Annotated in this window: 99 protein-coding genes and 1 pseudogene (2 of these 100 running past the window's edge); 57 read left to right on the forward strand and 43 right to left on the reverse strand. The window is 67.0% G+C overall.

Going from position 1 to position 112,705, the window contains the following annotated elements; genetic code table 11:
- Positions 1-277, forward strand: partial view of a BMP family ABC transporter substrate-binding protein gene (locus ACWV14_RS33320; RefSeq protein WP_081268956.1) — the end only. It extends 899 nt beyond the left edge of the window; only the last 277 of its 1,176 coding nucleotides appear in the window; its start codon lies beyond the left edge, outside the window; the stop codon is at positions 275-277.
- Between the two features lie 266 nt (positions 278-543).
- On the opposite strand, the gene ACWV14_RS33325 is transcribed toward ACWV14_RS33320, so the two are convergent.
- Positions 544-1,307 (reverse strand): IS5 family transposase gene (locus tag ACWV14_RS33325; RefSeq protein WP_259652097.1). Its coding sequence is split into 2 segments (ribosomal slippage): positions 544-992 and positions 992-1,307, totalling 765 coding nucleotides; the frame shifts between segments, so codons are not numbered across the junction.
- Positions 1,308-1,459: 152 nt separating this feature from the next.
- On the opposite strand from ACWV14_RS33325, the gene ACWV14_RS33330 reads away from it, so the two are divergent.
- The 8 genes from ACWV14_RS33330 (at position 1,460) to ACWV14_RS33365 (ending at position 12,818) form a co-directional block, all read left to right on the forward strand.
- Positions 1,460-5,500, forward strand: a complete 4,041-nt coding sequence (locus ACWV14_RS33330; RefSeq protein WP_454908089.1) for a TOMM system kinase/cyclase fusion protein — start codon at positions 1,460-1,462, stop codon at positions 5,498-5,500.
- A 20-nt stretch (positions 5,501-5,520) separates the two neighbouring features.
- Complete coding sequence (locus ACWV14_RS33335; RefSeq protein WP_454908090.1) at positions 5,521-6,312, forward strand: BMA_0021/BMA_0022 family TOMM bacteriocin; 792 nt, start codon at positions 5,521-5,523, stop codon at positions 6,310-6,312.
- Positions 6,313-6,328: 16 nt separating this feature from the next.
- Positions 6,329-7,177, forward strand: coding sequence for a class I SAM-dependent methyltransferase (locus ACWV14_RS33340; protein WP_454908091.1), 849 nt, complete (start codon positions 6,329-6,331; stop codon positions 7,175-7,177).
- Positions 7,170-9,389 (forward strand): TOMM precursor leader peptide-binding protein, encoded by a 2,220-nt coding sequence (locus tag ACWV14_RS33345; RefSeq protein WP_454908092.1) that lies wholly within the window; start codon positions 7,170-7,172, stop codon positions 9,387-9,389. The genes ACWV14_RS33340 and ACWV14_RS33345 overlap by 8 nt, the downstream gene beginning before the upstream one ends.
- 23 nt (positions 9,390-9,412) lie before the next feature.
- Positions 9,413-10,351: an FHA domain-containing protein gene (locus ACWV14_RS33350; RefSeq protein WP_454908093.1), complete on the forward strand. Its 939-nt coding sequence runs from the start codon at positions 9,413-9,415 to the stop codon at positions 10,349-10,351.
- Positions 10,352-10,456: 105 nt separating this feature from the next.
- Positions 10,457-11,116: a hypothetical protein gene (locus tag ACWV14_RS33355; RefSeq protein WP_454908094.1), complete on the forward strand. Its 660-nt coding sequence runs from the start codon at positions 10,457-10,459 to the stop codon at positions 11,114-11,116.
- A 17-nt stretch (positions 11,117-11,133) separates the two neighbouring features.
- Positions 11,134-11,625, forward strand: a complete 492-nt coding sequence (locus tag ACWV14_RS33360) for a hypothetical protein (protein ID WP_454908095.1) — start codon at positions 11,134-11,136, stop codon at positions 11,623-11,625.
- Between the two features lie 167 nt (positions 11,626-11,792).
- Positions 11,793-12,818 carry a hypothetical protein gene (locus ACWV14_RS33365; RefSeq protein WP_454908096.1) on the forward strand — a complete coding sequence of 342 codons (1,026 nt, stop codon included), beginning with the start codon at positions 11,793-11,795 and terminating at the stop codon, positions 12,816-12,818.
- Positions 12,819-12,841: 23 nt separating this feature from the next.
- Here the strand turns inward: ACWV14_RS33365 and ACWV14_RS33370 are convergent, their stop codons facing one another.
- From ACWV14_RS33370 to ACWV14_RS33390, 5 genes are all read right to left on the reverse strand, one after another.
- Positions 12,842-13,234 (reverse strand): nuclear transport factor 2 family protein, encoded by a 393-nt coding sequence (locus ACWV14_RS33370; RefSeq protein WP_454908097.1) that lies wholly within the window; start codon positions 13,232-13,234, stop codon positions 12,842-12,844.
- 92 nt (positions 13,235-13,326) lie between these two features.
- Positions 13,327-14,607 carry an NAD(P)/FAD-dependent oxidoreductase gene (locus ACWV14_RS33375; RefSeq protein ID WP_454908098.1) on the reverse strand — a complete coding sequence of 427 codons (1,281 nt, stop codon included), beginning with the start codon at positions 14,605-14,607 and terminating at the stop codon, positions 13,327-13,329.
- Entirely contained in the window at positions 14,604-15,365 is a 762-nt protein-coding gene (locus ACWV14_RS33380) for an amino acid ABC transporter ATP-binding protein (RefSeq protein WP_454908099.1), read from the reverse strand. The genes ACWV14_RS33375 and ACWV14_RS33380 overlap by 4 nt, the downstream gene beginning before the upstream one ends.
- Positions 15,362-16,033 carry an ectoine/hydroxyectoine ABC transporter permease subunit EhuD gene (gene ehuD / locus ACWV14_RS33385; RefSeq protein ID WP_081268946.1) on the reverse strand — a complete coding sequence of 224 codons (672 nt, stop codon included), beginning with the start codon at positions 16,031-16,033 and terminating at the stop codon, positions 15,362-15,364. Before ehuD ends, ACWV14_RS33380 begins: the two co-directional genes overlap by 4 nt.
- Positions 16,034-16,047: 14 nt before the next feature.
- Complete coding sequence (locus ACWV14_RS33390; protein WP_454908100.1) at positions 16,048-16,815, reverse strand: ABC transporter substrate-binding protein; 768 nt, start codon at positions 16,813-16,815, stop codon at positions 16,048-16,050.
- A 183-nt stretch (positions 16,816-16,998) separates the two neighbouring features.
- Between ACWV14_RS33390 and ACWV14_RS33395 the strand changes: the two genes are divergently transcribed.
- Positions 16,999-17,802, forward strand: coding sequence for an IclR family transcriptional regulator (locus tag ACWV14_RS33395; protein ID WP_454908101.1), 804 nt, complete (start codon positions 16,999-17,001; stop codon positions 17,800-17,802).
- A gap of 85 nt (positions 17,803-17,887) precedes the next feature.
- On the forward strand, positions 17,888-18,949 hold the full coding sequence (locus tag ACWV14_RS33400; protein ID WP_454908102.1) for an adenosine deaminase: 1,062 nt from the start codon (positions 17,888-17,890) through the stop codon (positions 18,947-18,949).
- On the opposite strand, the gene ACWV14_RS33405 is transcribed toward ACWV14_RS33400, so the two are convergent.
- Positions 18,910-20,220, reverse strand: coding sequence for an MFS transporter (locus tag ACWV14_RS33405; RefSeq protein ID WP_454908103.1), 1,311 nt, complete (start codon positions 20,218-20,220; stop codon positions 18,910-18,912). The genes ACWV14_RS33400 and ACWV14_RS33405 overlap by 40 nt on opposite strands.
- Positions 20,221-20,337: 117 nt before the next feature.
- Here ACWV14_RS33405 and ACWV14_RS33410 point away from each other — a divergent pair, with 117 nt between their 5' ends.
- Together ACWV14_RS33410 and ACWV14_RS33415 are read left to right on the forward strand one after the other, a co-directional pair.
- A complete protein-coding gene (locus tag ACWV14_RS33410) occupies positions 20,338-21,291 on the forward strand; it encodes a LysR substrate-binding domain-containing protein (protein ID WP_454908104.1) in 954 nt (317 codons plus the stop codon).
- A 95-nt stretch (positions 21,292-21,386) separates the two neighbouring features.
- On the forward strand, positions 21,387-22,178 hold the full coding sequence (locus tag ACWV14_RS33415; RefSeq protein WP_454908105.1) for a helix-turn-helix domain-containing protein: 792 nt from the start codon (positions 21,387-21,389) through the stop codon (positions 22,176-22,178).
- A 342-nt stretch (positions 22,179-22,520) separates the two neighbouring features.
- Here the strand turns inward: ACWV14_RS33415 and istB are convergent, their stop codons facing one another.
- Both istB and istA read right to left on the reverse strand, forming a co-directional pair.
- A complete protein-coding gene (gene istB / locus ACWV14_RS33420) occupies positions 22,521-23,324 on the reverse strand; it encodes an IS21-like element helper ATPase IstB (protein ID WP_454901618.1) in 804 nt (267 codons plus the stop codon).
- On the reverse strand, positions 23,314-24,903 hold the full coding sequence (gene istA, locus ACWV14_RS33425; protein ID WP_454901620.1) for an IS21 family transposase: 1,590 nt from the start codon (positions 24,901-24,903) through the stop codon (positions 23,314-23,316). The genes istB and istA overlap by 11 nt, the downstream gene beginning before the upstream one ends.
- On the opposite strand from istA, the gene ACWV14_RS33430 reads away from it, so the two are divergent.
- Positions 24,850-25,590: an MFS transporter gene (locus ACWV14_RS33430; protein WP_454908106.1), complete on the forward strand. Its 741-nt coding sequence runs from the start codon at positions 24,850-24,852 to the stop codon at positions 25,588-25,590. The genes istA and ACWV14_RS33430 overlap by 54 nt on opposite strands.
- Positions 25,591-25,633: 43 nt before the next feature.
- Here ACWV14_RS33430 and ACWV14_RS33435 read toward each other — a convergent pair whose 3' ends face one another.
- The 5 genes from ACWV14_RS33435 to ACWV14_RS33455 all read right to left on the reverse strand — a co-directional run bounded on the left by ACWV14_RS33435 (position 25,634) and on the right by ACWV14_RS33455 (position 30,723).
- On the reverse strand, positions 25,634-26,008 hold the full coding sequence (locus tag ACWV14_RS33435; protein WP_454912831.1) for an OmpA family protein: 375 nt from the start codon (positions 26,006-26,008) through the stop codon (positions 25,634-25,636).
- A 388-nt stretch (positions 26,009-26,396) separates the two neighbouring features.
- Positions 26,397-27,287, reverse strand: coding sequence for a hypothetical protein (locus ACWV14_RS33440; RefSeq protein WP_454908108.1), 891 nt, complete (start codon positions 27,285-27,287; stop codon positions 26,397-26,399).
- Between the two features lie 50 nt (positions 27,288-27,337).
- Positions 27,338-28,723: an MBL fold metallo-hydrolase gene (locus ACWV14_RS33445; protein WP_454908109.1), complete on the reverse strand. Its 1,386-nt coding sequence runs from the start codon at positions 28,721-28,723 to the stop codon at positions 27,338-27,340.
- A 44-nt stretch (positions 28,724-28,767) separates the two neighbouring features.
- Positions 28,768-29,748, reverse strand: coding sequence for a Bug family tripartite tricarboxylate transporter substrate binding protein (locus ACWV14_RS33450; RefSeq protein WP_454908110.1), 981 nt, complete (start codon positions 29,746-29,748; stop codon positions 28,768-28,770).
- Positions 29,749-29,778: 30 nt separating this feature from the next.
- A complete protein-coding gene (locus ACWV14_RS33455; RefSeq protein WP_454908111.1) occupies positions 29,779-30,723 on the reverse strand; it encodes an alpha/beta fold hydrolase in 945 nt (314 codons plus the stop codon).
- 79 nt (positions 30,724-30,802) lie between these two features.
- Between ACWV14_RS33455 and ACWV14_RS33460 the strand changes: the two genes are divergently transcribed.
- Complete coding sequence (locus tag ACWV14_RS33460; RefSeq protein WP_454908112.1) at positions 30,803-31,696, forward strand: LysR family transcriptional regulator; 894 nt, start codon at positions 30,803-30,805, stop codon at positions 31,694-31,696.
- Between the two features lie 174 nt (positions 31,697-31,870).
- On the opposite strand, the pseudogene ACWV14_RS33465 reads toward ACWV14_RS33460, so the two are convergent.
- Positions 31,871-32,215, reverse strand: a pseudogene (locus ACWV14_RS33465) (transposase); the annotation flags it as partial.
- A gap of 331 nt (positions 32,216-32,546) precedes the next feature.
- Here ACWV14_RS33465 and ACWV14_RS33470 point away from each other — a divergent pair.
- A complete protein-coding gene (locus ACWV14_RS33470) occupies positions 32,547-34,271 on the forward strand; it encodes an EAL domain-containing protein (RefSeq protein ID WP_454908113.1) in 1,725 nt (574 codons plus the stop codon).
- 158 nt (positions 34,272-34,429) lie between these two features.
- Positions 34,430-35,158 carry a winged helix-turn-helix domain-containing protein gene (locus tag ACWV14_RS33475; protein WP_454908114.1) on the forward strand — a complete coding sequence of 243 codons (729 nt, stop codon included), beginning with the start codon at positions 34,430-34,432 and terminating at the stop codon, positions 35,156-35,158.
- Between the two features lie 72 nt (positions 35,159-35,230).
- Here ACWV14_RS33475 and ACWV14_RS33480 read toward each other — a convergent pair whose 3' ends face one another.
- Both ACWV14_RS33480 and ACWV14_RS33485 read right to left on the reverse strand, forming a co-directional pair.
- Entirely contained in the window at positions 35,231-36,085 is an 855-nt protein-coding gene (locus ACWV14_RS33480) for an alpha/beta fold hydrolase (protein WP_454908115.1), read from the reverse strand.
- A 3-nt stretch (positions 36,086-36,088) separates the two neighbouring features.
- Positions 36,089-37,069 carry a Bug family tripartite tricarboxylate transporter substrate binding protein gene (locus ACWV14_RS33485; protein WP_454908116.1) on the reverse strand — a complete coding sequence of 327 codons (981 nt, stop codon included), beginning with the start codon at positions 37,067-37,069 and terminating at the stop codon, positions 36,089-36,091.
- A 116-nt stretch (positions 37,070-37,185) separates the two neighbouring features.
- Between ACWV14_RS33485 and ACWV14_RS33490 the strand changes: the two genes are divergently transcribed.
- Positions 37,186-38,139: a LysR family transcriptional regulator gene (locus ACWV14_RS33490; protein ID WP_454908117.1), complete on the forward strand. Its 954-nt coding sequence runs from the start codon at positions 37,186-37,188 to the stop codon at positions 38,137-38,139.
- Positions 38,140-38,160: 21 nt separating this feature from the next.
- Here ACWV14_RS33490 and ACWV14_RS33495 read toward each other — a convergent pair whose 3' ends face one another.
- Positions 38,161-39,507 (reverse strand): MFS family transporter, encoded by a 1,347-nt coding sequence (locus ACWV14_RS33495; protein ID WP_454908118.1) that lies wholly within the window; start codon positions 39,505-39,507, stop codon positions 38,161-38,163.
- Positions 39,508-39,786: 279 nt separating this feature from the next.
- On the opposite strand from ACWV14_RS33495, the gene ACWV14_RS33500 reads away from it, so the two are divergent.
- The 7 genes from ACWV14_RS33500 (at position 39,787) to fusA (ending at position 49,045) form a co-directional block, all read left to right on the forward strand.
- Positions 39,787-41,586 (forward strand): FAD-dependent oxidoreductase, encoded by a 1,800-nt coding sequence (locus ACWV14_RS33500; protein ID WP_454908119.1) that lies wholly within the window; start codon positions 39,787-39,789, stop codon positions 41,584-41,586.
- Entirely contained in the window at positions 41,583-43,409 is a 1,827-nt protein-coding gene (locus ACWV14_RS33505) for a 2-oxoacid:acceptor oxidoreductase subunit alpha (RefSeq protein WP_454908120.1), read from the forward strand. The genes ACWV14_RS33500 and ACWV14_RS33505 overlap by 4 nt, the downstream gene beginning before the upstream one ends.
- The gene (locus tag ACWV14_RS33510) at positions 43,406-44,461 is read left to right on the forward strand and encodes a 2-oxoacid:ferredoxin oxidoreductase subunit beta (protein ID WP_454908121.1); all 1,056 of its coding nucleotides are present in this window, start codon (positions 43,406-43,408) and stop codon (positions 44,459-44,461) included. Before ACWV14_RS33505 ends, ACWV14_RS33510 begins: the two co-directional genes overlap by 4 nt.
- 45 nt (positions 44,462-44,506) lie before the next feature.
- Positions 44,507-44,944: a CBS domain-containing protein gene (locus ACWV14_RS33515; RefSeq protein ID WP_454908122.1), complete on the forward strand. Its 438-nt coding sequence runs from the start codon at positions 44,507-44,509 to the stop codon at positions 44,942-44,944.
- A gap of 11 nt (positions 44,945-44,955) precedes the next feature.
- A complete protein-coding gene (locus tag ACWV14_RS33520; RefSeq protein WP_454908123.1) occupies positions 44,956-45,477 on the forward strand; it encodes a gluconokinase in 522 nt (173 codons plus the stop codon).
- Entirely contained in the window at positions 45,478-46,860 is a 1,383-nt protein-coding gene (locus ACWV14_RS33525; protein ID WP_454908124.1) for a GntT/GntP/DsdX family permease, read from the forward strand.
- 124 nt (positions 46,861-46,984) lie between these two features.
- Positions 46,985-49,045 (forward strand): elongation factor G, encoded by a 2,061-nt coding sequence (gene fusA, locus ACWV14_RS33530; protein ID WP_454908125.1) that lies wholly within the window; start codon positions 46,985-46,987, stop codon positions 49,043-49,045.
- Positions 49,046-49,066: 21 nt separating this feature from the next.
- Here the strand turns inward: fusA and ACWV14_RS33535 are convergent, their stop codons facing one another.
- Entirely contained in the window at positions 49,067-50,503 is a 1,437-nt protein-coding gene (locus ACWV14_RS33535; RefSeq protein ID WP_454908126.1) for an aminotransferase-like domain-containing protein, read from the reverse strand.
- Here ACWV14_RS33535 and ACWV14_RS33540 point away from each other — a divergent pair.
- The 3 genes from ACWV14_RS33540 to ACWV14_RS33550 are packed head-to-tail and all read left to right on the forward strand — an operon-like array spanning position 50,502 to position 53,478.
- Entirely contained in the window at positions 50,502-51,860 is a 1,359-nt protein-coding gene (locus tag ACWV14_RS33540) for a pyridoxal phosphate-dependent aminotransferase (RefSeq protein WP_454908127.1), read from the forward strand. The genes ACWV14_RS33535 and ACWV14_RS33540 overlap by 2 nt on opposite strands.
- The gene (locus ACWV14_RS33545; protein ID WP_454908128.1) at positions 51,857-52,612 is read left to right on the forward strand and encodes a transporter substrate-binding domain-containing protein; all 756 of its coding nucleotides are present in this window, start codon (positions 51,857-51,859) and stop codon (positions 52,610-52,612) included. Before ACWV14_RS33540 ends, ACWV14_RS33545 begins: the two co-directional genes overlap by 4 nt.
- On the forward strand, positions 52,609-53,478 hold the full coding sequence (locus ACWV14_RS33550; RefSeq protein WP_454908129.1) for a PhzF family phenazine biosynthesis protein: 870 nt from the start codon (positions 52,609-52,611) through the stop codon (positions 53,476-53,478). Before ACWV14_RS33545 ends, ACWV14_RS33550 begins: the two co-directional genes overlap by 4 nt.
- Positions 53,479-53,609: 131 nt before the next feature.
- On the opposite strand, the gene ACWV14_RS33555 is transcribed toward ACWV14_RS33550, so the two are convergent.
- The 5 genes from ACWV14_RS33555 to ACWV14_RS33575 form a co-directional block, all read right to left on the reverse strand.
- Positions 53,610-54,008, reverse strand: a complete 399-nt coding sequence (locus tag ACWV14_RS33555) for a hypothetical protein (protein ID WP_454908130.1) — start codon at positions 54,006-54,008, stop codon at positions 53,610-53,612.
- Positions 54,009-54,184: 176 nt separating this feature from the next.
- Positions 54,185-54,568: a nuclear transport factor 2 family protein gene (locus ACWV14_RS33560; RefSeq protein ID WP_454908131.1), complete on the reverse strand. Its 384-nt coding sequence runs from the start codon at positions 54,566-54,568 to the stop codon at positions 54,185-54,187.
- 30 nt (positions 54,569-54,598) lie between these two features.
- Positions 54,599-55,027, reverse strand: coding sequence for a hypothetical protein (locus ACWV14_RS33565; RefSeq protein WP_454908132.1), 429 nt, complete (start codon positions 55,025-55,027; stop codon positions 54,599-54,601).
- Position 55,028: 1 nt separating this feature from the next.
- Positions 55,029-55,643, reverse strand: coding sequence for a response regulator transcription factor (locus tag ACWV14_RS33570; protein ID WP_454908133.1), 615 nt, complete (start codon positions 55,641-55,643; stop codon positions 55,029-55,031).
- Positions 55,640-57,814, reverse strand: coding sequence for a sensor histidine kinase (locus tag ACWV14_RS33575; RefSeq protein WP_454908134.1), 2,175 nt, complete (start codon positions 57,812-57,814; stop codon positions 55,640-55,642). The genes ACWV14_RS33570 and ACWV14_RS33575 overlap by 4 nt, the downstream gene beginning before the upstream one ends.
- 121 nt (positions 57,815-57,935) lie before the next feature.
- Between ACWV14_RS33575 and ACWV14_RS33580 the strand changes: the two genes are divergently transcribed.
- Positions 57,936-58,589, forward strand: coding sequence for an HAD family hydrolase (locus ACWV14_RS33580; protein ID WP_454908135.1), 654 nt, complete (start codon positions 57,936-57,938; stop codon positions 58,587-58,589).
- Here the strand turns inward: ACWV14_RS33580 and ACWV14_RS33585 are convergent.
- Entirely contained in the window at positions 58,584-62,126 is a 3,543-nt protein-coding gene (locus ACWV14_RS33585; RefSeq protein ID WP_454908136.1) for an indolepyruvate ferredoxin oxidoreductase family protein, read from the reverse strand. The genes ACWV14_RS33580 and ACWV14_RS33585 overlap by 6 nt on opposite strands.
- 266 nt (positions 62,127-62,392) lie before the next feature.
- On the opposite strand from ACWV14_RS33585, the gene ACWV14_RS33590 reads away from it, so the two are divergent.
- Positions 62,393-63,280: a LysR family transcriptional regulator gene (locus ACWV14_RS33590; protein WP_454908137.1), complete on the forward strand. Its 888-nt coding sequence runs from the start codon at positions 62,393-62,395 to the stop codon at positions 63,278-63,280.
- 96 nt (positions 63,281-63,376) lie between these two features.
- Complete coding sequence (locus tag ACWV14_RS33595; RefSeq protein ID WP_454908138.1) at positions 63,377-65,926, forward strand: penicillin acylase family protein; 2,550 nt, start codon at positions 63,377-63,379, stop codon at positions 65,924-65,926.
- Between the two features lie 31 nt (positions 65,927-65,957).
- Here ACWV14_RS33595 and ACWV14_RS33600 read toward each other — a convergent pair whose 3' ends face one another.
- The 4 genes from ACWV14_RS33600 to ACWV14_RS33615 form a co-directional block, all read right to left on the reverse strand.
- Entirely contained in the window at positions 65,958-67,199 is a 1,242-nt protein-coding gene (locus ACWV14_RS33600; RefSeq protein ID WP_454908139.1) for an MFS transporter, read from the reverse strand.
- 111 nt (positions 67,200-67,310) lie between these two features.
- Positions 67,311-68,060, reverse strand: coding sequence for a hypothetical protein (locus ACWV14_RS33605; RefSeq protein WP_454908140.1), 750 nt, complete (start codon positions 68,058-68,060; stop codon positions 67,311-67,313).
- A gap of 7 nt (positions 68,061-68,067) precedes the next feature.
- Positions 68,068-68,847 (reverse strand): hypothetical protein, encoded by a 780-nt coding sequence (locus ACWV14_RS33610; RefSeq protein WP_454912832.1) that lies wholly within the window; start codon positions 68,845-68,847, stop codon positions 68,068-68,070.
- Between the two features lie 238 nt (positions 68,848-69,085).
- Positions 69,086-70,339, reverse strand: coding sequence for a hypothetical protein (locus ACWV14_RS33615; RefSeq protein ID WP_454908142.1), 1,254 nt, complete (start codon positions 70,337-70,339; stop codon positions 69,086-69,088).
- An 86-nt stretch (positions 70,340-70,425) separates the two neighbouring features.
- Here ACWV14_RS33615 and ACWV14_RS33620 point away from each other — a divergent pair, with 86 nt between their 5' ends.
- Complete coding sequence (locus tag ACWV14_RS33620) at positions 70,426-71,091, forward strand: hypothetical protein (RefSeq protein ID WP_454908143.1); 666 nt, start codon at positions 70,426-70,428, stop codon at positions 71,089-71,091.
- A 16-nt stretch (positions 71,092-71,107) separates the two neighbouring features.
- On the opposite strand, the gene ACWV14_RS33625 is transcribed toward ACWV14_RS33620, so the two are convergent.
- Positions 71,108-71,362 carry a hypothetical protein gene (locus ACWV14_RS33625; protein ID WP_454908144.1) on the reverse strand — a complete coding sequence of 85 codons (255 nt, stop codon included), beginning with the start codon at positions 71,360-71,362 and terminating at the stop codon, positions 71,108-71,110.
- Positions 71,363-71,581: 219 nt separating this feature from the next.
- Here ACWV14_RS33625 and ACWV14_RS33630 point away from each other — a divergent pair, with 219 nt between their 5' ends.
- Entirely contained in the window at positions 71,582-72,688 is a 1,107-nt protein-coding gene (locus ACWV14_RS33630; RefSeq protein WP_454908145.1) for a BMP family ABC transporter substrate-binding protein, read from the forward strand.
- A 230-nt stretch (positions 72,689-72,918) separates the two neighbouring features.
- Here the strand turns inward: ACWV14_RS33630 and ACWV14_RS33635 are convergent, their stop codons facing one another.
- The gene (locus ACWV14_RS33635) at positions 72,919-73,800 is read right to left on the reverse strand and encodes a LysR family transcriptional regulator (RefSeq protein WP_454908146.1); all 882 of its coding nucleotides are present in this window, start codon (positions 73,798-73,800) and stop codon (positions 72,919-72,921) included.
- 104 nt (positions 73,801-73,904) lie between these two features.
- On the opposite strand from ACWV14_RS33635, the gene ACWV14_RS33640 reads away from it, so the two are divergent.
- The 7 genes from ACWV14_RS33640 to ACWV14_RS33670 all read left to right on the forward strand — a co-directional run bounded on the left by ACWV14_RS33640 (position 73,905) and on the right by ACWV14_RS33670 (position 80,439).
- On the forward strand, positions 73,905-74,510 hold the full coding sequence (locus tag ACWV14_RS33640; RefSeq protein WP_454908147.1) for a short chain dehydrogenase: 606 nt from the start codon (positions 73,905-73,907) through the stop codon (positions 74,508-74,510).
- A complete protein-coding gene (locus ACWV14_RS33645; protein WP_454908148.1) occupies positions 74,507-75,490 on the forward strand; it encodes a hypothetical protein in 984 nt (327 codons plus the stop codon). The genes ACWV14_RS33640 and ACWV14_RS33645 overlap by 4 nt, the downstream gene beginning before the upstream one ends.
- Before the next feature lie 32 nt (positions 75,491-75,522).
- Entirely contained in the window at positions 75,523-75,813 is a 291-nt protein-coding gene (locus tag ACWV14_RS33650; RefSeq protein ID WP_454908149.1) for a YciI family protein, read from the forward strand.
- A 96-nt stretch (positions 75,814-75,909) separates the two neighbouring features.
- The gene (gene guaD / locus ACWV14_RS33655; protein ID WP_454908150.1) at positions 75,910-77,196 is read left to right on the forward strand and encodes a guanine deaminase; all 1,287 of its coding nucleotides are present in this window, start codon (positions 75,910-75,912) and stop codon (positions 77,194-77,196) included.
- A gap of 76 nt (positions 77,197-77,272) precedes the next feature.
- Complete coding sequence (gene dcd / locus ACWV14_RS33660; protein WP_454908151.1) at positions 77,273-77,839, forward strand: dCTP deaminase; 567 nt, start codon at positions 77,273-77,275, stop codon at positions 77,837-77,839.
- 111 nt (positions 77,840-77,950) lie between these two features.
- Positions 77,951-78,838, forward strand: a complete 888-nt coding sequence (gene ypfJ / locus ACWV14_RS33665; protein WP_454908152.1) for a KPN_02809 family neutral zinc metallopeptidase — start codon at positions 77,951-77,953, stop codon at positions 78,836-78,838.
- A gap of 131 nt (positions 78,839-78,969) precedes the next feature.
- Positions 78,970-80,439 carry a DEAD/DEAH box helicase gene (locus ACWV14_RS33670; RefSeq protein WP_454908153.1) on the forward strand — a complete coding sequence of 490 codons (1,470 nt, stop codon included), beginning with the start codon at positions 78,970-78,972 and terminating at the stop codon, positions 80,437-80,439.
- A gap of 58 nt (positions 80,440-80,497) precedes the next feature.
- Here the strand turns inward: ACWV14_RS33670 and ACWV14_RS33675 are convergent, their stop codons facing one another.
- The 5 genes from ACWV14_RS33675 to ACWV14_RS33695 form a co-directional block, all read right to left on the reverse strand.
- Positions 80,498-80,722, reverse strand: coding sequence for a hypothetical protein (locus tag ACWV14_RS33675; RefSeq protein ID WP_237677036.1), 225 nt, complete (start codon positions 80,720-80,722; stop codon positions 80,498-80,500).
- Between the two features lie 123 nt (positions 80,723-80,845).
- On the reverse strand, positions 80,846-82,489 hold the full coding sequence (locus tag ACWV14_RS33680; RefSeq protein WP_454908154.1) for a rhodanese-related sulfurtransferase: 1,644 nt from the start codon (positions 82,487-82,489) through the stop codon (positions 80,846-80,848).
- The gene (locus ACWV14_RS33685) at positions 82,486-83,091 is read right to left on the reverse strand and encodes a cysteine dioxygenase (RefSeq protein ID WP_454908155.1); all 606 of its coding nucleotides are present in this window, start codon (positions 83,089-83,091) and stop codon (positions 82,486-82,488) included. The genes ACWV14_RS33680 and ACWV14_RS33685 overlap by 4 nt, the downstream gene beginning before the upstream one ends.
- The gene (locus ACWV14_RS33690) at positions 83,088-84,074 is read right to left on the reverse strand and encodes an ABC transporter substrate-binding protein (protein ID WP_454908156.1); all 987 of its coding nucleotides are present in this window, start codon (positions 84,072-84,074) and stop codon (positions 83,088-83,090) included. The genes ACWV14_RS33685 and ACWV14_RS33690 overlap by 4 nt, the downstream gene beginning before the upstream one ends.
- Positions 84,071-85,315, reverse strand: a complete 1,245-nt coding sequence (locus ACWV14_RS33695; protein WP_454908157.1) for an acyl-CoA dehydrogenase family protein — start codon at positions 85,313-85,315, stop codon at positions 84,071-84,073. Before ACWV14_RS33695 ends, ACWV14_RS33690 begins: the two co-directional genes overlap by 4 nt.
- 109 nt (positions 85,316-85,424) lie before the next feature.
- Here ACWV14_RS33695 and ACWV14_RS33700 point away from each other — a divergent pair, with 109 nt between their 5' ends.
- From ACWV14_RS33700 to ACWV14_RS33720, 5 genes are all read left to right on the forward strand, one after another.
- Positions 85,425-86,426, forward strand: a complete 1,002-nt coding sequence (locus tag ACWV14_RS33700) for an ABC transporter substrate-binding protein (RefSeq protein WP_454908158.1) — start codon at positions 85,425-85,427, stop codon at positions 86,424-86,426.
- A 32-nt stretch (positions 86,427-86,458) separates the two neighbouring features.
- Positions 86,459-87,580 (forward strand): LLM class flavin-dependent oxidoreductase, encoded by a 1,122-nt coding sequence (locus ACWV14_RS33705; protein WP_454908159.1) that lies wholly within the window; start codon positions 86,459-86,461, stop codon positions 87,578-87,580.
- Between the two features lie 61 nt (positions 87,581-87,641).
- Positions 87,642-88,466: a class II aldolase/adducin family protein gene (locus ACWV14_RS33710; protein WP_454908160.1), complete on the forward strand. Its 825-nt coding sequence runs from the start codon at positions 87,642-87,644 to the stop codon at positions 88,464-88,466.
- 2 nt (positions 88,467-88,468) lie between these two features.
- Positions 88,469-89,470: an ABC transporter substrate-binding protein gene (locus tag ACWV14_RS33715; RefSeq protein WP_454908161.1), complete on the forward strand. Its 1,002-nt coding sequence runs from the start codon at positions 88,469-88,471 to the stop codon at positions 89,468-89,470.
- Positions 89,467-90,447 carry an ABC transporter substrate-binding protein gene (locus ACWV14_RS33720; protein WP_454908162.1) on the forward strand — a complete coding sequence of 327 codons (981 nt, stop codon included), beginning with the start codon at positions 89,467-89,469 and terminating at the stop codon, positions 90,445-90,447. Before ACWV14_RS33715 ends, ACWV14_RS33720 begins: the two co-directional genes overlap by 4 nt.
- Here the strand turns inward: ACWV14_RS33720 and ACWV14_RS33725 are convergent.
- A complete protein-coding gene (locus ACWV14_RS33725; protein WP_454908163.1) occupies positions 90,389-90,964 on the reverse strand; it encodes a glycine-rich domain-containing protein in 576 nt (191 codons plus the stop codon). The two genes, ACWV14_RS33720 and ACWV14_RS33725, sit on opposite strands and share 59 nt — an antisense overlap.
- A 72-nt stretch (positions 90,965-91,036) precedes the next feature.
- Positions 91,037-94,357 carry a bifunctional diguanylate cyclase/phosphodiesterase gene (locus tag ACWV14_RS33730; RefSeq protein WP_454908164.1) on the reverse strand — a complete coding sequence of 1,107 codons (3,321 nt, stop codon included), beginning with the start codon at positions 94,355-94,357 and terminating at the stop codon, positions 91,037-91,039.
- A 419-nt stretch (positions 94,358-94,776) separates the two neighbouring features.
- Between ACWV14_RS33730 and ACWV14_RS33735 the strand changes: the two genes are divergently transcribed.
- Together ACWV14_RS33735 and ACWV14_RS33740 are read left to right on the forward strand one after the other, a co-directional pair.
- Positions 94,777-95,481 carry a fumarylacetoacetate hydrolase family protein gene (locus ACWV14_RS33735; RefSeq protein ID WP_454908165.1) on the forward strand — a complete coding sequence of 235 codons (705 nt, stop codon included), beginning with the start codon at positions 94,777-94,779 and terminating at the stop codon, positions 95,479-95,481.
- A gap of 77 nt (positions 95,482-95,558) precedes the next feature.
- The gene (locus ACWV14_RS33740; protein ID WP_454908166.1) at positions 95,559-96,476 is read left to right on the forward strand and encodes an AraC family transcriptional regulator; all 918 of its coding nucleotides are present in this window, start codon (positions 95,559-95,561) and stop codon (positions 96,474-96,476) included.
- Positions 96,477-96,754: 278 nt separating this feature from the next.
- Here the strand turns inward: ACWV14_RS33740 and pdxR are convergent, their stop codons facing one another.
- A complete protein-coding gene (pdxR, locus tag ACWV14_RS33745) occupies positions 96,755-98,236 on the reverse strand; it encodes a MocR-like pyridoxine biosynthesis transcription factor PdxR (protein ID WP_454908167.1) in 1,482 nt (493 codons plus the stop codon).
- Positions 98,237-98,331: 95 nt separating this feature from the next.
- On the opposite strand from pdxR, the gene ACWV14_RS33750 reads away from it, so the two are divergent.
- On the forward strand, positions 98,332-99,045 hold the full coding sequence (locus ACWV14_RS33750) for a GNAT family N-acetyltransferase (protein WP_454908168.1): 714 nt from the start codon (positions 98,332-98,334) through the stop codon (positions 99,043-99,045).
- 10 nt (positions 99,046-99,055) lie between these two features.
- Here ACWV14_RS33750 and ACWV14_RS33755 read toward each other — a convergent pair whose 3' ends face one another.
- A complete protein-coding gene (locus ACWV14_RS33755; protein ID WP_454908169.1) occupies positions 99,056-99,973 on the reverse strand; it encodes a LysR substrate-binding domain-containing protein in 918 nt (305 codons plus the stop codon).
- Positions 99,974-100,095: 122 nt separating this feature from the next.
- Here ACWV14_RS33755 and ACWV14_RS33760 point away from each other — a divergent pair, with 122 nt between their 5' ends.
- Positions 100,096-101,652, forward strand: a complete 1,557-nt coding sequence (locus tag ACWV14_RS33760) for a M20/M25/M40 family metallo-hydrolase (RefSeq protein WP_454908170.1) — start codon at positions 100,096-100,098, stop codon at positions 101,650-101,652.
- Positions 101,653-101,669: 17 nt separating this feature from the next.
- On the opposite strand, the gene ACWV14_RS33765 is transcribed toward ACWV14_RS33760, so the two are convergent.
- On the reverse strand, positions 101,670-102,512 hold the full coding sequence (locus ACWV14_RS33765) for a symmetrical bis(5'-nucleosyl)-tetraphosphatase (RefSeq protein ID WP_454908171.1): 843 nt from the start codon (positions 102,510-102,512) through the stop codon (positions 101,670-101,672).
- 23 nt (positions 102,513-102,535) lie between these two features.
- Here ACWV14_RS33765 and ACWV14_RS33770 point away from each other — a divergent pair, with 23 nt between their 5' ends.
- The 7 genes from ACWV14_RS33770 to ACWV14_RS33800 all read left to right on the forward strand — a co-directional run bounded on the left by ACWV14_RS33770 (position 102,536) and on the right by ACWV14_RS33800 (position 110,034).
- Positions 102,536-103,849: a hemolysin family protein gene (locus tag ACWV14_RS33770; protein ID WP_454908172.1), complete on the forward strand. Its 1,314-nt coding sequence runs from the start codon at positions 102,536-102,538 to the stop codon at positions 103,847-103,849.
- 10 nt (positions 103,850-103,859) lie between these two features.
- Positions 103,860-104,846 (forward strand): protein kinase family protein, encoded by a 987-nt coding sequence (locus tag ACWV14_RS33775; RefSeq protein ID WP_454908173.1) that lies wholly within the window; start codon positions 103,860-103,862, stop codon positions 104,844-104,846.
- A gap of 37 nt (positions 104,847-104,883) precedes the next feature.
- Complete coding sequence (locus ACWV14_RS33780; protein WP_454908174.1) at positions 104,884-105,864, forward strand: VWA domain-containing protein; 981 nt, start codon at positions 104,884-104,886, stop codon at positions 105,862-105,864.
- Positions 105,865-105,871: 7 nt separating this feature from the next.
- The gene (locus ACWV14_RS33785; protein WP_454908175.1) at positions 105,872-107,215 is read left to right on the forward strand and encodes an adenylosuccinate synthetase; all 1,344 of its coding nucleotides are present in this window, start codon (positions 105,872-105,874) and stop codon (positions 107,213-107,215) included.
- An 11-nt stretch (positions 107,216-107,226) separates the two neighbouring features.
- A complete protein-coding gene (locus ACWV14_RS33790) occupies positions 107,227-107,655 on the forward strand; it encodes a hypothetical protein (protein ID WP_454908176.1) in 429 nt (142 codons plus the stop codon).
- 132 nt (positions 107,656-107,787) lie between these two features.
- Positions 107,788-109,035, forward strand: a complete 1,248-nt coding sequence (locus ACWV14_RS33795; RefSeq protein WP_454908177.1) for a GGDEF domain-containing protein — start codon at positions 107,788-107,790, stop codon at positions 109,033-109,035.
- 69 nt (positions 109,036-109,104) lie between these two features.
- Positions 109,105-110,034, forward strand: coding sequence for a hypothetical protein (locus ACWV14_RS33800; RefSeq protein WP_454908178.1), 930 nt, complete (start codon positions 109,105-109,107; stop codon positions 110,032-110,034).
- 24 nt (positions 110,035-110,058) lie between these two features.
- Here ACWV14_RS33800 and ACWV14_RS33805 read toward each other — a convergent pair whose 3' ends face one another.
- Both ACWV14_RS33805 and ACWV14_RS33810 read right to left on the reverse strand, forming a co-directional pair.
- Positions 110,059-111,279 (reverse strand): amylo-alpha-1,6-glucosidase, encoded by a 1,221-nt coding sequence (locus ACWV14_RS33805; RefSeq protein WP_455342738.1) that lies wholly within the window; start codon positions 111,277-111,279, stop codon positions 110,059-110,061.
- Entirely contained in the window at positions 111,263-112,168 is a 906-nt protein-coding gene (locus ACWV14_RS33810; RefSeq protein ID WP_454908180.1) for a LysR family transcriptional regulator, read from the reverse strand. The genes ACWV14_RS33805 and ACWV14_RS33810 overlap by 17 nt, the downstream gene beginning before the upstream one ends.
- Before the next feature lie 222 nt (positions 112,169-112,390).
- Between ACWV14_RS33810 and ACWV14_RS33815 the strand changes: the two genes are divergently transcribed.
- Positions 112,391-112,705 carry the 5' portion of an FMN-dependent NADH-azoreductase gene (locus ACWV14_RS33815; RefSeq protein WP_454908181.1) on the forward strand. It continues 294 nt past the right edge of the window, so 315 of the gene's 609 nt are visible here — the first part of the coding sequence; its start codon is at positions 112,391-112,393; its stop codon lies beyond the right edge, outside the window.

A 112,705-nucleotide genomic window follows, 5' to 3' on the forward strand; every position in this document is an offset into this window, starting at 1 on the left:
GTGGACCACCGGCCAGTCGTGGTGGGGCGTGAAGGAAGGCGCCATCGACCTAGTGTCGATCGCCGAAGACGTGCCGGCCGAAGCCAAGGCCAAGGTCGACGAAGTCAAGAAGGGCCTGAAGGACGGCAGCTTCGTGATCTGGAAGGGCCCGATCCTCGGCCAGGACGGCAAGGAGCTGGTCGCCAAGGACGCCGTGGCCGACGACAAATTCCTCTCGGGCATCAACTTCTACGTCAAGGGCGTGGAAGGCAAGGTGCCGGGCGGCGACAAGAAGTAAAGCAGCAGCGCGCTGACTGATTCACGGGCCATCCCTGAAAAGGGGTGGCCCGTTGTCGTTTGCGGACCGGTCTGAGGATGCGCAGAGCGCATGTGTTGCTCCCAAAACAATGCCGCCCGCAAAGAAAGAGCCAATCCGTGAAGAAGTGAACGCTTATGTGTTACAAAATGAGACTCAACTTCTGAAGTTGTTATCTGGCCGCCACTGCCCGGATTTTCTTTTCATGGCAATCCGTGAGGAAAATCCTTGCCTTCAGCTAGGGCCTGTTAACACATCCTCAGTCCATCAGCGACGAGCACGAAGCTGATGAAGCCCAGGAACATGAGGTCGAGTTTCTCGAACCGCGAGAAGATACGGCGATAGCCTTTGAGTCGACGGAACAACCGCTCCACCTCATTGCGGCGCTTGTACATCTCGCGGTCGTAGTCCCACGGTTCGATCCGCGTCTTCATTGGTGGCACCACCGGAATGAAACCCAGATCCAGTGCCAGCTGCCGTGTCTCGTTGCCTTCGTAGGCACGGTCCATCAACAAATGCACCGGTCTGCTGGTCGGCCCAAGACTGCTGAGCAGGCGCCGGCCTTCGGGTGCGTCGTGCGCCTGCCCAGGCGAGAGCGAAAACGTCACGGCCGTTCGAGCATCCGCGGCAACCATATGAATCTTGGTGTTCCATCCACCTCGGGACTTTCCGATGGACTGCGGACCGTTTTTTTTAGTGCCCCTGTGCCGTCGGGATGGACCTTGATGCTTGTGGAGTCCAGCGAGACTGCTTCGATCTTGATGCGCACGACCTGCGCTCGCTGCAACTCCTCGAACATGCGATCAAGTACACCGGCCTTGGTCCAGCGGTTCATGCGCGTGTAGATGGTGTGCCAGTTGCCAAACCGCTTGGGCAGTCCGCGCCACTTGCAGCCATGCTCGGCCACGTAGAGGATCGCATTGACCACCTGCAGATTGCTCAGGCTGACGTTGCCACGCTGCTTGGGCAGGCAGTGCTCAATCGTGGCGAATTGCTCGGGTGTGATCTCCATGCCCCGAAGTATCCGCCGCAGTGGACGCAATCGCTATTAGTGTTAACACGCCCTAGAGTAACAATCGGTGTCGCAGCACCGGTCCGCTGGATGGCGGATCGGGGGCCAAGCGCCTTCAGGAGGACCGCCAAAGATCCACAGACGAGGCTGAAATGCAGGATGCCGTCACCAACCCCACTCAAGCAGCAGCGTCTCAACCCGCACCGATCCCGCTGGACATTCCCGGCTATGAACTTCTGGAAGCGCTGGGCGCCGGTGGGTACGGCACGGTGTACCGTGCGCGGCAGCAAAGCACGGGCGCACAGGTCGCGATCAAGGTCGTGAAGCTGCAGGCGGGCAACCGGCGCGTGGCCCGCTTCCATCGCGAGACGCGGCTGTGCGCCGCGCTGCATCACCCGCACATCGTCCAGCTGCTCGACAAGGGCGAGCAGGGCGACTGCGTCTACGGCGTCTTCGAATACGTGCCGGGCGAAACGCTCACCAGCCTCATCCGCCGCCAGGGCGCGCTGACGGCATCCGAGACCGGCCGCCTCATGGCCGAGGTGCTGGACGCACTCGACTGCGCGCATGCCGCCGGCATTGTCCACCGCGACCTCAAGCCCGACAACGTGATGGTGACGCTCACCGGTGCCGTGCCGCACGCGAAGGTGCTCGACTTCGGCATCGGCACCGTCATTCCCCAGCGCACGGGCCTGCAGTTCCCCGCGCTCACGATGACCGAGGAAAGCCTGGGAACGCCGGCCTACAGCGCGCCCGAGCAACTGCGCGGCGAGCCGCCGAGCATCCGCACCGACCTCTACGCCTGGGGCCTGATGTTCCTCGAATGTCTGACGGGCGCGCCCGCCGTGCAGGGGGCGTCGGCGGCGGAAATCCTTCACCGGCAACTGAGCCCGCAGGAAATTCCGCTGCCCCCCGAGATCGTGGAGCATCCGGTGGCCGCGCTGCTGCGCAAGGCGCTCAGGAAGAAGGCCTCTGAGCGCGCGGATTCCGCTGGCACGCTGCTGGCCGAGCTCACGCGCCTGCGGCTCGAAGACCTCGTCGGCGTGCTGCGCTCGACCCGGCAGGCGCAGCACGAAACGCTCACGCGCACCGTGGCCACCACGCGCGTCTTCTCCGAGAAGCGGCAGCTCACCGTGCTGTGCTGCAGCGTCTCGGTGTGGCCCGACACCGATGCGGACGGTGCCGAGACGCACGACGCGCTGCCCTCCGACATCGAAGACATCGAACTGCTGCAGCGCGATGAACTGGCGCTGTTCGCGGAAACCGCCACCCGACGCGGCGGCCTGCTCGCCGGCACGCTCGGCGACCGCATGATCGTGCTGTTCGGCTATCCCCATGCCAGCGACACCGACGCGCGGCAGGCCAGCATGACGGCGCTCGAGCTGATGGCGCTGAGCCGCCGCCGCGGCGCCGCCATCGCGCAGGCGCACGGCGTGCACCTGGGCATCCGCATGGGCATGCACACCGGCATGGCCGTGGTGGCCAACGGCGAGGTGCCCTCGGGCCATGCCGTCAATGTGGCGATGCGGCTCGAAGCCGTGGCCGAGACGGGCACCCTGCTCGCGAGCGAAAGCAGCCACCGCCTGCTGGGCCGCTACGCGCACTTCGACAAGGTCGCGAACGTGAGCCTGCCGGGCCAGTCCGCGGGCATCCAGACCTATCAGCTCAATGTCGACCGGCAGGCACCGCTGCTGCCCGACCCGTCGCCGGACGCCTCGGCGCAGGCGGTGTGCGTCGGCCGCGAAGCCGAACTGGAGCGCCTGCGCGCCGCATGGACCCGGGCGCGGCAGGACCACGGCAGCGCCGTGTGGATTCGCGGCGAGCCGGGCATCGGCAAGTCCTGCCTGGCCGACACATTGCGCGCCCATGTGCTGGCCGAAGGCCTGCGCACCGTCGGCGCGCAGTGCCAGCCGGAGAACCGCAACAACGCGCTCACGCCTTTCCTGAACCTGCTGCGCCAGCGGCTCGACGCGGCCCCCGACACCTCGCCGGATGGCCGCCGCGAATGGCTGCGCGAGATCCTGCGCGGCGCCGGCTGCGACGAAGACGCGGTGCTGCCCATCTTCTGCGCGTGGCTCTCGCTGCCGCTGGGCAACTGCGAGCCCAGCCGCATTTCTCCTCCGATGCAGAAGGCGCTGCTGCTGGCGTCGATGGCGCAGTGGCTGCTGCACATGGCCGAGTCCGCGCCGCTGCTGCTCGTGCTCGAGGACGTGCACTGGGCCGACCCCACGAGCATCGAGTTCGTCGAACAGCTCAGCGCGCAACTGCCGCACCGCCGCGTGCTGCTGGTGCTCACGGCACGACCCGAATGGACGCCGCCGCAGGCGCTGGAGGCCGAGTGCATCGACGTGCGTCGGCTGGAAGACGCACAGGCCGCCGAGCTGGCCCGGCGGGCGCTGGCGCCGCGCGTGGTCACCGCCGGCGTGATCCGCAACGTGGTGGAGCGCACCGATGGCGTGCCGCTGTTCGTCCAGGAAATGGCGCGCATGCTGCTCGACGCCTACCTGGTCGAGAGCGACGGCGTCTGGGGCTTTCGCGACACGGTGCAGCCGGCCGCGATTCCGGTCACGCTGCGCGACTCGCTGGTCAGCCGCTTCGACCGGCTCGGCCCGCTGAAGAACCTGCTGCAGCTCGCGGCCACCATCGGGCGCCAGTTCGAGATCGACCTGCTGTGCGCCTGCTCGGGCCGCGCGCGCGAGGCGGTGGACGCCGACATGGCCGTGCTGCGCGAGGCGGAGCTGGTCATGCCCGACGATCGCGCGGGCGCGGGCGCCTACATGTTCCGCCACGCGTTGATCCGCGACACGGCCTACGAATGCATGCTGGTGGCGCAGCGCCGCCAGCAGCACCGCGACGTGGCGCAGACGCTGATGCAGCGCTATCCGCAGCGCGTGGCCGCCGAACCCGGCGGCGTGGCCCAGCACTGGGCCGACGCCGGCGACCATGCGCAGGCCATTGCGCATGCGGTGCAGCAACTGCGCATCACGCAAGTGCGCTCGCTGAACGATGAAACCATCGCCTACGCCCGTCACATCGACAGCTGGATGGCGCAGCTCAGCGGCACCGCCCAGCGCGAGGCCCGGCTCGACGTGAACAGCTACGTCACGCAGGCGATGATGAACAAGTACGGCTGGGCCCACGAGCAGGTGGTGGAGCGCATCGCGCTGTCGCAGGACCTGCTGAACGACACCGTCGCGCGCGACAAGCAGGTGCAGCACCTGTGGGCCCTCATCACCTACCACCACGTCGCGAGCAACCGCGGCGAAGTGCGCCGCCTGAGCCACCGGCTGCTCGACCACGCCACGCAGCAGCAGGACCAGGGCGTGCTCGTCGCGGCGCAGACCTACCTCGGGCTTTCTCACTATTCCGAAGGTCGCTTCGACCTGGCCGAACAGGCGCTGACCGATGCCGTCGAGCGCTACGACCCCGTCGCCCACGCGCACCATGCGGCCGAGTTCGGTTTCGACACGCGGGTGTGGGCCACCACCGGGCGTGCGCTGGTGCGCTGGTTCGCGGGCCACGACGAGGCCGCGCGCAACGACGCCACCACCGCCGTGCGCCTGGCGCGCGAGATGTCGCACATTCCTTCGCTGAGCATGGCGCTGCTCTACCAGAGCCTGGGCCACCAGGCCCGCGGCGACCGGGCCCGGGCACTCGCGAGCACGGGCGAACTGCTCGACATCACGGCGCGCTACGGCCTGCCGGCGTTCACCGGGTACGCGGAAATCATCCGTTGCTGGGCGAGCGGCGAGGCGAGCGACATCGCGCGCGCCGATGGCGCCGTGGAGGCGCTGTGGGGCATGGGCTGCCGCTATTGCCAGAGCTACTACCGCTCCTTCGCCGCGGAGACGCTGGCGGCCAACCAGCGCTGGGCCGAGGCGGCCGAGCGCATCGACGAGTGCCTGCGCCTGGTGGACGTGCTCGAAGAGCGGCTCTACAGCGCCGAGCTGCACCTGAAGAAAGCCCGCTACCTGCAGGCGGCGGGTGCCGACAGTGCCACCGTGCAGGCGTGTTTCTCGCAGGCGGCGCTGGTCGCGCGCGTGAGCGGGAAACACCGAACCGAAGCCGAAGCCCTGGTGGCGTTGCAGGCACTGGCACCCGCCGTGCACGACGTTGCCGGACGCTTGAACGATCTGGCCGCCCTGCGGCCGGAACTGTCCGTGCGCACGCTCGTGCATGCGCACATCACTTGAACCCAAGGATTGAAGTCACCATGACCCTCCAGCGCCAGAACGCCGACCCGTTGCTCGAATTCCGCCTCGCCTACCTTCGCGGCATCGCCCGATCGTGGCAGGACGACGCCTACCGCCGCGAACTGCTCGAGCAGCGCGACATCCAGCCGCTGCTGCACCGCGATTTCGGCCTGCCGACGTTGTGGCCGCAGCTCGACATCTCGCTCTACCAGAGCGCCGACCCGCACCAGCGCGCCGAGTGGAAGCCGATGCTCACGTCCGGCTGGATCGGCCCCGACGACGCCTTCGTCATCGTGCTGCCGCAGGCACCGGCGTCGAACGCTTCCGAGGCCCTGGCTGTCTACTACCAGCAGTTCCCCAACTTCATGGGCTCCTCCGCCCAGTTCGAAGTGGCCGAAGTGCCGCCGGGCTTCGTGGGCGGCGCCCTGCCCACGGGCCTGGGCATTCCCGGCGGCGGCCCCGATTCGCTGCTGGCCTTCGGCGGCGTGGTGCTGCGCGCCATCGCGCTCGCATGGCAGTCGCCCGAGTTCCACGCGGAACTGACCCGCGACGACGGTGCCGACAAGGCCAATGTGCTGAGCCAATGGCTGGGCTACAACAACCCGTTCAACTTCGAGATCCGGTTCGCGATCAACTCGGCGTTCACCTGGGACGCTGCGGCTGGCAAGTGGAACCAGACGAACCCGGACGGCTCGCCCATCAAGAACAGCATCCAGCTGAACTACCCGAGCGCGCCGGAAGAGAAGGACCTGTGGGCGATCGCGCTGACCTCGTACAACAACACGGGCAGCGCCTATCCGTTCACCTGCTGAGCTTGCCGTCGCGCCGGTGCAGACGCAACCGCCGACCCAGGCGCTGCAGGGCGCCACGGCCACGCTGCTGCTGACGCTGGCCGCGCGCGCGCGGGCCGGCGGCATGGCGGACATGCCGGCGTTCGACGATCCGCAGGCGCGCCGCATTGCGGCGGCGTTGCCCCTCGACCTGTCGGCCTACGCGGCGGACTCCGCCTTCGTGCGCGGCGTGGTGGTGCGTGCGCTGCTGTTCGACCGGTTCGCGGCGGAGTTTCTCGCGGCCCATCCCACGGGGCTGTGCATCGCGCTGGGCGCGGGCCTGTGCACGCGCCGCAGCCGGCTGGCCGCGGGCGCTGGCGCGGCAGCGGCCGGCGCGCGCTGGCTGAACGTCGACCTGCCCGATGCCATTTCCCTGCGCAAGCAATACATGCCCCGCGTCGAGGAAGAAGACAACCTGGCCTGCTCGCTCCTCGATGCCGCGTGGCTCGACACCGCAGGCCTGCCGGGCGACCGGCCGGTGCTGGTGATGCTGGAGGGCGTCTGTCCCTACCTGCCGCAGGCGCCGCTGGAGGCCGTGCTGCGCCAGTTGGCCGAGCGGTTCGCGCATGGCGGCCCGCCGTGCTTCGTCGTGCTCGACCATGTGCATCCGGCGCTCGCGCGGCTTCCGATGCAGGTGGGCGGCATGCAGCTGCCGGTGGTGTCGGGCTTCGAGGACGCCGCAGGGCTTGCGCGCATTCATCCGGCGATCCGGGTGATGTCTGAAGAACATCCTTATGCGCAGTTCTCGCAGCAGCACCTGCTGTTCGAGACCGCGTTTCACGCCACCACGGGCGCGCGGCCTTACGCCGTCGTCCGCCTCGCACTGGGCTCGCAAGACGATGCATGACGCCGCCGCGCCCGACCTGTTCGGCGACGTCTTCCAGTGGCACGAGAAATACCTGCCGCCGGCGGTGCTGCGCGACCGCCTTCTGCTGCTGAGCGAGAACGAGCTGCTGGTGCTCGGCTCGCCCGGTGTGATGGCGCTCGAGCGCGTGCTGCGCGAAGGCGTGAGCCTGGCGTCGCACTGCAGGGAGACCGGCGCCGGCGCGCTGCTCGCCGAGATGCTGCATGCGCTCGGCGCCTTGTTGCGGCAAGGCTTGGTGCGGCCGGTGATGCTGCGCGGCGGCGAGGCCTACCTGTCGCCCGATTTCTCGGCGCCGCACGCGCCCATGGCGGTCACGGCCCATGTCGATGCCATCTCGCTGACGGATGCGGTCGGCCGCGGCGCGGCGATGCGCTGGGGCCAGGCGCTGGCCGAGGCGTTCGATGGAGCAGGATATGGGGCGGGCGACGGCCCTGGCCTCACGATCGTGTACTGCGATGACTACCTCGACCCCCGGCTGGGCGCCATCGATGCCCGGCAGCGGGCGAAGGGGCGGCCATGGCTGCTGGTGAAGCCGGCGGGCGAGCAGGCCATGGTCGGCCCGCTGTTCACGCCGCGTGCCGGCGGGAGCGAAGGCGAGGCACCGGCCTGCTGGCATTGCCTTGCGCACCGCTGGCTGCGCAACCGGCCGGCGCGTGCCTGGTGGCGGGCGCGGCATGGCGACCTGGACAGCGGGCCGCCGGTGCGCGCGGGCGCCAGCCTGGTGGCCGAACGGCTGGACGGGCTGCTCGTCAAGGCGCGACAGATGCTTGTCGCACCGCCCGGCGAGGCGCAGGCGGTATGGACGCTCGATCCGCTGGAAAGAAACCCCGTGGTCGCGCGCCCCCAATGCCCGCAGTGCGGAAGCCCGGGGCTCATGGCGGTGCTGCAGCGCGAGCGCATTGCGCCGGCACCCGGCGGACCCGTCGCCGGCGCCGATGGCGGCTGGCGCACCGTGCCGGCCTCGGCCACGGTCGAGCGCCTGTCGCGCCACGTCGGCCCGTTGTGCGGCGTGATCGCGCGGGTGAAGCCCTTGAATGCCGAGTCCGACGGCATGCTGACGGTCTACCGCAGCGAAATCTTCAAGACCCCGCAAACCTGCGGCGACCCCGCCCCCGGCGCCTGGATGCAGACCTGCCTGGGCAAGGGCATGTCGGTGGCGCAGTCCCGCGCCAGCGCGATGTGCGAGGCGGTGGAGCGCTACGCTGCTTTCTACCAAGGCGACGAAGCCACGGTCATCGCGCCCGCCGCGGACCTGGACGCGCGCTGCATTCCGCCGACCGCGCTGGCGCACTTCAGTGAGCACCAGAAGTCGCAATTCGGCACCGACAAGCCGCCGCACGCCGTGGCTGCGGCCGACGCCGGACCGGAGCCTGCCTGGTGGGTGCCCGCATGGTCGCTGACCGCCGACGCGCGCTGCTATCTGCCGCTGGCCTTCTGCCACGCCCATGCGCCCGCCGAGAGCCAGTACCACGTCTCCTGGACATCGAACGGCTGCGCCGCGGGGAACACGCTCGAGGAGGCCATCCTGCAGGGCTTCCTCGAACTGGTCGAGCGCGATGCCGCCGCCATCTGGTGGTACGGCCAAGTCCGCCGGCCTGCCATCGACCTGGACGGCATGCCCGTCGCAACCCGCCTGCGCCTGTCGCGCACATGGGGGCTGCAGTGGGCGCACTGGGTGCTCGACATCACGCACGACTTCGGCATTCCGGTGGTCGCGGCGGTGGGGCGGCATCGGCAGACGGGTGAATGGGCTGTCGGTTTCGGCTGCAGTCCGGACCGCATGCTGGCCTGCGAGCGCGCGCTCACCGAAATGAGCCAGCTGATCGCGGCGGGCAAGACCTTCCCGGTGCCCGGCGCCGACGGCGGGCAGGAGGCGCCGGCCTTCCTCATGCCGATGGAAGAGGGCGGCGCCGTGCCGCTCCATGCGTCGCCCGACGCCGGTGCGCGGCGCGACATCGCCGGGGAGATCGCGAGGTGCGTGGGCATCGCCGCCGGTCTGGGCCTGGAGACCATCGTGCTCGACCACTCGCGCCCGGACATTCCGCTGCGCACGGTCAAAGTCGTGGTGCCGGGCCTGTGCCACATCTGGCCGGAGCTGGGCAACCCGCGTCTCTATGGCGTGCCCGTGGCAATGGGGTGGCGCAATTCGCCCCTGCAGGAAGCCGATCTCAACCCCCAGGCGCTGTACGTCTGAGCGGGCGAGCGAAAATAGAAGGTATGGCTCTCTTCAGGAACAAGCGAGACGGCCGCTCCATCGTGCTGCGCCCCGTCCATGCGTTCGGCCGCCGTCCGTCGGCCTGCCAGACCGTGCTCAAGGCGCCCGATGTGTCGCAGGTCCATGCGTTGGTCCGCTGGAACAGCCTGGCCTGGGAAATCGTCGACCAGAGTCGCAACGGCACCACCCTGGACGGCGTACGCCTGCCGAACGGCCGCTGGACCGCCCTGAGCGTGGGCGCCGAGGTGCGCATGGGCCTGGGCGACGAATCGGCCTGGATCGTGCAGGACCTGACGCCGCCTGTCACCTGCCTGTTCTCGGGCCAGGGGCACGGTGAACCCGTGGCGCTCAACCCGCGCGAAACCCTGCTGCCCGACGCCCAGCAGCCCGAGGTGAACGTGTATTTCCACGAGGGGCGCTGGATGCTCGAGCACATCGACGGCATCGAGCACCTGAACGACGGCGCCATGGTCAGCACCTCGCGCGGCGCCTGGGAGTTCGTGCTGTGCGACGACCTGGAGTCGACCTCGGAGAATGCCGTCGCCTCGTCGGCGCCGAAGACGGCGGACGTCGCGCTGCATTTCGACGTCAGCCAGGACGAGGAGCACACCAGCCTCAGCCTGCTGGCGGACGGCAAGTCGGTGTCGCTGGGCGAGCGCATCCACCACTACACCCTGGTCACGCTCGCGCGGGTGCGCCAGCAGGACGCGCAAAGAGGCGTTCCGCCGCAAAGCCAGGGCTGGATCGGGCTGGAGGACCTCTCGCGCATGCTGGGCGTGGAGCCTTCGTACGTGAACATCCAGATCTTCCGCGCCAAGCACCAGATCCTCAATGCGCTGCCCCCCAGCCTGGGGGAGCCGCCGCTGGTCGAGCGGCGGCGCGGCAACGTGCGCCTGGGCGACTACCGCTTCGAGATCCGGGGCGGCGCGCACCCCCTGTAATCGCTTGTAATTTCATTTATCCCCTGCGCTCCCTAGAGTGACTTCCAGTGCAATGCACGCCCCCGCGGCGCGCATTGCCTGATTCAGTTACTTCTTCAGAGAGTCATGGGAAAGATCTATTCCGTCACGGTCGACAACCACGCAAGCCATTCGGCTTTCTTCATGGTGTTCCAGAGCGACCCCACCCAGTGGGCGCCCAACGCCATGTCGCTCGCCTGGTTCGCCAAGTATTCGAACCCCGGCCAGAACTCGCGAATCCGCTTCGAATGGACGACCGACACCGGTTTCTCCTGGGCTGAAACAGGCGAGCTGCAGCCCGGCATCCAGTTTGCTCCGGCCGAAACCTGCGAGCCGACCGGCGGCAGCAACAGGATCTCGCTGGACTGCGAAGACGGCATCTACCGGTTCGCCAACCCCAGCTGGGGTGCCGATCCGGCACGCTTCTACCTGGCCGAGACCGCCAACATCCCGGCCCGCTCGCAGGCCTGTGTCGGCGTGACCATGTCCGGCAGCACGGTGTATGCGGTGCAGGCCCGCCCTAACCAGAACCTGGCCTTCTCGCCGCGCCCCCGGTACTTCATTGCCTACGGCGACTACCAGCAAGGCGACGTGATCGATGTCAGCACGGTCAACAACCCGCTGGAGCTGTCATTCCCGGCCGGCGTCCATGCGCTGACGACCACGCTGCATGCCGATGGCAGCTGGACCCGGCCGGTTTCCCTTGCCCGGGCCAACGAGCAGCGCCTGCGCCTGCTGTCTATTTGAGTGAGGAGGAAAGCGAAATGCATATCGCCAGCGCCAATGTTTCGAGGCCGACACCGGATTTCGCGGAGGACGACCGTGAAAAGAACACCGCGTTCTTCAATGCGCGGCGCCATGCCGACGACTCGCCCGCCCGGCGCGCCGGGGAGGGCGCGACGAGCATGGACGTGCGGCGCGTGCTGCTCGTGCCCCCGGGCGCGCGCCTCGAGGACCCGCGCGTGACCTGCCTGCCGATGGAAGAACGCGTCTGGGAGAGCGGCTACACGCTGGTCATCGACGAAGTCAAGCGCGGGCTGCTGCAGGACTTCTGGAAGCACTACTACGGTTCTTCCGCCGAGATGGACGTCTCGGGCGTGCAGCTGATGGAGTTCCGCAAGGACATCATGGCGGTGACGCCGGAGTGCGTGGGCCAGCCGGCGGTGCTGCGCTTTCTCGTCGAACTGGGGCGGATGTGCGTGCAGGCCTACCGTCAGGACGCCAGCCTGCGGGTGGTGACCAAGCAGCCGGCCTGAGATTCGATTTCTGCTGGAGGACATATTCGATGGGATGCCTGGCTCCTCAGAACATGAGGAAAATTTTCCCGAAGTGCCCTGGGCCCAGGGACCTGTACAGCCCTGACTCGATGACCGGGCAGGCCATGGCTCCCGTTTGCCCGTGGTGCCGCAAAGAGGATCGCAGCATGCACTTCGATCCCGTGCGGCTTCAGGTGCGCGCGGTGCAACTGGAATCGCACATTCCGGTATTGCAGTGCCCGGAAAGCAGGGAGCCTGCCCAGGCGCGGTCCGTGATGACCCGATGGTTCCTGGCCTCGCTCTATGTCGACGCGATCGGCAGGCCGCCGAGTCCGGATTCGCTCGCGTTCTGCGTGGCCGGCTCCCTGGCCCGTCTGGACGCGGCCCCGGTGTCCGACATCGAATGCTTTGTCATCCTGAAAGACCCGTCCGCCGCCGTGCGGATGAAGGCTGTCGGGAAGGTTTTCAAGAAAAAGCTGATGGCCACGGTTGCGCAGGATCCGGCGGGGAGGAGTGGTGATCCCGCCGGCATCGACCCGATCACGCTCTGCGATGGACCCGCGGAGATACGCAACCTCATCGTGCAGAGGAACATGGATCAGCTGATTCATCCGCTGCTGAATGCACAGGTGGCTTTCGGCAATCGCGAACTCCTCGCGCAGCTGTGCGATCTCCTGAAGAAAACGGCTGCACCGGACCTGAGAGCCCAGGGGCTGTCGGATCTGAAGGAATGCTTTCACACCTGCCAGCCGTCGAGGCTGCCAGGAAGCTTCGGCGGCCTGATGGCCGTGGACCTCGAAAGAGACCTCGCCCGGCCACTGGCGCTTTGCGTGAACGGCCTTGCCAGATACAACGGCATCGATGTCATTGGCGTGCGTGCCCAGGCCCATGAGCTCAGGGCGGCGAAGGTAGTGTCCGCCGCGGTGCACGAGATGATCATTGCCTGCTCCGAGGCGCTGGAAAGAATCTGCGCGGCCTCGCAACTGGCATGCCTGGGCCATCACGCAGACACGCTCGACGTCAGCAGCGAGGCCGAGGTTCCCGGCGAGTTGATGAAGGTGGCCGCCCAGGTCAATTGCCTGCAGCACATCGCGTCCAGATACCTTGAATGGCTCGATTCCAGCACGCCGGTCATCTTCGGCAACGAGAGCCCCTTCCTGAGCAAGTCTCCCGCGACCTACTACGGGGCGTGACCGGTGTGACCGGCGCGGCCGGTTCAGGCCTGCGCCGCCTGCAGCTGCGCGCCCATCTTCTGGTGGATCAGGTTCACCGCCTTCAGCGGGCGCAGCATCACCTTGAACTCGGTGATCCGGCCGGCGTCGTTCCACTTGATCATGTCGACGCCGTTGATCTGGATGCCGTCCAGCTCCAGCTTGAACTCGAGCACCGCGTCGTTCGCGGACTGGAGTTCGCGCACGTAGCGGAAGCTTTCGTTGAAGAACACCTGTAACGCCGCGGCCAGGTATTTCTGCGTGATGGCCTTGCCCACCTGGGGCTTGTGCACCACCGGCGAATGAAAGACGGCCTCGTCGTCGAGCAGGGCATCGAGCCCTGCCACGTCGCGTTCCTTGACGAGGCGGTGCCAGGTGGCGAGTGTGTCGATCGGCATGGGTCTCCTGGGGCTGTTGTGGTTGACGCCCGCCATTTGACGCACGCAGGCGGCTCATGGCAAGGCGGCATGCGCGCGTAGGCGACTCGCCGTCAGGCCAGCCGGTCGAGCAGGCTGTACCAGGCCACGCCGCCCGCCACGTAGAAGCGCTGCAGGCCGTGCAGCGGAATCGGCCGGATCGGCGTCACCGGGTACGGAAAATCCGCGCCCGCGTCGACGAGCCGGGCGGCCAGGTGCTTGCCCATGCTCGTGGCCAGCGCAATGCCCCGTCCGTTGTAGCCCAGCGCTATCGTCATGCCCGGCGCCGGGGTGTGCACATGGGGCATGAAGTCGCGCGTGACCGCGATGCGGCCGGCCCAGCGGTACTCGTAGCGCAGCGGCCCCAGTTGGGGAAACAGCAGTTCGAGCGAACGTTCGAGGTGCGCGAAATCCGCGGGCCCGGCCGGGTCGGCAAAGTGGCCGCGACCGCCCATCAGCAGACGGCCCTGCGCGTCCTTGCGGAAGTAGAGCAGCAGGCGCTGCGAGGTCGATGCGGTTTCGCCGCCCGGCAGGATGGCGTCGGCCGCTGCGCCCTTGAGCGGTTCGGTGGCAACGATGAAGCTGTTGGCGGCCAGCACGGTGCTCGACAGCTTCGGCCACAGCGCGCCGGTGTAGCCGTTGGTGGCAATCAGCACCTGGTCGGCGGTGACGCTGGCGCCCGTCGACGTGCTCGCATGCCAGTGCGTGCCGCGGCGCTCCAGCGCCGTGACTTCGGTGCCGCCGTGCACGGAAGCACCCGCGGCCTGCGCGGCACGCACCAGCCCGCGCGTGTAGGCCAGCGGCTGGATGCTGCCGGCGCGGCCGTCGAGCCAGCCGCCCGCAAAGGCCTTGGTGCCGAGCCGTGCGCTGACGGCGGCGTGGTCGAGCTGCCGCGTGCTGACGCCGCGCTTGGCCCACTGCCCGGCGCGCGCATGCAGCGCGGCCACGTCCTTCTGCGCGTACGCCACCTGCAGCCAGCCGTTGCGCACCGGCTGGCAGTCGATGCCGTGGCGTGCGATCAGGTCGAACACGAGGTCGGCCGAGGCCGAGACCGCATCGATCAGCCGTGCGGCGCGCTCCGCACCATGGATGCGCACCAGCTCGTCGGGGTCGTGCTTGAGCGAGGGGTTCACCTGCCCGCCGTTGCGCCCCGATGCGCCCCAGCCGGGCTCGTGCGCCTCGAGCACGCAGGCCTGCACACCGGCCTCGGCCAGATGCAGCGCGGCCGAGAGGCCGGTGAAGCCGCCGCCGACGATCAGCACGTCGGCCTTGCGCGATTCGGTCAGCGGCGGTGTCGGCGCAGCGGGCGGCGCGGTGTCGGCCCAGAGTGAAGGAGGCAACGCACGAGCGCTCATGCGCGCACCTCAGCGGACGCCGCGGCACCAGACGGATGCAGCACGCGCCGCAGGAAGTCTTGCGTGCGCGCCTGGCGCGGCGCGCCCAGCACCTGCGCGGACGGGCCTTCCTCGACGATGCTGCCGCTGTGCAGGAAGCACACGCGGTCGGCCACTTCGCGCGCAAAGCCCATCTCGTGCGTGACCACGATCATCGTCATGCCCTCGTCGGCCAGCGCGCGCATCACGCCGAGCACGTCGCCGACCAGTTCGGGGTCGAGCGCGGACGTGGGCTCGTCGAACAGCATGGCCTCGGGCTTCATGGCCAGTGCGCGGGCGATGGCCACGCGCTGCTGCTGGCCACCCGAGAGCTGCGCCGGATACGCCTGTGCCTTCTCGGCCAGCCCCACCTTGGCCAGCAGCGCCAGCGCTTCTTCGCGCGCCTGCGCCGCGTTCTGGCGCAGCACGTAGACGGGGCCTTCCATCACGTTCTCCAGCACGGTGCGGTGCGGGAACAAATTGAAGCGCTGGAACACCATGCCCATGCGGCTGCGCAGCCGGTGGATGGTGGGTGCGGTGCGGTCCACCCGCTCGCCGAAGGCGCGCACCTCGCCGCCCTCGTACGACTCGAGGCCGTTGATGCAGCGAAGCACGGTCGACTTGCCCGAGCCCGAAGGGCCAATGAGGCAGACCACCTCGCCCTTGTCCACATGCAGGCTCACGCCCTGCAGCACACGGTGCGTGCCGAAGCGTTTTTCCAGTCCTTCGACGTGGATCATGGTTGTTTTCTCCCGGCGGCGAAGCGCTTCTCGAGCCGGCGCAGGCCGTACACCAGCGGCAGGCTCATGAGCAGGTAGAGCAGGGCGACCAGCGTGTAGACCGTCATGTTCTGGAAGGTCGACGAAGCGATGAGCTGGCCGGCGCGCGTCATCTCTGCCACCGTGATGGTCGAGACCAGCGAGGAGTCCTTGAGCATCATCACCAGCGTGTTGCCGTAGGGCGGCAGCGCGATGCGAAAGGCCTGCGGCAATATCACGCGCCGCATGATCAGCGCCGAGCGCATGCCCATGGCCTGCGCGGCCTCGCGCTGACCGGGGTCGACCGCCTCGATGCCGGCGCGGAAGTTCTCGGCCTGGTAGGCCGAGTAGGCGATGCCCAGGCCGATCACGCCGGCCTGGAAGGCCGTGAGCTGCACGCCGAACTCCGGCAGCACGAAGTAGATGTAGAAGAGCTGCACGATGATCGGCAGCCCGCGGATCACGTTGACGATCACCGAGCCCGCCCAGGAGAGCGCGCGCACGGGCGACAACTTCATCAGCGCGAGCGCAAGGCCGAGCGCGCTGCTCAGCAGGAATGCCAGCACCGTGACTTGCACGGTGACCACGGCGCCCTGCAGCAGGATCGGCAGGAAGTCCTGCGCGTTCTGGAGAAAGGTGGGAGCAGCCATGGGTCAGCGCGCTCTCAGATGCCCCACTTCTGGACGATCCTGGCGAGCGTGCCGTCGGCCTTGACTGCCGCAATCGCCTTGTTGAGGCGGGCCAGCGTCTCGGTGTCGCCCTTGCGCACCACCAAGCACACGTCACCCACGTTCACCGGCTTATAGCTGTCGACCAGCCTCACGCCGGGAAAGGTGTTCTGGCGGATCTGGTAGGCCATGATGGGTTGGTCGCCCAGCCCGGCCTTGATGCGGCCGAGGGAGAGGTCGCGCGTCATGTCGGCCACCGAGTCGTAGCTGCGCACCTCCTTGAAGATGCCCTTCTTGTTCAGCATGTCGAGAAAGACGGTGCCGACCTGCGCGCCCACCACCTCGCCCTTGAGCTCGTCGAGCGAGACATACGCACGGGCGTCGTCGGCCTTGACGATCAGGCCCTCGCCGTACGAGTACACCGGGTCGCTGAAGTCGACCACCTCCTGGCGCGCCGGCGTCTTCAGCATGGCGGCCGAGACGATGTCGATCTTGCGCGCGGTGAGCGAGGGGATCAGCGCCGAGAACACCGTCTGCTGCACGTTGACGTTGAAGCCGCCGGCCTTGCCCACGGCGGTGACGGTGTCGACCATCATTCCCTGGATGCTGTTGGTCTTCACGTCCAGGAAGGTGAAGGGCACGCCGGTGGCGGTGGCGCCCACGTTGTAGGTCGGCGCGGCGCCCTGCGCCACGGCCAGCGAGGCGCCGCCCGCGATGCAGAGACCCAGGGCCAGGCGGTGAAGGCGGCGAACGATGCGATTCATGGATGCACTCCTTGAAGGACTGAAGTTGGAAAGATGGACGGAAAGGGCGGGTGCTTTTCGCGATGCAACATGCGTGCCAATAATCGATTCTTTCGAATCTCTGATCAATAAATGAAAACCACTAGTCGATCTGTAAATATCGATATTCGATATCTAAGACGAACGTAGCTATACTCCGACGCCATGGACGCCACACCCGACGCAGCCCCCGAAGACAGCCAGAGCCTGCTTTTCAACCAATCGCTGGAGAAGGGCCTGGCCGTGCTGCGCGCCTTCAGCGCCCGGCGCCGCACCATGACGCTGGCGGACGTGGCCGCGGCCACCGACATCACCAAGAGTTCCGCCCAGCGCATGGTCTTCACGCTCGAGAAGCTGGGCTACGTGCGCAAGCACGCGAAGACACGGCGCTACCAGCTCACGCCGCGCGTGATGGAAATCGGCTTCAACTACCTCGCGGCCAATTCGCTGATCGACGTGGCCAATCCCTTTCTGTCGGAGCTGACCAAGGTGACGACGGAAACCTCCTGCCTCACCGAGCCGGACGGGCTCGACATGGTCTACGTGGCGCGCTTCGTCAGCGCGCAGTTCGTGCCGGTGCACATGCCCATCGGCAGCCGCATCCCGATGTATTGCACGGCCTCGGGCCGCGCCTTCCTGAGCGCCTTGCCGGAAGACGAGGCGCGCGCGCTCATCGAGGCGTCCGACCGCACGGCCCATACCATGCACACGCTGACCGATGTCGACGGCATCCTCGATGCGCTGCGGCAGGCGCGGCTGCAGGGCTTTGCCACCAATGCCGAGGAACTGTTCCTCGGCGACATGACGATCGCCGCGCCCGTGCTGGGCAGCCAGGGGCGCCCCGTCGCATCGGTGCACGTGGTGGCGCCGACCAGCCGTTGGACCATCGACGAAGCCGTGCGCAAGCTGGCGCCCACGCTGCTGCTGTGCGCACGCTCGCTGACCAGTTCCGCACGCAGCATCGACTGACGCCCATACGGTTTCGGACATCGGCCAGGCGGCGGCTGGCTTTATGCTGTGCGGGATCACAACGCAGCAGCAGAGTCCCCCCACCATGACCGATTTCCGCCCCACCTACGACCAGAACTTCGACCGCATCGGCACCGACCGCCTGCCAGAGCTGCTGCGCGCCATGCCCAAGGCCGAGCTGCACATGCACATCGAAGGCTCGCTGGAACCCGAGCTCATCTTCGCGCTCGCGCAGCGCAACGGCGTGTCCATTCCCTACGCCAGCGTGGAAGAGCTGCGCAAGGCCTACGCCTTCACCAACCTGCAGAGCTTCCTGGACATCTACTACGCCGGCGCCAGCGTGCTGCTGAAGGAGCAGGACTTCTACGACATGGCCTGGGCCTACCTGGAGCGTGCCGCCGCCGACAACGTGGTGCACACCGAGATGTTCTTCGACCCGCAGACGCACACCGCGCGCGGCGTTCCGATGGAAACGGTGGTCAACGGCCTGCACCGTGCATGCGTCGACGCCCAGCCCAAGCTGGGCGTGAGCGCGCTGCTCATCATGTGCTTCCTGCGCCACCTGAGCGAGGAAGAGGCCTTCGAGACGCTGGAGCAGGCGCTGCCGTATCGCGACAAGTTCGTCGGCGTCGGCCTGGACTCGAGCGAAGTGGGTCATCCGCCCGAGAAGTTCGCACGCGTGTTCGCACGCTGCCGCGAACTGGGCCTGCACCTCGTCGCGCATGCCGGCGAAGAAGGCCCGCCGGAATACGTGTGGAGCGCGCTCGACGTGCTGAAGGTGGAGCGCGTCGACCACGGCGTGCAAAGCGCCAAGGACCCGGCGCTGATGAAGCGGCTCGCGCAAGACCGCGTTCCGCTGACCGTGTGCCCGCTGTCGAACCTCAAGCTCTGCGTGTTCCCCGACCTCGCGCAGCACAACCTGGGCATGCTGCTGGACGCGGGGCTCGTGGCCACTGTCAATTCCGACGATCCGGCCTACTTCGGCGGCTACATGAACCAGAACTTCACGCAGACCTTCGAGGCCACCGGGCTCGGCGTGCGCCACGCCTGGCAGCTCGCGGCCAACAGCTTCGAGGGCAGCTTCATCGATGCCGCGGCCAAGCGCGCTTACGTCGACCGCCTGAACGCGGTGTTCGCCGCGTTCTGATCCGGCGCCGCATCGGCAGCGGGGCGCGGCACCAGCAGCGGCATCGCCGCCAGCGCGCAGGCGCTCGCGGCCAGCCACACCAGCGGCCAGCCCTGCAGCGCCATCAGGTGCGGAATGGAGAAGGGTGTGATGAAGCACACCAGGAACACGCTGGTGTTGGCCATGCCCAGGGCCGTGCCCGCGCGGGCCGCGCCGGCCAGCGTGGCCAGTTCCGTGTAGGCCACGCCGTGCCAGGCCGACACGCACACGCCGCTCGCAGCCAGCAGCACGATCAGCGCGACGCGCAGCGCCGCCGAGTCCGCGACATGCGCGCCGCCGAGCAGCACCAGCAGCGCCAGGCCGGCGAACAGCAGCACGCTGAGGCCGCTGCAGGCGCGCAGGTAGGCCGGGCGATTGCGGCGGCGATCGGTCCAGCGGCCGCTCCACACGCGCATCACCATCGCGCCGATCTGCACGAACACCATGGTGGCGGTGATTGCCGCAAAGCCCGCGTGGCCGAAGTCGTGCAGGAACACGGTGCCGAAGGAAAGCACCGCGAACTGCGGCGCGCAGAGGATGCCGATGCCCGCCACGATGCGCCACACGCGCGCGTCGCGCAGCGGGCCGCTCCGAGGCGCCGGTGACTCGGAGGCCCCCGGCTTGCCGCGCGGCGCGACGGGCGGCTCGTGCACCCAGGCCCAGCTCATCGCGGCGCTCAGCGCGCACAGCAGGGCCAGCAGACCGTACAGCGCGGCGAAGCCGAAATGCAGCGCCACGAAGGGCAACACCAGCGCGCCGATGCCGCCGCCCAGCGGCACGGCGGTCTGCCGGATGCTCATCGCCAGCCCGCGCTCGCCGGCGCTGAACCATGTCATCACCGCGCGGCCGCTGGCGCCGTTCACGCTGCCGCCGAGCAGCCCGACCAGCAGCAGCCCGGCGCCGAGCCAGCCCAGGCCGGGCACGTGGCCGTCGGCAGGCGCCGCCCACAGCGCCATCGCCACCAGCGCAAGGGCGGTACTGCCCAGGCCCGTGAGCAGCACCGGTCGGTCGCCCCAGCGGTCGGTCAGCAGGCCCCAGGGCAGTTCGCTCACGGCGATGCCCAGCCCCATGAGGCCGAGCACCAGCCCGAGCGTGGCGTTGTCGAGCCGGTAGCCGGTGCGCATGAGCACCGCGGTCATCGGAATGCCACTGAAGGCGACCGAGAAGGCCGCGTTGGCCGCCACGCCGGCGGCCAGCACTTTCCAGCGGTGGCGGGGTGCGAATACGGGAGAGGGGGAGATGTTGGAGCTCATGTTGCGGTGCAGTGTCCGCCGTTGCAAAGGTTTTGAAAATCAGAAAATAATCGGCCTATCGTTCCAAAAAACAGGACGATTGAAATCGCAGGAAAAAGGAAGACCCAAGGAAGACCCATGTCCCAGGTGATGTTCGATCTCGACGTGCTGCGCAGCTTTTCCACCGGCATCGCGCTCGGCAGCTACGCACGCGCGGCCGAGAAGCTGGGGCGCTCGACCTCGGCCGTGAGCGCGCAGCTCAAGAAGCTGGAGGCACAGGCCGGCACCGTGCTTTTCCGCAAAGCGGGGCGCGGCCTCGAACTCACCGATGCCGGGGAGACGCTGCTGGCCTACGCCCACCGGATGCTCGAACTCAACGACGAGGCCAGCGCCGCCATGCGCGGCGTTGACCTGCAGGGCGCGGTGCGGCTGGGCCTGCAGGAAGACTTCGGCGAGACGCTGCTGCCGGCCGTGCTGGGGCGCTTTGCGCGTGCCCACCCCAAGGTGCGCATCGAGGCCTGCGTGGCACGCAGCGCCGACCTGCGCGAGCGGCTCGAACTCGGCCAGCTCGACCTGGCGCTCGCGTGGGACGCGGGCGACCAGCCCCTGTCGCCCTATGCCGAGCGCGTGGCGCGGCTGCCGCTGCTGTGGATCGGTCCCAAGTCACCCGACCGGGTCGACGCCGCCTGGTGGACCGAGCGCGAGCGCCGCGGCCCGGGCGTGCGCAAGAGCCGGGAGCCGTTGCCATTGATCATGCTCGACGCGCCGTGCCCGTTGCGCGAGATCGTCATCGCCGCGCTGGACCGCGCCGGCGTGCCGTGGCGCCGCTCGTTCGCCAGTGCCAGCCTGTCGGCGCTGTGGGCGGCCGCCTCGGCCGGGCTGGGCCTCACGGTGCGCACTCCGTTCGGGCTGCCCGCGCATGTGCGCACGATCGATCGCGCGGTGCTGTCGCTGCCGGCACTGCCGCAGATATCGCTGTTGCTCTACCGCGCGCAGGCCCGTGCCGAGGCCCCTGCGAGCCGGCTGGCTTCGCTGCTGCTCGACGCGGTGCGCCAGCATGTACAGGCCGACGCGCCGGCCGCTGCACACTGAAGGAATGCTGAAGGCGGGTGGGCACAATCCCTTGCCTGGCCGCCGTGGCAATGCGTGAAAATCCGCCGCTGGAGACAAAACAAAAGTGATACGGCATGGCCTCGCAGAATTTCTTGCACCTGTGGGATGACAGGTTCCTCTACATCACGCCCGCCATCCAGTCGGGACTCACGGCCCGCTCTTCGGCCACGTTGCTGGCATCGGTCAGCGGTCATCCCTTCACGCTGGAGGCGGTAGACGGCACGCGCACGCGCTGCACCGCCGCGCTGGTTGCGCCGCATGTCTCGCGCCGGCTCGACGTCGACGGCTGCGGGCTGCTGTCGCTCAACCTCGACCCCGCTTCCAGCGCCTACCGCATGCTCGCCAAGCGCATGGGCGGCCACGGCATCCTGCCGATCGACGCGCGCCGCTTCGGCCGCCTGCGCGACGACTTCGATCCCGCCCAGCGCGGCGAGCTCGGCAACGACCGGCTGCAGGCGCTCAGCGTGAAGCTGGTCGAGGCCATCACTGAATTTCCCGAGATCGAGGCGAGCACCGACCGCCGCATCGAGCGCGTGCTGCAGGCCATCCGCGCGCATGCGGGGCAGATCCAGCTGCGCGAGCTGTCGGCCGTGGCCTGCCTGTCGCCCGACCGCCTCACGCACCTGTTCGCCGAGCAGGTGGGCGTGTCGATCAAGCGCTATGCGCTGTGGACCAAGGTGCGCCGCACGGTGCAGCAGTTCACCGCGCACCGGCCACTGACCGACGTGGCGCTGGTCAGCGGCTTCACCGACGCGGCCCACATGAGCCGCACCTTTCAGCGCTACTTCGGGCTGCCGCCGTCTTTCCTGGCGAGCCAGGTGAGGGTGACGGCGGACGAGCAGGCGTCGCACGCCTGGGGGCACTAGCGGGCCGCAGTCAGCTGCAAGCCATAGGCAGAGCCGTTCCATCACGGCCCACCACCAAATCCGCAAAGATGCTGAGAAGTCTGCGATTAAATCGATAGCTTGCTTTCCCATGGTGCGTTCGTTGCCGGATTCTTGCCAGAAGCATCAAGGATGCCCACGCACCGAACAGCATCACACCGCACAAACTGCTGCAGGAAATTTCGGAAAATGTGGTCTTTACCTGCACGAACTGCTCTGGTCATCGCGTGCGCGCAGAGCGGGCGATACGTTGTTGAGTTCCATGGAATCCTGACCCGCGATTTCCATCGAATATTGACCCACCCTCTTTGCGAGCCAGCCGGCTCACGGTGTGGATAAGTTCTTGGCTTTCTCCTTTTTAGGTTGGACTGCTTGAACGGGTTGAGCCGAGCTGTGCTTGAAGCGGAAGCTGTCGTTTCCGGTCTCCAGAATATGGCAGTGATGCGTGAGCCGGTCCAGCAACGCCGTCGTCATCTTCGCGTCGCCGAAGACGCTGGCCCACTCGCTGAAGCTCAAGTTGGTTGTGATCACCACGCTCGTGCGTTCGTAGAGTTTGGACAGCAGATGGAACAACAGCGCGCCACCTGATGCGCTGAACGGCAGGTAGCCCAGTTCATCGAGCACCACCATGTCCGCGTACATCAGTCGGTGCGCGATGTGGCCGGGATTGCCACTGGCCTTCTCTTGCTCGAGTGCGTTGACCAGTTCTACCGTCGAGAAGAAGCGCACCCGGCGGTGTTGGTGCTCGATGGCCTGCACGCCCAGCGCCGTGGCGATGTGGGTCTTGCCGGTGCCCGGACCGCCCACGAGCACCACGTTCTGCGCATCGTCCATGAACTCGCATCGGTGTAGCTGACGCACCAGCGCCTCGTTGACCTCGCTGTTGGCGAAGTCGAAGCCAGCGAGATCGCGATAGGCTGGGAAGCGAGCGAGCTTCAACTGGTAGGCCACCGAGCGTACCTCCCGCTCGGCTGTCTCTGCCTTTAGCAACTGCGAGAGCATCGGTTGGGCCGCCTCGAAGGCCGGCGATCCCTGCTCGGCCAGCTCCGCGACGGCCTGGGCCATGCCGTGCATCTTGAGTTCGCGCAGCATGATCACGATGGCGCCGCTGGCAGGGTCATGTCGCATGGCGCACCTCCTGGCTACTCGACTTGGAGTTCAGCGGCCCGCGCAGGCCGCCAGCAGCGCTGGCACGCCCCCGGAGCGTGTCGTAGCGCAGCACATCGGCCTTCGGCTCGTTCATCAGGCGCAGTGCCTGCGGTGCCGTGACAGGCGCCGGCGCAATGGGCTTGGCATCGAGCAGTCGGTGCAGCACATTCAGCACATGAGTCTTGCTGGCCACGCCGGCTTCCAGCGCCAGTTCGACCGCGGTCAGCACTGCCTGCTCGTCGTGGTGCAGCACCAGCGCCAGGATCTCCACCATCTCGCGGTCTCCGCCTGGCTGCTTCAGCAGCGCGGCCTGCAGCCGCCGGAAGCCCTGCGGCAGCTCGCTGAAGGGCGCTCCGTTCCTGAGCGCTCCTGGCTTGCGTTGCAGCACTGCCAGGTAGTGCCTCCAGTCGTAGACGGTCTGACCTGCGGTGTCGTGGCGACGGTCAATGATGCGCGTGTGCTCGCACACGATCTGGCCCTCGGCCGCCACGACGAGGCGTTCGGCGTACACGCGCAGGCTCACTGGCCGGTTCGCGTAGGAGGCCGGAACGCTGTAACGGTTGCGCTCGAAGTGCACCAGGCAGGTGGGCGAGACGCGCTTGGTGTGTTCCACGAAACCATCGAAGGGTCTGGGGATCTGCAACAGTAGTGGCCGTTCCTGCGCCCAGACATCGGCTACGGTCCCTGGCAGCTTGCCGTGGACGATCTCGCCCCACAGCGCCTTGCAGCGGTCCTCCAGCCAGTCGTTGAGCAGCGCCAGCGTGGCGAACGCCGGCACAGGTTGCCACAACCGGTGGCGCGCATCACGCACGTTCTTCTCGACCTGGCCCTTCTCCCAGCCCGAGGCCGGGTTGCAGAACTCGGCCTCGAACAGGTAGTGACTGACCATGGCGCTGAAGCGCGCGTTGATGTCGCGCTCCTTGCCGCGGCGTACCTTGTCCACGGCGGTCTTCATGTTGTCGTAGATGCCGCGCCGAGGCACGCCCCCGAGTACCTCGAAGGCCCGGTTGTGCGCATCGAACAGCATCTCGTGGGTCTGCAACAGGTAGGCGCGCACGATGAACGCACGGCTGTGGCTGAGCTTGAAGTGCGCCACCTGCAGCTTGGTGCGTTCACCAGCGATGACGGCCCAGTCCTCGCTCCAGTCGAACTGGAATGCCTCGCCGGGACCGAAGGCCAGAGGCACGAAGGTGCCGCGCCCGGTCGTCTGCTGGACCTCGTGGAGATGCGCATGCCACGCTCGTGCAAAGGCCGCCACGCGGTTGTAGGAGCCCTGGTAGCCCAGCGCCACCAGATCGGCGTGCATCTGCTTGAGCGTGCGCCGCTGCTTGCGTGACTTAGACGCCTCGCTCTTGAGCCAGCCGCCGAGCTTCTCGGCGAACGCGTCGAGCTTGCTCGGGCTGATGCGCTTCGCGTAGCTGGGCGCCGCCTCGCCCTCGCGAAGGTACTTGCGGATGGTGTTGCGAGACAAGCCCGTGCGCCGGGCTATCTCTCGGATGGACAGTTGCTCTCGCAGTGCCCAACGCCTGATGACACTCAGTGTCGCCACGTCAATCACTCCTGTGCTCCTGCTGCTAAAAGCAGCAGGTTAGGGTTATCACGTGGGTCAGATTTAGATGGAAATCACCGGGCCAAGTGGGTCACTTCTGGATGGAAATCAACAGCGGTGGGCGTGGTGGTGAATTTTGCCTACTACGGGCTGGTGTTCGTCTTCAGCCTGTTCTTCCAAGCGGTCCAGCAGCTCTCTCCGCAACAGACCGGGTTGGCCTTCTTGCCTATGACGGCCATCCTGATGGTCATGAACATCGTCGCCGGAAGGTTGGTTACTCGCGTAGGTACGCGAGCCCTGATGGTCGCCGGACTGGCGCTCGCTTCGTTTGGCTATCTACTGCTGCTTCGGGTCGACGCCGACCGCTCCTATCTGACACTGGTGCTACCGATGCTGCTTGCAGCAAGCGGCATCGCGTTGGTGGTTCCAACCATGACCAACGCGACTTTGTCAGCAGTCGACGCGGCGCATGCAGGCATCGCGTCCGGCGTCCTCAACTCGGCCCGTCAGATTGGAGGAATGCTGGGGGTGGCCGTGTGCGGGTTCTTCGTGCGAGACACTGAACCAGGCATCTTTCTGCACGGCATGCATGTGTCGCTTGCTTTGGCCGTCGTTCTCTTGTCTGCGGGAGGCATCCTCAGCTACCTTGGTTTGAAAAAGCATACCCGTGCGGACATGGTGGCACCGCATGGTTGAACCGGCAAACCGACCGTCGGCTTCTGGCCGGGTGCCGTCTCTGTCAGGTGCGGGGTTGACTACGGTGCATCCCCCCGCAATGCGTTGGCCCAATCTGACCTGCAGTGAAATCCACCCGCCGATTCTTGGCGCGGCCTGCTGTGTCCCCATCGCTCGCAATGGGCAGTTGCGCACCATGCGCCGAGATGGCAATTTGCTCGCTCTTCACGCCGTACTCGACCAGCAGGTCTTTCACCCCGATAGCTCGGCGCAACGATAAGCGTTCTGAGTCACGCTCATCGGCCGAGGCAAATCCCTCTACGACCACTCGGTTTTCAGTCGCTCTTGCACTGCACGCCACAGTCTCTAGAGTCGCCAAATCATCAGGGCGAAGTTCGGTGCTGTTCTTCGGGTAGAACAAGGTTCCGTCGGCGAACACGAATGACAGAGAGGTCGCAGCGAGAGGAATGGCGCAAATTGCTGACGCGAGCACCTTGCAGAAAAGTCGTAGCACTGGTTTCTACCTTTCGGGATCGTCACGTGCGTCTGGCCTATTTTGACTGGGCTGATGGATATTCACACGCGCATTTCTGAGGCAAGTCTGGAGGACCGCTCCTGGCCGCATTTTTCCATTGCCCTATCGGGGTCGGCAGAGTTCTATCAACCTAGCGAATGTTCCCTGGGAGATAGCTAGCGTGAAACCTTCGCATGATTCCTGCGAAGGAAAGTAAGCGTCGTTGTCACCGGTTGAATCCGCCGCCCGAAGCGGCCGTACGGACTACTCTAAAGCAGCCGTCGGTGAGCTACTGACGTCGCCGGACAGTCGATCACGGGATTGCTGCGCCCGAAACCTTAGCAATGACACTGGTGGTCGGAGGATACGTGAGGTCAAGCAGCACCTTCCCAGAGTAAGTCGCAATCACAGGGCCGTTTCCCTCACCATTGGAGTGCTCGTCACCATGCGGATCTTCGATGACGCATGCCGCGAAACCTTGCGCGTCAATGGAAGCGATGCAGCCTGCGTGTGGACGCCGAGAAAAAGCAACCGATGCGCCCTCGAACGCTGCTCTGTCGCCGCTTAGCTTGATAGACACCTCGTCATGCCCAACACGCTTGGGTTGGGTGATTTCGACAGGTGACCATCGAGGCATAGATGGCTGGTAGGGGCCGATCGCTTCTGCATGCAACTGCCTCTGAGCGGCAAGTACTCCAAGAAGCGCGGCATGGGAGAGCGGTCGCTTCTCGCCTGGCACGCAGTTCACGGTGTTGCCACAGATTGCGAGCGAGAACCGCTGAAGCGGGTCCAGCGTCAATGCCAGCGTGTAGAGCTGTTCGATCGCAGAGAGGTCGTATCGGCGGCCAGCGACGGCGGGACATTTGCCGCCAGGAATGACGATTTCCGCCGAGGCTGCAGGCCCCGACGAATCGACGATGAGCGCGGTGGGATGAAAAGCCTCACTTGCGTCCTTGTAGCCCAATGCCAGGGTGCGCGGCTTGGCCGTGCGAAGTACCGAGTAGAAGGCGACCGAGCGATCGGACACCAGCGCGGACGGTGTGAGCAAGCGAGCTCGGTCATCCGGAGATGACGCCTGGAAACTTTGGCAGCCCTCTACCGGCAAGTCTGCAGAGCTCGGTGCGGTCTTCGACCGATACAAAACGAAGAAGGTCGCCCCGGCGGTCAGCAGGGTCATGAGAATGACCCCGGCAGCAAGTTTCATTTGAATGCTCCTGCGTGACGCGGCGCTGTACCCCAGCACTGCGCACTGCATCACTGAACCGTCAGCGTCGACTTCGTCGGCAGATCGAGATAAGTCGCCGACTCAGAGCCGGCGAAGGTCACTGTGACCTCGCGTAGCTTCGGATCGATCGGGCTGGTGCGGATATCGCACGAGCCCGTGCCTTCGTTGTCGGTCGTGGCGATGCAGGTGCTGCCCGTGTCGTTCGCCATGAAGCTGATCTGCTGCTTCGCGACCGGTCCCCATGCCGAAGACAGCTTGGCCGTGACACTGGCGGATCCTGCCGCTGGGGCCGTAACCTCAAGCTTGGTTGCGCGCCACACCGGAATGACCGCGGTGGCATCGATCTTGGCAACCCACGCGGCCGCGCACTGACGATAGATCGCCAGGCCGCGAAGCGCCCGGTCTTCACCGACCGTGAACGGACTCGGCTGTGTGAGGGGTGAAGCCGCCAGCTTGTCGAGGTTCTTCAAGGTGCCGTCGAAAACCGGATGCGGGTGAATGCTGCCCTCCACCCCGATCTGCTTGGCCAGAACGTAGGTACGTTCAACGGAGTCCAGATAGGCGCGTGCGCCGGCGATGTCCGACGGCATCGAGGATCCGCCGACCGCCACCACATTGATCTGCCGTCCCCCGTCATGCACCGGGATGATTGCACTCGTCGAGCCTGCTGTATGACCCGGCGTGGGAAGGAAGGTCATCAGGCGGCCGCCAAAGTTCATTGCCTTTGGTGTGAGGTCACTAGAGTCAATCAACGTCGGTGCATATGCCTTGCCCGCCGCATCTGCGGATCCCAGGAGAATCTGCGGCGCATAGTTGTTCTTCAGGTACACGGCGCCGCCATCGTGGTCGCCATGACCATGCGTGAGATAGACGCCGGTGAGCGGCAGGTTGGCGCTCATGCCCAGCGAGTTCAATGCAGGCACCGTGTACGTCTGGGCCTCGGTGGCATTGTTCAAGGAATCCACCAGCATGAAGCCGCTGCTTGACTTCAGGATGTACTGCCCGACGTAGCGGTTGCCGATGTACCAGGCATCGTCATAGATCTGGGTCAACGGAACACGCGCCGTGTCGTTGCGCGCAGCTGTCCGCAGGTCCAGCCTGTCTTCGGCGAACATGCAGTAGTACGTCTTGTAGGTATCAAGCAGCAAGGCATCGGTGCCGGCGATCTTGGTCGCGGCGTCGACATGCCTGGCGACTTCGCTGGCGAAGGTTGGCTCGGTCGGAGGCGCTGCCGGTTCTTCCGGAGTGGTCGTGGGTGGTGGCGATGGCGGCGGCACCGTCGCCGCGGGCGGGGGAGTGAAGAAGGCTGCAGGGTTGCCAGAGCCGCCGCCGCAGGCCGCCAGAAGGGCAAGTGGAATCGCCGCGGCGAGGCACCGGAACTCGCCTGTCTTCGGATGCAATGGATGCCGTTTCATGTTGTCTCCTTTGTAGTTATCGATGCCCGAACTCGCGAGGCGCGTTAGTTCTTGGGTGTGTTGCTTTGCTTGACGAGTTGCTCGTACTGCGCGTTGCTTTGCGCAACGAAGGCACCGAACGCCTGCGGGCTCGCCGGTTCGGAAATCTTGACCCCCAGCTCCGCGAAGCGCGACTTGACCTTCGGTTCCTTCAGCACCTCGGCGAAGGCGACGTTGAGCTTGTTGACGATGGGCGCTGCAGTTCCCTTCGGCGCGAAGAGACCGGTCCAGAAGAAGAAATCGGCGCCTTTGAGTTCCGGCGTTTCGCCGGCGGAGGGCATGTCCTTGTTGCCCAGGTCCCGGTCCTTGCTCAGCACACCCACGCCGGAAAGCCTGTTGCCCTTGATGTGCTCCAGCAGGGCGGGCAGCCCGGAGACGCCCACGTCGACGTGGCCGCCCATGACATCCACAGCGATCTTCGAGGCGCTTGCGTAGGGGATGAAGTTCAAGTCCACCTTCGCCCGACGCTTGAAGTCCTCCATTGCCAGCGCTGGCAGTGAACCGGCTCCAGTGGCGGCGTAGGTCACCTTGCCCGGGTTCTTCTTCGCGTAGGCGATCAATTCCGAGAGATTGCGGATCTTCAGAGCTGGATTGGCGACGACGCCGAGGCCGCTGGTTCCGAGCGGGCCGATGGGTTCCAAGTCCTTGTAGGTGTAGCCAGCGCTGTTTTCGGTCAAAGGAGCAAGGACCACATCCGAGACGATGCCCATGAGGATGGTGTAGCCGTCATTGGGTGAACGCACGGCGCGTGCCACGCCGATTGCGCCACCCGCACCCTGGATGTTCTCGACGATCACCGGCTTGCCGATCTTCGCTTCCAGTTCTGGAACGATGAGGCGCGCGAAGACGTCGACGGAGCCTCCCGGCGCGTACGGCACGATCAGCTTCACCGGGCGCTCGGGATACTCGGCAAGGGCTGCAGTAGGCGAGCCTGCGAACATGGCGCAAAGTGCGGCGACGCCTGCGAGGCGCGAGATGATTTTCATGATGTCTATGTCTCTTTCTTGGTGGGGATGTCAGTGGTCGAGCCAGGCGACGACGTCTTGGAAGACCTCGTCGCTGTTGCTGTCCATCATTGGGAAATGGGAGTTGCCGCGAACGCCCTTGGCGGGAAGATCGAGCGTGGTGATGTCCGAGGTCTGTGACACCGCGGCGAAGTAGCCGTCGGCCTGCCGGCGGTAGCCCATCCAGTGGCTGCCTGACGGCTCGATGTGGTCGCCCCAGACGACGAGGTGCGGGGGAAGGCCTGCGGCGGGCAGTTCGTCGGGCATGCCGCCGGGTTCCACGGCCACGACCCGCTGCACCAGGTCTGGTCGACGCCGCGCAATCTCGACCGCGAAGCCCGCGCCCTGGCTGTGTGCGACGACCATGCATTTGCCGACGCGTTCCACCAGCGCCTCGTAGGCTTCCAGAATCATGTCTTCGTGAGCAGGCCACCGGGGGACCCACTGCTTGGTGAACTCGTCGAAGCATTCGACCGGAAAGCGCTGGCCCGCAAACACATGGCGCTCGGAGCTGTCACCGGCATAGTGCAGGCCGAGCCGGAAGGTCTTCCATCCCTCCTCGGCCGTCCGGAAAACCGGTGACTCGCGATAGATGTGTGGTGACATGGCGAAGGACGAGCGCCCGCGTTCCGCGGCGTCGCAACAGAACACGTCGTAGCCGGCTTCGAGGAAGCGCCAGAGCCAGCCAGGGCGACCGTCGGGCGTCGTCTCCCAGGTCGCGCCTGTCATGCCGCCGCCGTGCCACAGCAGGACCGGCAGCGAATGCCGGGGCGACGCGAGCTGGAAGTGTTGGGCATACATCTGCCCGTACACGTGGTGGCCGTTGGGGTTGACCTCGCGGGGCGCTCCGTTGAGCACCATGCTGCGATGCTCGACCGGCAGATCGGCCAGCACGGCGGTCTTCCCGCCGACAAACAAGCTGCCGATCGATTTGAGGTGGATGGATGGAGTCTTCATGGGGATTCGTTCGTCTGCGCGGAGGTTGGAAGTGACCCCTGGTAGAGTCAAACGCATAAATTGCACTGATTGTTGAGATATGCGCATCCAATACAGCGTCGACGACCTCCGCGGTTTTTGCAGCCTGGTCCGGCTCGGGCAATACACCGACGCGGCCGATCAGCTCTGCATCACGCCGTCCGCTCTCAGCAGGCGTATCCAGAATCTCGAGCGCGCCATCGGCGGGAGGGTGTTCGACCGCACGACGCGGAAGGTGCTGCTGACGCCTGCCGGTGTTGCCCTCTATGAGCGCGTGGTGCCGCTGCTCAGCGATCTCGACAGCGGCCTCACAGAGGCGGCACGCGTGGCAAGAGGAGAGGAAGGCGCGCTGGTTGTCGCCACGGTGGCGACGGTTGCTTACTCGAAGCTTCCTCAGGTTCTGCCTGAATTCTCGAAGCGCTACCCCAAGGCATTTCTGTCGATTCGGGACGGCATCGCAGCGTCGATCGCGACCCTGGTTGAAGAGCGTGTGGCCGAGTTCGGCATCTCCACGCATATGTCCTTCGGTCCAGCGCTTGAGGCGAAGCCGATTGCGCCATATGGCTTCAACCTGATTGCCGGAGCGGCGCACCCCGCTTTGAAAAGACGGAAATCAATCGCCTGGACCGACCTGCCTGGCCTGCGGGTAGTCAGCCTCAACCGTCTTAGCTCCACGCGACTGCAGGTTGACGACGAGCTGGCCGGGCGTTCGTTGCCGACACCCTGGTACATGGAGGTCGATCAGTTGTCGACGCTGCTTGGACTCGTACAAAACTGGGGCTTCACGGCCGTGTTGCCGTCGACGTTCGATGCTCGAGCCATTGGCTTGCGTAGCGTTCCGATCATCGAGCCCGAGATTCAGAGAGAACTCTTCTTGGTGAAGCGGCGGGACGCCTCATTGTCGCCCCACGGCGCTTTCCTGGCTGAGCTGCTATCGGTTGCGTTTCACCGGTGACAGAGTTGTGTTCAGCAGTTGACGAATCTCTGCACTAGCGAGATGCTGATCAATGAGCGCTGCTGCGCTGGTTGAATTGATCGCGACGCGAAGCGGTCACGAATGCGATCGAGTTTGCGCGGTGAAGGCTCATTGGCGCACATTTCGAGACTTTCAAGACACCACTTTCGATGGTCAGGACGCAACTCGAGCAGCCGCACGCAGCAACGATCTCTTGGCGATGGCCAGGCTGGCCAGCCCGAACAGGCTGAATAGCTGCGCCTGGTTCTTTGCCAGCCCCTTGTAGCGAACCTTCTTGTGACGGAACAAGTTCTTGATCACGTGGAACGGATGCTCGACCTTCTCGAGCATGCGCGCCCACTCGCGCGTCGGGTCCAGTTGCCGGCGCTTGCCCAGCTGCATCGCCACGTGCCACTTCGGGCCCTGTGCTTCCTCGCGCTTGTCGATGCCCCGGTACCCGGCATCGCCTAAGGCCGCGGTCTCTTCACCATGCAGCAGCCCGCCGGCTTGCGTCGCATCGTTAGCCAGGGCGACAGTCTCAGACTTTGATGCGAACTAACGATGCGCCTCGTCGAAGTAATCACGAGTTGTGGACCTCTGCATTCTGGCTAAACGACTTTCCTGTCTTGCCCTGCTCCACATTTTCAGGTCGCCACGAGGCGAACATCTTTGGTTCTGGAACTGGATGCCTGGCTTGGCTTTCGCCTTCTGCAAGTTGTGATTCGAATCACATTTCGGAGTCGATAGGGGTTCGCAGCTCCTGATTTACTTCCTCGCGTTCATTTTATTTCGCCAAATCGGGCGTGAATGCAATATCGTTCGAGGTCTATCTGTGAATGAAAGTTGCGTGATGTTCCGTGCCGACTTTCATCCAAGCAAATCAGCCACATCTCGGCGTGACAACGACCCCGATGGGTCAGTGCTGGGTCAAATGGTGTCTAACAGACGCCGCATCATCGTTTGGGCCACGTTCGGCGCTGTGGTCGCACTCGCCGTGCTATGCGCGTTCCTGATCGCTGACGAACAACGCAAGATACGCTCGGCCGCGGCGACCGTGATCTCCAAACCGCTTGAGCGGGTCGCCGAAATCAATGCGGCGTTCGCGGAACTTCGTGCCTTGGATGCCCAACCATGCTCCGCGACGCATCTTGCAGCACTGCGGTCCATCGCCTTTCGATCCGCAATCATTCGCGACGTTGTTTACCAAGGCGAAAGCGCTGGCTCGCGGTGCAACGGCAACCTTGGCGCTGCCGCTTCCGGCCTCCCTTCCAAGAGTCCCGATTTCACGACGGAGACAGGTCGCCAGATATGGCGCAATATCGACCTGCCGCTCTCGCCCGGCGTCAAATCCACCCTCGTCAAAGAAGGCGCCTACGAACTCCTCATCGCACCGGAGAAGCTGCCGGCGACGGTGGAGGATGGCCAGTACGCCCTGAGCGTTGTCCTGTTGAACAGAGCAAGCAGCACGATGCTCGTCGTGCGTGGAGCAGATCCGGGTATCGGTCAACCGATGTTCATCTCGGGCTCCACGTACTGGCTTCAGGGTGACCTGATTTCAGTCGCGTGTCTGCCTGGGCAGATCACGTGTTATGTGCTGAAGGCTCACGGATCGACTGTCTTGATGAGCAACCTGATGCTGCTCATCTTCACAGGAATTCTCGCCGGCACCGGCACGGCGCTCGGCGTCGCCTCATGGTCTGCTCGCGGGTACAGAATGCGCACCATCGATGCGTTGCTGCGCGAGGCGGTTACCCAAAAAAAGCTGTTCATGCACTACCAGCCGATCGTGGACAACCGTACCGGCGAGACTGTCTCAGCGGAGGCGTTGATGCGCTGGACCCTCCAAAGCGGAGAAAGCGTCTCACCTGTGGCATTCATCCCCATTGCCGAAGCGAATGACTTGATCGGCAAGTTGACCCTCCTGGCGCTTCAGCGGGTTTCCGAGGACTTCGGCGCCTTCCTTCGAACCCACAGGAACTTCAAGATCAGCGTAAACGTCATTCCCGCGGACATGGTGGACAGCAGCTTTCATGAGTCGCTGCAGCATCACTTTGAAGAAGAGGGCATCGCCCCCACGCAATTGGCCTTTGAACTCACAGAGCGCACTTCTGCAAAGCTCGAATCTGCAGTGACCGTGATGCTGGAGCTGGGCGCTCGTGGGCATGAAATCTGCATCGACGATTTCGGCACAGGGTACGCCAACCTGTCCTATCTCAGCGATTTGAAGGTCGACAAGATCAAGCTTGACAAGAAATTCACCGACACGGTGGGTACGGGCACATTGAGGGAGCGAATCGTCCCATCCGTGATTGAACTGGCCAGGGAGCTGGGTGTAGAAATCATCGTCGAGGGAGTCGAGAGCAACGAGCAGGTCGAGTACTTCCGAAACCGCGGCGTGCACCTGATGCAAGGCTGGTTTTACGGTCGCCCGCAGCCTTCGGCGGAGCTGATTCGCACGCTGGAGGCGACCCAGGGCCGAGGAAAGAGCCAATTCCCCAGGCCTGTCGACATGCTGGCCGACGAGGTCCGGTACGAGGGAAAATCTCCAGCCGCGGCAATGCCGAGCCCGGCATAGCGATGCTTTGCATGCGGCTGGACGGATTGGCAATTGAGCACACTTACTAAGGTCGGGTCTGGAGGGGAATCTTGAGGACAATCAGAGCAGCGCTTGTTGACCAAGATCAGATTCGCAGAGGTCAACTGAGTTCGTATCTGCGACGGATCGGCCCCTCCGTGCATGAGTTTCCAGATTCCAACGAGTTTCTCGAGCAGCTCGCGAAGAATCACCAGTTCGATGTGCTGGTGATGACTGTCAACCGCCATTCAGAGTGGCTCGGCGTCTCGGGCATTTGTCGGGCAAAGGATGTTCCGGTCCTTCTCTGTCTGGATGAAATGCAATGGCGATCGTTGCCGCGCAACGCCGATTTTTTCGGCGCTAGTGTCATTGGCATCACGACGTTGAGCGGGGATGAACTTGAATGGAGGATTGAAGCGCTCCTGCACCGGTCCGGTTTTCGTGCAGTGCGCAGCGATGCCGAGCGGGAAGTAAGTTGGGGTGACTATCGCTTTGTAATGGACGGCCGCCATGTGGTGATTCACAAGAACCTTGAAATTCAGCTCCAGCCGCTTCAGTTCGACTTGGCTATCACTCTTTTCGGCAATATTGGGCATGTGGTGTCGCGAGAACTGCTCATGCGCTCGTTGTGGAATGGTTCCACGCAAAGTCGCCGATCTCGGGCGTTGGATGTATGCGTCGCCAGATTGCGAACACGCCTGGCCTTGCGCAAGGAAAATGGATTCTCGCTGGTACCGGTTTACGGACATGGCTACAAGCTGATGGCCGCAACTGCGGATGCGGCTTTCACCCAGGACAATCCTCAGAATCGTACGCATGAAAACGCCGTCCTGAAACCCGACGACCCGGTTCATGCGGACCCGTGTGAAAGACAGGCAGACGGTTAGCGCCTCTCCGCTGATCGTCGGTCCTCGTCCAGATATCGAGCGTCAAGTCCGGGATTGGTGTCCGAGGTCCGTCTATGCGATGTTTCGACCAGCAAGAAAGCGAAGTACCACCGAGTTGAAAAGCGCGGGGTTGTCGCGATGAACGCCATGCCCTGCTGCCGGAACTTCGATCATGCTTGCGTGTGGCATCAGTGCCGCAAGCGCACTGGATACAGCCCGGTGGATGGGTTGCGTTAGCTCGCCGCGCAGCAGCAACGTCGGGATCTCGAGCGTGGCAAGCGCTTCGACGTCCAGCGCGGGATAGGGCTCGCTCGACAAGGCGAGCGCGCGCATTGCCTGCGCGTTGCGACGGCGGCCTGCCAGCCCGGCTTCTGACATCGCCTCCTTGCTGTCGCGCCCGTTGATTCCCCCCGTCAGGATGTCGATCGCACGGTCGATCTCGCCCTCTGCAAACGCCGCGTCCGCCGGCCGCAGCACTTCGCGCTCGAAGAGCTCGCGGGCCTCTCGTCCGCCGGGCACCCGGTCCGCGAAAGGCAGCACGGGTGGCTCCGTCAACGCAAGGGCTCGAACTTTCTCCGGCCAGCGCAGGGCCAGCGCGAGCGCGGTGTACGCGCCGTAGGACGTGCCTACCAACACCGCAGGCGCGGCGTGGATGGCGTCCATGAAACCGGCAAGGTCATGGGCCTCGTCGGTGACCGAGTGAGTGGTACTGCCCAGAAGGTTGCGGTTCGGTGAACTGAAGCGGCGGCTGTAGGTGATGCAGCGAAAGTGCGGCACGAACGACTGCCATTGCGGCGCCCACGACTGCCAGTCGCCCATTCCCCCATGCACGAAGATCAGCGGGGTTCCGATGCCGGCCTCGGCGTAGTGGATTTCGATGTCGTTTCCGATGTCTATCCGGTTCAGCGGTAGCGATGTCAGGCTCAATTTCTACTCCGGCTTGACGTTGGCGAGCAGCGGACGCACGCGCTCTTCTTCCTGGGCGAGGAATCGGCCGAAGGCCGCGGGCTCGGCAAATTCGGCCACTACGCTGCCCGACTTGAATTCGGCTTCCCGGTAGCTTGCGCTGGCCATGATCTCGCGCACCGCGCTGCTCAGGCGGGCCACCACCGCGGGAGGCATATGCGCAGGGCCTATGAGCCCGGTCCAAAGGTCGGCCTGCACGTTCTTGACTGTCTTGCCCTCGTTCACGGTGGGTATGTTGGCGGCCGTCGGGTCGCGGTGCAGCGAGATGATGCCGATGGCCTTGAGCTTGCCGTCGCGGATGAACGGCAGCGCCGAAGTCAGCGCGATCGTGCCGAGTTGCACCTGCCCCGCGACAAGGTCGTTGAGCAGCGGCGAGCCACCCTTGTAGACAACGTGGGTCATCTTGAAGCCGCCTGCGTCGGCCAGCATCGTGCCGCCGAAGGTCTGCATCGTGGCCGTGCCGGTGGCGCCGGACAGAAGAGGTTCGCGACTCTTGCGGCCCAGTTCGATCAACTCGTCGACATTGTTGGCACCGAACCCTGGATGCGCGACCAGCACCGTCGAGTTGTTGGATATCTTCGCGATGGGCGTGAAATCGCGCGCTGTGTAGCCCGCCTTCATCACGGGCGGCGCGACCACCAGTTCATTGACCGTGCCGATCATCAAGGTGTAGCCGTCAGGCTGCGTGCGAAGCATGCGCTTGCCGGCCACCGTGCCCGAGGCGCCGGCGACGTTGTCGACGATCACGCTCTGTCCCAGACGCTTGCCAAGCTCGAGCGACAGTCCACGGGCCACGCGGTCGACGGCCGCGCCCGGCGGGTAGGGAACGATCAGCGTGATGGGCTTGTCGGGATAGGTCTGCGCAAAGGCGGGCAAGACGCACGCGGCGGCGCAAGCCAGGAGCAGCGACGCCCGCAGGCGTCGTCCGTGTTTGAAGAGGGCCAAATGAATGTCTCCGGTTCGATGTTTTGTCCTCCACAGTTTGGTTGTTGAAGCGATAGACTTCCAATCAATTTTTGCCAGCTGCTATCGGCATCTCCAATATCTTCAGACGCATGACCTTGTCCGCCACAGTACTGCGCAACCGCCTGCTGAGTCGCGCGCGCATGCGCCATCTCGAGGTGTTTGTTCGCACCGCCGATCTGGGCTCCGTCAAGCGCGCGTCTGAAGCGATCGGCATGGCGCAGCCGACCGCCACGCAGGCGCTGTCGGACCTCGAAGCGCTGCTTGGCAGCGCGTTGTTCCTGCGGCATTCGAAAGGCATGTCCGCAACTGTGCTGGGAGTCGCGCTGCTGCCGATGGCGCGGCGCATGCTGGCGCTCGTGGACGAAGCCGCCACGCAAACGGTGGCCATCACAAGCCGCGCCAGTTCGGTCGTTCGCGTGGCGGCCATTGCCGCAGGCATCAGCAGCCTGCTTGGTGACGCATTGCCGGCGTTCGCCAGCGCCCACCCCGACATCCTCGTGCAGTTGCAAGAGGCCGATGCGGCCAATCAGCCTTCGCTGCTGACCGCGGGCGAGATCGACTGTTTCGTGTGCCGCGCGCCGGAGGTCCTGCCTGAGGGTTGGGAATTCATCGCGCTGCAGCAAGACCGCTTTGCCGTTGTCGCTGCGCCGGGCCATCCGCTGGCATTGAAGAAGAAGGTGTCGCAGGCGCAGCTGGAGGCTGCGACCTGGCTCACGACGCCAGCGCCGGTGGCGGCACGTCAAGCCTTCGACGAGCTCTTCGCGGACTCCGCGCAGCCGCCGAAGACTTGCAATGTCCTGACCACCTCACCGACGATGGTCTGGGCGCTGCTTGCCAAGAAGGAACTGTTGGCGCTATTGCCGTGCAGCGTCGTGCGGCATCTGCTGGACGGGGGGCATCTGGTCGAAGTGCACTGGCATGCGCCTGCGGCATTTCGCGACATCGGCATGCTGCTGCCTTTGCGCGAGCGCAGCGGCGCGCTGGACCGCCTGGCAACTTTTCTCACTGCGAGGTCAGCGCCTTCTCGCACCAGGCGGCCTGCGTCGTAAGGCGGCGCGGCGGCTCGCCTCTTACTTGTCGTTGTGCAGGTAAGTCGCCTGCTTCGGCAGCAGCAGGCTAACCAGGAACGCCAGGGCCATCATGCCGGTCACGTACCAGTAGAAGTACGACTCGTGGCCGATCGACTTCAGCCCCAGCGCCACGTATTCCGCGCTGCCGCCGAAGATGGCGTTGCCCACCGCGTACGACAGGCCCACGCCCAGCGCGCGCACTTCGGGCGGGAACATCTCGGCCTTCACGATGCCGCTGATCGAGGTGTAGAAGCTCACCACCGCCAGCGCCAGGGTGATGAGCACGCCGGCCATCAGCGGGCTGCTCACGCTCTGCAGGCTGGTCAGCACCGGCACCGTCATCAGCACGCCCAGGGCGCCGAACAGCAGCATGTTGCTGCGGCGGCCGATGCGGTCCGACAGCGCGCCGAACAGCGGCTGCATGCACATGTAGATGAACAGGCACGCCGTCATGATGTTGCTGGCGGTCTTGATCGACATGCCGGCCGAGTTCACCAGGTACTTCTGCATGTAGGTGGTGAAGGTGTAGAAGATCAGCGAGCCGCCGGCCGTGTAGCCCAGCACCACGAAGAAGGCGCGCTTGTGGTGCTTGAACAGTTCCGCCACGCTGCCGGCGCCCTTGGCGGCGCGGGTCTTGGTGCTGGCGGTCTCGGTCAGCGTGCGGCGCAGCATCAGGGCCACGATGGCCGCCACGGCGCCCAGCACGAAGGGAATGCGCCAGCCCCAGCTGCGCAGCTCGGCCTCGTCCAGCACCTGCTGCAGCACCACCACCACGACCACGGCCAGCAACTGGCCGCCGATCAGCGTGACGTACTGGAAGGACGAGAAGAAGCCGCGCTGTCCGCGCATCGCCACTTCGCTCATGTAGGTGGCGGTGGTGCCGTACTCGCCGCCGACCGACAGGCCCTGCAGCAGCCGCGCGAGCAGCAGCAGCGCGGGTGCCGCGGCGCCGATCTGCGCGTAGGTCGGCAGGCAGGCGATCACCAGCGAGCCCACGCACATCATGACCACCGAGGTCACCATCGATGTCTTGCGGCCCTTGCGGTCGGCCAGCCGGCCGAACAGCCAGCCGCCGATCGGGCGCATCAGGAAACCGGCGGCGAACACGCCGGCGGTGTTCAGCAGCTGCACGGTCGGGTCTGACTTGGGGAAGAAGGCCGGCGCGAAATAGATGGCGCAGAAGGCGTAGACGTAGAAGTCGAACCACTCCACCAGGTTGCCGGACGAGGCGGCGAAGATGGCGAAGATGCGCTTGCGCTTTTCTTCGAAGGTGTAGGGGGTGTTGTTGTCGGCGGTGGCGTCGGGGCTGGAGGCGCCGGCGGTCGCGCTGCTTGCGAAGGCGGTCATGGAAAGGGGTCCTTGTCTCTGGCTGCGGCCCGCCGCGAAGCCGCGCGAGGCCGTGGCGGCGAGTCTGTCCGGCCGCCGGGGCGCTGTCGTCCGTAGCCGCCCGGCGGGTGTCTACGTATCGGTACGCAAGGGTAAACACCTAGATCGCATCCAGGCCGGCGTGCCGGGCGATGCTGCGGGATTCCACCAAGGCCGCGCGTCCGCAGGCGCGGCGCATACTCGCGCAAAAGCCACTCGCCGGCCCCTCCGGGGCTCCAGGCGACAGCCAGGAGATATGCGTTGCAGCGAACGAATATTGCCGACCCGACCTATTTCCACAAAGTCGTCGATTGCCAGTACGCCTGTCCGGCGCACACTCCTGTCCCCGAATACATACGCATGATCGCGCAGCGCCGCTACAGCGACGCCTACATGATCAACTGGGCTTCCAACGTCTTTCCCGGCATCCTGGGGCGCACCTGCGACCGGCCCTGCGAGCCGGCCTGCCGGCGCGGACGGGTGGAAGAAAGCAACGCCGAGGCGCCGGAGCCGGTGGCGATCTGCCGGCTCAAGCGCGTGGCGGCCGACATGAAGGACGACGTGCGCGCGCGCATGCCCCAGCCCGGGCCGAAGAACGGAAAGCGTGTCGCATGCATCGGCGCCGGGCCGGCCTCGCTCACCGTCGCGCGCGACCTGGCGCCGCTGGGCTACGAAGTGACGGTGTTCGACGGCGAGGCCAAGGCCGGCGGCTTCATCCGCACGCAGATTCCGCGCTTCCGCCTGCCCGAGTCGGTCATCGACGAAGAGACGGGCTACGTGCTGGACCTGGGCGTGGAGTTCTGCGGCGGCGAGCGCATCGCGTCGATGAAGGCGCTGATGGCCCAGGACTGGGATGCGATCTTCGTCGGTTGCGGCGCCCCGCGCGGGCGCGACCTCGACGTGCCGGGGCGGCAGGAGGCCGCGGCCGGCATCCACATCGGCATCGACTGGCTGAACTCCGTGTCCTTCGGCCACGTCAGCAGCATCGGCAAGCGCGTGATCGTGCTGGGCGGCGGCAACACGGCAATGGACTGCTGCCGCTCGGCGCGCCGCCTGGGCGGCACCGACGTGAAGGTCATCGTGCGCAGCGGGTTCGAGGAGATGAAAGCCTCGCCCTGGGAGAAGGAAGACGCCGCGCACGAGGGCATCCCGATCATCAACTTCCATGTGCCGAAAGCCTTCGTGCACGAGGACGGCAAGCTCGTGGGCATGCGCTTCGAGATTGTCCGCGCCGAGTACGACGACAAGGGCCGCCGCTCGCTGGTGCCTACCGGGGAGCCGGAGGCCTACTTCGAATGCGACGACGTGCTGGTGGCGGTGGGCCAGGAAAACGCATTCCCCTGGATCGAGCGCGATTGCGGCATCGACTTCGACAAGTGGGGCCTGCCGGCGCTCGACAAGAACACCTTCCAGTCCTCGGTGCCCCACGTGTTCTTCGGCGGCGATGCAGCCTTCGGTCCGAAGAACATCATCACGGCCGTCGCCCACGGGCACGAGGCGGCGGTGTCCATCGACAAGCTGCTGCGCGCCGAGCCGATCTACGTGCGGCCGGCACCCATGACCAACCTGGTGTCGCAGAAGATGGGCATCCACGAGTGGAGCTACGACAACGACACCTCCAACGACCTGCGCTACAAGGTCCCGTGGGCCAAGGCCGAGACGGCGCTGGCCAGCATCCGCGTGGAGGTGGAACTGGGCTTCGACGCCGCCACCGCCTTCAAGGAGGCCGAGCGCTGTCTGAACTGCGACGTGCAGACCGTGTTCACCGAGGCTGCCTGCATCGAGTGCGATGCCTGCGTGGACATCTGCCCGATGGACTGCATCAACTTCGTCGACAACGCGGAAGAAGACGAGCTGAGGCCCCGCCTCAAGGCACCGGCGCTGAACCTGGCGCAGGACCTGTACGTGTCCGGCGGGCTCAAGACGGGGCGCGTCATGGTCAAGGACGAAGACGTTTGCCTGCACTGCGGCCTGTGCGCCGAGCGCTGCCCCACGGGCGCCTGGGACATGCAGAAGTTCCTGCTGAAGATGACGCCGGCGGGGCAGGGGGCGGCCGCATGACGCAAAAGCAGATCGAGGCGGTCAACGACTTCGTCATCAAGTTCGCCAACGTCAACGGCTCGGGCTCGGCTTCGGCCAACGAGCTGTTCGCAAAGGCCATCCTGCGCATGGGCGTGCCGGTGAGCCCGCGCAACATCTTCCCGAGCAACATCCAGGGCCTGCCGACCTGGTACGAGGTGCGCGTGACCGAAGACGGGCACCTGGGGCGGCGCGGCGGCACCGACATGATGGTGGCGATGAACCCGCAGACCTGGGACGCCGACGTGGCCGAGCTGGAGCCGGGCGGTTACCTTTTCTACGACAGCACCCGGCCGCTGCCGCCGTCGAAGTTCCGCGACGACATCCGCGTGATCGGCATGCCGCTCACCGAAATCTGCAACGCCGTCTATCAAGACCCGCGCCAGCGCCAGCTGTTCAAGAACATCGTCTACGTAGGCGCCCTGGCCATCCTGCTCGGCATCGAGCCCGAGGTGGTCGAGAAGCTGTTCGGCGAGCAGTACAAGGGCAAGGAAAAGCTGCTGGCCTCCAACGTGCAGGCGCTGCACCTGGGCTGCGACTTCGCGCGGGAGAACCTGCGCGATCCCGTGGGGCTGCAGGTGCGGCGCGCCGACCGGGTGGGCGGGCGCATCTTCGTGGACGGCAACAGCGCTGCGGCACTGGGCTGCGTATATGGCGGCGCCACGGTCGCTGCCTGGTATCCGATCACGCCGTCTTCCTCGGTGGCCGAGGCCTTCCAGAAGTACTGCACCAAGTTCCGCGTGGACCCCGCCACCGGCCAGCACCGCTTCGCCATCGTGCAGGCGGAGGACGAGCTGGCTTCTATCGGCATGGTGGTCGGCGCCGGCTGGAACGGCGCACGGGCCTTCACCGCGACCTCGGGTCCGGGCATTTCGCTGATGGCCGAATTCATCGGGCTGGCCTACTTCGCGGAGATTCCGATCACGCTGATCAACGTGCAGCGCGGCGGACCTTCCACCGGCATGCCCACGCGCACGCAGCAGGCCGACATCCTGGCCTGCGCCTATGCGTCGCACGGCGACACCAAGCACGTGCTGCTGTTTCCCGAGGACCCGCACGAGTGCTTCGAGCACGCGGCGGCGGCCCTGGAGCTGGCCGACCGGCTGCAGACGCCGGTGTTCCTCATGACCGACCTGGACATCGGCATGAACCAGCGCCTGTGCGAGCCCTTTGCCTGGGACGACAGCAAGGCCTACGACCGAGGCAAGGTCATGAGCGCAGAGGAGCTGGAGGCGGGGCGCGACTTCGGCCGCTACAAGGACGTGGACGGCGACGGCATTCCCTGGCGCACGCTGCCGGGCACGCACCCGACCAAGGGCAGCTACTTCACGCGCGGTACCACGCGCGACGCCTATGCCCGGTATTCGGAGCGCGGGCCGGACTACATCTACAACATGGAGCGGCTGCTGAAGAAGTTCGCGACCGCGGCCACGCTGGTGCCGCAGCCGGTGCTGCGGCCCGCCGCACGCAAGACCGCGCTGGGCGTGATCCATTTCGGCTCGACCAGCCCGTCGATGCACGAGGCGCTGGATGCGCTCGAAGCGAGGGGCATCCACCTCGATGCCATGCGGCTGCGCGCCTTTCCCTTTCCCGACAGCGTGGCGCAGTTCGTGGCGCAGCACGACAAAGTGTTCGTGGTCGAGCAGAACCGCGACGCGCAGATGCGCAGCCTGCTGGTCAACGAGCTGGACGCCGACCCGGCGCGGCTGATCCGGGTGCTGCATTTCGACGGCACGCCGATCACCGCGCGCTTCATCGTCCAGGCGATCGCCACGCATGTTCATCCGACGAAGGAGGCGGCATGACCTACCTCGCCAAGCCCAGGCTGCGCCATCCGACGCTGGCCGTCAACAAGGTGGGCTACACGCGGCGCGACTACGAAGGCAAGATCTCGACGCTGTGCGCCGGCTGCGGCCACGACTCGATCTCGGCCGCCATCATCGAGGCCTGCTGGGAGCTGGACATTGAGCCGCATCGCGTGGCCAAGCTCTCGGGCATCGGCTGCAGCTCCAAGACGCCGGACTATTTCCTTGGCGCGTCGCACGGCTTCAACACCGTGCACGGCCGCATGCCCAGCGTGCTGACCGGCGCCAACCTGGCCAATCGCGACCTGCTGTACCTGGGCGTTTCGGGAGACGGCGACTCGGCCTCCATCGGCCTGGGCCAGTTCGCGCATGCCATGCGGCGCGGCGTGCGCATGGCCTACATCGTGGAGAACAACGGGGTCTACGGCCTGACCAAGGGCCAGTTCTCGGCCACGGCCGACCAGGGCTCCAAGAGCAAGAAGGGCGTGGTCAACACCGACAGCCCGGTCGACCTGGTGGCCATGGCGCTGCAGCTGGGCGCCAGCTACGTGGGGCGCGGCTTCTCGGGCAACAAGGCGCAGCTGGTGCCGCTCATCAAGGGCGCGATCAGCCACGGCGGCTCGGCGTTCATCGACGTGATCAGCCCTTGCGTGGCCTTCAACAACCATCCCGGCAGCACCAAGAGCTACGACTACGTGCGCGAGCACAACGAAGCGGTGAGCCGCATCGACTTCATCAGCGGGCGGGACGAAATCGCCGTCGACATCGAGCCGGGCGAGGTGATGGACGTGCGCCAGCATGACGGCACGCTGCTGCGCCTGCGCAGCCTGCACCCTGAATACACGCCCGGCGACCGCTATGCGGCCATGGCCTACATGCAGCGCCACCAGGAAATGGGCGAGGTGGTCACCGGACTGCTCTACGTCGATCCGTTGGCCACCGACCTGCACACCGCCCTCAACACCAGCGACCGCCCGCTCAATGCGCTGGGGCCGGCCGAACTGTGCCCGGGCGCCTCGGCGCTCGAGCGGCTGAATGCCTCCTTGCGCTGATCGGCGGCCGGGGGCACCATTGACCCTCTTTCAGGAGGGCGCACCATGGCCGAGCGCACCGTTTTCCAATCCATCTCGCGCACGCACCTGATCAGCCTGGCGCCGCAGGCCAGCGTGCGCGACGCCGCCTGCGTGATGACGCGCGCCAACTGCGGCAGCGTGCTCGTCATGGAGCTGCCCGACATCCTGGTGGGCATCCTGACCGAGCGCGACCTGATGACCCGCGTGCTGGCCCGGGGGCTCGATCCCGATCGCACCGCGGTGCGCGAAGTCATGACGCCCAACCCGATCTGCGTGCCGCCCGAGACGCCGGTGTCCGACGCGGTGGTGCTCATGCTGGAGAGGGGCTTTCGCCACCTGCCGCTGGTGGCGGGCAAGAAGGTCGTCGGCGTGTTCTCGGTGCGCGATGCGCTGCCGCGCGAGATCGGCGCGGCCGTGAGCCTGACCGAGTTCCGCGAACAACTGAACGACGCACTGGGCTGACAAGGAAACCAATGCCTCTTCCCACTCAAAAACCGCAGGTGCTGGTGCTCATGGGCGTCTCGGGCTGCGGCAAGACGACCGTGGCCGCCATCCTCGCGGGCCGCCTGTCCTGGCCGTTCGAGGAGGGCGATGCACTCCATCCGCCTTCGAACATCGCCAAGATGGAAGCAGGGCATCCGCTCACCGACGAGGACCGCGCGCCCTGGCTGCGCAAGGTCGCGGACTGGGTGGACGAGCGCATCGACGCCGGCGAGCATGGGCTCATCACCTGCTCGGCCCTCAAGCGCTCCTACCGCGAGGTGATCAACCGGCGCGGCGCAGGCGTGGTGTTCGTCTACCTCCACGGCTCGCGCGAGACCATCGCCGCGCGCCTGATGGCCCGCCACGGCCACTTCATGCCGCCCAGCTTGCTCGACAGCCAGTTCGCCGACCTGGAGGAGCCCTCGGCGGACGAGCCCGCGATTCGCGTCGACGTCGGCCCGGCGCCCTCCGCGCTGGCGCAGACCATCATCGAAACCCTGGGCCTTGACTGAATGAACGCTTCCACCGCGCTGAACGCGCACGACATCCAGGTGCTGGCCGTCGCGGCCATCGGCATCGCGCTGCTGGTCGTGCTGATCGTGTGGCTGAAGCTGCATGCCTTCCTGGCCCTGACCATAGGCGCGCTCTTCGTCGGCGTCGGCTCGGGCATTCCGCTGGACAAGGTGACGGCGTCCTATGAAAACGGCGTCGGCGGCGTGCTGGGCTACGTGGGCGTGCTCATCGCGCTGGGCGCGATGCTCGGCAAGCTGCTGGCGGATTCCGGCGGCGCCGACAGGCTGGTCGAGACGCTGCTGCGAGGGCGCCCCGCCACGCTGCCCTGGAAGATGGCGCTGGTCGCCAGCATCATCGGGATACCGATGTTCTTCGAGATCGGGCTCGTGCTGCTGATTCCCGTGGTCATGCTCGCGGTGCACCGCTCCAAGGGGCCCGCCATGCGGCTCGGCATTCCGGCGCTGGCCGGCCTGTCGGTGCTGCACGGGTTCATTCCGCCGCACCCGGGGCCGCTCGCCGCCATTGCCATCCTGCATGCGAACGTCGGCGTGACCCTGGCGCTCGGGCTGCTGATCGCCATTCCGACGGTGGCCGTGGCCGGGCCGCTCTTCGGCCTGATGGCGGCCCGGCTGGTTCCGATCGGCGCGGCCGGCGCGGGGCTTGCGGTCACGGCCTCGGGGTCGGCCGCCAATGCGGGCGACCAGAAGCCCAGCGGCAGCCCGACCTTCGCGTGGACCCTGGTCACCCTGCTGTCTCCCCTGGTGCTGATGCTGCTGAAGGCGGCGGCCGACATCTGGCTGGACAAGGCGGCACCGCTGCGGCCGGTGCTCGACTTCATCGGCGACCCCGTCTTCGCCCTGCTGGTGGCCGTGTTGCTGGCCATGGTGACCTTCGGCACCGCCGTGGGCTTCACGCTGCCCGTGCTGGCCAGGAAGATCGCCGACAGCCTGCTGCCGGTGGTGGGCGTGATGCTCATCGTGGGCGCCGGCGGCGGTTTCAAGCAGGCGCTCGTCGACGGCGGCACCGGCAATGCCATCGCCAAGATCGCACTCGCGGCGGGCCTGTCGACGCTGGTGCTGGGCTGGATCGTGGCGGTGCTGATCCGCCTGGCGACCGGCTCCGCGACGGTGGCGACAGTCACCGCGGCGGGCATCATCGCGCCGCTGGCCGGCGGGCTGTCGACCAACCACCTGTCGCTCGTCGTGCTGGCCATCGGTGCCGGCTCGCTGTTCTTCTCCCATGTGAACGACGCGGGCTTCTGGCTGGTGAAGGAATACTTCGGCCTCACGGTGGGGCAGACGATCAAGACCTGGTCGATGATGGAGACGGTGATCTCCGTAATGGGGCTGCTGCTGACGCTCGCACTGTCGGCCGTTTTCTGAGGGCCGGGCGCCAACTGGCTTGCGTCGGCCCGGCCGATCCCGTACGCTGGCCCGGTGTCCGTGCGCGGCACCCGAGCCCCTGCGGGCCGCCGGGTCGGCCTTCCGGATGCGAAGGAGTCCAGCCATGCCAAGCCGATCGAACGGCCTCGCGGCCGAAATGGAAGCGGTGCGAACACTGGCGCTCGTCGGCGCCGCCGCCGCCGGCAAGACCTCCCTCGCCGAGGCCCTGTTGTTCAAGGCCGGTGCCATCAAGGCGTGCGGCAGCGTCGAGCGCGGCAGCACCGTCAGCGACCATGACCCGCTGGAGCGCCGCCTGCAGCACTCGCTCAACGCATCGGTGCTGCACCTCACGCATGCGGGCACGCGCATTCACTTCATCGACACGCCCGGCGGCCCCGACTTCCTCGGCCAGAGCCTGCCGGCGCTGGAGGCGGTCGAAACGGTGGCGGTGGTCATCAATGCCGCCACCGGCATCGAGCCGATGGCGGTGCGCATGATGGAGTACGCGGCCTCGCGCCATCTCACCCGCATGATCATCGTCAACAAGATCGACTCGCAGGGCATCTCGCTGGCGGGCCTGCTGGCCGACATCCAGGCCACCTTCGGCCGCGAATGCCTGCCGCTGAACCTGCCCGACGGGGTCGGCAGGCAGGTGGTGGACTGCTTCTTCAACCGCTTCGGGCAGTCCGACTTCGGCCCCGTCGAAGCGGCGCATCGCGCGCTGGTGGAGCAGGTGGTCGAGGTCGATGCGGCCTTCGTCGAGCGCTACCTCGAGGAGGGCGACGTGAATCCGGCCGAGCTGCACGCGCCGCTCGAGCAGGCGCTGCGCGAAGGCCATCTGATTCCGGTGTGCTTCGTCTCGTCGCGCAGCGGCGCCGGCGTGGCCGAACTGCTGGACGTGATCGTCAAGCTCCTGCCCGACCCGACCGAAGCCAACCCGCCGGAATTCATCGTCGGCGAGGGCGCGCAGGCCAAGCCCATGCAGGCCAGGCCCGACCCGTCGCTGCACGTGCTGGCGCATGTGTTCAAGGTCACGATCGACCCCTATGTCGGCAAGATGGGCATCTTCCGCGTGCACCAGGGCACGCTCACGCGCGACAGCCAGCTCTACATCGGCGATGGCCGAAAGCCCTTCAAGGTGGGGCACCTGTTCATGCTGCAGGGCAAGGACCATGTCGAGGTGTCGCACGCGGTGCCGGGCGATATCGTTGCGGTGGCCAAGGTCGACGAGATCCACTTCGATGCCGTGCTGCACGACGCTGCCGAAGACAGCCATGTGCATCTCGCGCCGCTGGCGTTTCCGGTGCCGGTACACGGCTTGGCCGTGGAGCCCAAGCGCCACGGCGACGAGCAGCGCGCCTGGGAGATCCTTGGCAAGCTCGCGGCCGAGGACCCCTGCCTGCGCATCGAGCATGTGATGGCGACCAACGAGACGGTGCTGTACGGCCTGAGCGAGCTTCATCTGCGCATCGTGCTCGATCGCCTGCGCGAGGTGTACCGCTTCGAGGTGCAGACGCGGCCGCCGCGCATCGCCTACCGCGAGACCGTGACCGCGCTGGCCGAGGGCCATCACCGCCACAAGAAGCAGACCGGCGGCGCCGGCCAGTTCGGAGAAGTCTTCCTGCGCATCGAGCCGCTGGCGCGCGGCGGCGGCTTCGAGTTTGCCGACGAGGTGCGCGGCGGCGCGATTCCGGGGCATTTCATCCCCGCGGTCGAGAAGGGCGTGCGCGAGGTGCTGGTGTGCGGTGCGATCGCCGGCTATCCGGTGGTCGACGTGCGCGTCGTGGTGCACGACGGCAAGCACCACAGCGTGGACAGCAAGGACATCGCCTTCGCCACCGCGGGCCGCAAGGCCTTCATGGCGGCCATCCGCGAGGCCCGGCCGGTGGTGCTCGAGCCGATCGTCGAGATCGAGATCGCCGTGCCCGAGCAGTCGGTCGGCGATGTCACCGGCGATCTTTCAACCCGCCGGGGCCTGGTCACCGGCACGTCGGCCGGGGGCGCAGGCACGGTGGTCGTTCGCGGCCAAGTGCCGATGGCCGAACTGGCCAGCTACCAGTCACGCCTCAATGCGATGACCAGCGGGCAGGGGCGCTACACCATCGCGCTGTCGCACTACGAGGCGGTGCCACCGGCGACGCAGCAGACGCTGATGGGGCAGTACCGGGTGCATGAAGAAGACTGAAGCTGCAGGGGTCTTGGCGGCCTACCGATTCAGTTGTGCGCACGCCAGGCGGCCCAGGCGACGCACGCCGGCTTCGATGCGGTCGTCCCATGTGTGGCCGGCACTCAGGCGCAGGCAGTTGCCATAGCGGCGGCTTGCCGAGAACACGTTTCCTGGCGCGAAGCAGATGCCGTGCTCGAGCGCTTCATCGAACAACGCGCGCGAGTCGAAATGTTTGGGAAGCTCCAGCCAGAGCATGAAGCCGCCGGTGGGGCGACTCACCTTCGTTTCGGCGGGAAAGCTGGCTTCGATGGCCCGGACCATGCGTGCCAGGTTCTCCTCGAGCACGCGCCGAATCCGGCGCAGGTGCACGTCATAGGCGTTGCCGTCAAGGAACTCCGCGATCGCGAGTTGTGGCAGCACCGGGCTGCTCAGGCTGAATGCCAGCTTGCGCTCCATCACGCGCTGCGCGTATGCGCCCGGTGCGATCCAGCCGATGCGGTACCCGGGCGCAAGGCTCTTCGAGAAGGAGCTGCAGTAGATGATCTTGTTCTCGCCCCGGTCCAGCGCAATGAATGGCTTGGGACGCTCGCGGCCGAAGTGGATGTCGCCATACACGTCGTCTTCGATCAGCGGTATGGCGTGCTTCGAAAGGAGCGCGAGCAGCGATCTTTTCTCGCTTTCGGCCATCACGTATCCCAGCGGGTTGCTGAAGCCGGACGAGAGCACGCAGGCCGCTATCGGTTCCTTGTCGAGCAAGCGCGCCAGCGCAGCGACATCGACGCCGCGCACCGGGTCCGTGGCAAGTTCCAGCGCCTTCAGTCCCAGCACCTCCAGCGTGTGCAGCAGACCGAAGTAAGTGGGGGACTCGACCGCGATGGTGTCGCCGGGCTTGGCCACCGCGCCCAGCGCGAGCGTCAGCGCTTCGGTGCAACCGCTGGTGATGAGGATGTCGTCAGGCGACAAGGCATGGCCCGCTCGCATCGAGCGCTTGGCGATCTCGCGGCGCAGGGCCGCCTCGCCCCGCGGGGGGCTGTAGACGTTGTGACGGGCACCGTGCTGGCGCGCCACGCGTGCCAGCATGAGATCGAGCCGCTTCGACTGCAGCAGCCCCACATCGGGCACCGCGCATCCCAGCGGGACCAGGGACATGTCGGACGCATGCTCGAGCAACACGGCGACGGCGCCGCTGATCGACACGGTCGATGCTTTCGTGCGAGGACGTGAGGTGGAAGGAAGAGCAAACGTGGCATGGCGAGCGCTCGAGACATAGAAGCCTGACTGCGGCCTGGACACGAGGATTCCGCGATCCTCGAGCATGCGGTAGGCCTGCAGCGCTGTCGCGATGCTGAGCTGATGTTGCTCGCTGACGGTGCGCACGGACGGAACGCGCATGCCCGGGGACAAGGCGCCCTTGTCGATCATGCCGACGATGAGGTCGGCCAGCTGTTCGTATCGGTAGGGTGAGTGCGCTTCCATGATGGCGTTGATTCTCGGCCAGCCAGGTGCGGCTCGACAAGCAAACTGTGATGGTCGAAAAATCGAAAAACTGTGGCTGTTGCGGTTTGCTCCCGCTCGCTACGATGCCTCGGCTGAACTACTGAACCGGCAGGTTCGAGGCGAAATGATGAAAGCTATTCAAGAGCTTCTTCCCTCGGGAAGAAGCAACAACGTGCGCGATGCGGCCTCCCCGCAGTGGCGCGGAAGGTTTCCCTACAACGAGATCATTTCGCTTCTCGATGTGAACCGGCCGTTCAACCTGGCGGAAAGCACCTCGCAGGACCTGACCCTCGGCGAGCTCCTGGATCTGCCGGGCCTGGAGAACATTCGCGACCTGAAGCTGGGCTACGGCAGGTCCACCGGCTCACTCGCGCTGCGTCAGGAGATTGCGGATGCCTGCAAGGTCCCGGCGGAATACGTCCTCACGACGCAGGGCACGGCATTGGGTCTCTTCCTTCTGGCTTTCGAGGTTTGCCGCGAGGGCGACGAAGCCGTTCTTGCGACGCCGTGCTTCCCCCCGAGCCGTGACAGCCTCCTGGGAGCAGGTGCGACCGTGCGGGAGGTCAAGCTCTCCTTCGAGAACGGCTATGCCCTGGATTTCGGGCAGTTCGAGGCATGCCTGAGCCCGAGGACGAAGCTGGTGAGCATCGCTTCGCCGCAGAACCCCAGCGGTGTCCGGACATCGCGTGCCGATATCGAGAGGCTGCTCGAACTGATGGGCAGGCTGTCACCCGGCGCGCTGCTCTTTGTCGACGAGACCTACCGCGAGGCTTCCTACGGAGATGACCCGATGGTCGAGAGCTTTGCAAGCCTCGATCCACGCATCGTCACGGGTGCATCCGTCTCCAAGGCACTGGGCGCACCGGGGCTGCGAACCGGCTGGCTCACGGTGCCTGACGCGGACCTCCGTTCGAGGCTCACGGTGGCGAAGATGAACACCGTGATCTCCGGCTCGGTGCTTGATGAAACGCTGGCCGCGGCACTGTTGCGCAACAGGGCGCGGGTGTTGGAGCCTCGGCGTCGTCTGCTCGCGGGTGCCCTGCAGGAACTGTCGGACTGGTGCGAGGCCGAACGCGGCCGCATCGAATGGATCAGGCCCGATGGCGGTGCACTGAGTTGCCTGCGGCTGCGCGCCGATGTGTTCGACGATGCCGCCGTCTCTCGCTTCTGGGCTCTGTTGCCGGACCATGACCTGCAGCTCGCATCGGGGCGGTGGTTCGGCGAGGCCGACCGCGTGTTCAGGCTTGGCTTTGGATACCTGCCGGCTGCAAAGCTGAAGCCTGCGCTGGCTGCTCTTTCGGCCAGCCTGGACAGTTCAGTCGGGGGCGGGGCATGAAGGTACGTATTGCGTACATCGAGGAGCCGCCCTTTTACTGGACGGGCCCGGATGGCGTTCCGACCGGCGCGGATCTCGAACTCGCCGATGTGGTGCTCCGTGCGATCGGGGTGCCGGACATCGAGCACCACCTCACCTCTTTCGAGGAACTGCTCCCCGGTGTTCAGCAAGGGCGCTGGGACATGAACGTGCCGATCTTCGTGACGCCCGAACGCGCCGAGCTGGTCACGTTCAGCGAACCGGTCTGGGCGCTCGGAGATGGGTTCCTCGTGGCGCGTGGCAACCCCAAGGCCCTGACAGGCTACAAGGCGATCGCCGCGCGCGGCGATGCGCGGTTGGGCGTTGTCGGCGGCACTATCCAGATCGATGCCGCAAAGTCATCGGGAGCGGCCGACAGCCAGATCGTGCTGTTCAACGATCAGCCCTCGGCGGTGGCCGCGCTCTTGTCCGGAAAGGTCGATGCCTACGCGGCCACGGCCGTGGGCAACCGCGCGCTCGCGGCCGCCAACAAGGAACTCGAAGCTGTGGCGCATGAGAAAGGCCCCGACGGGCGCGTCCCCGTGGGAGCCTTCTCCTTCAACCAGGGAAACCACGATCTGGTGCAGTCGGTGAACAGACAACTCCGTGCATACCTGGGAACGGCCGACCATCGCGCCCGGATGGCGAGATACGGCATCGAGGCCGGCGAGATCGATGGTGTGGTCGCGAGTCCAGGCGTGACCCTGGACATGAACGTCGAGAGGAAGAAATGAAAAGAGCCTACAAGGTGGTCGATGTCTTCACCTCCAGGCCGTTCATGGGCAACCCCGTGGCGGTGATTCTCGATTCCGAGGGCCTCGACACCCATCAGATGCAGGCCATTGCCGGGTGGACCAATCTCTCGGAGACGACCTTCGTGCTGCCCCCGACGTCGAAGGAGGCGGACTACCGTCTTCGGATATTCACGCCCCGCAGCGAACTCCCGTTCGCGGGTCATCCGACGCTTGGCAGCGCACACGCCATCCTGGAAGCCAGGCGCGCGGCACCTCGTGAAAAGGGGCGACTGGTCCAGGAGTGCGGCATGGGTCTCGTCGCCTTGACGGTCTCGGATGCGGATGGAGATCGCCGCTTGAGCTTCGAGCTTCCGCCGGCAAGGATCGACACCCCGGGGAAAGCGGACCTGGACGATCTGCAGGCCATTCTCGGAAGCAGGCTGAAGATCGAGCCCGGCATCGTGAACGTTGGGCCGATCTGGATCATTGCGCAGCTCGAGGATGCGGACGCAGTGATCGGCCTGAGTCCGGATCTTGCGAGGCTGGCGGCACTGGAGCGTCGGCTGGGCGTCACCGGCGTCACGGTCTTTGGTTCGCATCGATCCGGAGATGCCGCAATAGAAGTACGCACCTTCGCACCTTCTTGCGGCGTGGATGAGGATCCCGTCTGCGGGAGCGGCAATGGCAGCGTGGCCGCGTTCCTGTGGGAGCGGGGCCTGTTGCCTTCAACCGGCAAGGACTACGTTGCCACCCAGGGGCGCTGCGTGGGGCGCGATGGCCGTATCGCAGTGAACTTCGATTCGAAGGGAGGCATTCGCATCGGCGGTTCCTGCGTCACGTGCATCGACGGCTCGATGCTGAGCTAGTCTGTGCAGGCAAGCTCAATCGACAGCCGGCGACAACCTTATCGGGGAACCGATTCCGCACGCGGTCTGTCGTGGACCAGTTCAGCTATGGCTGACGGCTGTCAAGGGGCGGGGATGCTCTGGGCGGTGGGTCAACGCAGCTTGGTCACTGTCGCTGTATTGAGGTCGATAGCCCACTCCGGCGCATCGCAGTCGTTCGGCTCAAAAGTGACAATCAAAGTCTGCGCAGCATTCAAATTGACTGCACTCGCGAACCAGGCGGGCATAGCAGACTCGGGTCCGAGGGGTGGGGTTCCTCGCCGAAAGAAAGTCAATAGCGCCCCTTCTGCAGAGAAGCACTGAACGCCTTCGCCCACGCTCACATACCAACGTTCGTCAGGCGTTATGAGTCCGGCGACTGGGTCGCCATAGTGGTCGCCTGCATCTCGTGTTGATCCGTCGCGCTTGTCGATTACGACCACAGACTCGAAGCTATGCACCAGCAGGAAATTCTTCGACTCTGCAAGGCGACGAAGTGTTGGATCGTTCATCGGTAATTGCGAGTGACTGTGTCAGTCGTATCAAGCCACAGGCGTCAGGCAGGTCCTCAAGGTTCCTTGTCGAGACGGTCATGCGCATCCGGGAGGCAAGTTCGTCGATATGTTGTGGACATGAATAGGTCGAACAGACAAGAACATCTGCTGCGTGCCGCTGACCGGCACCTTGATCATGCGAGCCCTTCGACCCACTGCTCACGCCAGGCCGGCGCCTCGAAAGGATCTGCAAAGTACTGGGTCTCGCGTGCGACCTTCCCATCCCGGAATTCCATGATGCTCACCGTGAAGGCGCTCTTGCCTTCATAGTCGATCGCATATTCGGTCACCCAGAGATTGCCCTCGCCGACGATCCGCCGAACGACAAACCCTGATGGCTTGCCTGGGTGATGGCTTCGAAGCGCTTGCAGGTTCTGTCGCCCATGGATGACCTCGCCCGACTGCGGATAGATGCACACGGCGTCGTCGTGATAGATCTCGTGCTCGGTGACCTGGTCGCCCGCAGCGGATGCGGCCCAATGTCGATCGATAGCCGCTCGAACAGTCTGCTCTTCCATCATCGATCTCCATTGGGGTTGGCCTGGTTCCTACCAGACACGCCACCAGGGCTTGCTCCGGGCATCTTTCGCCACCGGTGCTTCCTGAAGCAGCATCTGGCCGTCCGCGCCGTAGAGTTCCGACTCTTCTCCCTGCACCTTGGCCGAAACGGCCTGAGCCAGTTGCCACATCTTGCGCCGGATTTCCTCGTCGGGGTTCTTCGCGACGATGTTGCCTTGGTGATGCCAGATCCAGGCCATGTTCCCGTCGACGCCATGCTGGGAGTACTCGAGCCATACGGCCATGCTCTGGTCATTGACGCGAAGCACGTCGCCATCGGTTGTCGCTGCTTCGGCATATCCGTCGAGCCGCATTTCCTTGTCGGAATGAACGAGGGCGGTCCACTCCCGCAGGGATATCTCGGGACCGTCTTCGGTGAACCAGTCTTCGCGACGCGTGATGTAGATGTTGTAGCCCATATCAAAGCGCATGCTCACGCAGAAACCGATCGAGCTGGTGGCTGTTCGACAGCCCCAGCTTCGCAAAAACATGCGCCCGGTGCGTCTCCACCGTGCGCTGCTCCAGTGGGGCGAGTTCCAGCGCGATCTGCTTGTTGGGTTTGCCTTCGGCCACGAGGCGGGCCACCTGCATTTCGCGCGGCGTGAGCTTGTCCCAAAGGGCCTGCGCCGCTTGCCGGGCCTGGCGGCGTACGGCGTTCTCGCCGGCCTGCCGCAGCGCGCGGGCGATGCTGTCGAGCAGTTGTTCGTCGTTGCAGGGTTTCTCAAGCCAGCCGAAGGCGCCGTTCTGCACGGCCTCCACCGCCATGGGGATGTCGCCGTGGCCTGACAGGAAGATCACCACCAGCGGGCTTTCTTGTGCACGCAGCGCGTCGAACACCTGCAGGCCGCTCATGCCGTCCATGCGCAGGTCGAGGATGGCGCAGCCCGCGCGCTGGACGTCGGCGCCTTCGAGGAAGGCCTCGCCGGAGGCGAAGGTCTGCACCGCATAGCCGCGTGACAGCAGCAGCAGGCCCAGCGAGCGGCGCACGGCCTCGTCGTCGTCCACGATGCACAGGTTGTTGGCAAGAGCGTTCATGGCGGTGAAATTTCCAGCGCAAGGGTAAAGACTGTGCCACCGCCGGGCCGGTCGGCAAAGGAGAGGCGGCCCCGGTGGGCTTCGACGATGGTGCGGCAGATGTTGAGCCCCAGGCCCAGGCCGCCGGCCTTGGTGGTGAAGAAGGGCGCGAACACCTGCTCGGCCAAACCGGCATCGATGCCCGGGCCGTGGTCGGCAATGCGGATGCGCATGCGCCCGTCGAGCACTTCGGCATCGATTTCGACCAGGCGTTTTTCCGGCGGAGTGGCCTGCATGGCCTGCAGGCTGTTGGAGAGCAGGTTGAGCAGCACCTGCTCCAGCAGCACGCGGTCGCCGCGCACCGGGGGCAGATTGGCGGGCACGCGCACCTCGGCGCGCACCTGGCGTTGCCGCATCTCTCCCTGCAGCAACGCGAGCACGTTCGCCACCAGCGCCGCCACGGCGCAGTCCTCGGTGCCGACAGTGCGCTGGCGCACGAAGCCGCGGATGCGCCGGACGATCTCGGCGCTGCGCTGGGCCTGCGCCATGGTCTCGTCGAGGCTGCTCACAAGCAGGGCCTGGTTGCCTTGTTCGGCAAAGGCCTTGGCCGCGCTCGCGAAGTTGCTCAGCGCCATCAGCGGCTGGTTGAGTTCGTGGGCCAGTGTGGATGCCATTTCGCCGAGGCTGGCCAGGCGCTGGGCGTGCTGCAGCTGCTCGTCGTTCTGGCGCTGGCGCAGCTCGGCGCGCTTCTGCTCGGTGATGTCCACCACCGAGCTCATCCACCCGCTGTGCCGGCCGTCGGCGTCGATCAGCGGCGCGGTATAGACCATGGTGATCACCTCGCGCCCGTCGCGGTGCCGCAGGCGCGACTCGAAGCCCGAGCGCGCGGGCTGGCCGCTCATCATGGCGTCGTAGTGGTGCCAGTGCCGGGGCACGTCGTCGGGGTGCCAGTAAGGGTAGGGCGGCAACCGGCCGAGCAGCTCGTCGGCGCCGTAGCCCGTCATCTCGCAGAAGGCCGGATTGACGTAGGTGATGCGGCCCTCAAGGTCGCGCGCGCGCATGCCGACCAGTAGCGAGTCTTCCATTGCCTTGCGGAAGGCGTGGGCTTCGTCCAGCGCGTGGGTGCGTTCGCGCACGCGCAGCTCCAGGTCGCGGCGCGCGTCGCGCTGCTCGGCGAAGCGGCGTTCGCGCAGTTGCCAGTACAGGCCGCCGAGCAGCAGCACGCCCGCGACCAGCAGGCCCAGCATCCAGGTGCGTTCGCGCGCACGGTCGACCTCGGCATGGTCGGCCATCACCGTCAGCGTCCAACCGAGGTCGGGCAGCGGTTCGTCGACGGCGAGAAAGCGACGCTGCTTGCCGCCGATGCTGGTGCGCACCAGGTAGCCGGGCTGGTCGCCGCCGCGCTCGAGCTGCCACGGCAGCAGCGGGAAGTCGGTGCGCGCGCCGTATTGCTGGTCGCGCCGCACGCCTTCCACGTCGGCGGGCGAGAGGGCGCGCGTGGCCTGGTACATCCACGGCGCCACCGAGCTCAGGAACACGATGCCGCGCGCGTCGGTCAGCAAGATCGGGTCGCGCACGAAGGTCCAGGCCTCCTGCAGCTGGCGCAGGCTGACCTTGACCGTCACCACGCCCAGCACCGCGTCGCCGTCCGGCCGCACCGGTGCCGAGATGAACAGGCCCGGCTCGCCCGTCGTCTGTCCGAGGCCGTAGAACAGGCCGCTGCGTCCGGCGCGCGCATCGCGGAAGTAGGGGCGGTTGGCATAGGACTCGCCGACGAAGCTCTGCGGCGTGTTCCAGTTGCTCGCGGCCAGCGTGATGCCTTGCAGGTCGCTCAGGTAGAGCGCGTCGGAGCCCGCCTGGCGGTTCACTTCCTCGATGTAGAGGTTGGCGCGCTGCTTCACGGCGGCGTCCTGCGGGTGGGCGAGCGCGGCCAGTACTTCAGGGTGCAGGCCGGTGGTGAATGGCAGGTAGCTGTACTTGCCAGCGGAATCGCGAAGGCCGAGCACATGCACTTCCATGGCGCGGCGGATCGAGTCGGCCTGGAAGTTCGCCTCGCGCACGGCGGCCCATTGGCCGGCCAGACCGATCAGCAGCAGCGCGAGCGCGCAAGCGGCCGTCCATGCGGCCGCGCTGCGATAGCGCAGGCGCGGGCGAGACGGGGGAATGGACTGTTCGGACGTAGTGGGCGGCATGAGGGAAACAGGGCCGACCGGCGCGGCGAGCGGAATTTTGCCCTGATCGCCGGAGGAGGCAGGCGTCGCTAAACTTGAACCGTACCCAGCACCGCCGCCTTGAAGGCAGCCGACCCTCCGGATGCCAGGCTCCTCCACCCTCGCCGCCTTCGACTTCGACGGCACCATCACCACCTGCGACAGCCTGCAGGAATTCGTGCGAGGCGTGGCCGGCCGGGGGCGTTTTGCCGCCGGCGTGGTGCGTTCCGCCCCGTGGCTGCTCGGTGCATGGGCCGGGATCTGCGATCGCGGTGTGGCCAAGGCGCATTTCCTCGCGGGCACCCTTGGCAGCATGACGCGCCATGAACTGCAGGAAGCCGCGCGGCGTTTCGCGTCGCGCGAACTGCCGGCGCTGGTTCGCCCTGAAATGCTCGAGAGGGTCCGGGCGCACAAGCGACTGGGGCACCGGCTGGTGCTGGTCAGCGCATCGCCATCGCTCTATCTGCGGCCCTGGGCGGCGCAGGCCGGCTTCGACGGCGTGCTGGCGACCGAACTCGAATTTGCCGGAGACCGCTTCTCCGGCAGGCTGGCTTCGGCCAACTGCTGGGGTCCCGAGAAAACGCGGCGCCTGCGGGAGTGGCTGGCCGGCGAACAGCCCGCCATGCTCTACGCCTATGGCGACAGCCGGGGCGACCGCGAGCTGCTCGCGCTGGCCGACCGGCCGTGGCTGCGGGGCGACGGCGCGTTGCCCGCGCTCCCGACCGCCACCACTGCTACAAAGGCCCTGCCGTCATGAGGCAGCGACGCTGAGCGCTTCCTGCTGCGGCTTGCTGCGCTCCAACTGTTCGGCCAGCGCCTGCCAGCGCACCCGCGCGGCGACCACGCTTTCTTCCTTCACATGCCCGAAGCCTCGGATCTGCTCCGGCAGCCGCGCCAGCGCGAGCGCGGTGTCGAAGTCGATGCGGTCGAAGCGCTCCAGCAGGTCCTCGACCATGGCCCGGTAGTCCTCGATCAGCTGGCGCTCCATGCGCCGCTCTGCGGTGCGGCCGAACACGTCGAACGCCGTGCCGCGCAGGCCACGCAGCTTCGCGAGCACGCGGAACGCGCTCATCATCCATGGGCCGAAGCTGGTCTTCACCGCGCGGCCTTCGGCATCGCGGCGGCAGAGCACCGGCGGGGCAAGGTTGAAGCGCAGCACGGGCTTGCCTTCGAACTGCTCGTTGAGCTTCTCCATGAAGCGAGGGTCGGTGTAGAGACGGGCGACCTCGTACTCGTCCTTGTAGGCCATGAGCTTGAACAGCCCCGACGCCACGGCCTTTGCCAGCACGGTGCCGCCGCGCTCGCGCTGTTCGAGCACGCGCACGCGCTCGACCAGTTCCGCATAGCGCTGCGCATAGGCGGCGTTCTGGTACGACGCGAGAAATGCGGTGCGGTCCTTCACCAGCGCCTCGAAGCTCTGCGGCCGCTGCAGCGCCACGACCTTCTGCGGTGAGGCCTCGCGCGTCACAGCCGCGAGGTCGAGCGCCGCCTTGCGGCCCCAGCGGAAGGCCGCCTGGTTCGCCTTCACGGCCACGCCGTTGATCTCGATGGCCTTGTCCAGCGCCTGCGCCGACAGCGGCACGAAGCCCTTCTGGAAAGCGAAGCCCAGCAGGAACAGGTTGGCCGCGATGGCATCGCCCATGAGCCGCGTCGCCAGTTGCGTCGCGTCGACGAAGTCGGCGCGTCCCTCCACCGACTCCTCGATCAGCGCGCGCACCTGCGCGGCCGGAAACTGCCAGTCGGGCTGCTGCGCGAAATGCCCGGTCGGCTGCTCGAAGGTGTTGACCAGCGCATAGGTGCGCCCCGGCCGCATGCGCGCGATGGCGTCGGGCGCGCCGGCCGTGAGCATGTCGCAGCCCAGGATCAGGTCGGCTTCGCCGGTGGGAATGCGCTGCGCCTTCAGTTGCGCCGCGTCGCGCGCGATGCGCACGTGCGAGGTCACCGAGCCGTTCTTCTGCGACATGCCCGTCATGTCGAGCACGCTCACGCCCTTGCCCTCCAGATGCGCCGCCATGCCGATCAGCGCGCCGATGGTGATGACGCCCGTGCCGCCGATGCCGGTGATCAGGATGTTGTGCATGCCGTCGAGCGCGGGCTGCTTCGGCTCTGGCAGCGGTGCTTCCTCGGCAGCGGCCTTCGCGGCCACGGGCGCCTGCTTGCGCGGCTTCACGCCTTCCACGGTCACGAAGCTCGGGCAGAAGCCCTTGATGCACGATTCGTCGGCATTGCACGCGCTCTGGTCCACGCTGCGCTTGAGGCCCAGGTCGGTCTGCTTCGGCAGAAGCGCCGTGCAGTTCGACTGCTCACCGCAGTCGCCGCAGCCTTCGCACACCGCGTCGTTGATGAACACGCGGCGCGCGGCCTGCGGGAACTCGCCTTTCTTGCGCCGGCGGCGCTTCTCGGCCGCGCAGACCTGATCGTAGATGAGTACCGACACGCCCTCGAACTCGCGCAGCTCGCGCTGCACCGTGTCCATCTGGTCGCGGTGGTGCACGGTGAGCACGAAGCCATCGCGCTCCGGCGGCAGCACGCTGCGATCGGCCCAGCGTGTCGGGTCCTCGGCCACCAGTGCAAGGCGCTTCACGCCTTCGGCCGCCATCTGGTGCGCGATGCGCGGCACGGTGATGGGGCCGTCGACCGGCTGGCCGCCCGTCATGGCCACCGCGTCGTTGTAGAGGATCTTGTAGGTGATGTTCACGCCCGCCGCCACGGCAGCGCGTATCGCTAGCGAGCCTGAGTGGTAGTAGGTACCGTCGCCGAGGTTCGCGAACACGTGCTTGCGCTTCGAGAACCATGCCTGGCCCAGCCATGGCGCACCTTCGCCGCCCATGTGCGTGGTGGTCTTGTTGTGCTCGGGGTAGATGGCGGTGGCCATCACATGGCAGCCGATGCCCGCGAGCGCGAGGCTGCCCTCGGGCACCTTGGTCGACGTGTTGTGCGGGCAGCCCGAGCAGTACCAGGCCGGGCGCGAAGGCGTGGCCACGGCCTTGCCGAGCACCACGTCTTTCGCGTCGAGGATGGCCAGCCGCGTGCGGATGCGGTCGCTGGTGTGGAAGCGCGCCACGCGAGCGGCAATGACGCGCGCGATCTGCGCCACCGAGAAGTCGGCCGTGGCCGGCAGCAGCCACTTGCCGCGTGGATGTGCGCCCCATTCGCCCTGTTCGTCGAACTTGCCGATCACGCGCGGGCGCACGTCCTCGCGCCAGTTGTAGAGATGCTCCTTGAGCTGGTATTCGACGATCTGGCGCTTTTCCTCCACCACCAGGATCTCTTCGAGCCCGTCGGCAAACTCGCGGATCGAATCGGGCTCCAGCGGCCAGGGCATCGACACCTTGAAGAGGCGAATGCCGATGCGCGCGGCTTCTTCGGCATCGATGCCCAGCTCTTCCAGCGCCTCCAGCACGTCGCGGTACGACTTGCCCGAGGCCACGATGCCCAGGCGTGCCTTGGGCGAATCGATGGTCACGCGGTTCAGCCGGTTCTCGCGCGCATAGGCGATGGCGGCGTAGATCTTGTAGTCCTGCATCAGCGCTTCCTGCTTGCGCGCCTGTACGCCGAGCGTGTCGGTCGACAGGCGCGCATGCACGCCGCCGGGCGGGAACACGAAGTCCGAGGGCAGCCGCGTATGCACGTCGAGCGCACCGGCTGGAATGGAACCCGACGATTCCACCGTGTCCGCCAGCGCCTTGAAGCCCACCGGCAGGCCCGCGAAGCGCGACATCGCGAAACCGTGCAGGCCGAGTTCGATGTATTCCTCCACGCTCTGCGGATAGAGCATCGGGATCATCGAGGCCGCGAACAGGTGGTCGCTCTGGTTGGGCAGCGTGGAAGAAGAAGCGCCATGGTCGTCGCCCGCCACCAGCAGGATGCCGCCGTTGGGCGAGGTGCCTGCGTGGCTCATGTGCTTGAACACGTCGCCGCAGCGGTCGACGCCGGGTGCCTTGCCGTACCACATGGCGAAGACGCCATCGACCGCAGCCTCGCCGGTCAGGTGCACCTGCTGCGTGCCCCAGACCGCCGTGGCGGCCAGCTCCTCGTTCACGCCGGGCAGGAACTTCACCGCGTTGGCCTCCAGTTGCGGCTGCGCCTTCCAGAGCGCCTCGTCCAGGCCGCCGAGCGGGGAGCCGCGGTAGCCCGAGACAAAGCCCGCGGTGTTGAGCCCGGCCTTCTGGTCGCGCCATTTCTGCACGAGCATGAGGCGCACCAGTGCCTGGATGCCGCTGAGGTAGATCCGGCCATCGGTGGCCGTGTATTTGTCGTCCAGCGCAACGCTGGCCAGTTCGTGGGATGCCATGGAAGAAAAAGACTCCGGGTAGGACTCGTGGAATGCGGACATGGCCCCGGTAGGGTGCCGGCCCGCGAAACGCCTCGTCGGGGTAGGCGGCGAGGCAGCAACGATTCTTCCGCCGGGCGCGCGGAAAGTGCTTCTTCGTTTTGGCAGGCCGGCACGCTTTACGGAAGATCTGTCTTTTTCTGCGGCATCCTGCCGAAAGGATTTCGTCGGAGCTCCGGTGCCGCGCCGGCCGCACAATGGCGGCCCCGCAGAACGACGAGAACCCGATGAGACCCGACCTTGATTCGCTGGCGCTTTTCCTGCGCGCCATTGAGCACGGCAGCCTGTCGAAGGCCGCCGCCGAGAGCCACATGGTGCTGTCGGCCGCGAGCCGCCGCCTGGCCATCCTCGAGGGGCACCTGGGCGTCGCGCTGCTGAACCGCACCTCGAAGGGCGTGACGCCCACCGGCGCTGGCGAGTCGCTGGCCATGCATGCGCGCCAGATCCTGCGCGACGTCGACCGCATGCGCGCCGACCTGTCCGACTACGCGCAGGGCGCCACCGGCCGGGTGCGGCTGCATGCCAATGCTTCGGCCATGGGCCAGTTCCTGCCCGACGACGTCGCGAGCTTCCGCGTGCGCTACCCCGAGATCCGCGTGAGCGTGGAGGAGCACCGCAGCGTCTACATCGTGCAGGCCATCCGCGACCGGCAGGCCGACGTTGGCGTCATCACCAGCGAGGCGGCCGACCCCGCGCTCAACTTCATTCCTTACCGCACCGACCGGCTGGTGGCCATCGTGCGGCAGAAGCATCCGTGGCGCGGGCGCGAGGTGTCCTTCGAGGAACTGCTCGACTTCGATTTCGTGGGCCTGGAGGACGACTCGGCCATCTCCCGCACGATGGAAGACGCCGCCATGAGCGCGCGCAAGGTGCTGCGCCTGCGTGTGCGCGTGAAGAGCTTCGAGGCCGTGTGCCGGATGATCGAGGCGGGCATGGGCGTGGGCATCCTGCCCGAGGGCGCCGCCGTGGCCTATCGCAAGGAGATGAAGCTGCGCTTCATCAATCTCACCGATGCATGGGCCTCGCGCCGCATGTACCTGTGCACGCGGCAGGAGGCGCTGACGTTTCCGCAGCGCCGCCTGGTCGATCATCTGCTCGCGCGCGGCCTTTCCTAGCGCCTGGCGCATCACAGCGGCTGCGTTCAAGCCACGCGCGGCACCCGTGCCTAAGCTCCAGCACGCTCCATCAAGAGAGCATCAACTGGAGACTTCATGAGACAACAGACATTCCGTCGCGGCGTCGTGCCGCCGTTCATGCTCGCACTCGCGGCTGCAGCCACGCTGGTCGCCTGCGGTGGCGGCGGCAACAACGGCTTCTCGTTCATTCCGGTACCGGCCAATCCTGCCAACCCGCCGGCCGACGCCACCTACAAGGCAGAGATCCGCCGCACCGCCATGGGCGTGCCGCACATCAAGGCCGACAACTTCGCCGGTGTGGGCTACGGCTACGGCTATGCGCAGGCGCAGGACAACCTCTGCACCATGGCCGACTCGTTCCTCACCTACCGCGGCGAGCGTTCGCAGTATTTCGGCGCCGACGCGCAGCTCGTGGCCAGCAGCACCATCGCGCGGCCGAAGAACGTCGACTCCGACTTCTTTCACCGCCATGTGATCTCGTCCGATGTGCTGAAGAAGATGATCGATGCGCAGCCCGACAACCTGAAGAAGATGGTCGAGGGCTTCACGGCGGGCTACAACCGCTACGTGCGCGAGGCCAGGGCCGGCGGCAGCGCCAACGCGGCCTGCCGCACCGAGGCATGGGTGCAGCCCATCACCACCGATGACATCTACCGACGCATGTATGCGGCCAACCTGGCGGGTGGGTACAGCAACTTCCTGTCGGCCATTGCCACCGCCGTCGCGCCCGAGCCGACCGGTCCGCAGAAGCTGAGCGCGCGCAGCCACGGCCGCAAGCTCGGGGTCCAGCATGCGGCGCTGGACATCGGTGAACTCCCGATGCAGGTCGGCGGCCAGGAGGGCGTGGGCAGCAACATGATCGGCTTCGGCACGGCAGCCACCGGCGACAGGAGCCCGCTGCTGTTCGGCAACCCGCACTGGTACTGGCGCGGGCCCGACCGCTTCTATCAGGCGCAGCTCACCATCCCGGGGCAGCTCAACATCAGTGGCACTTCCTTCCTGGGCATCCCCGTCATCCTGATCGGCTTCAACGACAACATCGCATGGAGCCACACGGTGTCGACGGCGCGGCGCTACGGCGTCTACGAGCTGCAGCTCGCGTCGGGCGACCCGACGAGCTACATGCGCGACGGCAAGGCCGTGAAGATGCAGGCCGACGCCATCACCATCAAGGTGAAGGCCGCGACCGGCGAGATGACGCAGGTGACGCGCACGCTCTACAAGTCCGAGTACGGCCCGATGCTCAACCTCCATGCGGTCAATGCCAAGCTGCCGCCGTGGGGCCAGACCGCCGCCTATGCGATCCGCGACATCAATGGCGAGAACTACCGCACCTTCCGCAACTGGCTGCGCTGGAACCAGGCGAAGTCGCTCGACGAGTTCATCGCCATCCAGCGCGAAGAGGCCGCCATTCCGTGGGTCAACACCGTGGCCGTCGGCCGCGGCAGCGACAAGGCCTGGTATGCCGACATCGGCGCGGTGCCCAACGTCTCGCCCGACCAGATGGCGAGCTGCTCCAGCCAGAGCCAGGTCGGCCTGGCGCTGCGCGCTTCGCTGGGCCGCGCGCCGGTCTTCGACGGTTCGCGCAGCGCCTGCGACTGGCAGACCGATGCCGATTCGGTGCAGAAGGGCGCCATCGCCCCGTCGCGCATGCCCAGCCTGATGCGCGACGACTACGTCGCCAACATGAACGACAGCTACTGGCTTGCCAACCCGAAGGCACCGATGACCGGCTATCCGGACATCATGGGCGCGGCCCGCACCGATGCCGTGAGCTTCCGCACCCGCATGGGCAACCTGCTGGCACAGGGCCGCATCGACGGCACCGACAGCTACGGCGCCAAGGGTGCGACGGTCGACACCGTCAAGCGCATGGTGCTCGACAGCCGCGTGCTCACGGCCGAGTTGTTCAAGCAGGAGGCGCTGGACATCGTGTGCGCGTTGCCGGCGACCTTCGCGGTCAACGGCGACCTGCAGGCCAAGGAAACGTTCTCGCCGGCACGCAACGTCGACACCACGGCAGCCTGCAATGCGCTGCGCAGCTGGGACAACACCGGCGTCAGCACCTCGCGCGGGGCGCACCTGTGGGACGAGTTCTGGGCCCGCGCGCTGCTGCCCAGCGACGCGATCTACACCACACCCTTCGACCCTGATGCACCCATCCAGACGCCACGCGGCCTGAAGACCGATCCGACCACTGTCGATAACCTGCGCCAGGCCTTCGGCGCCGCGGTGCTGCGCGTGGAAGCCAGCGGCTACGCGGTCGATGCGCAGCGCGGCGACTACCTGTTCGCCACCCGCGGCGGCAAGAAGATTCCGCTGTATGGCGGCTGCGGCGGCCCGGGCTATTTCACCATCGCGTGTTCGGACAACCGCCTCGACAAGGGTGGCTACACGATGGACAAGGACCCGAACGGCAACAGCTACATGCAGATCGTGCGCTTCCCCGAAGGCGGCGTGGAGGCCCACACCTTCCTGACCTTCTCGCTGTCCGACGACCCCGCGTCCGAGCACAACGGCGACTACACCCGCGCCTACAGCGCCGGGCAGTGGCTGAAGGTGCCGTTCTCGGAGTCGGAGATCAAGGCCGACGCGGCCTTGCGCAGCACGTCGATCCAGGAGTAAGCCTGCAGGCAGGGCTCGCGGGGCGCGGCGGTCAGCCTGGCTGCCGGCGCTGCGCGAGCCAGTTCCACCCGGCACCCGCGGCCATCAGGACGCAGGTGCCGAGGAACACGGCGCGCATGCCCACGTGCCCGCCCACGAAGCCGCCGAGCAGCGGCCCCGCCACTTGGCCGGTGTACTGCGCGGAGGTCGAGTAGCCGAGCATGTTGCCTGCCACGCGCTCGGGCACGTTGTGGCGGATCACGCTCGCGATGCACGGCAGCAGCCCGCCGAGCGACAGCCCCATCAGGAAGCGCAGCACCACCAGCTGCCAGCCCGATGTGACAAAGGCCTGCGGCACCAGCAGCACCGCCGACACCGCGAGACAGCCGACGATCACGTTCCAGTGGCCCACCCGGTCGGCCAGCTTGCCCAGCCGCGAGGCCGAGAGGATGCTGCCCAGCGCGGCGGCGGACATCACGAGGCCGGCCACCATCGTCACGCGGTTCGGGTCCTCGACCAGCGTGGCCACGTACACCGTGATGATCGGCTCGATCGACATGTTCGCCAGCATCAGCAGCATGCCGGTGAAGAGCATCGCGACCAGCGGCCGCTTGTCGGGCACCGCGGCCCAGCCGGCTTCGGCCGTGCCGCGCTGCTTCAAGGCGGCGGGAGTTCGCTTCTCTTCGCGGATCAGGAAGGCGGTGGCCAGGAAAGCCACGAAGATCATCGCACCCGCCGCGAAGAAGGTCGCGCGGATGCCGATCAGCGGCGGCAGCACGCCGCCCACCAGCGGGCCCACGAGGTTGCCCGCCATGATGGCCGACGACATGGTGCCCAGCGCCCAGCCGGTGCGCGCCTTGGGCGTCTGCGTGGCCACGAGCACCATCGAGCCCGAGGCATAGCCGCCCAGCAGACCGGCCAGCAGCCGCAGGCCGACGAGCTGCCACACGTTGCCCGCGATGCCGATGAGCGCCATCGCCACCGACATGCCCAGGCTCGCGCGGATCAGCATCGGCTTGCGGCCATAGCGGTCGGCCAGCCTGCCCCACAGCGGCGCCACCAGCGCGGCGCTGAAGAAGGTCGCGCCATAGGCCGCGCCCGACCATTGCACGATGGCCGCATGGTCCCTCACGCCCAGCTGCTCGACGTACAGCGGCAGGAACGGCAGCAGCAGCGTCATCGCGATGATGGTGGTGAAGGAGCCGAACATGCACACGGCGAGGTTGCGCTGCCAGTGGGTGTCGGTGCCGGTGTCCGCTGCTGCGGCGGCGTCGGGGGTCGTCGGATTCGTCATGGGGCGGGCCCATTGTGTGACGGCGCGGGCAATCGCGCGCCTGCCGATTGGCGGCGGGGCCCATCGCCGCGCGGGAAGGGCGCGCCGCGGCCATCGCGGTGCGGTCTCAGGTCAGAGCGGCCGGACCTGCCACGCCGAGTCGGGCCCGAACAGTGCCTGGCACTTGGGGCATTCCTCGGAGAAGAACGGAATCGTCGTCTTGCAAGACGGGCACACGCCCATGCGCACGGGCGCATCGGAATCGCCCGCCATGGCCGCGCCGGTGAACAGGCCGGACGGCGCAGGCGGCGGTGCGGCCGGCACCAGCGACGTGAACAGCCGTTCCTTCAGCGCGGCGCGCGTCTGCTCGTCGAGCCCCTCGCGATCGACGTAGGCATCGATGGACTTGCGTCGCTTCTCGAGCCAGTCCGGCTGGTGCTGGCGCCAGACGGTGAATGCCTCCGCGAGCAACATGCGCAGCACGGCCGGCGGCAAGCCCGTGTACAGGAGATGCAGCTCGCCGACATGCGTGACGAGCGAGATGAAGGTCTGGGCGCTCGGCTGCGTGGTCGAGCTGGTGATCTCCTTGTTCGTGGAACCGCCGGACAGCAGGCCGCCGAACAGGCCGAAGTCCGGGTAGGTGTGCCCGGTCGTCGTGATGGCGTGGTTGCCGAGCGAGAGTTCGGCCAGTTCGAAGTAGGGCACCGCCACGGGGTCCCGGCCTTCCGCGGCCACGCCCAAGCAGGTGGTGCCGAAGGCCAGCGCGACCTTCTCGTCGCTGAAGAAGGCATAGCCCGCCGCGCTCACGACCGCGCATTCCCGCAGCGAGGGTGTGTTCGGCAGCGGCGTGAATTGGAAGTCGAGGCGCAGTGCTGGCGTCATGGGGACTTCAGCGGGTCTTGACTTGCGTGCGCACGAACTCGAACACCGAGGTCTTCTCGCTCGCCGTCACCTCGAGGCGGATCACGTCGTCGGGCTGGGGGGTCGGGTCGCAGCAGTTCTTCAGGACCAGGTCGCCCGTCACCATCTGCAGCGGCTCCACCGTGTTCAGCTGCAGGATCGAGTTGGCCGACTGCTCCTGGCTCTGCGCGTTGTATTCGATCTGCCGGATGCCCAGCACCGTGGCGCCGCCCACGGCCGCGCCGGCCAGCATGCCGGCTACGGGGTCGTACACGCGCACCGTGTTCGTGCCGGCGAAGTTCGTGATGCCGTGGCGGCCGACCACCGAGCCCGAGTAGTTCTGGCGGTAGGTCTGGCGCGAGGCGCCATAGGCCGCCGCGCCGGCGGCCAGTCCGCCGATGATGGCCAGCGCCACCTGCTTGGCCTGCTTCTCCGACTGGATCTCGGCAATGCGCTCGCTGTAGGTGTAGATCTGCACCGGCGCGCCGCGGAAGTAGGCCTTGACGTTGTCGGTGCTGAAGTTCACGGGCGCGGCCGTGTTGTTCGCGTAGCCCAGCGTGAAGGTCGGCTGGGTCGGGCCCTGCATCTTGAAGCGCGAGTAGACGAAGAGCTCGCGCGATTCGTCCTTCTCGGACAGCGTACCCACCCCGTCGGTGTACTTGATTGTCTGCGCGGCGTCCTGGCTGGGGCGCGGTGTGTAGGTGATGTTGGCCGTGGCGCAGCCGCTGACGAACACCGAGATGGCGACGACGCAGCAGAGGGTACGCATGGGAGTGCCGTCGCGGGACTCGGGCTGGGCAGGGGAGGATTCGAATTCGCGCTGCAATGCGCCGCTGACAGCAATCACCGGGACTCCGTTCGTTGTGCTGGGGGAAAGAGTGGGCCCGGTGGTCGAACTGACCGGGGCCTGACTGCACAATCGTAACTTGACGTATCTAAATGTCAGTAGATCGTTCTTGACACCGGTGTGGCTCACCAAGTCGTGGCGGAGACTTCTGTGAATTTGTTCACGAATTTCCGATGTCAGGGTGCCACAGGCTCCCCCATGCGCCGACCAACGCGATAAGCCCGCCCGCCATGACCACGGTGACAGCCGCGCCGAGCCCGCCGAACAGCAGCGTGCCGAGCCCCGCGCCGGCCATCATGGCCGCGGCCGTCAGCGCGAGGCGCAGGCGGATGATGCTGGCGAGTTCGGTGCCTTCGAGCCGTGTTTGCAGGAAGGTCATCATGGGAATGAAGAACATCGGCCCGCCCAGGCCCGACACGAAGGCCGCGGCCATCATCGACGGCAGCCATGCCGCCTGCGGCAGCAGCCAGAACGGCAGTGGCACCAGCGCCAGCGCGCCCCCGAGGACGACGTAGCCGTTGAACATGAAGCGGCCGAGCCGCACCGGCCGGTGGGCGGCCACCCAGAAGTTCGACAGGAAGTCGCCCGCGCCGTAGGCGGCGACAAGGGCCGCCACCGCGCCGAGGCCGGTCAGGCCGAAGCCCGACAACCCGATCTGCGCGACCAGGAACGGCAGGCCGAGGCTCACGCCGATGGTCCAGGCTGCAAGCACCGCGGTGTTGGCCAGCAGCAGGAGGCGGATGTCCGTGTGCTGCGCCATGAGCGTGGCACCCTGCATCAGGCGCCGGGAGACCGGCACTGGCTGGGTGGGCGCGGCGGGCCTCTCGCCCAACTTGCCCAGCTTGCCCATCGCGGCCACGGCCCACGCGGACGCGAGAAAGCTCACGGCGTTCACGGTCAGGAAGTGCAGCACCGGCAGCACCGCGGCCAGCAGGCCGGCGGCGAAGGGGCCGGTCAGCCGCGACAGCCGCGTCGTGGCGTCCAGCAGCGCATTGACGCCCTGGACCCGCTCCTTCGTTCCCGCGACATGCGGAATGCTGGACAGCAGCGCCGGCTGGAACAGCGCGCTCAACGCCGCCAGCGCCATCGCCGATGCGACAAGGCTCCAGAGCGTCAGCCCGTAGATGCTGGCGAGCACCACGGGCAGCACCGCAATGAGCGCCGACACCAGGTCGGTGCCGATCATCGTGGCCCTTGGCGAGAGGCGATGCGCGAAGAGACCGGCGCCCAGGCTCACAACCAGCACTACCGCGTGCTGTGCCAGCGGCAACAGGCTGGCGCTGGAGCCGGCAACTTCGATGGCGAGCCACAGCACGGCCATGCGGTTGAGCTCGCTGCCGAAGCCGGAGAAGGCGAGGCCGGCCCACAGGCACGCGGTGCGGCGTTCGCGCAGCAGTTCGATGAACGGGTGCATGGCCCGATTGTGCGCATTCGAACCGACAGTGGGCCCGCACACGCCCAGCGGCATGTACGGCGGCAGCCGTATGATCGTCCGGCACCATGCGCAACTCACTCGACTTCAGTTCCTGGCAGGGCCTTCTGACAACGCTGCTGGGCCTCGTCGTGGTGTCCCTGGTGGCGGTCGGCATCCGCCTCGTTGTGATGCACAGCGTGCAGCAGCGGCGCGAGCGGCAGAACCGCCAGATCAACGAACGGCTCAAGACGCTGATCGCAGCCTACAAGGTGCTTGGCGGTTCGTTCACCGGGGACCTGTCGGTCGATCCCAGCCATCTGCGCGAACTGCGCGCGCGTGAAGGCGCCGAGACATCGGCAATCTCCGCGTCGGATCGGCGCCGGCGCATCCGCGATGCCGTGGAGGCGGCGCTGTCGGACGTGATCCTGCTGGGCACCGAAGAACAGGTGCGCCTCGCGGCACAGGCTGCCAACGACATGGTGGCCGGACGGCCGGTGGAGACGGCGGACCTGGTGGTGTCGCTGCGGCTTTTCATCCGCGACGTGCTCGACCTCGACCCGATTCCGCCGCAACTCGGCATTCCCAAGCAGGGGCCGGTGCGCGCCAAGGGTGCCGCCCCGCGCGAAGGAGGAGGCGGCAAGGGCGGCGGGGGTTCAGCAAGAGGCGGTGGCGCGGCAGGTGGCGGAGAAGGCGGTGGAGGCCTTGGCGCCGGCCTGCACGGTGATACCGCGCACGACCCCGCCGTGTCCTAGCGCAGCATCGTCGTCGTCAGATGCGGTGCGTGCGGCGTGCGTAGAACATCGCCAGCGCCAGGCCCGTGACAGCCGCGCCGCCCCAGGCAAAGGCCGGACTGCGCAACGCGCGCTGCAGGCGTGCGCGGCGACCCTGTTCCGGGTTTACGCCATGTGCGGCCTGCTCCTTCGGCGTGAGCGGTCGCGCGACGTTCGGGTTTTCTTCGCCCTCGAGCACGGCTTGCGAAATGTCGAGCGGGGTCAGCGAGTCGTTGACGGTGGATGCGGTCATGGTGGCTGGCCTTTCTTTCTTCTCTCGGTGATGAATCTGTGGCCCGAGGCTCGCGCAGCCCGGTGCCGCGGGCCTAAGGCGAAGCGCCGACATTGAGGTAGGCCAATGCCCCGGCCGCATCACGCGCAGCGGCCCCGTTTAAAATCCTGCTCCCCTCGCAGCCGGGCGTCCCGGCCGGCTGCGGGGTTTTGCATTTCCGGGGCCATGTAGAGGAACACCATGTACAAAAACCTCGCGGGCCGCGCCGTTCTGGCGTGGGCAGCCGCCTGTTTTTTATCTCCCGCCTTTTCGCAGCCACAGCAGCAGGCCCCCAAGGCCCCGCTGAAGATCGGCTTTGTCTATGTCACGCCGGTCACCGACGCCGGCTGGGTGCGCCAGCATGAAGAAGGCCGCAAGGCCGTCGAGGCGGCGCTCGGCGACAAGGTCAGGACCACCTACGTCGAGAACGTGGCCGAAGGCGCCGATGCCGAGCGCGTGATCCGCGACCTCGCGCAGCAGGGCAACCGGCTCATCTTCACGCCGAGTTTCGGCTACATGGAGCCGACGCTGAAGGTGGCGAGGGACTTCCCCGACGTGAGGTTCGAGTCCATTACCGGCTACAAGACCGCACCCAACGTGGCGACGGCCAACGCGCGCTATTACGAGGGGCGCTACCTCGCGGGCATCGCGGCCGGCCGCATGACGAAGACCAACGTGGCGGGCTACGTCGCGGGCTTTCCGATTCCCGAGGTGCTGCAGGGCATCAACGCCTTCACGCTCGGCATGCGCTCGGTGAACCCGGGCGCCAAGGTGCACGTCGTGTGGCTCAACGAGTGGTTCGATCCGCCGAAGGAGCGCGACGCGGCCATGGCGCTGTTCAACCAGAACGCGGACGTGGTGGCCTTCCACACGGGCTCCACGGCCGTGATGTCCGCGGCGCAGGAGCGCGGCAAGCTGGCCATCGCGTACCACTCCGACATGCGCAAGATCGCGCCCGACGCGCAGATCGTCGCGGTCACGCACCAATGGGGCGGCTACTACACGCAGCGTGCGAAGGCCGTGCTCGACGGTACCTGGAAGAGCGGCAACCTCTGGGGCGGCGTGAAGGAAGGAATGATCCGCGTGGGCGACTTCGGTACCAAGGTGCCCAAGGCCGTGCAGGACGAAGTGCTGGCGCGCCAGAACGACATCGCCGCCGGCAGGCTGCAGCCGTTCCGTGCCGTGGCGGCCGATGTGCGCGACAACGAGGGTCATGTTGTGATCGCCAAGGGGGCGCAGTTGGGCGACGAGCAGATCCTGAAGATGAACTGGCTGGCCGAGGGCGTGCAGGGGCGGGTGACGCGCTGAACCACGTTGTCCCGGCGCTATCCGCTGTGGTCAGGATTGGGCCGCCTTGCGATAGGCCGCACGCCGCCTGGAACGGGGGAAGGCGGCACGGCCTCCGTTGTTGCGACCACATCGACATCCAGCCCCAGTGCCGCGAGCGCATTCATGTACGCCCCCATCGTGACCGAAGGCTCGCCAGACAAATCCGTCAATTTGTCCAGAATGAGATGCACAAAGCTCGCTGCTTTTGTTCAGCCCAGCCGCTCGACCACAAAATCCACGAAGGTCCGCAGCTTCGCGCTCGGCCGGGCTTCGGGCATCCGCATGATGTGAACCTGCCGTGTGGGCAGCTCCCAATCGGGCAGCAGTTGCACCACCAGGCCTGACGCGAGCGCGGGCCCCAGCAGCGCATCGGCCTGCACGATCACCCCCATGCCGGCCATGGCCGCGGCCAGCAGTGCCTGGCCGTTGTTGGTGGTGAGCGGGCCGCGCACGGGCACACGCACCGTCTGGCCGTCGCGCGTGAAGCGCCAGGAATGGTCCGGGCCCCAACTCGCAAAGCCCAGCAGCGGGAAGGCCTCCAGGTCGGACGGATGCGCCGGCTGTCCGTGGCGCGCGACCCATGCGGGGCTGGCCACGGCGAACATGCGGGCCAGGGCCAGCGGCCTGGCAATGAGCCGTTCATCCACCGCCGCGCCCGAGCGGATGCCGCAGTCGAAGCCTTCTTCCGCAAGATCGACCACGCGGTCGTTGAGGCTCAGGTCGACCTTCACCTGCGGATGGGCGGCGATGTACTCGCCTATCACCGGCGTGAGCTTGTGCGCCCCATAGGCCACCGGCGCGGTGACGCGCAGCACGCCCTGCGGCACGGCGCGCAGCGACTCGGCCACGCCGTCGGCGGTGTGGACGCTGGCAAGAACGTCGCGGCAGCGTTCGAGGTATGCGGCGCCGATTTCGGTCAGCGCATGGCGGCGCGTGGTGCGCTCCAGCAGGCGGGCGCCGAGCTGTTCCTCCAGTGCGCGGATGTGCTTGCCGACCATCACTGCCGACAGGTCGAGCGCCTCGGCGGCGGCCGCGAAGCTGCCCGCGTCGACAGTGGCGACGAAGACTTCCATGGCGCGAAGCTTGTCCATATTGAGAATCCTGAGTTTCGAATGACCGAACCGGGAGGCAATTTATCAAATCAATGGTTCGCAAAACAATAGCCGCTTGTTGATTCACTTTTGGCGAGGTTTCCATGAAGGTTCTTGTTGTGGGCGCAACGGGCGCGATCGGCAGCGCAGTGGCACAGACGTTGGCCGAGCGCGGTCACGAGGTGATTCGTGCAGGACGCACGCGAGGCGACCTCCAGGTCGACATCACGAGCGATGCGAGCGTCGAGGGGCTGTATGCGGCAGTGGGGCGCGTCGATGCCGTCGTGTCGGCGGCGGGCGGGTTGTTCTTCGGGCCGCTGAATGAAATGCGGCCGGTCGACTTCAACATCGGCCTGCAGGACAAGCTGCTCGGCCAGGTGCGGCTCGCGTTGCTGGGCCAGCACGTGCTGACCGATGGCGGCTCGATCACGCTGACCACGGGCATCGTTGCGGACGAGCCGATCCGCCAGGGCGCGAATGCCACGGCCGTCAATGCGGCGGTCGAGGGTTTCGTGCGCGGCGCGGCGATCGAGCTGCCGCGCGGCATCCGCATCAACGTGGTGAGCCCGACGGTGCTGACCGAATCGCTGCCGCTGTACGGCGCTTTCTTTCCCGGATTCGAGTCGGTGTCGGCGGCGAAGGCTGCGCAGGCCTATGTCCGCAGTGTCGAGGGGCAGCAGACGGGGCGCGTGTATCGCGTGTGGCAATGAGAGTGCGCGCATTGCTCGGGGGCGCGTCGCTCGCGTTCGTGGCGGCGGTGGCCTCGGCCGCGCCCGCCGAGGTGCAGGCCTTGCCGGACGACTGGTATCCGGAAAGCGTCGCCATCGGCCCGGACGGCTCGTTCTACGTCGGCAGCTGGCGCGAGGGCGCGGTCGCCAGGTTGAAGCCGGGCGTCGCGCCGAAGGCCGAAGTGCTCGTGAAGCCTGGTGCCAATGGCTTGGCGAACGGGCAGGGCGTGCTGGTCGATGCGAAGCATCGGGCGCTGTGGGTCTGCTCGGGCAGCAGCGGCTTCACCACCGTGCCGCAGACGCCGAGCGCGCTCAAGCGCTACGACCTGGCTACTGGCGCGCCGCGCGCGAGCTATGCAATGCCCGACGAGGGCTACTGCAACGACATGGCGCAGGACGCGGCCGGCAACATCTACGTGACCGACTCCTACCACCCGCGTGTGCTGCGGCTCGCGCCGGGGGGCACCGCGCTCACGGTCTGGAAGGAAGCCCCGGCGCTGGCCGGCGCAGGCCCCTACAAAGGCCTGAACGGCATCGCCATCGACGGCGGGCGCGATGTCTATGTGAGCCTCGTGGCGGCGGCTTCCTACGTGCTGCGCATCGGCCTGGGCGCCGACGGCAACGCCGGCGAGGTCACCCGCATCGAGGCGCCGCGCGTGATGAAGAACGTGGATGCCATCCGCGCCTGGAAGCCCGGCCGGCTCGTGCTGTTTGAAAGCAATGCCTTCGGCGACGGGCCTTACGGCGGGCAGGTCACGGTGGCGCGCATCGACGGCGCGAAGCTGGGCCTGCAGACCGTGGTGACGGGGCTCAACGATCCGTCGTCGGGCGCGGTGCTGGGCGACCGCGTCTATTTCATCGAGTCGAAGTACGCGCTGCTGACCAGGCGCAAGGACAGCGACGGGCCGGTGCCGACGGGCGTGCCCTTCGACATCCAGTCGCACGCGTTGCCGCGCGACTGAAATCCCGCCTTGCTTTCAAAGGAGATCGCACCATGCTTTTGTTGATCGTCAGCTACATCAAGGCGCCCGCGCAGGTCGAGCCGCACATCAAGTCCCACGGCGAGTGGGTCGCGCGTCATCTGGAGGAGGGGAACTTCCTCTTTGCAGGGCCGAAGAAGAGCGGGCTTGGCGGTGTGATCGGCGCCAGGAACATCGACAAGCCGGCGCTGCTGCAGATCCTCGCGGAGGACTCGTACGTGAAGGCCGACGTCGCGGAGTACCAGATCGTCGATGTCGATCTCAAGGCCGCGGGTGCCGGCTTTGAGGCGCTGAAGGGCGTGTAGCGAGGAGCCCGGGGCGGTGAGTGCATTCGGCGTATAGCACTCATATGCGCATGGAAATTGCGGCGGGCCGGAGCTGGATTACCCTCCGCACCCACGATGAAAAAAGCCTACCGCGCCTCCCTCCTGCGATTCGATGCCGCCGGCCAGCCCGTTTTCGATGAAGACGGCCTGCTGGTCGTCGCCCCCGACAGCGCCGGCCGCCAGCGCGTGCTCGATGCCGGCAGCCATGCCGCCGTCGCACCGCGCCACCCGGATGCCCACACCACCCACCTGCCCGGGCGCATCCTCGCGCCGGGGTTTGTGGACATGCACATCCACTTCCCGCAGACGGACATCATCGGCTCGCCCTCGCCGGGGCTGCTGCCCTGGCTCGAGAACTACACCTTCCCGGAAGAAAGCCGGTTCGCCGACCCCGCGCATTCGAACGAAGTGGCCGACGTGTTCTTCGACGAGCTGCTGCGCAACGGCGTCACCACCTCGCTGACCTTCGCGACCTCGCACGTGGCTTCGGTGGATGCCTTCTTCGAGGGCGCACGGCGCCGCAGCCTGCGCATGATCACGGGCAAGGTGCTGCAGGACCGCAACTCGCCCGACGGCGTGCGCGACCAGACCGAGCAGAGCCTGATCGACAGCGAGGCGCTGATCCGCAAGTGGCACAACACCGACCGGCTGGGCTATGCCATCACGCCGCGTTTTGCGCCTGCCAGCACCGATGCGCAGATGCGCGGCGCGGGCGAACTGGCGGCCAGGTACGCCGACACCTGGATCCAGTCGCATGTGGCGGAGAACCGGGACGAAGTGAGCTGGGTGCGCGAGCTCTACCCGAAGGCGCGCTCCTACCTCGACGTGTATGCCGGCTTCGGCCTGATGCGCGAGCGCGCGGTATACGCCCACTGCATCTACCTCGACGACACCGACCGCGCGCTGCTGCGCGACACGAAGACGGCCGCCGCGGTGAGTCCGACCAGCAACCTGTTCCTGGGCAGCGGCTTCTTCGACTTCGGCGCGGCCGACCGCGTGGGCTATCCCTACGGACTGGCCAGCGACGTGGGCGGCGGCACCAGCTTCAGCCCGTTCCACACCATGATGGCCGCCTACTACGTGGGCCGCGAAGGCCAGACCAAGACCGGCCTGAGCATCGCGCCGTCGGAACTCTGGTGGCGCCACACCGGTGGCGCTGCGCGCGCGCTGGGGCTCGACGGCGTGATCGGCAACCTGCAGCCGGGCTGCGAAGCCGACTTCCTGGTGCTCGACCCGGCGGCCACGCCGCTGCTGGCGCGCAAGACGAAACGGGCGGACACGCTGGAGGAAATGCTCTTCGCGATGATCGTGCTGGGCGACGACCGGCTGGTCGAGCGCACGGTGATCTCGCAGGCGCTGTAGCACCCCGGGCGGCGGGGTGGGCGGTGGCGCATGCCACAATTCGCCCCCGATTTCCCCGCAGCAGCAGCGAGCGCATATGAGCATCAAGAGCGACAAATGGATCCGGCGCATGGCCGAAAACGAAGGAATGATCGATCCCTTCGAACCGGGCCAGGTGCGCGAGTCCTCGGGCCACAAGATCATCAGCTACGGCACCTCGAGCTACGGCTACGACATCCGGTGCGCGCCTGAGTTCAAGGTCTTCACCAACATCCACAGCACCGTGGTCGACCCCAAGAATTTCGACGAGAAGAGCTTCGTCGACATGCACGGCGACTACTGCATCATCCCGCCCAACAGCTTCGCGCTGGCGCGCACCGTCGAATACTTCCGCATCCCGCGCAACGTGCTCACCATCTGCCTGGGCAAGAGCACCTATGCGCGCTGCGGCATCATCGTCAACGTCACGCCCTTCGAGCCCGAATGGGAAGGCTTCGTGACGCTCGAATTCAGCAACACCACGCCGCTGCCCGCGAAGATCTACGCGGGCGAAGGCTGCGCGCAGGTGCTGTTCTTCGAGAGCGACGAAGTCTGCGAGACCAGCTACAAGGACCGCGGCGGCAAGTACCAGGGCCAGCGCGGCGTCACTCTGCCGAAAACCTGACCCGCCGCCGCGCCTTTCGCTGACGGCCGGTTACCCCGGTGGCCGCCGGGCCAAGTACCATCCTGCGGTCACCGGCAACAACTCCTGCAAAAGGCCGGTAAGGAGCGCGCGATGAGATGGGAAGGCAACGAACAATCGGACAACGTCGAGGACCGCCGCGGTGAAGGCGGCGGTGGTGGCGGCGGCTTCATCGGCGGCCGCAGCATTGGCATCGGCACCATCGCGGTCGCGCTGATCGCGGGCTGGGTCTTCGGCATCAACCCGCTCACCGTCCTGGGCCTGCTCAGCGGCGGCGGAGGGCCTGCCCAGGTGCAGCAGCAGCCCCAGCAGGGGCCGGCACCCAAGCCGCCGTCTAACGACCGCGAAGCGGCCTTCGTCTCGACCGTGCTGCGCAACACCGAGGTGGTCTGGACCGACATCTTCAAGCAGAACGGCGGCACGTACCACGCACCGCGCCTCGTGCTGTTCCGCAACGCCACGCCCACGGCCTGCGGCACGGGGCAGTCGGCCATGGGGCCGTTCTACTGCCCCGGCGACCAGAAGGTCTACATCGACCTCGGCTTCTACGACACCCTCAAGAACCAGCTCGGCGCGCCGGGCGAGTTCGCGCAGGCCTACGTCATCGCGCACGAGGTCGGCCATCACGTGCAGGACGAACTCGGCATCACCGCCAAGGTCGACGGCATGCGCAATCGCCTGAGCCAGACCCAGAACAACGCCATGAGCGTGCGCGTCGAGCTGCAGGCCGACTGCTTCGCGGGCGTGTGGGCCCACCATTCGCAGGAGTCGAAGAAGTGGCTCGACCCGGGCGACATCGAGTCCGCCATGAACGCCGCACAGAAGATCGGCGACGACGCCCTGCAGCGTTCCGCGGGCCGTGCGGTGGTGCCCGACAGCTTCACCCATGGCACCAGCGCACAGCGTCAAAGGTGGTTCGGCGCGGGCTACCAGAGCGGCGACATTAAGGCCTGCGATACCTTCAACGCGCGCAGTCTTTGAGCTCGACGGGCTCGCAGGGCCCGTGCCTGCTGCCTTAGGTGCTATGAAATAAATAGCAATTCCGTCGGCACGGACGTTGTCACGCCGCGGTCACTGCTGTTTTTTGCGGCAATGCGACAATAGAGGGCTCAATGACAAGTTCCTTCTCCAATCTATCGCTGGCGGAACCGCTGGCGCGCGCCGTGGCCGAAATGGGCTACGAGACCATGACACCGATCCAGGAGCAGGCCATTCCGGTCGTGCTCTCCGGGCAGGATGTGATGGGCGCCGCCCAGACCGGCACCGGCAAGACGGCGGCGTTCTCGCTGCCGTTGCTGCAGCGCATGCTCAAGCATGAAAACGCCTCGACCTCGCCCGCGCGGCATCCGGTCCGGGCCCTGGTGCTGCTGCCCACGCGCGAACTGGCCGACCAGGTCGCGCAACAGGTCAAGCTGTACGCCAAGTACACCAACCTGCGCAGCACGGTCGTGTTCGGCGGCATCGACATGAAGCCGCAGACGCTGGAGCTGAAGAAGGGCGTCGAAGTCCTGGTGGCCACGCCCGGCCGGCTGCTCGATCACATCGAAGCCAAGAACGCGGTGCTCAACCAGGTCGAATACGTGGTGCTCGACGAAGCCGACCGCATGCTCGACATCGGCTTCCTGCCCGACCTGCAGCGCATCCTGAGCTACCTGCCCAAGCAGCGCACCACACTGCTGTTCTCGGCCACGTTCTCCCCCGAAATCAAGCGGCTCGCAGGCAGCTACCTGCAGAACCCGGTCACCATCGAGGTGGCGCGCCCGAACGAGACGGCCTCCACCGTCGAGCAGCACTTCTACAGCGTGAGCGACGACGACAAGCGCCGCGCGCTCAAGCAGATCGTGCGCCAGCGCGGCATCACGCAGGCCTTCGTGTTCGTCAACAGCAAGCTCGGTTGCGCGCGCCTCGCACGCTCGCTGGAGCGCGACGGTCTGCGTACCACCGCGCTGCACGGCGACAAGAGCCAGGACGAACGCCTGAAGGCGCTGGCCTCGTTCAAGGCCGGCGAGGTCGACCTGCTGGTGTGCACCGACGTCGCGGCCCGCGGCCTCGACATCAAGGACGTACCTGCCGTCTTCAACTTCGACATTCCCTTCAACGCCGAAGACTACGTGCACCGCATCGGTCGCACGGGCCGCGCCGGCGCCTCGGGCCTGGCCGTGAGCTTTGCCAGCGGCGGCAACGACGTGCGCCTGGTGGCCGACATCGAGAAGCTGATCAAGAAGAAGATCGATCTCGAGCCCGTCGAATTCGAGGAAGACCGCCCGCGCGGCCGCATCAACGACGGACGCCGCCACTGGCGCGAAGAAGGCGAAGCCGGCGACGCACGCGACGTGCTCGACCAGCCGCGCGAACGCAGCGCCAGCCTGGGCGGCGACGCCCGTCGTGGTGGCGGACGCCCGCACCGCGCACCCGCAGCGCCGCGCGACCCGTTCTTCGACAAGCCCTACGAGCCGGGCGAAGCCGACGCGACGCCGGCCTGGGAAGCTGCCGCCAAGGCCGTGCCCGCGCGCGGCATCTCGAGCAACATCAAGAGCAAGCGCAAGGTTGCTGCGCTGTTCAAGAGCGCCGAGCCGAGCTGATCAGGCTGGCTCCGACGTAAAAAAAGCGGCGCTCTCGGGCGCCGCTTTGCATTTCGGCTCAGCGCCAGCCGCGGTGCCAGCCGTACTGCGGGTGGTGCCAGCCCCAGCCGTAGCGCGGGTGATAGGCCCACACGAAGCCGACGCCAGGCGAGACATACGTCGGCGCCACGTAGGCCACGCCCGGAGGCGCAGAGTAGACGGGGGCGGCCGGGGCGACCACGCAGCCGGTCAGGACTGCTGCGGCCAACGCGGCGGCGGACAAGGCAAGGATCGGGACTCTCATGGCGAAGCTCCTTTGATGAGTTGTTGTGCGCTATGCACAACCAACGCTTCGGCCTTTTGCCGGATGACGGCCTTTGCCGCCTTTACCCGGCCTACACAGTGTCACCGCCGTGTTGTCATCCTTTCAAAACGCTTGCACTTCAAGCACGCTGAAATGATGGGTTCCATCGCGGCCCAACTGCGCCACCAGGCCGTACTCCCAATCGAGATAGGCCTGCATCGCTTGCGCGGGCGCATCGGTGCCTTCGTAGGGCCGGCGGTAGCGGTCGGTGCGCGGTGTCGCAAGGCGCGTCTCGCCGCTCTCGGCTTCGAGGCCCGCGGCAAACCATGCCGCGTTGCCGCCCGCCAGCACCAGCACTTCGACATCGGCCTTGCCCTGTGCATCGAGCAGGGCGCGGACATCGGCCGCCGCGTAGCGCGCGAGCAGGCTGCTGCCGCAGGTCAGCACGTAGCGGCGCGACGCGGGAATGACCGCGTCCAGCGCATGCGCCAGTTGCGCACGGATCGCGTACCACGCGCCCGGGATGTGGCGCCGGACGTAGTTGGCGCTCGTGGTCACGTCGATCACTGCCGTGCCGGACGACGTCTGCCCAAGAAGCGCGGAGAGTTCGCCGGGCGTGATCTCCGCCACCACGGCCCCGACGGGCGGGTAGGCGGGCGCGGGGGCCACCTTCTCGCTGAACGCCGCGGCCTCGGGCACGGCGTGCGGCACATAGACCTCCCATCCCATCTGTGCGAGCCACGAGGCGCTCATCGATGCGCGCACCCCGTCGTCGTCCGCCAGCACGATGCGCGCGCCGCGTACCGGCACCTGGTGATCGGTCTCCTGCACCAGCTGGCCGCCGGGCGCGCTCGCAAAGCCCGGCAGGTGGCCCGCCGCGTATTCCTCGGGCGTGCGCACGTCGAAGCGATACACGGTGCGTCCTGGCGCCTCCAATGCCTGCAGCGCGGCCAGGTCGATGCGCCGCACGCCGGCCGCATCGGCCACGCGACGCGCGTCGGCCTGCGCCCGTGCGCGATGCGCGTCGGACACCGCGGCGGGAGCCTGCCGGCCGGCGCCGTGGTCCAGCACCTGCCCTGCCAGCTTCCAGCCGATCGTGCCGTTGCGCAGGGCCGCCACCGGGTTCGGAATGCCGGCGTTCACCAGCGACTGCGTGCCGATGATGCTGCGCGTGCGGCCCGCGCAATTCACGATCACCTGCGTGGCCGGGTCGGGCGCCAGCTCGCGCACCCGCAGCACCAGTTCCGCGCCGGGCACGCTGGTGGCCGAAGGAATGCTCATCGTCTGGTATTCGTCGAAGCGGCGCGCGTCGAGCACCACCACGTCGGCCTTGGCGTCGATCAGCGCTTTCACCTCGGGCGCCGACAGGGACGGCGTCTGCCGCTCGTGTTCGACCAGTTCGCCGAAGGACTTGCTCGGCACGTTCACGTCGCGGAACAGCTCGCCGCCCGCCTTGCGCCAGCCCTCGAGGCCGCCGTCGAGCAGATGGACGTTGGTGTAGCCCAGCCCGGCGAATGCCTTGGCGGCCAGCGGCGCGAGGTCGGTGCCGCCGTGTTCGCCGTACAGCACGATCAGCGTGTCGCGCCGCGGAATGCGCCGCCACGCTTCGATCTCGATGCGCGAGAGTGGCAGGTTCGCGGCCCACAGCGGGTGTTCCTGCGCGAACGGGTCTTCCTCGCGCACGTCGAGCAGCGCGGTTTCTTCGCGGGACAGCAGGCGCTCGCGCACGGCGGCAAAGGACAGGAGGGGAAAGGAAGCAGTCGTCATGCGGCGGTCGAAGAAGATCTGAGTTCGGCGGAGCGGTCCCACAGGTTGGGCAGCAGCGTGTTGGAGTATCCGGAGACGAAGGGCTTGCGTCCGCCCTCCGGCGGGTAAGTATGACGCCGCACGGCGCCGATGTTCGCGCCGTAGACGTGGATGCTGATCGACACCCGGTCCGCATGCGCGTTGTGCACGCGGTGCAGGTCGCCGACAGTGGGCGACACCGCTTCCACGTCGCCGGCATCGAGCCGCACCGCCTCGCCCTTCGCCTGTGCACGGCCTTGCGCATCGAGCGCATAGCCCTGGCTGTACTCGGCACCGCGCAGCATGCCGATCAGCCCCCACACCGTGTGGTCGTGCACCGGCGTGGCCTGCCCCGGCCCCCACACGAAGCTCACGACCGAGAAGCGCTCGGTGCTGTCCGCATGCAGCAGGAACTGCTGGTAGCGCGTCGGGTCGGGCTGCGCGAAGGCCTCGGGCAGCCAGTCGTCGCGCGCCACCAGCGTGCGCAGCAACGCGCCGCCTTCCGAAAGAATGCGGGGCTCGTCGGGTGCGCCGTCGAGCAGCCGACCGAAGGCGCCGACGAAGTCGCGAAGCGGCGCGATCACGCGGCGCGCTTCCAGAGTTGCGTGTCGGTGATCGCGCGCACATCCACCCGCACGGGCAGGATGCCGTCGCGCGCCGAGCGGTCGGCCACGGCCTGCAACGCGGCGATGTCCGCCTCGCTCACCGGCCGGCCCGCCACCGACGCCCGCGCGGTGATGATGCGGGAAGCCTCGATCGGCAGCCTTGTGAGTTGGCTGTAAGCCTGTGCATAGGCCTCGGGGTTGGCCAGCGCCCAGTCGCCCGCGCGGCCCAGCCGGTCGAGGAACTGCACGATGGCCGCGCGCCGGGCCGGGTCGGCCAGCGAATGCTCGCTCGCGGTGATGAAGCCCAGCGCGGTGTTGATGCCGCGCCCGTCGCGCAGGATGCGCCCGCCCTGCTGCACCGCGATGGTGTAGTACGGATCGAAGATGGCCCAGGCGTCGATCTGCCGCGAGGCGAAGGCGGCGGCCGCATCGGTCGGCAGCACGAATTTCACCGTCACCTCGTCGCGCTTCACGCCGGCCTCCTCGAGCGCGCCGTACAGCTGGTATTGCGAGATGCTGCCGCGCGCCGACGACACGATCACCGTCTTGCCGCGCAGGTCCGCCACGCTGCGCAGCGGCGAATCCTGCTGCACGACGATGCCCAGCGAATCGGCCTTGCCGACACGGGTGGCGACGATCTTCAGCGGCGTCTTGCCGACGGCGGCGGCCAGCACCGGCAGATCGCCGGCCATGGCCGTGTCGACCGCCGCGCCGCGCTGTGCCTCGAACAGCGGCGCGGCGCCCTGGAAGTTGGCCCAGCGATAGGCGAACGGCGCGCCGTCGAGCGCGCGCGAAGCCTCGAACAGCGAGCGCAGGCCACCGGCCTGGTCGCCGAGCACCAGCGTGGCCTGCGGCTGCGCCTGGGCGAATGCACGCAGCGAACCGGTGGCGGCCAGCGACAGCGCGGCGCCCTGCTTGAGCCAGCCGCGGCGGGAGGCCCTGGAGAAAAGCAGCGAGGTCATGCGGCACCTCCCGAAGGCAGCAGCGCGCGCTTGCCCGCCGCAACCAGGATCGCGTCGTTCTGCGGCGTGTGGATGCGGCTGCACAGCACGTCGCGGTAGTGCCGCTCCAGCGGGTTGTGCCGCGTCAGGCCGTGGTTGCCGCTGAGCTGCAGCGCCAGTTCGACCGCACGCACCGCATTGCCCGTGACCGTGTATTTCAGCAGGCCGCTGTCGGCCGCGGGTTGTGCCTGGCCGTCGTCGACGGCGGCGGTGGCGTCGTCGAGCAGCACGCGGTTGGTTCGCAGCAGCGCTTCGATCTCGCCCACGTGCTCCTGCACGCGCGGCAGGCTCGCCAGCGGTGCGCCGAGACTGCCGGGCGCGCGCTCGTTCAGGAAGCCGGCCAGCCAGTCGCGCGCGGCCGTGGCCACGCCGTTGTAGAGGGTGCCGAGCAGCACGGTCATCCAAGCCTGCTGCGTGGCGTGGGCGTCGATGTCGGTCTGGCTGCCGGCGTCGGGCGCCCAGTCGGCAGGTGCACGCAGGTCGACGGCGTGGTCCGCGCCGACGGCGACGTTCTCGAACACCACCTCGTGGCTGCCCGAGGCCCGCAGGCCCAGGTGGTCCCAGCTTGCGATCACGCGCACACCGGGGGCCTGGCGCGGCACCAGGAACACGCCGGTGCGCGGTGCGGGTTCGTCGGTGCGGGCCCACACCGCGAGCCACGAGAGCCCTTCGATGCCAGTCGTATAGAGCTTGTGGCCGTCGATCTTCCAGCCGTCGGCATCGCGTCGCGCCACGGTGGCCGGCAGGCCGCCGCGCGCGGGGGAGCCCAGGGCGGGCTCCACGCGCAGCGCGTTGATCAGCGCGCCGTGCTCCACCGCGTCGCGCGCCACGCGTTCGCGCAGGTGCGGCGGCCAGCGGCTGTCGCCGCGTGTCAGCGCGTGGTGCTGCAGATAGGTCATGGTGAGGATCAGCGCGGTGGCCGGCTCGCCGCGCGATACGGCCGCAATCACGCGCCGCGCCGTGGCCAGCGTGGCGCCGCCGCCACCGTAGGCGGCGGGCGCCACCAGGCCGATCAGCCCGTGCGCCTGCAGCGCGTCGAAGTTCTCGCGCGGGAAGGCGCCGCTGTGGTCGTGATCGGCCGCGGTGGCGGCGAAGCGGGCCGACAGCTGCGCCAGCAGCGCGGGCGCGGCCAGGCCGCCCGGGGGCGCGGATGGATGTTCCTCGGTCGTGGACGAGGGGCGTCGCAAGGGGAGTGCACTCATGGTCATGCACGGTAGCCGGCCGTCCGGCGCCGGAAAACGATGCATCCCGCATATGCAAACTCGTTTTTCTGTGTTTGCATCCGTGCCGCCTCTGGGTACGGTCCGGTGCATGAAACCAGATCTCTCGTTGGAACGGCGCCGCCTGCTGCAGGCAGCCGCCGCATGGGGCGCGGCGGCTTCGGCCGGCTGGGCCCGGGCCGCCGCGCCGTCGGCCGACCTGTCGGGCGTCACGCTGCGCGTGGGCACGTACAAGGGGCTCTGGCGGCCGCTGCTGGCGGCATCCGGCCAGGCCAATACGCCTTACAAGATCGACTGGCGCGAGCTCAACAACGGCGTGCTGCACATCGAGGCCATCAACGGCGACGCGCTCGACCTGGGCTCGGGCAGCGAGATCCCGCCGGTGTTCGCGGCGCGGCAGAAGTCCAGCGTGAGGCTGGTGGCCGTGACGCACGAAGACCTGAACAACCAGGCCACGCTGGCGCGCAAGGACGCGCCGATCCGCACCATCGCCGACTTCAAGGGCAGGCGCGTGGGCTATGTGCGCGCCACCACCTCGCACTACTACCTGGCCAAGCAGCTGGCCGAGGCGGGCCTGTCGTTCAGCGACATCCAGGCCGTGAGCCTCACGCCGTCGGACGGCCTCTCGGCCTTTGCGCGGGGTGATCTGGATGCCTGGGCCATCTACGGCTACAACGGCCAGCTTGCGCGCACGCAGTACGGTGCGCGCACCATCAAGACCGGCGTGGGCTACCTGTCGGGCAACTTCCCCATCTACGCCAACCCGCGCGCGCTGGACGATGCACCGCGCCGTGCCGCGCTGGCCGACCTGCTGCAGCGCCTGCAGCGCGCCTTCGCGTGGAGCAACGGCAACTTCCTGACGTACGCCCGCGCGCAGTCGGCCGAGACGCGCGTGCCGGTGGGCGACATCGTCGAGCTCTTCAACGGCCGCAGCGGCGACTACAGCCTGGGCCCCGTCAGCGACGCCGTGGTGCGCAGCCACCAGGACGTGGCCGACACCTTCCTGAAGATCGGCGTGCTCGACGGCCCGGCCGACGTGAAGCCCCTGTGGGACCGCAGCTTCGAGAACCTGCTGCGCCTGCCCGCCGCCTGATTTCCCCTTCCAACCAAGACAAGGACAACAACATGAGCCAGCCACAGCAAGACGGCGTCGTCGAATTCATCGGCATGATCCAGGGCCAGAAGGTCTCGGAGATCCACCCGGCCAAGGGCCCGGCGCTCGACCGCGACTACGTGCGCGCCTTCGCGCAGGCGCACGAGACCGCCGGCTTCGACCGCGTGCTGGTGCCGCACCACTCGACCAGCCCCGACGCCACGCTCACGGTGGCGCATGCCGCCTCGGTGACCGAGCGCATCCACTTCATGTTCGCGCATCGCCCAGGCTTTGTCGCGCCCACGCTGGCGGCGCGGCAGTTCGCCTCGCTCGACCAGTTCAGCGGCGGGCGGCTCGGCGTGCACTACATCTCCGGCGGCTCCGACGAGGAACAGCGCCGCGACGGCGACTGGCTCGACCACGACCAGCGCTATGCCCGCACCGACGAGTACCTCGAAGTGCTGCACAAGGTGTGGACGGCCGAGAAGCCCTTCGACCACGAAGGCGCGCACTACCGCTTCCAGAACGCGTTCTCCGAAGTCAAGCCGCTGCAGACGCGCAACGGCAAGCCGCACGTGCCGGTGTATTTCGGCGGGGCCTCGGAGGCCGCGATTCCGGTCGCGGGCAAGTACGCCGACGTGTATGCGCTGTGGGGCGAGTCGCTCGACCAGGCGCGCGAGCTGACCACGCGCGTGCGTGCCGAAGCAGCGAAGCACGGGCGCAGCGTGCGTTTCTCGGTGTCGTTCCGGCCGATCCTGGCGCAGACCGAAGAGGCTGCATGGGCCCGCGCGGAGAGCATCCTTGCCGAGACCAGGCGCCTGCGCGTGGTGCAGGGCTACAACCGCGGCGGCCCGCAGCAAAGCGAAGGCGCCAAGCGCCTGCTGGCCGCGGCCGAGAAAGGCTCGCGGCTCGACAAGCGCCTGTGGACGGCCGTGGCGCAGGAGATCGGCGGACGCTCGAACAGCACCGCTCTGGTCGGCACGCCCGAGCAGGTGGCCGATGCGTTGCTGGACTACTACGACCTGGGCGTGACGACCTTCCTGATCCGCGGCTTCGACCCGCTGGAGGATGCGCTGGACTACGGGCGCGAGCTGATTCCGCGCACGCGCGAACTGGTGGCGCAGCGCGCCGCGTCCATCCGCAAAGCCGCCTGATCTGACTTTCTCTCTCCCCCTCTGGGGGAGGAGCAAGAAAACCGAACACGTAGGAAACCCCATGAGCGCCGTTCTCTCCATCGACCGCAACGCCCCCCAGCCGCTGAAGCTCAACCCGAACCCGCGGCAGAAGTACTGGTTCGACCCCGTGCCCCCGCGTCCCACCGTGCAGGCCGAGCGCCGCCATCGGCAGGAGCGCCTGGCCGGGGCCTTCCGCCTGTTCGCGCGCTTCGGCTTCGCGCAGGGGCTGGCCGGACACATCACCGCGCGCGACCCCGAGCTGACCGACCACTTCTGGGTCAACCCGCTGGGCATCCATTTCTCGCGCATCAGGGTGTCCGACCTGCTGCTCGTCAATTCGAAGGGCGAGACCGTCATCGGCGATCGCCCGCTCAACAAGGCCGCCTTCGCCATCCATGCGGCCATCCACGAGCACAACCCGAAGATCATCGCTGCCGCCCACACGCACTCGACCTACGGCAAGGCCTGGTCCACGCTGGGCCGCAAGCTCGACACCCTCACGCAGGACAGCTGCGTGTTCCACGACGACGTGGCGCTGTTCGACGACTTCACCGGCATGGTGGTCGACACCAGCGAGGGCGATCGCATCGCACATGCGCTGGGCGACAGGAAGGGCGCGATCCTCAAGAACCACGGCATCCTGACGGCCGGCCCCACGGTGGAGGCCGCCGCGTGGTGGTACATCGCGCTGGACAACGCCTGCCACACGCAACTGCTGGCAGAGGCCGCCGGCAAGCCGCAGCCCATCGACGAGGCCACCGCGCGCCACACGCACAGCCAGATCGGCGGCCCCGAAGGCGCGATCCATTCTTTCGACAGCCTCTACGAAGGCCTGGTCGAGGCCGAGCCCGAGCTGCTGCTGTGAAGATGAACGCAACCCTTTCCCGCCGCGGCATGCTGCGCGCCGGCGGCGCGGCCGCCGTGGTCGCATCGGGCGGCCTGATCGCCTCGCAGGCCTTCTCGCAGTCGTCGCGCAAGCTCACCTTCGCATGGAACGCTGCCGCTTTCTGCCTGTCTCCCGTGGTAGTGGCGCAGGAGCGCGGCTACTTCGAGCGCAACGGCCTGCAGGTCGATCTCATCAACTACACCGGCTCCACCGACCAGTTGCTGGAGTCGCTGGCCACCGCCAAGGCCGATGCGGCCGTGGGCATGATCCACCGCTGGCTCAAGCCGCTCGAATCGGGCTTCGACGTGAAGATCGTCGGCAGCTCGCACGGCGGCTGCGTGCGGCTGGTGGGCGCGAAGAGCGCGGGCGTCACTACGCTTGCGAGCCTCAAGGGCAAGGTCATCGGCGTGTCCGACATCGCGAGCCCGGGCAAGAACTTCTTCTCGATCCTGCTCACGAAGAACGGCATCGATGCCGACAAGGACGTCACCTGGCGCCAGTACCCGGCCGACCTGCTCGACATCGCGGTGAAGAAGGGCGAGATCCAGGCCATTGCCGACGGCGACCCCAACATCTACCTGATCGAGAAGCGCAACCAGGGCGCCTACGTCGAGGTGGCGAGCAATCTTTCGGGTGAGTACAAGGACAAGGTGTGCTGCATCGTCGGCGCGCGCGGCGAGCTCGTGCGCAAGGACAAGGCGACCGTCGCCTCGCTGGTGCGCGCCATCGCACAGGCCTCCGACTACGTGGCCGAGAACCCGAACGAGTCGGCCAGGCTCTTCGCCAAGTACTCGCCCAACGTGGCGGTGGAAGACCTGCGTGCGCTGCTGGGCACGCTCACGCACCAGCACCATCCGCTGGGCCGCAAGCTGCGCGACGAGGTCGAGTTCTACGCACGCGATTTTCGCGGCGTGGGCGTGCTCAAGAAGAGCACGGACCCGGTGCGCTTTGCCGACCATGTTTCCTTCGATCCGCTCGCATGAGCAACAACAGCACGTTCATGACTGTCCATCGTTCACGCCGCCGGTTTCTCGTCCAGGGCGCATCGGTGGCCGCCGCCGTCGCCGCTTTGCCTGCTCTCGTTTACGCGCAGGGCCGGCCGGTGCTCAAGGCCGGCGACCAGAAGGGCGGCCTGCGCGCGCTGCTCGAAGCTGCAGGCGGCCTGGAGGGGCTGGGCTACGACATCCAGTGGTCGGAGTTCCCGGCCGCCGCGCCGCTGGCCGAGGCGCTCAATGCGGCCGCGGTCGATTCGGGCCCCATCGGCGACGCACCGCTGATCTTCGCGCTGGCGGCCGGCACGCGCGTGAAGGCCATCGGTGCGAATCGCTCCGACTCCTACGGCACGGCCGTGCTGGTGCGCCCCGATTCGCCGCTGAAGACCGCCGCCGACCTCAAGGGCAAGAGCATCGCGACCAACCGCGGCTCCATCGGCCACTACGTCACGCTCAAGGCCATCACTTCAGCCGGCCTGAAGCCCGAGGACGTGAACATCCGCTTCCTCGCACCCGCCGACGCCAAGCTTGCGCTGACGCAGGGCTCGGTCGATGCCTGGGCCACCTGGGAGCCGTACACGGCGCTGGCCGAGGTCAGCAACCATGCGCGGGTGCTCGTCAGCGGGCGCGGGCTGCTGCCCGGCCTGAGCTACCTCGCGGCCACCGATAGCGCCAATGCCGCCAAGCGCCCGGTGCTGCAGGACTTTCTGCAGCGCGTGGTGAAGGCGCAGCTCTGGTCGTACCGCAACGTCGACGCCTATTCGGCCGCGCTGGCGCGGATCATCGGCATTCCGCCCGAGGCCGCGAAGCTGCAGTTCGAACGCCGCCAGCAGAAGTGGGTGGCCATCGACGCGCAGGTCATCGCGGACCAGCAGGGGACGGCGGACTTCTACCGGCGGGTCGGGCTCATCAAGCAGCCGCTTGATGTGAAGGGGACGTTCGATACAGGCTTCGGGGTGGCTGGCTAGCTTCCTGCCCCGCGTCGAGCGAGCACCATGCGGCCGAAGTCTTGTCCGCCTCGAGCGAACACCATGCTGCCGCGGGTTCGGCCGCCTCCAGAGAGCACCATGCGGCTGCATTCTTGGCCGGCGGCTCGCCGAATTCCTCGACGGACAGGCGCTGCATCTCCAGATAGGCCGCCTGCAGGGCCTTGGCGTCTTCCTCTCCGCGCAGGCCGAGGTACGGGAAGTGGTGCAGGAAGTAGCCGAAGGTGGCCTCGCAATCGGCCGCGTACTTTCTCGTGTCCAGAATGTGCATGTGCCAGAAGCGGTCCACGTCCTGCTCCGGAGCGAGCGTCAGGTCGGGGTGCCTGGCGTGCAGCATCAGGTAGTGCTTGTAGGCCACCTCCATCCGATCCGCGTAGCCTGCCGACCAGCCGTAGCCGTCCTCCTTGCGGCAGGCCTTGAACTTGATCAGCGTGAGGTCGAGCGCCTCGATCGCGGCGATCGTCTGCTCCAGAGTCCTGGCTTGGGTGGAATGAGTCATGAATGCTCCTGTTGAGTGACTGGAAGGTCCGGGCGAACGTGCCCGGGGACGATTGCTTCGAAGGTCCGGCCGTCAGGCCGCCACCGATGGAGCAAACTGGTTGCGCAGGTGATGCGCCATGAAATCGCGCACCTCGTCGCAGGGCACGGGCTTGCACAGCCAATAGCCCTGGGCCTCGTCGCATCCGTGGCTGCGCAGGTAGTCGAGCTGGGCCATGGTCTCGATGCCCTCGGCCACCACTTTCATCCGCAAGCCGTGGGCCAGGGTGATGATGCCGTCGATGAGCGCTCGTGCGTCGGCGTCGCGCGTCAGGTCGTTGATGAAGGAGCGATCGATCTTCACCGTCGACAGCGGGAAGTGCTTCAGGTAAGAGAGCGAGGAGTAGCCTGTACCGAAATCGTCGATGGCCAGGCCGATGCCCATTTCCCGAATGGTGCGCAGCAGCTTCGTCGCATGCTCGGGGTTCGCCATCACCGCGCCTTCGGTGATCTCCAGCTCCAGCAGTGCAGGCTCCAGGCCCGAGGCCGTCAGGGCGGCCCGTATGTCGGCGATGAGCGTGCGGCTTTCGAATTGGCGCGGCGACAGGTTGACGCTCACCAGTACCTCGGGCAAACCGGATTTCTGCCACGAACGCGAATCGGCGCAGGCCCGCTCCAGCGCCCACTTTCCCATGGACACGATCAGGCCGGTCTCTTCGGCGATCGGAATGAACTGTGTCGGCGAAATCGTGCCCAGAAGCGGATGGTGCCAGCGCATCAGCGCCTCGACACCGGAGATGTGCTGGGTCTGCAGGTTCATCTTCGGCTGGTAATACATCTCCAGCTCGCCACGCTCCTGGGCATGGCGCAGCGCGCTCTCGAGCATCAGCTGTTCGGTGCTCCGTGCATTCATCTTTGCCGCGTAGAACCGGTAGGTGTTGCGGCCCTTTTCCTTGGCGCGGTACATCGCGGTGTCGGCGTTCTTCAAGAGCGCTTCGGCATCGTTGCCGTTCTCCGGATAGAGGCTCACGCCAACGCTGGCACTGACGTGCAGTTCGCGTCCCTCGATGACGAACGGCTCTGCGCAGCAGGCCAGCACCTTTTCGGCGAGCACCACGGCATCCTTCGGGCCGGACAGGTTCTCCAGCAGCAGCACGAACTCATCGCCGCCAAAACGCGCCACGACATCGGTATCGCGCAGCAGCGCTGTCAGGCGCTCGCCGCAGATCCTGATCATCTGGTCGCCCACACCGTGGCCCAGCGTGTCGTTGATGTGCTTGAAGCGATCCAGGTCGACGAACATCACCGCGAACGGCTTCTGCTGGCGGTTGCTGCGCCTGATGGCGTGGGCAAGCTCGTGCTGCAGCGCGGCCCGATTGAGCAGGCCGGTCAATTCGTCGTGGCTGGCGATGAAGCGAAGACTTCGCTCGGCCAGCTTGCGTTGCTTGTACTGGGCGATCTGCAAGGTGATCACGCGCAGGGATTCCAGTGTCTCGGCGTCGGCAACTTGCGGATTGGAGCCGAAGAGTTCCAGCGCCGTGGTCGTATCGGCGGTGGTGATCGGCACGATGAGGCCGACGGCCAGTCCGGCCTGGCGGGCCATTGCATCGCGCGCGAAATGGCCCGGAGCCGCCAGCGTGTCGATGCGCACGACGCCGCCGATTCCCCAGGCGCGGCCCAGCGAACCTTCGCTCGGCCGGTAGGTGATCGACCGGCTGGCGTCGACGAACTGCTGCAGCGCCAGGTCGTGGCCTGCATGCCAGGCCGCGGCGCAGCGAGCCTGGCCGTCGTCGCCGACGCTCCACAACGCGCCGCAGTCCCAGCGCAGGTCGATGCATACCGCCTCCAGCGCCAGCGCGATCACCGTCTCGGTCCTGCCGTCGCCGGCGAGCAGCCGAGCGATCCTGTATTCGAGCTTCTGGCGCAACGCATCCTTGCGCAGCCGCGTGGCGTCGCGCACGGTGCCGCGCACCAAGCGCCTGCCTTCATCCTCGGCCGACTGGGCGATGACATGAAGCCAGCGTTCGGTGCCGTCGGGCAGGCACAGGCGGTGCTCGAATTCGCTGCGTTCCGTGGACTGCGAGGCCCATGCGATCCGCCGTTCCACCTCGGGACGTTCCGTGGCTGGAACACGCAAGAGCAGCGTGGGCAGGTCCGGCTGCGAGACTCCGGTCTCGAAGCCCAGGATGCGCCGGGCTTCTTCGGAGCACTGCAGGGCTCCGGTCTCGAGGTCGAGGATCCAGCTGCCCAGGCTTGCCAGGTGCTGGGCTTCCTCCAACTGCCGCTCGCTCCTGCGAAGGTGGTGGGTCATCTCGTTCGCCAGGAGCTGGGCCCGGCTGCGCGAGGAAGTCAATGAGAAGACGATGCCGGCAAGCAGCATGCTGGTGGCCAGGCCGCCGAGGACGATGAGCCACGGGATGGCCTTGTCGAGCGGGCCGAAGACCTGGGCCTCGTCCTGGGCGATCTCCACCAGCCAGGAGCGGCCGCCCAATTCGAAGCCGAGCATGCGATCGAGGCTGCTCGCCGGTGCGGCAGCGGGCTTCGCAGAGGCCGCGCTGTCGAAAAGCAGCTGCCGCTCGCCGAACGAGGTCGGCGCCACGAACCTGGTCTCGACGCGTGTCCCGATCGCCCCCCGGCCCGGCCCGGCATCGATCAGGCGCAGCCGGGGCGCCCCGGCGGCATCGGTGCCTGCCACATCGCCCAGCATTCCCGCGACGCTGAAGCCCGCGCCGACCGAACCGACATAGGCGCTGCGCCGCTGTTCGACCGTATCGAGCGGTTGTCCCGGCCGATAGACCGGCAGCCGCATCGCCAGTCCGACGTCGGACTCGCGGCCCGGGATGCGCACCTTGCGGCCCGACATGACGAGCCCGCCGGTGTCGCGCCCCTGCTCGAGCGCGTCTCCCCTGTCGGGCATCGCACCCAGGTCGTTGCCGAGCAGCTTCTCGTTGCCGGCCTGAGGCTCGATGTAGATCAGCGGGTAGTAGGTGCTCCGCTCTCCGGGTGGCTTGATGGCGAAGCCGGAGGCAACGCCGGCGCCCAGGCTCGCATCGCCGCGGACCTGTTCCTCGAAGGACTGCCTTGCGTCGGCCGCAATCAGGGGCGCGTAGTTGACAGCCTGGAAGCCGGGGTAGGCGCTCGCCAGGTTCAACCCCGCGACGTAGTCCCTGAAGTCGCTCCGGGTCACGGTCTCGGAGGTATTGAACCGTGCGCGCAGGCCGATCAGGACGGCAATGTAGTCATCGAAGCGGGCTTCGACCTTGCGTGCCAGATCGAGGGCGGCGGCGTCGAAGTGCGCCTGGGCGCTGCGCCCGATCTCCTGGCGGGCGGAGACGCCGAGGGCGATCGAGATCGCCGTGCCGACCACGAAGATCAATACCGGCAAACGGATCCTGACCCACACGGACAATGACATCGGACTTGATCCTGTCGTTGACACAGGCCGATTAGCTCTGTGTGCAGCAGCGCGGCACGGCAGAGAACGCAGCAGGTTGCATCGTTGGCGCAATGTATATGGCTGGCGGGAGAGCGTCACGCTATTTGTCTCGGCGGGAGTCGGGGCATGCCGAGGCCGGCGACTTGCCCCAGATTCGAATGCTTAAGAATTAATTTTGCAAGGCAAAGACCTGCATTCGATGGGGGAGACATGCGTTCCTTCCAGGGTCCTTCCGCAAAGGACCGGGAGCCATGTTGCGCGCCGCCATACCGGGCGGTGTTGCGCTGGATCAAGCGATGGACAGGTGCCGCCCCGGGGAGGAGCGAAAACGTAGCCAAGTCCAAGACTCGCATAGATGCGTCCCCCGGGGGCGCGGTGCCGCTGGCTAGAGTCGTTGCATGACTTCCGCCACCGACACCCTCTACGCCATCGCCCCCGCGCCCGTTCACTCGCTGCCCATCCAGGGCGAGCGCGCGCGCTTCCCGGTCAACCGCATCTTCTGCGTGGGCCGCAACTACTCCGAACATGCCCGCGAGATGGGCCACAACCCCGACCGCGAGCCGCCGTTCTTCTTCATGAAGCCGGCCAGCGCCATCGTCGCGGACGGCGGCGAGTTCGCCTACCCCACGCTGTCGAAGGACGTGCACCACGAGATCGAACTGGTGGTTGCGCTCAAGACCGGTGGGTCGGAAATCGCCGCTTCGGACGCGCTTGCCCATGTGTACGGCTACGCCGTCGGCCTCGACATGACCCGCCGCGACCTGCAGTCCGAGGCCAAGAAAATGGGCCGCCCCTGGGACACCGGCAAGGCCTTCGACGGCTCCGCGCCCTGCGGTGAGCTGGTGCCCGTGGCCAAGGCCGGCCATCCTGCGGCGGGCGAGATCCGCCTGGAAGTGAACGGCGCGCAGCGCCAGGTCGGCGACCTGGGCGACATGATCTGGAACGTGCCCGACACCATCGCCTACCTGTCGACCCTGTTCACCCTGCAGCCGGGCGACCTGATCTTCACCGGCACGCCCGCCGGCGTGGCGGCCGTGCAGCGCGGCGACCGCATGCGCGGCACCGTGGCGGGCGTCGGCGCACTGGAGGTCGTGGTCGTCTGAGCTTGAAGACAGCCCGCGCGTCGGGCTGGAAGTTGGCGTACCCTCGCGGCCAGAAGCCTGCCGCCACGCCAGCCCCGATGCGCCCCTCTCATCCCACGTCAGTCCGCACCTACGGCATGCACGAGCGTGCCGACCACCTCGACTTCGACATCCGCTTCCAGGGCGCGCGCAACGAGCTCACGCTGCCGCACCGGCATGCGTACTTCCAGATCCAGATCGGTATCGAAGGGCATTCGCAGCAGGCCATCGGCGGCGAGGTGCGCCCCTTCGGACCGCGCCACCTGAGCTTCGTGCTGCCGTACCGCGTGCACGTGATTCCGCATCCACCCGAGGCGCTGTACTGCATCGTCAACTTCGACCAGCGCTTCCTGTGGCCCGAGCTGGACGTGGATGCGCTCGACCTCGACGACGTGCCCCTCGCACGCTACCCCGACCTCGCGCCTTTCCTGTTCCAGGAGTACGTCGATTTCGCCTTCGACGAGGCCGACTTCGCACGCGTGCGCGGCTGGCTCGACGAACTGCACACGTTGAACGCGGGCCGCAGCTTCGGCGCCAAGATCGCCATGCGCGGCATCGTGCAGCAGATCATCGCGCTGGCCTGCATGCGGCAGGAGCAGGCGCTGATGCGGCTCTCGCTGCAACACGACGGCAAGACCTCGCAGCACGACGCGTTGCAGCGCGTGGTGCGCTACGTGCGCGACAACCTCGACAAGCCCCTCTCGCTCACCGATGCAGCCGCAGCCGCGTTCCTGTCGCCCAACTACCTGGCCAACCTGCTGCGCAAGGAGACCGACCGCACCTTCACCGACCTGGTGACCGAGCGGCGCATCGAGCGCGCGAAGGAACTGCTGTCGTCCACCTCGCTGCTGGTGCGGGAGATCGCGCACCAGTGCGGGTTTGCGGACGAGGCGTACTTCAACCGGCGCTTCCGGCAGTGGGTGGGGAGCACGCCGCGCAACTTTCGGCGGGAGCATGTGGTGAGCAAGCGAGGGTGATTCGCACCGAGGACGTGCCTATGTGCAACTGCTCGCAGTTGCTTCACGTCCTGTGTGGCATCGCTTCAAGAACTCGATCTCATCGGCTTTGCTCAACTTGCCTTGTGCTCGATGGACGGGCGGCGTCATCACAGCGCCCGTTTGCACGGGCTTCTCTTCAGGCTCCCCCATTCCACTGTCGCTTTCACATTCCTTCGGAAACCTGGCGTCTTCGCCCTTGGCAAGCGGGTCGGCTGCCTCAAGCGGTAGGTGGTAGAGGCTGATGGACAAAAGGGCTCTCAGTCTGTCGACATCGCCGCCTGCGCCAATTGCGACAACCGCTTCACCAGCGGTTCGAAGAGTTCAGCTGGCGTGTTGCCGTAGCCCAGCACCAGCCCGTTGTCCAAGGGCATGGGCTGCAGCGCAAAGCCCGACAGCGGCGTGGGCGCAATGCGATGGCGCAGCGCCTCGGTTGCGATGCGGCGGTCGTCATAGAGCGCGGGCAACCGTATCGTGAGGTGCAGGCCGCAGTATCCGCCTTCGATTTCATGCGGCACCTTCAAATGCTTGTTCAGCGCGAGGCGCAGCGCCTGCTGCCGGTCGCGGTATAGCCGGCGCATGCGGCCCAGGTGCCGGCTGAATTGGCCGCTCTCGATGAAGTCGGCCATGGCCAGCTGCTCGTGGCGATGTCCGCCGCGCAGCATTTCTTCCAACGGCGCCTGCACGGCGGACATCAGCTGGGCAGGCAGCACAAGAAAGCCCAGCCGCAGCGAGGGAAACATCGTCTTGCTGAAGGTGCCGACGTAGAGCACGGGCGCGTCGTCCACCAGCCCCTGCATCGCACCGATGGGCTCGCCCGTGTGGCGGAACTCGCTGTCGTAGTCGTCCTCGACGATCCACGCGCCGTGCAGGCGGGCCTGCGCGATCAGGTCGAGGCGGCGCGCGATGCTCAGCACGGAACCCACCGGGTATTGGTGCGAGGGCGTGGCGTAGATCAGCCGGGGCGGGTGCTTCTGCCAGTCGCGTTCGCTCACGCACAGGCCTTCGGCATCGACCCGCACGGGCACGATGCGCATGTCGCCCGCATGCATGGCAGCCTTCACGCCGCGGTAGCCCGGGTCTTCGACCCAGCCGATGTCGCCGGGGTTGGAGAGCAGCCGCACGCACAGCGAGATGGCTTCCTGCGCGCCTTCGGCAATGACGAGCTGATGCGGTTCGCAGCGCACGCCGCGTGCCACCGACAGATGCCGCGCGATGGCTGCGCGCAGCGGCGGCTCGCCCAGCGGGTCGCCGTAGCCCAGCGCGGCAGAGCCGGCGTCGCGAATCGCCCGGTCGAGCGCGCGCCGCCATGCGGCCGACGGAAAGTGCGATAGCGCGGGCACGCCGGGGCGCAGTGCCATCTCTGTCTCGGCGCGTGACACGCCGGGCTTGATGTTCGCGAGGCGCAGCGCGGTGGTGAGCGCGGCGGCTGGTTTGCCTGCGCGCTTCGGCAGACGGGCGGGCGACGAGAGCTCGGTCACGCGCGTGCCCTGCCGGTCGGACCACACATAGCCCTCGGCCGCCAGATGCTCGTAGGTTGCGGTGACGGTGTTGCGCGAGATGGCGAGCGCCTCGGCGAGTGCGCGCGAACCGGGCAGGCGGCTGCCCGGCGCAAGGCTGCCGTCGAGGATGGCGCGCTTGAGCCGGTCGTGCAGCTGGCGCTGCATCGAGCCGGCGTCGCGCTCCTTCACGAGAGGAGATTCGAGCAGGGCGGTGGGGGAAGGGAGTCGGCGTGGCACCATGGAATAAGGAATTCATGGCACTTTCATTGGAGCCACGATGCGGGTACTTTACGTCCTCCGACCTTGCCGTTCCAGCTTTTCAGAAAGACACCCGCATGCCAGTCCGCCACAACGAATTCGGCCAGTCCATCGGCCCGGACCTGCCCGGATGGACCCCTCGTTCCCTGCCGCCGCGCCGCTCCCTCGAGGGCCGTTTCTGCACCCTCGAGCCGCTCGATGCAGCAAAGCACACCGACGACCTGTACGCCGCCTACGCGCAAGCCCCGGACGGCCGCGACTGGACCTACCTGGGCATCGAGCGGCCCGCTGACATCGACAGCACCCGGGCCTACGCCGAGCGCATTGCGAAGAGCACCGACCCGATGCACTTCGCCGTCATCGACAGGCAAAGCGGCCGCGCCATTGGCTCGTTGGCGTTGATGCGCATCGATCCCGCCAATGGAGTCATCGAAGTCGGCACCGTCAATTTCTCGCCGCTGCTCAAGCACACGCCGATGTCCACCGAGGCGCAATACCTGCTGATGAAGCTCGTCTTCGACGAACTCGGCTACCGCCGCCACGAATGGAAGTGCGACAACTTCAACGAGCCTTCGAAGCGCGCGGCCTTGCGGCTGGGTTTCCAGTACGAAGGGCTCTTTCGCCAGGCCGTGATCTACAAGGGCCGCGGCCGCGACACGGCGTGGTTCTCGATCATCGACAGCGAATGGCCGGCGTTGCGCACCGCCTTCGAGCGCTGGCTCGCGCCCGAGAACTTCGACGCGCAGGGCAAGCAGCGCATGTCGCTCGACAAGTTCCGCCTGCCTTCCTGAGCCTGCATCGTCACTGCGTACCGGGCGCAGGCAGCGCTTTGCACAGGAAGTCGAGAAAGGCACGCACCACCTCGGGCAGCGTGCGCCCGGCCAAGGTCTGCAGCTCGACCGAGCGCGCCCGCATGCCGCGCTCGCGAATCTCCGCGGCATGCAACTCGCCGCGCCGCACGCGTTCGCGCACCGTGATCTCGCCGGCAATCGCAAGGCCGCCGCCGTGCAGCACGAAGCTGGCGAGCGCCTCGAAACGGTTGCTCACCAGCGCGGGCTCGAACACCACTGCGCGGTTGCTGCAGGCCACGTCGAACAGCTGGCGCACGGTGGTGTCCGGTCCCGACAGCCCGATGGGAAACGGCAGCATCTGCGCCAGCGTCACGCTGCGCTGCTTCGCCAGCGGATGGTCGGGCCGCATCAACGCGAACACCGAGGCCGCCTGGCGATGCGACACCCGAACGCCCCGTACCGCGGCGCGGCTGTAGGTGAGGCCGATGTCGGCATCGCCGAGCAGCACGGCTTCGGTCACGTCGGCGGGGTCGCAGGCCTCCAGCTCGAACTGGATGCCGGGGTGCAGCGCGCGGAACGCGACGATGGCCTGCGGCAGGAACTCGTTCGCGAAGCCCGACGAGCAGGCGATGCGTACATGCCCGCGCTGCAGGCCTTGCAGTCCCTGGATGTCGGACACAACGCGCTCGGCTTCCAGCGCACCGCGTCGCGCGTGCGCCGCCAGCAGCTCCCCGGCTGGGCTGGGTGCCATGCCGCGCGGGCGGCGCTCGAACAGCGGCACGCCCAGCAACTCCTCGAGCATGGCTACCTGCCGGCTGATGGCCGATGCACTGACGTTGAGGCGCGTGGCCGCTTCGGTCAGCGAGCCGCCGCGGACCACCTCGAGAAAGTAGCGAAGCGAGGTTTCCTGCAGGCGATGAGAGGACATGGCGGCGGACGCGGGTTGGCTGCGTTGCAAAAAAGGCAAAGATATCCCGAAAAATCGGTAATTGTTCAAAAGCACGCGTTTGCCTAGACTGCCTCGCAACTGTCACAAAGCGGAAGCCACCCATGCCTTTACAGCGCAGAACCTCGCGCAGCCCGCTCGCGCTGCTCCCACTGGCCTTGCTCGCAGGCGCCTGCATGACCTGCATGGCCGCAGCCGGAGAACTTTCCCCGGCCGACGCCGAACGCCATGCGCAGGCCACCTATCGCGAGTACTTCGAGCTTCTGTCCTTGCCCAACGATGCGATCTCGCCGGAGGACATCCGCAAGAACGTCGAATGGCTGGAGCAGGCCTTCCGCAAGCGCGGCTTCACCACGCGGCAGTTGCCCAACGACGGCAAGCCGATGCTCTATGCCGAATACCCGGGCAGCGACCCCGCGCGCAAGACGGTGCTGTTCTACATGCACCTCGATGGCCAGCCCGTCATTCCCGCGCAATGGGCGCAAAAGAGCCCGTGGACGCCCGTGCTCAAGCGCAGGGCAGCCAACGGCGGATGGGAAGAGATCGATTCGGCGCCGCTCTTCAGCGGACCGCTCGACCCCGAGTGGCGCGTGTTCGGCCGCGCGTCGGCCGACGACAAGGGGCCGATCATGATGATGCTCGCGGCCATCGACGCCCTGAAGGCCGGCGGCGGGCAGCCGGCGGTCAACGTCAAGGTGATCCTCGACAGCGAGGAGGAAAAAGGCTCGCCGTCGATCAGCAAGGTGATGCAGGCGCACCGCGACCTGCTGCGCTGCGACGCGATCGTGATCCACGATGGCCCCATGCACGCCACCAACCGGCCCACGCTGGTGTTCGGCAATCGCGGCGCGGCCAGAGCCCAGCTCACGGTGTACGGTGCCAAGGTGCCGCTGCACAGCGGGCACTATGGCAACTACGCGCCCAATCCGGCGCAGCGGCTGGCCAGCCTGCTGGCCTCGATGAAGAACGATCAGGGCCGCGTTACGGTGGCCGGCTACTACGACCACGTGAAGATCGGCGAGGCCGACCGCAAGATCATGGCCGCCGTGCCCGACGACGAGGCCGCACTCAAGCGTCGCCTGGGTATTGCCCAGACCGACAAGGTCGGCGCCAACTACCAGGAGGCGATGCAGTACCCATCGCTGAACGTGCGCGGCATGGCGGCGGCAGCGGTGGGCGACAAGGTGGCCAACATCGTGCCCGACAAGGCCGTGGCCGAAATGGACCTTCGCACCACGCCCGACTCCGATCCGACCTACCTCGGCCAGCTCATCCAGAAACACATCGAGCGCCAGGGCTACCACCTGGTCAAGGGCGAACCGACCGACGAGGAGCGCAGCCGCTACGACAAGCTCGCGAGCTTCTCCTACCAGAGCGAGGGTGGCGAAGCAGCGGGCTCGCAGATCGAATCGCCCGTGGGGCAATGGGCCTACAGGGCGCTGAGCGACACCTTCGGCGCCAAGCCCGAGCCGGTGCGCATCCGGATGATGGGCGGCACGGTTCCCACCGCCGAGATCGTGCGCGTGCTGCCGGTGCCCTTCGCGATCATTCCGCTGGTGAACGCCGACAACAACCAGCATGCAGCCAACGAGAACCTGCGCATGGGCAACTACGTGAGTGGCGTGCGCACCGTGTACGGGCTGATGACGCAGGCGTTCTGAGGTCTTTCAGCCGAGCTTCAGCCCGGCTTCTGCGCCTGCTCGCACTCGACCTGGATCAGCTCCCGCTCGTCCAGCGTCGCGCCGATGCGCACCGCACTCAGGCAGCCGCCCCACACGCAGCCCGTGTCGGTCGAGAGCAGGTCGGGCCGCGAGAGCCAGCCCAGCGTCGACCAGTGGCCGAAGGCGACGGTGGCGTTGGCCGTCTTGCGCCCGGGCACGTCGAACCAGGGCATGAAGCCCTCGGGCGCGGTGGCCGCGCTGTCCTTGGCTTCGAACTCCATCACGCCGTCGCTCGTGCAGAAACGCAGCCGCGTCAGTGCATTGACGATGGCGCGCAGCCGGGCGCTGCCCGTGAGCGTGTAGCTCCATTGCGCCGGCTCGTTGCCGTACATCGACATCAGGAACTCGCCCAGCGCCGGCCCGCGCAGCACCGATTCGACCTCTGACGCCAGCACCAGCGTGTCGGCCACCGTCCATTGCGGCAGCACGCCAGCGTGCACCATCAGCAGATCGCCGCTGCCGATGCGCATGTGCAGCGCCATGTGCTGCTGGCGCACCCATTCAAGCAGGGCTTCGCTTTCGGGCGCAGCCAGCAGTTCGGCCAGGGTGTCCTTGCGGCCGGCCTTGCGCGCGCCGTGCGCCACGCCCAGCAGGTGCAGGTCGTGGTTGCCCAGCAGGCTCAGCGCCGAGGCACCGTAGCCCTGCACGCGGCGCAGTACGGCGAGCGAATCGGGCCCCCGGTTCACCAGGTCGCCGAGCAGCACGATGGTGTCGCGGCTCGGGGAGAAATCGATCTTCTGCAGCAGCCGCCCGAGGGGGGCGTCGCAGCCTTGCAGGTCGCCAATCAAGTAAAGTGACATTCCCTCATTCTCCCCCTCAGTTCATGGATGTCTTCCTGCTGGCCTTGCTGACGACGCTCAACGCGGCGTTCGCAATGTCCGAAATGGCCCTTTCCACCAGCCGCCGCGCACGCCTCGCGGCCTTGGCCGAAACGGGAGACGCCGGCGCCGAGGCGGCGCTCAAGCTGATGGAGTCGCCGACCCAGTTCCTGTCCACGGTGCAGATCGGCATCACCTCCATCGGCATGCTGAGCGGTATCGTCGGCGAGGCGGCCTTCGCGGCACCGCTCGCGGTGTGGATGGAATCGGTCGGCATGGGCGCCGGCACCGCCAGCGTGGTGTCCACCGCCGTGGTCGTCACCTGCATCACCTTCTTCACCATCATCTTCGGCGAGCTGGTGCCCAAGCGCATCGGCCAGCTCTACCCCGAGCCGGTGGCGCGCTTCGTGGCGCGCCCCATGCGCGGACTGGCCAAGGCGGCCAAGCCGTTCGTGTGGCTGCTGGCGGGCGCTACCGCCGCCACGCTGAGGCTGCTGCGCATCGACGCCAATGCGGCCCGCTCGGTGACGGAGGAAGAAATCTCGGCCAGCCTCGAAGAGGGTGTGGACGCCGGCGTCATCGAGCAGCACGAGCACCAGATGGTGCGCAATGTGTTTCATCTCGATGACAGGCGCCTGTCGTCGCTCATGATTCCACGCGCCGACATCGAATGGCTCGATGCCTCGTTCACCGTGCGGCAGGCGCTGCAGAAGGTGGCTGACGCGGCCGCGCTCAACCTCGTGCATTCCTGGTATCCGGTGTGCCGCAACTCGCTCGACGACGTGGTCGGCGTGATCAGCGTGGCGCACCTGCTGCGGCTCGGCGCGGCCCACACCGGCGTGCTGGGCCAGGAAGCCACGCCCGCGGTGTTCGTGCCCGAGACCCTCACCGGCATGGAACTGCTCGAGCAGTTCCGCGAGCGCGCCGGGCGCCTCGTGTTCGTGGTCGACGAATATGGCGTGGTGCAGGGACTCATGACCCCGCGCGATCTGCTCGAAGCCATCACTGGCGAGCTGCAGCCCGGCATGCAGACCGACGCCTGGGCGCGCGAGCGGTCCGACGGCGTTTGGGAGCTCGACGGCCTCATGCCGGTGTCCGAATTGCGCGCGCGCCTGGGCATCCGCGAGCTGCCCGATGAAGAGCGAGGCCGCTACAACACCGTGGCCGGCTTGCTCATGTCCGTGTCCGGCCACCTGCCGGAGGTCGGCGAGCACATCGACTGCGCCGGCTGGTGCTTCCAGATCGTTGCGCTCGAAGGCCGCCGTATCGACCGCGTGCTGGCGTCGCCCGATCCGGCGATGGCTGCCGAGGCCGAGTAGGGCGCGGGCCATGCTGTCGCTGCTTGCCCTCAGCTGTCCGCAATGCTCTGCGCCGCTGCCGCGAGCTGCCCGCTGGCGCACCGTCGACTGCAGCTATTGCGGCGCCACCATCGTGCGCGGCGAGGAAACCGTCGAGCGCGAGAGCTTCCGCGCCGCGTTGCGCAGGGCGAGTGCCGATGTGCCCGGCGGGCGCGTCCTTGCATGGCGCGGCGCGCGTTATCGCGTACTGGCCCCGCTGGCCACCGGCGAGCACAGCGAGGTGCTGCTCGCGGAGCGCCTGGGCGCGCTGCCCGAACGCGTGACCATGAAGCTGGCCCGCGACAGCGCAGCCAATGGCGTGCTGCTGCGCGAAGCCTCTGTGCTGCAAGCCTTGCAAGATCTGTCGGTTCCGGGTGCCGCCTATTTCACGCGCCGGCTGCCGCAGCCGGTGGGCACCGGTGTCGCCGAAGGGCTGGGCGATGGCGCCTGCCAGGCGCTGGTGCTGCGCCACCCCACCGGCTTCTGGGGCAGCCTGCAGGACGTGGAACAGGCCAATCCGAAGGGCATCGACCCGCGCCATGCCGTATGGATCTGGCGCCGCATGCTGGAGGTGCTGGCCTTCGTGCATGGCGCCGGCTGGACGCACCGCGGCCTGTCGCCCGCGCATGCGCTCGTGCATCCGCGCGACCACGGCGTGCTGCTCATCGGCTGGTCGCGTGCACAGCATGCCGCCGGTTCGGCCCATGCGGCCGCGGCTGCGCGCGACCTCATGCAGGCCGCGTGGACCGTGCGTGCCTTGCTGCACGGCGGCGAGGGTGATGCGGCCGACGCCCCCGGTTTCGGCGCGCGCACCCCCTCGCCGCTTGCGGCGCTGCTGCGCCAGTGCAGTGACGACGCCGCCGCCTGCGAACGGCTCGGCGCGCAAGGCATCGAGCAGGCGCTCTCGGCGGCCTCGCGCGAAGCGTTCGGCGTGCCGCAGTTCGTCCATTTCGACCCCGCGCCGCACCGCGGCGCCTGACCCCCTTCATCTTCCTTCCGCATCAAGGAGTCACTACATGGGCTACGGAAACTACTCGCATGCCGCCCACACGGCACTCATCGCCGACCGCGCCGCCAAGCCCGGCGCCGAGGTCTTCACCCAGCGCTCCACCCATCCGCTGATGAATCCGCAGGGGCTCAAGGTGCGCGAGTCGCGCGACAACGCCGACCATCCCAATTCTCTGGGCATCGTCTTCGCGCTCGACGTCACCGGTTCCATGGGCGACATCCCGCAGACCCTGGCGCGCAAGGAGCTGCCCACCTTCATGAAGCTGCTCACCGACTGCGGCGTGGCGGACCCCCAGCTCATGTTCATGGCCATCGGCGACGCCACCTCGGACCACGCGCCGCTGCAGGTGGGGCAGTTCGAATCGACCGCCAACCTCATGGACCAGTGGCTCACCTGGAGCTACCTCGAAGGCGGCGGAGGGGGCTCCGGCGAGGAAAGCTACGAACTGGCCTTCTATGTCATGGCTCAGCACACCGACATGGACTGCTGGGTCAAGCGCAAGAAGCGCGGCTACCTGTTCGTCACGGGCGACGAGTTGCCGTACCCCGCCGTGTCGCGCCATCAGGTCGAAGGCCTGATCGGCGAGAAGCTCGACGAGGACATCCCCATCGAGGAAGTCATTGCCGCCGCGGCCGAGACCACGAACCTGTTCTTCCTGATCCCCGACGCGCAGCGCCGCCGCCGCTGCGAAGGCCGCTGGCGCGAGCTGCTGGGCGACCACGTCATCTGCATGGACTCGCCCGACGACGCCTGTGCCGTGGCCGCCGGCATCGTCGCGCTCACCGAGAAGGCCGTGCCCAGCCTCGAGGCACTGGCCGGCGTCATGAGCGGCACCGGCATGGCCAAGGAACGCGTCGGCGGCGTGCTGCATGCGCTCGATGGCTATGCCGCGCTGCTCGATCCGACGGCATCGCGCCGTGCGCCACCGGCCGTGGCCACCGCCGCGGCCGGTCCGCGCTCGTCGTGGTGGAAGCGGCTCTTCGGCTGACGGCAGGGTGACCGCCGCAGCCGCCACGGCCACGCGCTACGTTTCGCTGCTCGGCCTCGGCTTCGGAGACTGCGGCAAGGGGCTGTTCACCGATCATCTGAGCGGCGCGCTGGGGGCGCACACGGTCGTGCGCTTCAATGGCGGCGCGCAGGCGGGCCACAACGTGGTGCTGGCCGACGGACGCCACCACACCTTCTCCCAGTTCGGTGCCGGCAGCTTTCATGCGGACGTCGGTACGTTGCTGGCGAGCCCGGTGGTCGTGCACCCGACGGCGCTGCGCGTCGAGGAAGAGGCGCTGCGGCGCGCGGGCGTGAACGACGCCTTCTCGCGCCTGCTGGTCGATGCGCGTTGCCGCGTGACGACGCCGTTCCACCAGGCTGCGGGGCGGCTGCGTGAATGGGCGCGCGGGTCGGATGCGCACGGCACTTGCGGGGTCGGCGTTGGTGAAACCGTACGGCATGCGCTGGCCGCGCCGGACGAGGCCTTGCACTACGGCGATCTGCCGTCCCCAGCCCTTGCACTCGAAAAGCTGCAGGCCTCGCGCACCACGCTGCTTCGCGAATTCGCGCACACGGCCTTCTCGCATGCCGATGCCGCGCAGGAACTGTCGGTACTGCAGGATGAATCGCTGGCACAGCGCTGGCTCGATGCCGTCGCGCCGTGCCTGGCGCAATCGCCCCCCGCCGGCGCTGACCGCATCGCCGAGCGCCTTGCACGAACTGGCACCGTGATCTTCGAAGGCGCGCAGGGCGTGCTGCTCGACGAGTGGCGCGGTTTCCATCCGCACACCACGTGGAGCACGATCTCGACGGCTGCGGTCGAAGCCGTGCTGCGCGACGCGGGCATCGACGCACCGGTGCAGCACCTGGGCGTGCTGCGAAGCTACCTCACGCGGCACGGCCCGGGCCCGCTGCCGACGCACGACCGGGCGCTCGACGCGCGCCTGCGCGAGCCGCACAACGCGGACGAGGGCTGGCAGGGCGTGTTCCGCAGGGGCCATCCCGATGCGGTGCTGCTGCGCTACGCGCTCGATGCGGTCGGCGCACTCGACGGACTGGTGGTGAGCCACCTCGACGTCGTTGACGGCGCCGGGTTGCACTGGTGCGCCGGCTACCGCACGGAGGACGCAGGGCGCCTCACCGCGCTGCCGGCCGGCGGTGTGCGGGACCTCGCTCATCAGCACGCTTTGACGCAGTTGCTGCATGGCGCCGAACCCATCTATGAACCGCACCCCATTGCCACGGCGCATGCATGGGTCGCGCATGCCGAGGCACTGAGCGGCTTGCCCGTGCGTTTCGGCGCTTTCGGCCCGACGCGCGAGGCCGTGCGCGACCGCAAGCATCTTCCTTGATGAGAGCCTTCGTGAGCGAGTACAACATTCCCCTGGTCGTTGGTGCAGGCCTGAGCGCCATTGCGGCGCTGCTGCACGTCTGCATCATCTTCGGCGGGCCCGCTTGGTACCGCTTCTTCGGCGCGGGAGAGCGCATGGCCGCGGGTGCGGCGGCCGGGCATCTGTATCCGGCCCTCGTCACCTTGCTGATCGCATGCGTGCTGGGCGCCTGGGCGGCGTATGCGCTTTCGGGAGCCGGGGTGCTGCGGCCCTTGCCGCTGCTGGCGCTTGCGCTGCCGGTGATCACGGCGGTGTACCTGCTGCGGGGGCTGGTCGCCGTGGCGCTGTTCGTGTTCGACCGACGGCGCCTGACGGCCTTCTGGGTGTGGAGTTCGCTGGTCTGCCTCGTGTATGGCGTCGTCCACCTTGTGGGGTTGGTCCAGGTGTGGCCCGACCTTTGAACGCACGCGAAGACGACGCTTTCCGGTAGGCCGCCGGCCTGCCTGCCCGACAGAGCCGGGCCAGCTTGGCGCCGCAAACCATCGCCTGGGCGCCTGCCTAGAATGCGGCTCCTTTTGCCTCCCGCCGCCCCCATGCAACTTGACGTTCCCTCGCTGATGCTTCCGCTGGGGCTGGGTTACCTGTTGTTCGCATGGCAATTGGTGCTCGTGCGTCGCCGGCTGCTGGCCGACCAGGCGTTGGCGCTTTGGACCAAAGGCTGCGTGTTCCTGCTGGCGGGCATGGCGGTCCTGCTGTCGCGGTTGCTGCTTCCGGAGTGGCTGTCGGTACTGTTCGGGAATCCGTTGGTGCTGTGCGGCATGCTGTACTTCGACCGGGCGATCTACCTGTTCGTGGGCAAGCGGCCCGTGCCGCGCTGGCTGCCCGCACTGGTGGTCGCCGGTGTCCTGGCCACACCGGTGCTGCTGGCCTGGCCGATCAGCACCCGTTCGATGGTCTTCTCGGCGGTGATGATGTTGCTGGCCGGTGCACCGGCTTTGCATGTGTTTCGCCATGCGTGGCACGCCGAGAGCACCATGCGCGCCGTCGGGTTGACCATGCTGATGTTGAGCCTTGCCCATGCGGCGCGCGCGGTGCAGGCCGGCTTGATGCCGTCGGAGTACCTGAACTTCTTCCAGTCCAGCCTGGGGCAGAGCATCGTGGTGCTGCTGGCTTTTCTCGCACTGCTGGGCAGCGGCGTGGGCTTTGTGATGGCTTGCCTCGAACGCACGGCGAGGAGCATGGAGTTCCTGGCCAGCCACGATGCATTGACGGGATGCCTGAACCGCCGCAGCTTCGACCCCCTGTGCAATCACGAGGTGGCGCGCGCCCGGCGCGGCGCGCAGCCGCTGGCCCTGCTGCTGCTGGACCTGGATCACTTCAAGCGGGTCAACGATCTGCATGGCCACCATTGCGGCGACCTGGTGCTGCAGGATTTTGCAAAGCGCGTGCAGGCAAGGCTGCGATCGGCGGACGTGTTCGCCCGATTGGGCGGCGAGGAATTCGCGGTGCTGCTGCCAGACACCGATCTGGCCGGCGCGCTCGGCGTGGCCGACTACCTTTGCCGAGCCGTGGCCGGCAACCCGGTGCGGCTACCCGGCGAACAGGTTTTTTCGCTGACGGTGTCGGTCGGCCTGGCGATGCTCTCGCCCGACGGCCCCGGCGAAGACACGATGCAGGCGGGACAGCGCCATCGCCACGGCACCGCGGCGCCCGGGTTGTCCTCCGAGTCGCTGTACATGCGCGCAGACCAGGCGCTCTACCAGGCCAAGCGGCAAGGCCGCAATCGGGTGGTGATATGGGAGAGCGAGACATTGGCACGGGCAGAAGCCGCCGCCGCGTGACCAATTCATGGGAGGCAAAAAGTATTCATTCGACGGAAACTCGCCGCCTCCAGTTTCAAGGTGGCGCACATGCCGAAGTTGTCCGAATACATCCGTGAGAAGTTTCCCGTAGACCTTGTCCTGGGCAAGGTGCGCCATGCGATCCAGTTTGCCGAGGGCGGCGGCATCAGGGCTCTGGGCCTGGACATGACGGTCGAGGAATGCCAGGCGATGGTCGACAAGGTGGTGCTGGCCCCCGCCGCCGGCAATCACCGCCATGTGCGCTTCATCGGGTTCGACCAAGAGCGCGTCAACGAACTGGGCGCTGGACTCGACATCGCGCTGCGGATGCTCGAGGAAGCCAGGCGCAACGTCGGCCTGCACACATGGCCGGGCAAGACGCATTACGAAAGCATCTTCGGCTCGCGTGCATGGCATGGCAGCAGCGCGACCCGCAAGGCGGGCGTGGCCGCCGGCAACGCGAACGCCGAATCCGGTTTTGCGTCGCGCGCAAGCTACGTGCGCGCCAAGATCGACCAGATGATGGACGACCTGCGCGATCCGCGCTGGATTCTGTACAAGAGCAACGAAGCGGGCGACGCCGCGGCGCTGAAGGGCGGGCGGGGCGGCTACCTCATGGCGATCGGTCCGGCATTTCCGCGCGGCGCGGTCGGGCACTTCCATGCCGGCGTGCTGATCCACGAGGTGGGCCACAACCTCGGGCTCGCCGATGTCTGCGGCGAATGCCAGCAGCATCGCCAACTGCTCGACGCCGCCCACTATGCGCCCCGGTCGGACGCCAACATCCCACAGTGCACAGGCAACACCCCTCACGGTGCGATGGCCGCCTCGGGAAAAGGCCACTTCATCGGCTCGAAGCAGGTGAAGCGTCTGGCGGAAGCGCACAAGAACGCCACCATCTACAACACCGATTCCTACCGCTGGTATTGCTATGCCTTCTTCAAGAACGAGGTGGATGCGGGCATCTCTGCGCACAAGGCGTTGTTGCAGCCGGCTTGAGCCTTGGCGGCCTGCGGCGCCCGCTCACCAGGCCACGCCATCCCCCAGCAACTCCCGCCGCGCCAGCAGGAACGCGGCCGCGTTCCAGCTCTGCCCCGCCATTCCCATCGGCGCCAGCGTGCGTCCGTGAAACCACTCCGTGAAGCGCCAGTCGTCCTGCGCGTTGGCCTGTGCCAGTTGCGCGAGTTCGGTCCATGCCTGCTCATGCAGCCCCAGCCTTGCCAGCGCCATCACCCAGAAGCCGCCGACGAACGGCCAGATGCCTCCGTTGTGGTACTGGTGCACGATGTTCTGTTGGTGCCGGCCCATGTACGCCCGCCACAGCTCATGCTGCTGAGACAGCGGATGCAGCACCACGCGCACCGGATACGGCTGCGAGGCGTGCGCCGCCTCGATGGTCCGCACGATGCGGTGCGCCATCGCCGTGTCGGCCAGGCCGCTCTGAATGGCCAGCACGTTGCCGAACATGTCGCCTTCGTCGCCGACGACTGCGAGATTGACGAAGCTCAGGTACAGGCCGGGATCGCGCCGGCCGCGCCGCGCGTAGTGGCGCAGCAGCCGTGCGCGGTGGTACTCGGGCAGGTCTCGCTGGAACGGATTGAACAGATGGTTGAAGTGGTGCCGGGTTTCTTCGGCATGCTCTAGCGCGAAGCGGCGCTTCACGTCGAACCACAGCGCGTTGGTGTAGAGCACATAGCCGGAGCGCGGCATGATGTCGGCCCAATCGCTGGCTTCGTTCTGCTGCAGCAGGCGAAAGTGCTGGTGCTCCTGTGCGAGCAGCCAGTGGATCGCGCGTTCGACCTCGGCCTGCCAATGGGTGGCGCCCACGTTGCCATGCCTGCGTACGTGGTCCACCGCAATGAGCCACCACAGGGTGGCGTCGATGCAGCCCAGATACCAGAAGTCGGCGTCCTGGCCCTCGGGGTCGACGTACTTGGGAATCTGCCCATTGGTTGCCTGTTGCGAAGCGAGCGCGTCGAGGCTGGCCACGGCGCCTTGTTCGAGCGCGGGCACGCCGGTGCCGCACATGGCCATCACGCAGATGGCGGCGTCGCGGCCGAAGATGCGCGTGTAGCGCCGTGCCACGGCCGCCTCGGTGCGGCTGGCGGCCAGGATGCCGTGCGGCGTGAGGTTGTTCTGCAGCAGTTCGAGGGAAGCCCGCGCGCAGGTGTCGATGAGCGCGAGCGCGGGGGCGTCGAGGTTGTTGGCGGGGGGGGCGTCGATGCGGTCACGAGTGGTCGGCACACTGCCGTTTCAGATGATCAATGAGCCATCTCCCTGCGGGGCCCGGCGGCTGGGCTGCTGGATAGACGGCGGAGGTCGTCAGCGGAAAGCCCCCGGGCGGGATCTCGTCGACATCGAGCACGACGAGCGAGCCTCGCGCGATGTCCCTGTCCACCATGTGCCGTGGCATGCTGCCGTAGCCCATGCCGTCCTTCAGGAACGCGTACTTGGTCGACAGATCGCCCAGACGCCAGGTCGTGGGCGATATCACGCCGTAGTCGCGCCCCGTCATCAGCTCGGAGCGGTCCGTGAGGACCAGTTGCACGTGCTTGCTGAGTTCGCGCCTGGAAATTCGGCGATCGAAGCTCGCGAGTGGATGCTCGGCCGCAGCCACCATCACCAGGGAAATCTCGTTGAGGCGCTCCGTGAACAGGGAGGGGAATTCCATGGGTAGCGCGCCCAGGATGCCCATGCTGCAGCGCCCGTCGAGTATGGGTTGGTAGGCCGCGCCCAGTGCCTCGACAAAGAGCCTCAGGGGCGTGAACGGAAATCGGCTGGCAAACGCCTTGATCGCTGCGCTGATGACGTCGGTGGGGAAGAACACGTCCACGACAACCGAAAGCTCCGCTTCCAGCCCCGAGGACATGAGCTTTGCCCTGGCCTTGAGGGTATCGACGCCCGAGACCACGTTGCGGGCGTCGGCCAGAAGAAGGACGCCCTCCGGCGTGAGCTTGGGGAAACGCCCGGACCGGTCGAAGAGCACCACACCCACCTGATCTTCGAGCGAGGCGATCCAGCCACTCACTGCCGACTGCACGCGGTTGAGCTTTCTCGCTGCTGCAGAAAAGCTGCCTTCGTCGACCGCCGCGATGAAGGTTCTGAGTTGGTCGAGTGAGACACCGTCGAGCATGACGCGCAGCGTATCTCAAATACAGATGCTTTGCATCTCAATAAATCGTCTATTCAGATTGGTTTGAGAAAAGCATCATTCCTCCCATCAAAACATCTCCCCGAAAGATACATCGTGACTTCATCCATCTCAGACGTCCTCCGTGCCACAGCGGCACGGGTCAGCTCGCCGTGGGCCCGTTCCGGCCTCCCTCCCACTTTTTCCACCCGCAAGGAAAACCCCATGCAGATCCTTCATCTCGACTCCAGCGTTCTCGGCGCCGCCTCGGCGAGCCGTCTTCTTTCGACTCGCATCGTGGAGCGCCATCGCGCGCTACACCCCACGGCGCAAGTCGTGTACCGGGATCTGGCCGCCGATCCAGCGCTGCATCTGTCCGGCACGCACATGGCTGCGTGGCAGGGCATGCCCAGCGACGACGCCACCCTGAACGCCGACCTGCTCAAGGGCAATACCTATATGGAAGAGCTCTTTGCAGCAGACGTGCTGGTGATTGGCGCGCCGATGTACAACCTCTCGATTCCCACGCCCCTGAAGGCC

The organism is Variovorax durovernensis, from assembly GCF_977011995.1.

Coding starts and splice junctions, on each gene's coding strand:
- ACWV14_RS33330 (WP_454908089.1), top strand. CDS start 1,460: ATGCAGGATGCCGTCACCAACCCCACTCAAGCAGCAGCGTCTCAACCC.
- ACWV14_RS33335 (WP_454908090.1), top strand. CDS start 5,521: ATGACCCTCCAGCGCCAGAACGCCGACCCGTTGCTCGAATTCCGCCTC.
- ACWV14_RS33345 (WP_454908092.1), top strand. CDS start 7,170: ATGCATGACGCCGCCGCGCCCGACCTGTTCGGCGACGTCTTCCAGTGG.
- ACWV14_RS33350 (WP_454908093.1), top strand. CDS start 9,413: ATGGCTCTCTTCAGGAACAAGCGAGACGGCCGCTCCATCGTGCTGCGC.
- ACWV14_RS33355 (WP_454908094.1), top strand. CDS start 10,457: ATGGGAAAGATCTATTCCGTCACGGTCGACAACCACGCAAGCCATTCG.
- ACWV14_RS33360 (WP_454908095.1), top strand. CDS start 11,134: ATGCATATCGCCAGCGCCAATGTTTCGAGGCCGACACCGGATTTCGCG.
- ACWV14_RS33365 (WP_454908096.1), top strand. CDS start 11,793: ATGCACTTCGATCCCGTGCGGCTTCAGGTGCGCGCGGTGCAACTGGAA.
- ACWV14_RS33370 (WP_454908097.1), bottom strand. CDS start 13,234: ATGCCGATCGACACACTCGCCACCTGGCACCGCCTCGTCAAGGAACGC.
- ACWV14_RS33375 (WP_454908098.1), bottom strand. CDS start 14,607: ATGAGCGCTCGTGCGTTGCCTCCTTCACTCTGGGCCGACACCGCGCCG.
- ACWV14_RS33380 (WP_454908099.1), bottom strand. CDS start 15,365: ATGATCCACGTCGAAGGACTGGAAAAACGCTTCGGCACGCACCGTGTG.
- ehuD (WP_081268946.1), bottom strand. CDS start 16,033: ATGGCTGCTCCCACCTTTCTCCAGAACGCGCAGGACTTCCTGCCGATC.
- ACWV14_RS33390 (WP_454908100.1), bottom strand. CDS start 16,815: ATGAATCGCATCGTTCGCCGCCTTCACCGCCTGGCCCTGGGTCTCTGC.
- ACWV14_RS33395 (WP_454908101.1), top strand. CDS start 16,999: ATGGACGCCACACCCGACGCAGCCCCCGAAGACAGCCAGAGCCTGCTT.
- ACWV14_RS33400 (WP_454908102.1), top strand. CDS start 17,888: ATGACCGATTTCCGCCCCACCTACGACCAGAACTTCGACCGCATCGGC.
- ACWV14_RS33405 (WP_454908103.1), bottom strand. CDS start 20,220: ATGAGCTCCAACATCTCCCCCTCTCCCGTATTCGCACCCCGCCACCGC.
- ACWV14_RS33410 (WP_454908104.1), top strand. CDS start 20,338: ATGTCCCAGGTGATGTTCGATCTCGACGTGCTGCGCAGCTTTTCCACC.
- ACWV14_RS33415 (WP_454908105.1), top strand. CDS start 21,387: ATGGCCTCGCAGAATTTCTTGCACCTGTGGGATGACAGGTTCCTCTAC.
- istB (WP_454901618.1), bottom strand. CDS start 23,324: ATGCGACATGACCCTGCCAGCGGCGCCATCGTGATCATGCTGCGCGAA.
- ACWV14_RS33440 (WP_454908108.1), bottom strand. CDS start 27,287: ATGAAACTTGCTGCCGGGGTCATTCTCATGACCCTGCTGACCGCCGGG.
- ACWV14_RS33445 (WP_454908109.1), bottom strand. CDS start 28,723: ATGAAACGGCATCCATTGCATCCGAAGACAGGCGAGTTCCGGTGCCTC.
- ACWV14_RS33450 (WP_454908110.1), bottom strand. CDS start 29,748: ATGAAAATCATCTCGCGCCTCGCAGGCGTCGCCGCACTTTGCGCCATG.
- ACWV14_RS33455 (WP_454908111.1), bottom strand. CDS start 30,723: ATGAAGACTCCATCCATCCACCTCAAATCGATCGGCAGCTTGTTTGTC.
- ACWV14_RS33460 (WP_454908112.1), top strand. CDS start 30,803: ATGCGCATCCAATACAGCGTCGACGACCTCCGCGGTTTTTGCAGCCTG.
- ACWV14_RS33470 (WP_454908113.1), top strand. CDS start 32,547: ATGTTCCGTGCCGACTTTCATCCAAGCAAATCAGCCACATCTCGGCGT.
- ACWV14_RS33495 (WP_454908118.1), bottom strand. CDS start 39,507: ATGACCGCCTTCGCAAGCAGCGCGACCGCCGGCGCCTCCAGCCCCGAC.
- ACWV14_RS33505 (WP_454908120.1), top strand. CDS start 41,583: ATGACGCAAAAGCAGATCGAGGCGGTCAACGACTTCGTCATCAAGTTC.
- ACWV14_RS33510 (WP_454908121.1), top strand. CDS start 43,406: ATGACCTACCTCGCCAAGCCCAGGCTGCGCCATCCGACGCTGGCCGTC.
- ACWV14_RS33515 (WP_454908122.1), top strand. CDS start 44,507: ATGGCCGAGCGCACCGTTTTCCAATCCATCTCGCGCACGCACCTGATC.
- ACWV14_RS33520 (WP_454908123.1), top strand. CDS start 44,956: ATGCCTCTTCCCACTCAAAAACCGCAGGTGCTGGTGCTCATGGGCGTC.
- ACWV14_RS33525 (WP_454908124.1), top strand. CDS start 45,478: ATGAACGCTTCCACCGCGCTGAACGCGCACGACATCCAGGTGCTGGCC.
- fusA (WP_454908125.1), top strand. CDS start 46,985: ATGCCAAGCCGATCGAACGGCCTCGCGGCCGAAATGGAAGCGGTGCGA.
- ACWV14_RS33540 (WP_454908127.1), top strand. CDS start 50,502: ATGATGGCGTTGATTCTCGGCCAGCCAGGTGCGGCTCGACAAGCAAAC.
- ACWV14_RS33535 (WP_454908126.1), bottom strand. CDS start 50,503: ATGGAAGCGCACTCACCCTACCGATACGAACAGCTGGCCGACCTCATC.
- ACWV14_RS33545 (WP_454908128.1), top strand. CDS start 51,857: ATGAAGGTACGTATTGCGTACATCGAGGAGCCGCCCTTTTACTGGACG.
- ACWV14_RS33550 (WP_454908129.1), top strand. CDS start 52,609: ATGAAAAGAGCCTACAAGGTGGTCGATGTCTTCACCTCCAGGCCGTTC.
- ACWV14_RS33555 (WP_454908130.1), bottom strand. CDS start 54,008: ATGAACGATCCAACACTTCGTCGCCTTGCAGAGTCGAAGAATTTCCTG.
- ACWV14_RS33560 (WP_454908131.1), bottom strand. CDS start 54,568: ATGGAAGAGCAGACTGTTCGAGCGGCTATCGATCGACATTGGGCCGCA.
- ACWV14_RS33565 (WP_454908132.1), bottom strand. CDS start 55,027: ATGGGCTACAACATCTACATCACGCGTCGCGAAGACTGGTTCACCGAA.
- ACWV14_RS33570 (WP_454908133.1), bottom strand. CDS start 55,643: ATGAACGCTCTTGCCAACAACCTGTGCATCGTGGACGACGACGAGGCC.
- ACWV14_RS33575 (WP_454908134.1), bottom strand. CDS start 57,814: ATGCCGCCCACTACGTCCGAACAGTCCATTCCCCCGTCTCGCCCGCGC.
- ACWV14_RS33580 (WP_454908135.1), top strand. CDS start 57,936: ATGCCAGGCTCCTCCACCCTCGCCGCCTTCGACTTCGACGGCACCATC.
- ACWV14_RS33585 (WP_454908136.1), bottom strand. CDS start 62,126: ATGGCATCCCACGAACTGGCCAGCGTTGCGCTGGACGACAAATACACG.
- ACWV14_RS33590 (WP_454908137.1), top strand. CDS start 62,393: ATGAGACCCGACCTTGATTCGCTGGCGCTTTTCCTGCGCGCCATTGAG.
- ACWV14_RS33595 (WP_454908138.1), top strand. CDS start 63,377: ATGAGACAACAGACATTCCGTCGCGGCGTCGTGCCGCCGTTCATGCTC.
- ACWV14_RS33600 (WP_454908139.1), bottom strand. CDS start 67,199: ATGACGAATCCGACGACCCCCGACGCCGCCGCAGCAGCGGACACCGGC.
- ACWV14_RS33605 (WP_454908140.1), bottom strand. CDS start 68,060: ATGACGCCAGCACTGCGCCTCGACTTCCAATTCACGCCGCTGCCGAAC.
- ACWV14_RS33610 (WP_454912832.1), bottom strand. CDS start 68,847: ATGCGTACCCTCTGCTGCGTCGTCGCCATCTCGGTGTTCGTCAGCGGC.
- ACWV14_RS33615 (WP_454908142.1), bottom strand. CDS start 70,339: ATGCACCCGTTCATCGAACTGCTGCGCGAACGCCGCACCGCGTGCCTG.
- ACWV14_RS33620 (WP_454908143.1), top strand. CDS start 70,426: ATGCGCAACTCACTCGACTTCAGTTCCTGGCAGGGCCTTCTGACAACG.
- ACWV14_RS33625 (WP_454908144.1), bottom strand. CDS start 71,362: ATGACCGCATCCACCGTCAACGACTCGCTGACCCCGCTCGACATTTCG.
- ACWV14_RS33630 (WP_454908145.1), top strand. CDS start 71,582: ATGTACAAAAACCTCGCGGGCCGCGCCGTTCTGGCGTGGGCAGCCGCC.
- ACWV14_RS33635 (WP_454908146.1), bottom strand. CDS start 73,800: ATGGACAAGCTTCGCGCCATGGAAGTCTTCGTCGCCACTGTCGACGCG.
- ACWV14_RS33640 (WP_454908147.1), top strand. CDS start 73,905: ATGAAGGTTCTTGTTGTGGGCGCAACGGGCGCGATCGGCAGCGCAGTG.
- ACWV14_RS33645 (WP_454908148.1), top strand. CDS start 74,507: ATGAGAGTGCGCGCATTGCTCGGGGGCGCGTCGCTCGCGTTCGTGGCG.
- ACWV14_RS33650 (WP_454908149.1), top strand. CDS start 75,523: ATGCTTTTGTTGATCGTCAGCTACATCAAGGCGCCCGCGCAGGTCGAG.
- guaD (WP_454908150.1), top strand. CDS start 75,910: ATGAAAAAAGCCTACCGCGCCTCCCTCCTGCGATTCGATGCCGCCGGC.
- dcd (WP_454908151.1), top strand. CDS start 77,273: ATGAGCATCAAGAGCGACAAATGGATCCGGCGCATGGCCGAAAACGAA.
- ypfJ (WP_454908152.1), top strand. CDS start 77,951: ATGAGATGGGAAGGCAACGAACAATCGGACAACGTCGAGGACCGCCGC.
- ACWV14_RS33670 (WP_454908153.1), top strand. CDS start 78,970: ATGACAAGTTCCTTCTCCAATCTATCGCTGGCGGAACCGCTGGCGCGC.
- ACWV14_RS33675 (WP_237677036.1), bottom strand. CDS start 80,722: ATGAGAGTCCCGATCCTTGCCTTGTCCGCCGCCGCGTTGGCCGCAGCA.
- ACWV14_RS33680 (WP_454908154.1), bottom strand. CDS start 82,489: ATGACGACTGCTTCCTTTCCCCTCCTGTCCTTTGCCGCCGTGCGCGAG.
- ACWV14_RS33690 (WP_454908156.1), bottom strand. CDS start 84,074: ATGACCTCGCTGCTTTTCTCCAGGGCCTCCCGCCGCGGCTGGCTCAAG.
- ACWV14_RS33695 (WP_454908157.1), bottom strand. CDS start 85,315: ATGAGTGCACTCCCCTTGCGACGCCCCTCGTCCACGACCGAGGAACAT.
- ACWV14_RS33700 (WP_454908158.1), top strand. CDS start 85,425: ATGAAACCAGATCTCTCGTTGGAACGGCGCCGCCTGCTGCAGGCAGCC.
- ACWV14_RS33705 (WP_454908159.1), top strand. CDS start 86,459: ATGAGCCAGCCACAGCAAGACGGCGTCGTCGAATTCATCGGCATGATC.
- ACWV14_RS33710 (WP_454908160.1), top strand. CDS start 87,642: ATGAGCGCCGTTCTCTCCATCGACCGCAACGCCCCCCAGCCGCTGAAG.
- ACWV14_RS33715 (WP_454908161.1), top strand. CDS start 88,469: ATGAACGCAACCCTTTCCCGCCGCGGCATGCTGCGCGCCGGCGGCGCG.
- ACWV14_RS33720 (WP_454908162.1), top strand. CDS start 89,467: ATGAGCAACAACAGCACGTTCATGACTGTCCATCGTTCACGCCGCCGG.
- ACWV14_RS33725 (WP_454908163.1), bottom strand. CDS start 90,964: ATGACTCATTCCACCCAAGCCAGGACTCTGGAGCAGACGATCGCCGCG.
- ACWV14_RS33730 (WP_454908164.1), bottom strand. CDS start 94,357: ATGTCATTGTCCGTGTGGGTCAGGATCCGTTTGCCGGTATTGATCTTC.
- ACWV14_RS33735 (WP_454908165.1), top strand. CDS start 94,777: ATGACTTCCGCCACCGACACCCTCTACGCCATCGCCCCCGCGCCCGTT.
- ACWV14_RS33740 (WP_454908166.1), top strand. CDS start 95,559: ATGCGCCCCTCTCATCCCACGTCAGTCCGCACCTACGGCATGCACGAG.
- pdxR (WP_454908167.1), bottom strand. CDS start 98,236: ATGGTGCCACGCCGACTCCCTTCCCCCACCGCCCTGCTCGAATCTCCT.
- ACWV14_RS33750 (WP_454908168.1), top strand. CDS start 98,332: ATGCCAGTCCGCCACAACGAATTCGGCCAGTCCATCGGCCCGGACCTG.
- ACWV14_RS33755 (WP_454908169.1), bottom strand. CDS start 99,973: ATGTCCTCTCATCGCCTGCAGGAAACCTCGCTTCGCTACTTTCTCGAG.
- ACWV14_RS33760 (WP_454908170.1), top strand. CDS start 100,096: ATGCCTTTACAGCGCAGAACCTCGCGCAGCCCGCTCGCGCTGCTCCCA.
- ACWV14_RS33765 (WP_454908171.1), bottom strand. CDS start 102,512: ATGTCACTTTACTTGATTGGCGACCTGCAAGGCTGCGACGCCCCCCTC.
- ACWV14_RS33770 (WP_454908172.1), top strand. CDS start 102,536: ATGGATGTCTTCCTGCTGGCCTTGCTGACGACGCTCAACGCGGCGTTC.
- ACWV14_RS33775 (WP_454908173.1), top strand. CDS start 103,860: ATGCTGTCGCTGCTTGCCCTCAGCTGTCCGCAATGCTCTGCGCCGCTG.
- ACWV14_RS33780 (WP_454908174.1), top strand. CDS start 104,884: ATGGGCTACGGAAACTACTCGCATGCCGCCCACACGGCACTCATCGCC.
- ACWV14_RS33795 (WP_454908177.1), top strand. CDS start 107,788: ATGCAACTTGACGTTCCCTCGCTGATGCTTCCGCTGGGGCTGGGTTAC.
- ACWV14_RS33800 (WP_454908178.1), top strand. CDS start 109,105: ATGCCGAAGTTGTCCGAATACATCCGTGAGAAGTTTCCCGTAGACCTT.
- ACWV14_RS33810 (WP_454908180.1), bottom strand. CDS start 112,168: ATGCTCGACGGTGTCTCACTCGACCAACTCAGAACCTTCATCGCGGCG.